The sequence below is a fragment of the Pseudoalteromonas apostichopi genome (assembly GCF_030297135.1).
Classification (GTDB): Bacteria; Pseudomonadota; Gammaproteobacteria; order Enterobacterales; family Alteromonadaceae; genus Pseudoalteromonas; species Pseudoalteromonas apostichopi.
The window spans coordinates 173,014-288,356 of sequence record NZ_AP028065.1; the positions used below are offsets into that span (position 1 = coordinate 173,014).

The 115,343-nt window shown below is 40.3% G+C and carries 96 protein-coding genes and 1 riboswitch (2 of these 97 only partly in view); of the genes, 51 read left to right on the plus strand and 45 right to left on the minus strand.

Translation table 11 applies throughout. The annotated features are described in order from the left end of the window. Positions 1 to 991, minus strand: partial view of a VolA/Pla-1 family phospholipase gene (locus QUE86_RS00720; RefSeq protein ID WP_286258621.1) — the beginning only. Its footprint begins 1,442 nt before the window's first position; 991 of the gene's 2,433 nt are visible here — the first part of the coding sequence; it begins with the start codon at positions 989 to 991; its stop codon lies beyond the left edge, outside the window. A 228-nt stretch (positions 992 to 1,219) separates the two neighbouring features. On the opposite strand from QUE86_RS00720, the gene QUE86_RS00725 reads away from it, so the two are divergent. Further along, a complete protein-coding gene (locus QUE86_RS00725) occupies positions 1,220 to 1,963 on the plus strand; it encodes a YciK family oxidoreductase (RefSeq protein WP_167657869.1) in 744 nt (247 codons plus the stop codon). Positions 1,964 to 2,168: 205 nt separating this feature from the next. Here QUE86_RS00725 and pssA read toward each other — a convergent pair whose 3' ends face one another. Further along, positions 2,169 to 3,494 carry a CDP-diacylglycerol--serine O-phosphatidyltransferase gene (pssA, locus tag QUE86_RS00730; RefSeq protein WP_167657838.1) on the minus strand — a complete coding sequence of 442 codons (1,326 nt, stop codon included), beginning with the start codon at positions 3,492 to 3,494 and terminating at the stop codon, positions 2,169 to 2,171. Between the two features lie 288 nt (positions 3,495 to 3,782). Between pssA and trxB the strand changes: the two genes are divergently transcribed. The 4 genes from trxB to infA all read left to right on the plus strand — a co-directional run bounded on the left by trxB (position 3,783) and on the right by infA (position 6,562). Beyond that, on the plus strand, positions 3,783 to 4,733 hold the full coding sequence (trxB, locus tag QUE86_RS00735; RefSeq protein WP_054551466.1) for a thioredoxin-disulfide reductase: 951 nt from the start codon (positions 3,783 to 3,785) through the stop codon (positions 4,731 to 4,733). Between the two features lie 106 nt (positions 4,734 to 4,839). Next, positions 4,840 to 5,556, plus strand: a complete 717-nt coding sequence (aat, locus tag QUE86_RS00740; protein ID WP_286258625.1) for a leucyl/phenylalanyl-tRNA--protein transferase — start codon at positions 4,840 to 4,842, stop codon at positions 5,554 to 5,556. Then, entirely contained in the window at positions 5,549 to 6,253 is a 705-nt protein-coding gene (locus QUE86_RS00745) for an arginyltransferase (RefSeq protein ID WP_250660968.1), read from the plus strand. The genes aat and QUE86_RS00745 overlap by 8 nt, the downstream gene beginning before the upstream one ends. A gap of 90 nt (positions 6,254 to 6,343) precedes the next feature. Next, positions 6,344 to 6,562: a translation initiation factor IF-1 gene (infA, locus tag QUE86_RS00750; RefSeq protein ID WP_002962494.1), complete on the plus strand. Its 219-nt coding sequence runs from the start codon at positions 6,344 to 6,346 to the stop codon at positions 6,560 to 6,562. Positions 6,563 to 6,738: 176 nt separating this feature from the next. Here infA and clpA read toward each other — a convergent pair whose 3' ends face one another. Both clpA and clpS read right to left on the minus strand, forming a co-directional pair. Then, positions 6,739 to 9,003, minus strand: coding sequence for an ATP-dependent Clp protease ATP-binding subunit ClpA (gene clpA / locus QUE86_RS00755; RefSeq protein ID WP_130051325.1), 2,265 nt, complete (start codon positions 9,001 to 9,003; stop codon positions 6,739 to 6,741). Positions 9,004 to 9,072: 69 nt separating this feature from the next. Further along, a complete protein-coding gene (gene clpS / locus QUE86_RS00760) occupies positions 9,073 to 9,381 on the minus strand; it encodes an ATP-dependent Clp protease adapter ClpS (RefSeq protein ID WP_175580379.1) in 309 nt (102 codons plus the stop codon). Positions 9,382 to 9,590: 209 nt separating this feature from the next. Between clpS and cspD the strand changes: the two genes are divergently transcribed. Then, complete coding sequence (gene cspD, locus QUE86_RS00765; RefSeq protein ID WP_036968098.1) at positions 9,591 to 9,806, plus strand: cold shock domain-containing protein CspD; 216 nt, start codon at positions 9,591 to 9,593, stop codon at positions 9,804 to 9,806. 439 nt (positions 9,807 to 10,245) lie between these two features. Continuing rightward, complete coding sequence (locus QUE86_RS00770) at positions 10,246 to 12,468, plus strand: NADP-dependent isocitrate dehydrogenase (RefSeq protein WP_286258628.1); 2,223 nt, start codon at positions 10,246 to 10,248, stop codon at positions 12,466 to 12,468. A gap of 118 nt (positions 12,469 to 12,586) precedes the next feature. On the opposite strand, the gene QUE86_RS00775 is transcribed toward QUE86_RS00770, so the two are convergent. From QUE86_RS00775 to QUE86_RS00785, 3 genes are all read right to left on the minus strand, one after another. Next, positions 12,587 to 14,869: an ATP-binding protein gene (locus QUE86_RS00775; RefSeq protein ID WP_286258630.1), complete on the minus strand. Its 2,283-nt coding sequence runs from the start codon at positions 14,867 to 14,869 to the stop codon at positions 12,587 to 12,589. Positions 14,870 to 14,878: 9 nt separating this feature from the next. Next, the gene (locus QUE86_RS00780; protein WP_256854893.1) at positions 14,879 to 16,147 is read right to left on the minus strand and encodes an ABC transporter substrate-binding protein; all 1,269 of its coding nucleotides are present in this window, start codon (positions 16,145 to 16,147) and stop codon (positions 14,879 to 14,881) included. A gap of 126 nt (positions 16,148 to 16,273) precedes the next feature. Then, on the minus strand, positions 16,274 to 18,292 hold the full coding sequence (locus QUE86_RS00785) for a hybrid sensor histidine kinase/response regulator (RefSeq protein ID WP_286258633.1): 2,019 nt from the start codon (positions 18,290 to 18,292) through the stop codon (positions 16,274 to 16,276). Positions 18,293 to 18,505: 213 nt separating this feature from the next. Between QUE86_RS00785 and QUE86_RS00790 the strand changes: the two genes are divergently transcribed. The 3 genes from QUE86_RS00790 to QUE86_RS00800 all read left to right on the plus strand — a co-directional run bounded on the left by QUE86_RS00790 (position 18,506) and on the right by QUE86_RS00800 (position 22,010). Then, on the plus strand, positions 18,506 to 19,804 hold the full coding sequence (locus tag QUE86_RS00790; protein WP_130051319.1) for a diguanylate cyclase domain-containing protein: 1,299 nt from the start codon (positions 18,506 to 18,508) through the stop codon (positions 19,802 to 19,804). Between the two features lie 88 nt (positions 19,805 to 19,892). Continuing rightward, complete coding sequence (locus tag QUE86_RS00795) at positions 19,893 to 20,786, plus strand: TIGR01777 family oxidoreductase (protein ID WP_130051318.1); 894 nt, start codon at positions 19,893 to 19,895, stop codon at positions 20,784 to 20,786. Positions 20,787 to 20,867: 81 nt separating this feature from the next. Further along, positions 20,868 to 22,010: a GGDEF domain-containing protein gene (locus tag QUE86_RS00800; RefSeq protein ID WP_286258637.1), complete on the plus strand. Its 1,143-nt coding sequence runs from the start codon at positions 20,868 to 20,870 to the stop codon at positions 22,008 to 22,010. On the opposite strand, the gene QUE86_RS00805 is transcribed toward QUE86_RS00800, so the two are convergent. Next, a complete protein-coding gene (locus QUE86_RS00805; RefSeq protein ID WP_130051316.1) occupies positions 22,007 to 22,981 on the minus strand; it encodes a LysR family transcriptional regulator in 975 nt (324 codons plus the stop codon). The two genes, QUE86_RS00800 and QUE86_RS00805, sit on opposite strands and share 4 nt — an antisense overlap. A 109-nt stretch (positions 22,982 to 23,090) precedes the next feature. Here QUE86_RS00805 and QUE86_RS00810 point away from each other — a divergent pair, with 109 nt between their 5' ends. Together QUE86_RS00810 and QUE86_RS00815 are read left to right on the plus strand one after the other, a co-directional pair. Further along, positions 23,091 to 24,032, plus strand: coding sequence for a sodium-dependent bicarbonate transport family permease (locus QUE86_RS00810; protein WP_178927059.1), 942 nt, complete (start codon positions 23,091 to 23,093; stop codon positions 24,030 to 24,032). An 83-nt stretch (positions 24,033 to 24,115) separates the two neighbouring features. Beyond that, positions 24,116 to 24,535, plus strand: a complete 420-nt coding sequence (locus tag QUE86_RS00815) for a hypothetical protein (RefSeq protein WP_239977618.1) — start codon at positions 24,116 to 24,118, stop codon at positions 24,533 to 24,535. Positions 24,536 to 24,548: 13 nt separating this feature from the next. Here the strand turns inward: QUE86_RS00815 and QUE86_RS00820 are convergent, their stop codons facing one another. The 3 genes from QUE86_RS00820 to QUE86_RS00830 all read right to left on the minus strand — a co-directional run bounded on the left by QUE86_RS00820 (position 24,549) and on the right by QUE86_RS00830 (position 25,889). Beyond that, positions 24,549 to 24,929: a hypothetical protein gene (locus QUE86_RS00820; protein ID WP_130051313.1), complete on the minus strand. Its 381-nt coding sequence runs from the start codon at positions 24,927 to 24,929 to the stop codon at positions 24,549 to 24,551. 125 nt (positions 24,930 to 25,054) lie between these two features. Continuing rightward, complete coding sequence (locus QUE86_RS00825) at positions 25,055 to 25,630, minus strand: hypothetical protein (RefSeq protein WP_286258641.1); 576 nt, start codon at positions 25,628 to 25,630, stop codon at positions 25,055 to 25,057. A 73-nt stretch (positions 25,631 to 25,703) separates the two neighbouring features. Next, positions 25,704 to 25,889 carry a hypothetical protein gene (locus tag QUE86_RS00830; protein ID WP_286258642.1) on the minus strand — a complete coding sequence of 62 codons (186 nt, stop codon included), beginning with the start codon at positions 25,887 to 25,889 and terminating at the stop codon, positions 25,704 to 25,706. A gap of 264 nt (positions 25,890 to 26,153) precedes the next feature. Between QUE86_RS00830 and sbcB the strand changes: the two genes are divergently transcribed. Continuing rightward, positions 26,154 to 27,599, plus strand: coding sequence for an exodeoxyribonuclease I (gene sbcB / locus QUE86_RS00835; RefSeq protein WP_286258644.1), 1,446 nt, complete (start codon positions 26,154 to 26,156; stop codon positions 27,597 to 27,599). Between the two features lie 38 nt (positions 27,600 to 27,637). On the opposite strand, the gene QUE86_RS00840 is transcribed toward sbcB, so the two are convergent. Continuing rightward, positions 27,638 to 28,519 carry an NAD(P)-dependent oxidoreductase gene (locus QUE86_RS00840; protein ID WP_130051310.1) on the minus strand — a complete coding sequence of 294 codons (882 nt, stop codon included), beginning with the start codon at positions 28,517 to 28,519 and terminating at the stop codon, positions 27,638 to 27,640. Between the two features lie 114 nt (positions 28,520 to 28,633). Here QUE86_RS00840 and QUE86_RS00845 point away from each other — a divergent pair, with 114 nt between their 5' ends. Together QUE86_RS00845 and QUE86_RS00850 are read left to right on the plus strand one after the other, a co-directional pair. After that, on the plus strand, positions 28,634 to 29,149 hold the full coding sequence (locus tag QUE86_RS00845; protein ID WP_130051309.1) for a glutathione peroxidase: 516 nt from the start codon (positions 28,634 to 28,636) through the stop codon (positions 29,147 to 29,149). Next, positions 29,115 to 30,098: a 2-hydroxyacid dehydrogenase gene (locus QUE86_RS00850; RefSeq protein WP_286260428.1), complete on the plus strand. Its 984-nt coding sequence runs from the start codon at positions 29,115 to 29,117 to the stop codon at positions 30,096 to 30,098. Before QUE86_RS00845 ends, QUE86_RS00850 begins: the two co-directional genes overlap by 35 nt. 106 nt (positions 30,099 to 30,204) lie before the next feature. Here the strand turns inward: QUE86_RS00850 and QUE86_RS00855 are convergent, their stop codons facing one another. Continuing rightward, positions 30,205 to 31,530: a sodium-dependent transporter gene (locus tag QUE86_RS00855; RefSeq protein WP_167657814.1), complete on the minus strand. Its 1,326-nt coding sequence runs from the start codon at positions 31,528 to 31,530 to the stop codon at positions 30,205 to 30,207. Between the two features lie 147 nt (positions 31,531 to 31,677). Between QUE86_RS00855 and QUE86_RS00860 the strand changes: the two genes are divergently transcribed. Next, a complete protein-coding gene (locus QUE86_RS00860) occupies positions 31,678 to 32,415 on the plus strand; it encodes a 4'-phosphopantetheinyl transferase family protein (RefSeq protein WP_286258650.1) in 738 nt (245 codons plus the stop codon). On the opposite strand, the gene lysC is transcribed toward QUE86_RS00860, so the two are convergent. Beyond that, positions 32,392 to 33,771 carry a lysine-sensitive aspartokinase 3 gene (gene lysC / locus QUE86_RS00865; RefSeq protein ID WP_178927106.1) on the minus strand — a complete coding sequence of 460 codons (1,380 nt, stop codon included), beginning with the start codon at positions 33,769 to 33,771 and terminating at the stop codon, positions 32,392 to 32,394. The genes QUE86_RS00860 and lysC overlap by 24 nt on opposite strands. Positions 33,772 to 33,852: 81 nt before the next feature. Further along, positions 33,853 to 34,025, minus strand: a riboswitch (Lysine riboswitch). 87 nt (positions 34,026 to 34,112) lie between these two features. Then, positions 34,113 to 35,363 carry a sodium:proton antiporter NhaD gene (nhaD, locus tag QUE86_RS00870; RefSeq protein WP_130051305.1) on the minus strand — a complete coding sequence of 417 codons (1,251 nt, stop codon included), beginning with the start codon at positions 35,361 to 35,363 and terminating at the stop codon, positions 34,113 to 34,115. A 148-nt stretch (positions 35,364 to 35,511) separates the two neighbouring features. Between nhaD and QUE86_RS00875 the strand changes: the two genes are divergently transcribed. The 5 genes from QUE86_RS00875 (at position 35,512) to QUE86_RS00895 (ending at position 42,799) form a co-directional block, all read left to right on the plus strand. Then, the gene (locus QUE86_RS00875) at positions 35,512 to 36,786 is read left to right on the plus strand and encodes an MksB family condensin complex protein (RefSeq protein ID WP_167657811.1); all 1,275 of its coding nucleotides are present in this window, start codon (positions 35,512 to 35,514) and stop codon (positions 36,784 to 36,786) included. Positions 36,787 to 36,788: 2 nt separating this feature from the next. Then, positions 36,789 to 37,334 carry a condensin complex protein MksE gene (locus QUE86_RS00880; protein WP_062564547.1) on the plus strand — a complete coding sequence of 182 codons (546 nt, stop codon included), beginning with the start codon at positions 36,789 to 36,791 and terminating at the stop codon, positions 37,332 to 37,334. Beyond that, a complete protein-coding gene (locus tag QUE86_RS00885) occupies positions 37,334 to 40,120 on the plus strand; it encodes an AAA family ATPase (RefSeq protein ID WP_286258656.1) in 2,787 nt (928 codons plus the stop codon). The genes QUE86_RS00880 and QUE86_RS00885 overlap by 1 nt, the downstream gene beginning before the upstream one ends. Before the next feature lie 122 nt (positions 40,121 to 40,242). Continuing rightward, on the plus strand, positions 40,243 to 40,797 hold the full coding sequence (locus QUE86_RS00890) for a DUF4136 domain-containing protein (protein WP_130051302.1): 555 nt from the start codon (positions 40,243 to 40,245) through the stop codon (positions 40,795 to 40,797). A 163-nt stretch (positions 40,798 to 40,960) separates the two neighbouring features. Next, entirely contained in the window at positions 40,961 to 42,799 is a 1,839-nt protein-coding gene (locus QUE86_RS00895) for a TonB-dependent receptor (RefSeq protein ID WP_286258658.1), read from the plus strand. 173 nt (positions 42,800 to 42,972) lie between these two features. On the opposite strand, the gene QUE86_RS00900 is transcribed toward QUE86_RS00895, so the two are convergent. After that, entirely contained in the window at positions 42,973 to 43,221 is a 249-nt protein-coding gene (locus QUE86_RS00900; RefSeq protein WP_286260313.1) for a YkgJ family cysteine cluster protein, read from the minus strand. Between the two features lie 158 nt (positions 43,222 to 43,379). Between QUE86_RS00900 and QUE86_RS00905 the strand changes: the two genes are divergently transcribed. From QUE86_RS00905 to QUE86_RS00930, 6 genes are all read left to right on the plus strand, one after another. Continuing rightward, the gene (locus QUE86_RS00905) at positions 43,380 to 44,552 is read left to right on the plus strand and encodes an efflux RND transporter periplasmic adaptor subunit (RefSeq protein ID WP_130051300.1); all 1,173 of its coding nucleotides are present in this window, start codon (positions 43,380 to 43,382) and stop codon (positions 44,550 to 44,552) included. Between the two features lie 3 nt (positions 44,553 to 44,555). After that, positions 44,556 to 47,708 carry an efflux RND transporter permease subunit gene (locus QUE86_RS00910; protein WP_130051299.1) on the plus strand — a complete coding sequence of 1,051 codons (3,153 nt, stop codon included), beginning with the start codon at positions 44,556 to 44,558 and terminating at the stop codon, positions 47,706 to 47,708. Between the two features lie 158 nt (positions 47,709 to 47,866). Then, entirely contained in the window at positions 47,867 to 49,483 is a 1,617-nt protein-coding gene (locus tag QUE86_RS00915) for a L,D-transpeptidase family protein (RefSeq protein WP_286258661.1), read from the plus strand. 8 nt (positions 49,484 to 49,491) lie between these two features. After that, positions 49,492 to 50,355 (plus strand): D-Ala-D-Ala carboxypeptidase family metallohydrolase, encoded by an 864-nt coding sequence (locus QUE86_RS00920; protein WP_286258664.1) that lies wholly within the window; start codon positions 49,492 to 49,494, stop codon positions 50,353 to 50,355. 111 nt (positions 50,356 to 50,466) lie between these two features. Continuing rightward, complete coding sequence (locus QUE86_RS00925; protein WP_286258666.1) at positions 50,467 to 51,420, plus strand: alpha/beta hydrolase; 954 nt, start codon at positions 50,467 to 50,469, stop codon at positions 51,418 to 51,420. 22 nt (positions 51,421 to 51,442) lie between these two features. Further along, a complete protein-coding gene (locus tag QUE86_RS00930) occupies positions 51,443 to 52,885 on the plus strand; it encodes a serine hydrolase (RefSeq protein ID WP_256854843.1) in 1,443 nt (480 codons plus the stop codon). Between the two features lie 30 nt (positions 52,886 to 52,915). Here QUE86_RS00930 and QUE86_RS00935 read toward each other — a convergent pair whose 3' ends face one another. Further along, entirely contained in the window at positions 52,916 to 53,854 is a 939-nt protein-coding gene (locus QUE86_RS00935; RefSeq protein WP_286258668.1) for a LysR family transcriptional regulator, read from the minus strand. A 102-nt stretch (positions 53,855 to 53,956) separates the two neighbouring features. Here QUE86_RS00935 and QUE86_RS00940 point away from each other — a divergent pair, with 102 nt between their 5' ends. Further along, a complete protein-coding gene (locus QUE86_RS00940) occupies positions 53,957 to 54,613 on the plus strand; it encodes a nitroreductase family protein (protein ID WP_130051293.1) in 657 nt (218 codons plus the stop codon). Between the two features lie 36 nt (positions 54,614 to 54,649). Here QUE86_RS00940 and QUE86_RS00945 read toward each other — a convergent pair whose 3' ends face one another. The 5 genes from QUE86_RS00945 to dapB form a co-directional block, all read right to left on the minus strand. After that, positions 54,650 to 55,693, minus strand: coding sequence for a S66 family peptidase (locus QUE86_RS00945; protein WP_130051292.1), 1,044 nt, complete (start codon positions 55,691 to 55,693; stop codon positions 54,650 to 54,652). 119 nt (positions 55,694 to 55,812) lie between these two features. Next, a complete protein-coding gene (gene greA / locus QUE86_RS00950; protein WP_054551507.1) occupies positions 55,813 to 56,289 on the minus strand; it encodes a transcription elongation factor GreA in 477 nt (158 codons plus the stop codon). A gap of 51 nt (positions 56,290 to 56,340) precedes the next feature. Then, a complete protein-coding gene (gene carB / locus QUE86_RS00955) occupies positions 56,341 to 59,559 on the minus strand; it encodes a carbamoyl-phosphate synthase large subunit (protein ID WP_130051291.1) in 3,219 nt (1,072 codons plus the stop codon). A gap of 16 nt (positions 59,560 to 59,575) precedes the next feature. Next, entirely contained in the window at positions 59,576 to 60,712 is a 1,137-nt protein-coding gene (gene carA / locus QUE86_RS00960) for a glutamine-hydrolyzing carbamoyl-phosphate synthase small subunit (protein WP_055020805.1), read from the minus strand. Between the two features lie 207 nt (positions 60,713 to 60,919). Then, positions 60,920 to 61,717, minus strand: a complete 798-nt coding sequence (dapB, locus tag QUE86_RS00965) for a 4-hydroxy-tetrahydrodipicolinate reductase (RefSeq protein ID WP_167657803.1) — start codon at positions 61,715 to 61,717, stop codon at positions 60,920 to 60,922. A 294-nt stretch (positions 61,718 to 62,011) separates the two neighbouring features. Here dapB and QUE86_RS00970 point away from each other — a divergent pair, with 294 nt between their 5' ends. Both QUE86_RS00970 and QUE86_RS00975 read left to right on the plus strand, forming a co-directional pair. Then, a complete protein-coding gene (locus QUE86_RS00970) occupies positions 62,012 to 63,325 on the plus strand; it encodes a Na+/H+ antiporter NhaC family protein (protein ID WP_130052276.1) in 1,314 nt (437 codons plus the stop codon). Positions 63,326 to 63,416: 91 nt separating this feature from the next. Further along, positions 63,417 to 64,199: a nucleoside-binding protein gene (locus tag QUE86_RS00975; protein WP_130051289.1), complete on the plus strand. Its 783-nt coding sequence runs from the start codon at positions 63,417 to 63,419 to the stop codon at positions 64,197 to 64,199. Positions 64,200 to 64,273: 74 nt separating this feature from the next. Here QUE86_RS00975 and QUE86_RS00980 read toward each other — a convergent pair whose 3' ends face one another. Then, positions 64,274 to 65,071, minus strand: coding sequence for a M48 family metallopeptidase (locus QUE86_RS00980; RefSeq protein WP_130051288.1), 798 nt, complete (start codon positions 65,069 to 65,071; stop codon positions 64,274 to 64,276). A gap of 192 nt (positions 65,072 to 65,263) precedes the next feature. Here QUE86_RS00980 and QUE86_RS00985 point away from each other — a divergent pair, with 192 nt between their 5' ends. Continuing rightward, complete coding sequence (locus tag QUE86_RS00985) at positions 65,264 to 66,454, plus strand: Bcr/CflA family efflux MFS transporter (protein ID WP_130051287.1); 1,191 nt, start codon at positions 65,264 to 65,266, stop codon at positions 66,452 to 66,454. 102 nt (positions 66,455 to 66,556) lie between these two features. On the opposite strand, the gene grpE is transcribed toward QUE86_RS00985, so the two are convergent. Together grpE and QUE86_RS00995 are read right to left on the minus strand one after the other, a co-directional pair. Beyond that, positions 66,557 to 67,165 carry a nucleotide exchange factor GrpE gene (grpE, locus tag QUE86_RS00990; protein WP_286258682.1) on the minus strand — a complete coding sequence of 203 codons (609 nt, stop codon included), beginning with the start codon at positions 67,163 to 67,165 and terminating at the stop codon, positions 66,557 to 66,559. 58 nt (positions 67,166 to 67,223) lie between these two features. Continuing rightward, on the minus strand, positions 67,224 to 68,168 hold the full coding sequence (locus QUE86_RS00995) for an HrcA family transcriptional regulator (RefSeq protein ID WP_130051286.1): 945 nt from the start codon (positions 68,166 to 68,168) through the stop codon (positions 67,224 to 67,226). Between the two features lie 120 nt (positions 68,169 to 68,288). On the opposite strand from QUE86_RS00995, the gene nadK reads away from it, so the two are divergent. From nadK to QUE86_RS01015, 4 genes are all read left to right on the plus strand, one after another. Beyond that, positions 68,289 to 69,173 carry an NAD(+) kinase gene (gene nadK / locus QUE86_RS01000; protein ID WP_130051285.1) on the plus strand — a complete coding sequence of 295 codons (885 nt, stop codon included), beginning with the start codon at positions 68,289 to 68,291 and terminating at the stop codon, positions 69,171 to 69,173. A 94-nt stretch (positions 69,174 to 69,267) separates the two neighbouring features. After that, the gene (locus QUE86_RS01005; RefSeq protein WP_178927118.1) at positions 69,268 to 69,831 is read left to right on the plus strand and encodes a hypothetical protein; all 564 of its coding nucleotides are present in this window, start codon (positions 69,268 to 69,270) and stop codon (positions 69,829 to 69,831) included. 68 nt (positions 69,832 to 69,899) lie between these two features. After that, entirely contained in the window at positions 69,900 to 71,573 is a 1,674-nt protein-coding gene (recN, locus tag QUE86_RS01010; protein ID WP_286258685.1) for a DNA repair protein RecN, read from the plus strand. A 38-nt stretch (positions 71,574 to 71,611) separates the two neighbouring features. Then, a complete protein-coding gene (locus QUE86_RS01015) occupies positions 71,612 to 72,010 on the plus strand; it encodes a hypothetical protein (protein WP_286258687.1) in 399 nt (132 codons plus the stop codon). A gap of 74 nt (positions 72,011 to 72,084) precedes the next feature. Here QUE86_RS01015 and QUE86_RS01020 read toward each other — a convergent pair whose 3' ends face one another. After that, positions 72,085 to 73,683 (minus strand): hypothetical protein, encoded by a 1,599-nt coding sequence (locus QUE86_RS01020; protein WP_130051281.1) that lies wholly within the window; start codon positions 73,681 to 73,683, stop codon positions 72,085 to 72,087. A gap of 411 nt (positions 73,684 to 74,094) precedes the next feature. Continuing rightward, a complete protein-coding gene (locus QUE86_RS01025; protein WP_286258689.1) occupies positions 74,095 to 75,690 on the minus strand; it encodes a type 1 periplasmic-binding domain-containing protein in 1,596 nt (531 codons plus the stop codon). Positions 75,691 to 76,002: 312 nt separating this feature from the next. Between QUE86_RS01025 and QUE86_RS01030 the strand changes: the two genes are divergently transcribed. Both QUE86_RS01030 and QUE86_RS01035 read left to right on the plus strand, forming a co-directional pair. After that, entirely contained in the window at positions 76,003 to 78,045 is a 2,043-nt protein-coding gene (locus tag QUE86_RS01030) for an ATP-binding protein (protein ID WP_286258691.1), read from the plus strand. 66 nt (positions 78,046 to 78,111) lie between these two features. After that, the gene (locus QUE86_RS01035; protein ID WP_167657796.1) at positions 78,112 to 78,573 is read left to right on the plus strand and encodes a hypothetical protein; all 462 of its coding nucleotides are present in this window, start codon (positions 78,112 to 78,114) and stop codon (positions 78,571 to 78,573) included. Between the two features lie 23 nt (positions 78,574 to 78,596). On the opposite strand, the gene QUE86_RS01040 is transcribed toward QUE86_RS01035, so the two are convergent. From QUE86_RS01040 to gltB, 4 genes are all read right to left on the minus strand, one after another. Continuing rightward, positions 78,597 to 79,289 (minus strand): response regulator, encoded by a 693-nt coding sequence (locus tag QUE86_RS01040; RefSeq protein WP_286258693.1) that lies wholly within the window; start codon positions 79,287 to 79,289, stop codon positions 78,597 to 78,599. A 13-nt stretch (positions 79,290 to 79,302) separates the two neighbouring features. Next, on the minus strand, positions 79,303 to 79,515 hold the full coding sequence (locus QUE86_RS01045) for a hypothetical protein (RefSeq protein ID WP_233786743.1): 213 nt from the start codon (positions 79,513 to 79,515) through the stop codon (positions 79,303 to 79,305). A gap of 274 nt (positions 79,516 to 79,789) precedes the next feature. Next, positions 79,790 to 81,205 carry an FAD-dependent oxidoreductase gene (locus QUE86_RS01050; RefSeq protein WP_250660998.1) on the minus strand — a complete coding sequence of 472 codons (1,416 nt, stop codon included), beginning with the start codon at positions 81,203 to 81,205 and terminating at the stop codon, positions 79,790 to 79,792. A 9-nt stretch (positions 81,206 to 81,214) separates the two neighbouring features. Next, a complete protein-coding gene (gene gltB, locus QUE86_RS01055) occupies positions 81,215 to 85,672 on the minus strand; it encodes a glutamate synthase large subunit (protein WP_167657793.1) in 4,458 nt (1,485 codons plus the stop codon). 695 nt (positions 85,673 to 86,367) lie between these two features. On the opposite strand from gltB, the gene QUE86_RS01060 reads away from it, so the two are divergent. The 6 genes from QUE86_RS01060 (at position 86,368) to QUE86_RS01085 (ending at position 93,594) form a co-directional block, all read left to right on the plus strand. Beyond that, positions 86,368 to 87,621: an efflux RND transporter periplasmic adaptor subunit gene (locus tag QUE86_RS01060; protein ID WP_130052275.1), complete on the plus strand. Its 1,254-nt coding sequence runs from the start codon at positions 86,368 to 86,370 to the stop codon at positions 87,619 to 87,621. 21 nt (positions 87,622 to 87,642) lie between these two features. After that, positions 87,643 to 88,350, plus strand: a complete 708-nt coding sequence (locus tag QUE86_RS01065; RefSeq protein WP_130051273.1) for an ABC transporter ATP-binding protein — start codon at positions 87,643 to 87,645, stop codon at positions 88,348 to 88,350. Between the two features lie 2 nt (positions 88,351 to 88,352). After that, positions 88,353 to 89,666, plus strand: coding sequence for an ABC transporter permease (locus QUE86_RS01070; RefSeq protein ID WP_286258698.1), 1,314 nt, complete (start codon positions 88,353 to 88,355; stop codon positions 89,664 to 89,666). 11 nt (positions 89,667 to 89,677) lie between these two features. Beyond that, positions 89,678 to 90,883, plus strand: coding sequence for an ABC transporter permease (locus tag QUE86_RS01075; protein WP_130051271.1), 1,206 nt, complete (start codon positions 89,678 to 89,680; stop codon positions 90,881 to 90,883). An 81-nt stretch (positions 90,884 to 90,964) separates the two neighbouring features. Further along, positions 90,965 to 92,293 (plus strand): sigma-54-dependent transcriptional regulator, encoded by a 1,329-nt coding sequence (locus QUE86_RS01080; protein WP_286258701.1) that lies wholly within the window; start codon positions 90,965 to 90,967, stop codon positions 92,291 to 92,293. Continuing rightward, positions 92,293 to 93,594: a sensor histidine kinase gene (locus QUE86_RS01085; protein ID WP_286258704.1), complete on the plus strand. Its 1,302-nt coding sequence runs from the start codon at positions 92,293 to 92,295 to the stop codon at positions 93,592 to 93,594. The genes QUE86_RS01080 and QUE86_RS01085 overlap by 1 nt, the downstream gene beginning before the upstream one ends. A 68-nt stretch (positions 93,595 to 93,662) precedes the next feature. On the opposite strand, the gene QUE86_RS01090 is transcribed toward QUE86_RS01085, so the two are convergent. Continuing rightward, entirely contained in the window at positions 93,663 to 94,001 is a 339-nt protein-coding gene (locus tag QUE86_RS01090) for a Grx4 family monothiol glutaredoxin (protein WP_054551536.1), read from the minus strand. 264 nt (positions 94,002 to 94,265) lie between these two features. Here QUE86_RS01090 and QUE86_RS01095 point away from each other — a divergent pair, with 264 nt between their 5' ends. The 5 genes from QUE86_RS01095 (at position 94,266) to QUE86_RS01115 (ending at position 100,744) form a co-directional block, all read left to right on the plus strand. Continuing rightward, positions 94,266 to 94,847 (plus strand): superoxide dismutase, encoded by a 582-nt coding sequence (locus QUE86_RS01095; RefSeq protein ID WP_054551537.1) that lies wholly within the window; start codon positions 94,266 to 94,268, stop codon positions 94,845 to 94,847. Positions 94,848 to 95,086: 239 nt separating this feature from the next. Beyond that, positions 95,087 to 97,009: a PrkA family serine protein kinase gene (locus QUE86_RS01100; RefSeq protein WP_130051268.1), complete on the plus strand. Its 1,923-nt coding sequence runs from the start codon at positions 95,087 to 95,089 to the stop codon at positions 97,007 to 97,009. Positions 97,010 to 97,035: 26 nt separating this feature from the next. After that, a complete protein-coding gene (locus QUE86_RS01105) occupies positions 97,036 to 98,322 on the plus strand; it encodes a YeaH/YhbH family protein (protein WP_286258706.1) in 1,287 nt (428 codons plus the stop codon). 20 nt (positions 98,323 to 98,342) lie between these two features. Further along, positions 98,343 to 99,857 (plus strand): SpoVR family protein, encoded by a 1,515-nt coding sequence (locus QUE86_RS01110; protein WP_130051266.1) that lies wholly within the window; start codon positions 98,343 to 98,345, stop codon positions 99,855 to 99,857. 5 nt (positions 99,858 to 99,862) lie between these two features. After that, positions 99,863 to 100,744, plus strand: a complete 882-nt coding sequence (locus tag QUE86_RS01115; protein ID WP_178927128.1) for a universal stress protein — start codon at positions 99,863 to 99,865, stop codon at positions 100,742 to 100,744. Between the two features lie 50 nt (positions 100,745 to 100,794). On the opposite strand, the gene QUE86_RS01120 is transcribed toward QUE86_RS01115, so the two are convergent. Together QUE86_RS01120 and QUE86_RS01125 are read right to left on the minus strand one after the other, a co-directional pair. Further along, complete coding sequence (locus QUE86_RS01120; RefSeq protein ID WP_130051264.1) at positions 100,795 to 101,757, minus strand: sensor domain-containing diguanylate cyclase; 963 nt, start codon at positions 101,755 to 101,757, stop codon at positions 100,795 to 100,797. Between the two features lie 3 nt (positions 101,758 to 101,760). Beyond that, positions 101,761 to 102,765 (minus strand): response regulator, encoded by a 1,005-nt coding sequence (locus QUE86_RS01125; RefSeq protein ID WP_130051263.1) that lies wholly within the window; start codon positions 102,763 to 102,765, stop codon positions 101,761 to 101,763. Positions 102,766 to 102,970: 205 nt separating this feature from the next. Here QUE86_RS01125 and tpx point away from each other — a divergent pair, with 205 nt between their 5' ends. Continuing rightward, the gene (tpx, locus tag QUE86_RS01130) at positions 102,971 to 103,552 is read left to right on the plus strand and encodes a thiol peroxidase (protein ID WP_130051262.1); all 582 of its coding nucleotides are present in this window, start codon (positions 102,971 to 102,973) and stop codon (positions 103,550 to 103,552) included. A gap of 80 nt (positions 103,553 to 103,632) precedes the next feature. On the opposite strand, the gene adk is transcribed toward tpx, so the two are convergent. From adk to QUE86_RS01180, 10 genes are all read right to left on the minus strand, one after another. After that, positions 103,633 to 104,277: an adenylate kinase gene (adk, locus tag QUE86_RS01135; RefSeq protein ID WP_036967590.1), complete on the minus strand. Its 645-nt coding sequence runs from the start codon at positions 104,275 to 104,277 to the stop codon at positions 103,633 to 103,635. Between the two features lie 179 nt (positions 104,278 to 104,456). Beyond that, the gene (gene htpG, locus QUE86_RS01140; RefSeq protein WP_167657787.1) at positions 104,457 to 106,370 is read right to left on the minus strand and encodes a molecular chaperone HtpG; all 1,914 of its coding nucleotides are present in this window, start codon (positions 106,368 to 106,370) and stop codon (positions 104,457 to 104,459) included. Between the two features lie 160 nt (positions 106,371 to 106,530). Beyond that, complete coding sequence (gene recR / locus QUE86_RS01145; protein WP_063705901.1) at positions 106,531 to 107,139, minus strand: recombination mediator RecR; 609 nt, start codon at positions 107,137 to 107,139, stop codon at positions 106,531 to 106,533. A gap of 10 nt (positions 107,140 to 107,149) precedes the next feature. Further along, positions 107,150 to 107,476: a YbaB/EbfC family nucleoid-associated protein gene (locus QUE86_RS01150; RefSeq protein ID WP_036967566.1), complete on the minus strand. Its 327-nt coding sequence runs from the start codon at positions 107,474 to 107,476 to the stop codon at positions 107,150 to 107,152. Positions 107,477 to 107,535: 59 nt separating this feature from the next. Beyond that, on the minus strand, positions 107,536 to 109,983 hold the full coding sequence (gene dnaX, locus QUE86_RS01155) for a DNA polymerase III subunit gamma/tau (protein WP_286258707.1): 2,448 nt from the start codon (positions 109,981 to 109,983) through the stop codon (positions 107,536 to 107,538). 3 nt (positions 109,984 to 109,986) lie between these two features. Beyond that, positions 109,987 to 110,532: an adenine phosphoribosyltransferase gene (gene apt, locus QUE86_RS01160; RefSeq protein ID WP_286258708.1), complete on the minus strand. Its 546-nt coding sequence runs from the start codon at positions 110,530 to 110,532 to the stop codon at positions 109,987 to 109,989. Between the two features lie 151 nt (positions 110,533 to 110,683). Then, entirely contained in the window at positions 110,684 to 110,806 is a 123-nt protein-coding gene (locus tag QUE86_RS01165) for a hypothetical protein (protein ID WP_254907726.1), read from the minus strand. 91 nt (positions 110,807 to 110,897) lie between these two features. Next, complete coding sequence (locus QUE86_RS01170; RefSeq protein WP_286260315.1) at positions 110,898 to 111,614, minus strand: HvfC family RiPP maturation protein; 717 nt, start codon at positions 111,612 to 111,614, stop codon at positions 110,898 to 110,900. 28 nt (positions 111,615 to 111,642) lie between these two features. Then, positions 111,643 to 112,506 carry an HvfB family MNIO-type RiPP peptide maturase gene (locus QUE86_RS01175; protein WP_167657784.1) on the minus strand — a complete coding sequence of 288 codons (864 nt, stop codon included), beginning with the start codon at positions 112,504 to 112,506 and terminating at the stop codon, positions 111,643 to 111,645. Between the two features lie 54 nt (positions 112,507 to 112,560). Beyond that, positions 112,561 to 113,100 carry an HvfA family oxazolone/thioamide-modified RiPP metallophore gene (locus tag QUE86_RS01180; RefSeq protein ID WP_250661004.1) on the minus strand — a complete coding sequence of 180 codons (540 nt, stop codon included), beginning with the start codon at positions 113,098 to 113,100 and terminating at the stop codon, positions 112,561 to 112,563. 172 nt (positions 113,101 to 113,272) lie between these two features. Between QUE86_RS01180 and QUE86_RS01185 the strand changes: the two genes are divergently transcribed. After that, positions 113,273 to 114,250: a tRNA-dihydrouridine synthase gene (locus QUE86_RS01185; protein ID WP_130051256.1), complete on the plus strand. Its 978-nt coding sequence runs from the start codon at positions 113,273 to 113,275 to the stop codon at positions 114,248 to 114,250. A gap of 51 nt (positions 114,251 to 114,301) precedes the next feature. Further along, positions 114,302 to 114,637 (plus strand): TraR/DksA family transcriptional regulator, encoded by a 336-nt coding sequence (locus QUE86_RS01190; protein ID WP_130051255.1) that lies wholly within the window; start codon positions 114,302 to 114,304, stop codon positions 114,635 to 114,637. A gap of 14 nt (positions 114,638 to 114,651) precedes the next feature. Here QUE86_RS01190 and QUE86_RS01195 read toward each other — a convergent pair whose 3' ends face one another. Next, positions 114,652 to 115,343: the 3' portion of a hypothetical protein gene (locus QUE86_RS01195; protein WP_286258709.1), read on the minus strand. 313 nt of this gene lie beyond the right edge of the window; the window shows 692 of its 1,005 coding nt (coding positions 314-1,005); the start codon falls outside the window, past its right edge — the gene reads right to left on this strand; the stop codon is at positions 114,652 to 114,654.

The window sequence follows — 115,343 nt, forward strand, 5'->3', positions numbered from 1 at the left end:
CCGTTTTACCTGTAGGAGTTGCTAAATACATAGGTAACATCACGCTACCTTTCTGATATTGCACCCCACCAAAAACGGGTGAAACACCTGTAATACCTTGCGATGCAAATACTTGCTCGACTGTAATAACCGGTTGCTCAGGAATTTGAACCATAGGTGTCGGCAAGGCTGGTTGTGAAAGACTCGCTGCTAGGAGTTGCTTAACTGTACCAAGGACTTGACCTGCTGACTGCATTGTCATCGCTGCTGAATAGATAATTTCATCTTTTGTGATTGCACCACCTGATGTCACTGCATCTTCATAGCTATTGATAACCGCTTGAAGTGACTTCTGTGAATCAGTGATAAGTGCTGTCTCTTCGCTCACTAACGCGTAAGTTGAAGAAGGCTCAATTGAACGTCCTACAGAGTCCATTAATGACGTTGTTAAAACGTTAATATAGGTACTACCAGCTTTGAACGGTTTAAGTGGGACCACAGCCACAGCATCGCCAGAACCTTGAGTAATAAAATCAACACCAAAGGTTAATTCAGACACCAATTTACAGGCAATACCCGCGGGCACTTGCGAACAAGTTTCATCTGTTTGGCTTGCGCCCATAATTACTTCAAATATACGTACTGCACCAGGAGAAGCAGCAGATGCCGTATCAAGTGAGATACCCGCAGGAAAAGTTAAATCGATTTTAAACGGAGTTTGTGTTGACCAACCATCAAGTGCGCCAAGTGCAAGTTGTGGATCAGCATACGCTGCACGTTCAACACTAACATTGTTGTCATCTAATTCACCTGGCATGTTTAAAGTGCCATCAAGAGTACCACTCATTAATAAATCATTTGGTACTGAGATCACACTATTTGCTGGGTCAAATTTTACTGTCGCGGTTGGGAGAACAGGTGGATTATCATTTTTTACATCTTCTAATGTTTCCCCTCCACCACAGCCAGTAATGGCTGACGCAATGGCTAGTGAAAGTAGCAGTTTTTTCATAATTTCGCTCCGCGCAAATCTTATTGTTATTGTGTGTTCAAGGTAAAAAGTAGTTATTCTACTACCATTATTCTAAGTTAATTTAATGTAATTGGAATATTAATAAGACATTAGACCAGTTAAAGTTAACGTAAAGTTTCGATTTTCGCCACCTTAATTTGCAATAAATTCGATAACTTGGCTTTTTGCTATGGTAAAATGGCGAAAAATCTAATCAATGGTACGTTTATGCATACTTACAAAGCCGCAGAGAATGCGCTAAAAGACAAAGTAATTTTAATAACAGGTGCCGGTGATGGCATTGGCCGTGTTGCCGCATTAACTTATGCTAAGCATGGTGCCACTGTTATTTTACTCGGGAAAACAACAAATAAACTAGAATGTGTATATGATGAGATCGTAAATGCAGGATATCCACAACCTGCTATCGTACCGATGGATTTAAAAGGTGCGACTAAACAAAACTACCGAGACTTAGCGGCAACCATTGAAATGCAGTTCGGTAAGTTAGATGGCTTATTAAATAACGCAGGTATTTTAGGATCATTAGGTCCGCTTGAGCACTTCTGCGTTTCAACCTTCGAAAATATTATGAAGGTTAACGTAACTGCGCAAGCTATGATCACTAAATTTATGTTCCCACTGCTTCGCAAATCACCAAGTGCATCTGTTATTTTTACTTCGTCAGGTGTAGGCCGCCAAGGCCGTGAACATTGGGGTGCTTATGCTATATCAAAATTTGCTGTTGAAGGTATGATGCAAACTTGGGCTTGTGAAGTAGGTAAAACCAATATTCGTGTTAACTGTATTAATCCAGGTGCTACCCGTACATCAATGCGTGCTTCTGCTTACCCTGGTGAAGATAGAGATAAATTAGCAACACCTGAAGATTTAATGCCAACTTACCTATACTTGATGAGCGATGACTCAAAAGAGGTTAACGGTAAATCTTTAGATGCCCAACAAAAGTAAGCTAATAACTAAATATAAAAAAAGCAGCATTTCGCTGCTTTTTTTATATTTAGGCAAGACAGAACTCATATAGTGTGATCGTTCCACAAAAATAGGCGATAACGCAGTATCAATGTCAAACGCGCTCTGCCGTCCGGGGTCTTCCTAAAGGCGATTAAATCGCCCCTAGAGAGAACAAATTTTAATCTACAAAGGTCAACACGCCCTAAATAAAACGCTTGATAATAAAATCAACTTTTACACGTTTTGCCTGACCTAATAGTTTTTTAACCGGTGCTGGGTAATCATCCATCGTTTCTAAATCTTGCGGACCTGTTAAGCGGCGGCAATGTTTCAAAATAGCTTGTTTTTCATTCTCTATTTGCTTAAGGATATGCTGTTTAGGGTCGTCGATTAAAATACCATTTTCAATATCTAAGCCCCATGCACGTGGGTTTAAATTATGCCCACTAAGCAAGTGTAAACGTTTATCAGAACAAATTCCTTTTAAGTGGAAAGAGTTACTTTCATGCTTCCAAAGATAGACATTCAAATTGCCGTTACTGATATGTCGTTTCTGAGACTTTAAAAACTTATATAAAATCGTTTCGTATAAATATGGTAATGCACCAATTTTACTAAACGGCTCACTTGGTGGCAGATAAAAATCATTCGCGGTTTTATCACCTACGACAATAGTCACTTGCTTGCCTTGTTTTAATAAACGTCGTAATGACCGCATTAAAGGTGCAGGAAAGTTAAAGTAAGGGGTATAGAGAACAAGCTCTTGTTCTGTGGTATCAAATAACGATTTGATTAAACGATTCAGCTTATTGCTACGGCGCCCTAAACCTAAGAACAATCGGACACCAAGCTCACCAGCACTTGCTTCTGCGGCGCTTGCGTAACTTGCCGATTTAAGGTCGCGCATCAATTGCTTCTGCGCGACTTTAATATCGTTAAATTTTACGAGTGGGCGCATATCAATGCGTGGTACCGCAACAGAACTTAAAAGATGAGTTTCAATAAATTCAATGACCGAATTGCATAATCCAGCTTGATGAACTAAAAAATAGCGATCTAAACGATAACGCTCATCTTGCTGAAGGTACACATTATTTAAGCTTGCACCGCTGTATAATAATGTATCGTCAATTACAAAGCCTTTTAAATGCAGAACCCCGAAAAGCTCTTTTGCCTTTACAGGTACACCATATACTTCCACATTTGACTGATACTGCTCTTGAAAATCACAATACATGCTGGCATTGCCATCAGATTTAGCTGCTCCAATCAAACCACGTTGGGCACGATGGAAATCAACCAACACTTTTACTTCTAAATCAGGATTAGTAAGTGATGCCTGATGTAACGCAGTTAATATTTCGCGCCCCGCTTCATCGTCTTGAAGATACAATGCGGTAATATAAATCCTGTTTTTTGCTGAACCAATTAAACGTAATAGTTCAGTGCGATACTCTTTTGCATTGGTTAAGACTTGTACGTCTTGTGTAGTCAGCCCAAAAGCGGGCTTTTCCTGCCAAAATACCATAATTGCCTGTTCGTTTAGTTAGCTCATAGCACGAGCTAATATCAAAATTAGCTAAAACATATCAAAAAATTATTGCTTGGTCATGAATTACCGTACTTTGAATGCATAACAATTGGCAATTAGACCATTTTGTGAGCAAAAAGAGCTATTTAAATTATAATAAGTAAGGATTATTTGACAGCTTAGCGATTTGACTAAAAAAATAATCAGGGCTTTTGTTTACATCCGCCTTGTTTTTCTTAGAATCGGGCGCATAGACATCGTATTGAAACGTTTTTAGGAAAAAACATGAGTGACGCAAAACACTGTAAACTATTAATCTTAGGTTCTGGCCCTGCGGGCTACACAGCAGCGGTATACGCAGCACGAGCTAACCTAAACCCTGTCCTTATCACTGGTATTCAACAAGGTGGTCAGTTGACTACGACGACTGAAGTTGAAAACTGGCCAGGCGATGCACACGGCTTAACGGGTCCTGCATTAATGGATCGTATGAAAGAGCATGCTGAACGTTTCGAAACTGAGATTGTCTTTGATCATATCAACAAAGTTGATGTATCAAAACGCCCTTTCACTTTAACTGGTGACTCTGGCACATATACTTGTGATGCATTAATTATCGCGACAGGCGCATCTGCTAAATACTTAGGTTTAGAATCAGAAACTAACTTCCAAGGTCGTGGTGTTTCTGCTTGTGCAACCTGTGATGGTTTCTTCTACCGCGGTCAAAAAGTAGCGGTTGTAGGTGGTGGTAACACAGCTGTTGAAGAAGCGCTTTATTTATCAAACATTGCTGATGAGGTTCACGTTATTCACCGTCGTGATAGCTTCCGCAGTGAAAAGATCTTAGCTGATCGTTTAAAAGAAAAAGCAGAAAACGGTAACGTTGTTTTACATTACAACCGCACTTTAGATGAAGTGCTTGGTGATGAAATGGGCGTAACTGGCATTCGTATTAAAGCAACTGATTCTGAAGAAACAGAAAATCTAGATCTTGCGGGTGTATTCATTGCAATTGGCCATAAGCCAAATACCGACATGTTTGAAGGTCAGCTAGAAATGAAAGACGGCTATTTAGTAGTTCAGTCGGGCTTAAACGGCAACGCAACGCAAACAAGCGTACCAGGAGTATTTGCTGCAGGTGACGTGTCAGATCACATTTACCGTCAAGCAATCACATCAGCAGGTACTGGCTGTATGGCTGCGCTTGATGCTGAACGTTTCTTAGATAACCTATAAATTAGTTGATCTAAAACACTAATTACTGGGGCTGTTGCAAAAACAGCCCCTTTTTTATAACTAAAATTTTGTTAAAATTAGAACAAATAACAACGATAACGCTGATATGATCAAGCAACTTTACCAACTCTCGCCCGAGACAGTTGATTTTCCAGATCCAGAATTAGCCCTTGATGAGCCTGATGGCCTGTTGGCGATTGGGGGTGACCTATCAGTTGAGCGTATCCAAAGAGCCTACAATACAGGTGTTTTCCCTTGGTTTAGTGATTATGAACCCATTATGTGGTGGTCGCCTAGTATGCGCGGTATTCTTGAGCTCGATGAATTTCATGTTAGCCGCAGTTTAAAAAAGTATTTAAAGCGTTTTCCTGTGCGTGTCACTGTTAATCACGCATTTGCGCACGTTATCAATGCTTGTCGTGAACAGCGTATCGATGCAGAAGGAACTTGGATCACTGAGCAAATGATGCATGCCTATATCGAAGCACACCATCAAGGTATCGCTCATAGCCTTGAAATTTGGCATGAAGATAAATTAGTTGCTGGCCTGTATGGCATCATGCAAAAAGGTATATTTTGTGGTGAATCAATGTTTCATGAAGTCAGTAATGGTTCGAAACTGGCAATGTGGGCATTAGTTAATTGGCTTAAGAAACACCAAGCTCATTTTATTGATTGCCAATTAGAAAACCCTTATTTAATCACTTTAGGTGCAAAAGTTATCCCACGCAGGGAATTTTTAACTAGACTTAAATTAGCGCACAGTTTTGTGCCTAAAAGACATATGTGGCAACCACAAGAGTTGATTAATATTTATGACTGAGCACTTACCCGCTAGGCTTGGTTTAAGCCAGCAATTTGATTGCAGCTATTTACCAGACCGTCAGGAGCAACTACTTGTTATTCTTGACCCAAGTTGTTATTGCCCTGATAAATTTGAGCAATTATTAGCATTGGGATTTAGGCGCAGTGGTGACCAAATATACCGTCCTCATTGCCCTGTTTGTAAGGCTTGCAACTCAGTACGCGTATTAGCCCAGCAATTTACTCCATCTAAATCACAAAAACGTAAACTAAACAAAGCAAAAAAAATATTTACTGTAAGCTACAGTGATTATGAACGGGCTGAGTACTACCCGTTATATTGCAAGTATATCACGCAAAGACACCAAGATGGTTCTATGTTTCCACCTGATCAAAATCAGTACGAAAGCTTTTTGTTTTGCCAATGGCTACCTGTAATTTTTATAGAGTTACGGGATGATGATAAGTTAGTTGCCGTTGCTGTAACCGACTGTATGAGCAACTCAGTCTCTGCGATTTATACATTTTTTGATCCTGATTATGAGCAGTACAGTATTGGTAGCATCATGATCATGGAGCAAATTAAATTTGCAAAACAGCAAGCAAAACAATTCGTCTATTTGGGTTACCAAATCGACGAATGCAATAAAATGAAATATAAAACCCAATTTTTGCCTGCACAAAAGCACATTGGCGATCAGTGGTTGGCGATTTAATTTACAAAAATGAGCCCTGTAGCTTTACTTATTGCAGTATTTTCGGCAAAATCTGCAGCGTTTAACTATTAAAGAGGTGTTACGCTAAACATGGCGAAAGAAGACGTAATCGAAATGCAAGGTACGGTCCTTGATACTTTACCAAATACAATGTTCCGAGTTGAGCTAGAAAATGGTCACGTTGTTGTGGCTCATATCTCTGGTAAAATGCGAAAAAACTACATCCGCATCTTAACTGGCGACAAAGTAACCGTAGAAATGACTCCTTACGATTTATCGAAAGGTCGCATCGTATTCCGTGCTCGCTAAGTTAGTGCGTTAACGAGAGATTTAGCTTTTTGCTGCTTTGAATGAGCAGGTGTGTTTATTACAAAGAGCTAAAAGCGTTTGTTAAATGGTGTTAAAACTAACTTAGTTTTAATTCCATTTAATAAACAAAAAGCCCAGCATTAGCTGGGCTTTTTGTTTGTACTTAACTTATTAGGCTAAGCAGTTTCTAGGTTGGTCTCAAAATCAAAATGAATTTTTTTATCTTTGACCGATACCTTAACCGAACCACCATCAGCTAACTCACCAAACAAAATTGCATTTGCTAGAGGCTTTTTAAGCTCATCTTGAATAACACGGGCCATTGGACGCGCGCCCATAGCTTTATCATAGCCTTTGTCAGCCAACCACTCTCTTGCTTTTGAAGTTAGCTCAAGATTAACTGATTTCTTATCAAGTTGTGCTTGCAATTCGACAATAAACTTATCAACCACTTGCAAAATAACTTCTTTTTCAAGGTGATTAAACCAAATAATGTTATCTAAACGGTTTCTAAATTCAGGTGAAAACACTTTATTGATTTCAGTCATTGCATCGTGAGAGTGATCTTGCTCAGTGAAACCAATCGACTTACGAACTGTTTCCTGAACACCTGCATTGGTTGTCATCACTACAACCACATTTCTGAAATCGGCTTTACGGCCATTATTGTCTGTCAGTGTTCCATGATCCATTACTTGCAACAGAATATTATAAATATCTGAGTGCGCTTTTTCTATCTCATCCAATAGTACAACTGCATGTGGGTTTTTGATCACAGCTTCAGTAAGTAAACCACCTTGTTCAAAACCAACATAACCTGGAGGTGCACCGATTAGTCGACTTACCGCGTGCCTTTCAACATATTCAGACATATCAAAGCGAATAAACTCAACACCCATACACTTAGCAAGCTGTTTAGTAACTTCTGTTTTACCAACCCCTGTTGGGCCAGCGAACAAGAATGAACCAACCGGTTTATCTTCGTTCGCAAGACCAGAACGCGATAAACGTATTGCCGAAGTGAGCGCATCGATTGACTGATCTTGACCAAACACCAGCATCTTCAGGTTGCGGTCAAGGTTTTTCAGTGTTTCTTTATCACTTGAAGAAACGCTTTGTTGTGGAATACGAGCCATTTTTGACACAATTAGTTCAATATCAGCCACACCAATGGTTTTCTTACGCTTCGATACAGGCTGTAGACGCTGATTAGCTCCTGCTTCATCGATGACATCAATTGCCTTATCAGGTAGATGACGTTCATTAATGTATTTAGCACTCAGTTCTGCTGCGGCTTTTAAAGCTTTTTGTGTATAACGAATACCGTGATGTTCTTCATAACGCTCTTTTAAGCCGTTAAGAATTTTAGTGGTATCAGCAACACTTGGTTCAAGCACATCAATTTTTTGGAATCGACGAACTAAAGCACGGTCTTTTTCAAAGATGTTCTTAAACTCGTTGTAAGTTGTCGACCCCATGCAGCGTAGCTTACCACTTGAAAGTAGTGGCTTGATTAAGTTTGATGCATCCATTACGCCACCCGATGCCGCACCGGCACCAATAATGGTATGAATTTCATCAATGAATAAAATTGAACCTGGTTTAGCTTGTAACTCTTTTAATAGTGATTTAAAGCGTTTTTCAAAATCACCACGATATTTGGTCCCCGCTAATAATGCACCCATGTCCAGTGAGTAAACTACTGCATCAGCAATCACTTCAGGTACTTCCTTGTTCACAATACGATAAGCAAGGCCTTCAGCAATCGCTGTTTTACCCACCCCAGCTTCACCAACCAATAGTGGATTATTTTTCTTACGGCGACATAAAACTTGCACCGTACGTTCAACTTCGTTGTCACGACCCACTAAAGGATCAATATTGCCATCAATAGCTTGCTGATTCAGGTTAGTGGTAAAGTTTTCAAGCTTAGTCGGTTCTTCACCTTGTACTTCTTGTACTTCATCATGAATATCATCATGGTCTTCACCACCGATATCATCATCTGCTTTAGAAATACCATGTGAAATAAAGTTAACAATATCTAAACGATTAATGTCTGATTTTTTGAGTAAATAAACTGCTTGGCTTTCCTGCTCGGAAAAAATTGCAACCAGCACGTTAACACCAGTTACTTCGTTTTTCCCTGATGATTGCACGTGAAATACAGCGCGTTGTAATACACGCTGAAAACCTAACGTCGGTTGTGTTTCTCTGTCTTCTTCAAGATCAGGAATCACCGGTGTTGTTTCATCAATAAAATCTGATAACTCAACTTTTAATGCGCTCATATCAACGCCACAGGCGTTTAACGCTTCTCCAGCAGAAGGGTTATCGAGCAGTGCAAGTAAAAGATGCTCGACGGTCATAAATTCATGACGACGTGTTCTCGCTTCGCGAAACGCCGCATTCAAGGTTAGTTCTAAGTCTTTGTTTAGCATTGGCAACCCCTTACTGAGATAATATTTATATACCGTTGTGACGGGCTAATTGATCACCCACCTTGGTATTTATTCCTGCTCACAACTACAAAGCAGTGGATGCTCGTTGTCTCGTGCGTAACGATTGACTTGTTCAACTTTGGTATGAGCTACATCAGCGCTGTACACACCGCATATTGCTTTACCATTATGATGAACTTGAAGCATCACATCTGTTGCTCTATCGCTATCCATATTAAAAAACGTCATTAGTACTTCTATCACAAAGTCCATAGGCGTGTAATCGTCATTATTTAAAATGACTTTATATTTTCGCGGTGGTTGCAATTTTTGCTTTTCACTATCGCGAACTGTTTCAATAACACCAGAATCTTTCATGCCACTCATAATTAAATATAGTCTTGTCTTTAGAACTCAAGCAAACTTGAATAAAAAAATAAATAAATTGTTAAAAAATAGTCTAAAACACTTGACTGACTGGCTAAATAAACTACAGTCAAATATAGATTGATTAATCATTAGTCAGTCTAGCAAATTACACGGTTTAGAATAACTAAATTAGTCAACTTATAGAAGGATGTAGAAGTATGGCTTGTGGAAAAGTCAAATGGTTCAATAATGCCAAAGGTTTTGGCTTCATCGTAGAAGACGGCAGCGAGACTGATATATTCGCTCATTACTCAACGATTGTAATGGACGGTTATAAAACACTTAAAGCTGGTCAAGATGTAACATTCGAATTGCAACAAGGTCCAAAAGGGTTACACGCAACGAATATTGCGCCTAACGATGAAATCTCCTAGGTAAAACCTATTCGAGTATCAAGCGAGAGACCTTGTTAAGTTCCTCGCTTACTCTTCTGCTTTAAATATATCCTTACACTTCTCTTGAAATTACATTTCTTAACCCCAATTCTTTAATTGTTATTAGCCCTTTAGAGCCAAGCTTGTTACACTCTTGTTGCTTAAATTTAGCTTTTTCGTCATTTTGACGTAAGGCTTTTGGCTAATTTCATAATTTGCTTATTTAAGCTATAAGAATTTTACAGTCTGTCAGCTGTGGTTATTTTAATACTTTGTATTGAGTTGCAACAGCTAACAGACTGCTTGCTGTTGTTTTATCAAGGCAGTTAATTTTAAGCTTGGTATTTCAAAGCTATCTATTGCATTGTTGAATATGGCTAATTAAGGGTTACTGTTAGCAGTCATTACCAAACATTACGCCAACTATCTAGGAATGATGATGACATCAAAAATTATCTATACTAAAACAGATGAAGCGCCAGCTCTTGCGACGTATTCATTGTTACCAATCATCCAAGCGTACACTAACGCTGCTGGTGTTGAAGTTGAAACTCGCGATATTTCATTAGCGGGTCGTGTAATTGCAAACTTCCCTGAGTACTTAACTGAAGATCAACGTATTGATGATGCACTTGCTGAATTAGGTGAAATGGCAAAAACACCTGAAGCTAACATTATCAAACTACCTAATATCAGTGCTTCTATCCCTCAGCTACGTGCAGTAATCAAAGAGTTACAAGAAAAAGGTTACGCGTTACCAGACTACCCATCAGAGCCAAAAACTGATGAAGAAAAGAAAGTTAAAGCAACTTACGACAAAATCAAAGGCTCTGCTGTAAACCCTGTACTTCGTGAAGGTAACTCTGACCGTCGTGCACCTAGTTCAGTTAAAGAGTATGCTCGTAACAACCCACATTCAATGGGTGCATGGAGCAAAGATTCTCAATCTTACGTTGCAAGCATGGAAGAAGGTGACTTCTTCGGTTCTGAGCAATCTGTCACTGTTGCAGAAGCTACTGACGTACGTATCGAGCATGTTGCAAAAAATGGTGACATTACAGTTCTTAAAGCAAGTACACCATTACTAGCGGGTGAAGTAATTGATGCTTCATGCATGAGCGCAGCTAAGCTTCAAGCTTTCCTTGCTAAAGAAATTCAAACAGCAAAAGACAAAGGCGTGTTGTTCTCATTACACATGAAAGCAACTATGATGAAAGTGTCTGACCCAATCATCTTCGGTCACGCTGTAAAAGTTTTCTTCAAAGACGTATTCACAAAACACGCTGATCTTTTCAAAGAGCTAGATGTTGACGTAAACAACGGCTTTGGCGATGTATTCTCAAAAATCGAAAGCCTAGATGCAGCTAAAAAAGCTGAAATTGAAGCAGATATCCAAGCGGTTTATGAAAACAACCCTGCTATCGCTATGGTTGATTCTGATCGTGGTATTACTAACCTTCACGTGCCAAGTGATGTGATCATCGATGCATCAATGCCTGCTGCAATTCGTTCTAGCGGTCAAATGTGGAATAGCGAAGGTAAATTACAAGACACAAGCTTTGTAATTCCAGATCGTTGTTACGCTGGTGTTTACCAAGCAACTATCGATTTCTGTAAGGAAAACGGTGCATTCGATCCAACAACAATGGGTAGCGTACCTAACGTTGGTCTTATGGCACAAAAAGCTGAAGAATACGGTTCACATGACAAAACGTTTGAAGTAGCTGCTGCAGGTACTATCCGTGTTGTTGATACTGCTGGAACAACGTTACTAGAGCATGCTGTTGAGCAAGGCGATATCTGGCGTATGTGTCAGGTAAAAGACGCACCAATCCAAGATTGGGTTAAGCTTGCTGTTAACCGCGCTCGCGCAACTAGCACACCGGCAGTTTTCTGGTTAGACGAAAATCGTGCACACGATGCTGAGTTAATCAAAAAAGTAAACACGTATCTACCACAACATGATACTGATGGTCTTGAAATCCATATCTTAGCGCCGGTTGAAGCGACTAAATTCTCTTTAGAGCGTATCAAAGAAGGTAAAGACACTATTTCAGTAACTGGTAACGTTTTACGCGACTACCTAACTGACTTATTCCCAATTCTTGAACTTGGTACAAGTGCTAAAATGCTTTCAATCGTACCACTTATGAATGGTGGCGGTTTATTCGAAACTGGTGCAGGTGGTTCAGCGCCTAAGCACGTTCAACAATTCGAAAAAGAAAATCACTTACGTTGGGATTCTTTAGGTGAGTTCTTAGCCCTTGCTGCTTCTTTAGAGCATTTAGCGGTTAATACAGATAACAAGAAAGCACAAGTGCTTGCTGACACACTTGATAAAGCAACAGGCACATTCTTAGCTGAAAACAAATCACCTTCACGTAAAGTGAAAGAGATTGATAACCGTGGTTCGCACTTCTTCCTTTCATTATTCTGGGCACAAGAACTTGCTGCACAAAATGATGATGCGGAATTAAAAGCACAGTTCACACAAATTGCTGCTGATCTTGAGTCTCAAAAAGACCAAATCGTTAATGAATTAAACGATGCACAAGGTCCAGCTATGAGTGTAGGTGGTTATTACCAACCTAATGATGAGCTAGCATTTAAAGCAATGCGTCCAAGTTCAACATTCAATGACATTCTAGCTAAGCTTGTTTAATTATTTAAATCTTATTTATCTAGTTAACTAGCTACAAGAGAGTTATCTCAAAGCGCTTATTCGCGAAAGAGATAACTCTTTTTTTGCTCTCGTGACTAACGAACCTGTTAGGTTTTCACTAATTTGATTGCTTTTCAGAGCGGTCATTCTCATTAAAACACCACTTGAATAAAACTGTTTTCACACATTGGTAGTCTATTGGTTTAGCAATAAAATCACTCATTCCCGCTGCAAAACATCGCTGCTTATCCGCCTCAAGCACATTGGCTGTTAATGCAATAATGGGCGTATCTTCATAAGCGGGGATTTTTCTAATCAATACGGTAGCTTGAGGGCCATCAAGTACAGGCATCTGCATATCCATAAAAATAATATCAAAGTTGTTTTGCTGACTATTTTCCTTACATAGCGCTACGGCCTGCTCACCATCCCCTGCTATTTTTATAGTTCTTATCCCGAACTCATTCAACATGGCTTCGATAACGACCTGGTTAATATCATTGTCTTCGACTACAAGTACATTAAGTGATGAAAAGTCTGCCTGTTCCTCTTCGGCTTCTTGTATATTTGCGGCTTCAAACTCAGACTGCTCAAAAACCTGTGTTGTTTTTAACTCAAAATAAAAGTGAGAGCCCTGCCCTAAATCACTTTCTACATGCAAAGGAGCATCCATCAAATTTAGTAATTTACTTGATATAGCCAATCCAAGCCCTGTGCCACCGAAGCGCCGTGTAATTGACGTATCAGCTTGCGAAAACGCTTCAAAAAGCTTGCTGAGATTTTCTTTCGCGATGCCAATTCCCGTATCAACCACAGAGAATTTGATCTTTAGATCGTCGCTCTGACCTCGATTAATTCTTATATCAAGCGAAACACTTCCTTTTTCGGTAAATTTAATCGCATTCCCTAATAGATTTATTAGCACTTGTTTTAAACGGGTTTCATCGGCAAAGAAAATACAATCTTGCTGTGCTTCGGCAATAGAGATATTGAAGTTGATATGTTTATTTTGAGCTTGCTCTTTAAATAAGTGCATAAGCTCATCTAACATAGAGTTTAAATGCACTGGTATCGATTCTAGCTCAATCTTAGAAGCTTCAATCTTACTAATATCTAAAATATCATTGATGATCACTAATAAACCAGACCCTGAGGATTGAATGATATTTAGCATCTTCACTTGCTCAGGTGTTAACGTGGTGCGCCTCAATTGACGTGCCATCCCGAGAATACCATTCATAGGAGTGCGAATTTCATGACTCATATTCGCAAGGAATTCTGATTTTACTTTCGTTGTATGCTCTGCTGTTGTTTTTGCCTCTGTAAGGTCTTGGCTCAATATACGGAATCTATCAGCGGCAGTTGCAAGCACACCAATTTCGTCTTTACGATTTAAATCATAAATAGGAGCAGATAAGTCACCTCCTAAAAAGTGTTGAAAGCTAATCGTTAAACGCTTTATTGAGTGAGTTATTTGTAAGTGGAAAAATGCAGCTAGCCCGATGATATAAATCAGTATACCTATAGAAAGAAAACGAAGTGTTTGATCTGCCTTTATTACTATATCTTGCGCCTCTCTTTTTATTTTTTGTAATCGAGTCAAGGATTGCTCGCGCAACTTATCTGCGAGCGTACTGAATTCAATTGCATCTCCAGCCATAACAACATTTACTAAACTCAAGTAATTTCTATTAGCTTGTACTCCCTTGGAAAATACTTCTTGATACGCTGTAGCCAGTTCACTACTTTTAATATATTTAGTATTTGATAGTCTATTATTTGATAAGATAGTAAGCGCTTTATTAACCGCCGCTCTTTTTGAGTAATCTTTTTTCGCAAGAAACAATGAGGCATCTCGATGTAACTCATGCCAAACGTTCAGCTGCTCTGAGATAGCTAACTTTTCTTCGCTTGAAGCAGTGTTTAATTTAAGGGTGTTTAGATAATTAATGGCTTGGAAATAAATATTCGGAAGTTTGTCGTCGGTAAGCTCTTTTTTTATCTCATAACGTTTAGCAAGCACACTCAAATTATCGCCATACCTGGTTATAAGCTGTGTCATCGAGTCTAGGTAAACTTGGTTTTCAAGTTCGTCACTTTTTAAATCGACACTCTCTAAGCGTACTTTTATACTTTTAAAGTTTTCTATTATTTTACTGAATACTGTTTTGCTTCCTGAAACCCCATAAACCGAGATATCTCGCTGCATTTCAACAATATCCTTGTTGATTCGCAAAATCCCAACTGCATAGTTACTAATACGGCTTATATCGTTAATAGAAGCTTCAATGCTTTGTAGCCGTTTACTCAGAACAATGTAACTCGCTCCCATTGCAAGTAAAACTAGCGTCAACGCTAATAACACCTTGGCCGCTAATGACCGAGAAATAAATGTCAGCAAAGTATTTCCTTATGAATTTAGTAATTCATACCATTTATCTAAACTGTAATCATAATTAGGCATAACCGTATTCCATACTGCTATGTTCGAAAAGCGCTTAATGTAGCTACCTCCATCACGTACCTGACCAGCTTGAACCGAAATTTTTCCGTCTGTTCCTCGTAAATCAGTGGATGCTTCTTGCCCTTCGTACCAATATTGCCATTCAGGCTTTGACATCAGTGGCTTGCTGCGCTCAGGGTTAGAAATGTAATACCCTTGCCTTGCGATAAACGCTCCCGGATAGCCCGACAGCCACCAATTCATGTACTCATAGGCAGCATCTTTAACATACCCTTGGGTATTGGCAGATAAACACATTACCCCATGCCATGCACGATAGCCTTCTTTGGGGGAAGCATAAACAACTGGAATACCTTGGCCTTTACATGCACTAACACCTGGCGAAAACATGCTTTGAATAGTGACTCGTTTCATTTTCATGAAGTCGACAGATTGCGGCACCGAAGTCCAAAATCCAGCAAAGTGACCTTCTCGTTTCTTATGTTGCAAGATAGCGAACAACTGATCAATCTCACTAATGCTCATATTTCCCATATCTTTAAACGTCATCAGGCCTTGCGCTTGGGCAGCCAATGCCGCATCAAAAATACCGATAGTTGGTGCATTTACTAGCGCTACTTTGCCTTTATTCTTTTCGTCGAGTAACCAAGACCATGACTCTGTTTCGTATGGGGTACCCTTTTCTATGAACTGTGTGTTGTAACCAAAGGAATCAACGTTATGCACATAAGGCATGAAACTAATTGCATTAGTTGGTGTAGTTGAAAGCGTGCCATCTGCTTGTACATAAAGCAGTTTATTAGGTGAATCACCAGCACCTAATTTAGCGTCAGGAGCAATTTTTCCTGTTTTAGAAAGAGGGTTAATTTCATGCCAATACCTTAACCGCTCAGTTTCTATAGGTTGAATAGCGCCAGCTTGCCATAAAATGTTAATTGAATCTGACCATTGCTCGTATAAATCAAAGCTACTTGGATCTGCAGCCGCTTTTTGCAACACAGCTGCACTGCCCATTGGCGTAAACTCAATATTAATACCCAGCTCAAGCATGGCTTTTTGCCTAAGTTCTTCTTGTAACGTAACATGGGTGCCCATCACTCTAATAGTAGGAGTGCTTTTAGCGAATACATAGGGGACTTTGAAAGCAAGTGTTGATGCAACAGCACCAGCCCCTAACGTTTTAAGAAAATCTCGGCGGTTATCAGAGTGGTCCATTTAGCATTCCCAATATGTTAAGCCCGTTAAAAGTATAGGTTAAATTTGGAAATTACCTAAAGTAAGTATAAATTTACAATATAGAAAATACCCAATGCAGTTGAATCATAAGCCAACCACAGTTAGCTAGATTAAAAAATGTTCTTTTGCACTCGCAATTGCTTGTTCAATGGCCGTATTTTTAACTGGCTTAGAAACAAATAAATCCATTCCTGCTTCTTTACAGGCAGCTTTATCATCCGCAGAGGTATTTGCAGTCAAAGCAATGATAAAAGTTTTATCTGTCGGGCATATTTTTTCATTTCTCAAAACCCGTGTTGCTTCAATACCGTCCATTTCAGGCATAACACAATCCATAAAAATCAAGTTGTAGTTATTTTGTTTGCACTTATTTACCGCATCAATTCCATCGCAAGCATAATCAGCAGTCAAGCCCAACTTCTCTAAATGAGCTTTCAACACGAAGCGATTAATTTGGTTGTCATCAACAACTAATATCGATAAAGGCAAGGTTGAAAAGTCGATATCACTGGCATGTAGCGTATCATGTGATTGTGGCTGCCCAAGCTTTAGAGGTAATTGAATATCAAAGCAACTGCCTTTTTGGTATTCACTACTGACCTTTATCGTGCCACCCATGTAGTCAATGAGCTCTTTTACAATAGCAAGACCTAGGCCTGTTCCGCCTTTATTACGATCTTTATCTTGCTCTTGGGTAAAAGGCGAAAACAGTGATTTCATAAAGGTTTCAGTCATACCAATGCCTGTATCGCTGACTCGCATATTTAAGATCACATCGCCATTTTGCGGTTTAGCCGATACGTTTAGTTTAATAGTACCTTGCTCAGTAAACTTTAATGCATTGCTAAGTAAGTTAGACAAAATTTGAGTGATACGAGTATTATCGCAATAAGTCCAACATTCATCACTAATATCAATATCGACCTCAAAATTAAGATTCTTTTCTTGATATAAAGGTAAATATAACGACGCTAAATCAACAAAAATTGTTTTTAATAAAAAGTGACTAGGCTCTAATTTGAGTTCACCATGATTTATCTTAGAAAAGTCGAGTACTTCGTTAATGATGTTTAACAAAATATCAGCACTTCGCAGTGCAACTTTGAGTTTTTCTTCACGTTTTTGCTCTGACTTTTCATATAGAAGTGTCGTAAGCATGCCTACAATACCATTGAGCGGCGTGCGCAATTCATGACTAATTTTGGCCAGCAAGATGCTGCGCTCTTCAAGTGTTCGCAGTGCATCAGCTTTTTGCTTTTTGAGCTCTTCTCGCAGCAATACTTCTTTAGTAATATCCTGAAACGTCCCGATTAATCGAACGCACTGGTTGTTCTCAAATTCTGCTTCACCATAGGTTGACACCCAAACAATATTACCTTTAGCCGTAACCAATTCAATTTCAAGATTCCAATCCTTTCCTAGCTCAACCGCTTCTTTAACAACTTGTTGTATTGCATTACGACTTTCGCCTTCTTTATAAAACTTAATAGCAGTTTCGAGGTTAGGTGCATAATCAGCAGGAACCTCATGGATGGCTTTAGTTTGTTTACTCCAGTACAGCTTATTTTCTAGCAGGTCGAACTCCCAAGAACCAATACGAGCAACTTCTTCAACTTGCGCTAACATATAGTTCTTTTTTAATAACCGTTCAGACGATGCATTACGTGCCAGTTCATTGCCTAGCCACTGAGCAAATAGCTCAACATAATCATGTGATTCTTCATTGAACGGTTTTGATACATTAGGTGCTGAGAAATTAACGGTACCAAATACTTTTTTGCCAACAAAAATAGGGGCGCCAATGTATGATTCGAGTTGAAAATTGACATAACAAGGGTGCTCTGCAATAGGGCTTTTTGAAGCGTGATGAAATGAGAGCGCCTTATTGGCTTCAAGGGTATGAGCACAATAAGTTCCCGAGACATCAAATTGCGTACCAACAGCAATCGCATTATCAGGAGTAACAGCATGAATGACCGTATAAACCTGACCATCTACCCGACTCACAATAGCAAACTCAAGATTAAAAACGTCTAAACCAAACTTTAACAGCTTGGTTACTTTGTTTGAAAAATCAATTTCTTGGTTGGATACTATATCGTGAAATTGGCGCAGAAAGTTCACAGTCACTCCTTGTTACTTAAAACTACATATTGTCAAAACAGCATATCAATAATTTATTGAGTGTTCACTTAAAAAGAGGTAAACAGCCTAAACTTGCCAAATACGTTATAAAATATCATTAAAATGACTTTTTTTATTGATAAACTGGTAAAACTCTATGCTTAGTCAATACTTTATTATTAAAGTTAGTAATTGTAGGCACTTACCATTTCAATGTCACTTAGAGCCAAATTCACCCTTTTACTGTCCACTGTTTTATTAGTGATAGTAGCTAATACCTTTATCATCTATTTATTAGATAAAGAGGGTCAGGCTAAGCTTGAAACAGTGATCCGCACTCATGATGTACTTGATGAGTCAGAAAAGCTTTACAAGCAACTCATAAACGCTGAAACAGGTCAACGAGGCTATTTATTAACACAAGACATCAGTTATTTAACGCCCTATTACTCTGCTCTTGATCAAGTAAAAGAACATTTTCTAAACATCAATAAGCTAACCATAAACAACCCAGAGCAAAAGAATACACTTGCATTAATTGATGAACTAATAAGTAAAAAGCTAGCTGAGTTGGCATTAACCGTTGAACTTGTTTTGCAGGGCACACCCTCTGCGCTTGAGAGAGCAAAAGTCGTTGTGTTAACTAATAAAGGTAAGCAGTTTATGGATCAAATCCGCACGCAGATTGAACTATTTCAAGATACGGCACGAGCAAAACTAGAACAACAAGATGCTGAATACCAAGAATCCAAAATTTTTATTACGCGTTTCGTCACTATGCAAATTCCACTAGCCATTATCTTATTATTGTTTTGCGCCTTTTATATAAATTCTAAGCTTTTAAAACCCCTCAAACTATTAATACACATTACCAAACAGGTTGAAAAAGGCGAAAAGCCGAAAGCTTTAACAATTGATATCCACGATGATATAGGCTACTTGATAAAACGCTTTGTACGCATGAGTGACATTGTTTATGAACGAACGAGAAAATTAAACTTTCAGGCAAGTCACGATCACCTAACAGGAGTTTTAAACCGTACAGAATTAAAACCAGCATTAAAGCATGCTATCCATCTTTGCTCCGAAAAAAATAAGCTTGCGGTTATATTCATTGATATAAATAAGTTTAAACAACTTAATGATGAATATGGTCATCTAATCGGTGATCAAATACTAATAGAAACCGCAAAACGCATTACTTCATCTGTTAGAGCCGATGATGATGTATATCGCTATGGAGGAGATGAATTTGTTATTGTTACGCATAATATAGCCAAAAGCAGATTTATTGATGCAATGATTGATCATCTATTGGAGTGCTTCAATCATCCTTTTATGCTGGAACAACACACAATAAATATTTCAATTAGTATTGGAGTAGCCTTAGCCCCAGATCACAGTACAGAGTATAAGCAACTACTCGAACTCGCTGACCTGGCGATGTACAAATCTAAAAGACACCCTAAAAAGAGTTATCACATTTATCAAGAAGGTGAAAAAAAAGAGTAATCTAAATTACTGCTTTATCCGTATAAATTTGCAAAAACACTCATCAGAATGTATAAAAAATACACAGCACTTTCATTAAGGTAGCACAATGCATATTTTTTTAACCGGTGGAACAGGCCTTATTGGTAGACATTTGTGCCCTTTCTTATTAAACCATCATAAAGTCACTGTACTTACTCGCAACCCAATTCAAGCAGCCGTAATCCTGACTCATCAAGTGCATACTGTGAAGTCACTAGATGAAGTTAATTTTGAAGAAATTGATGCCATCATCAACTTAGCTGGTGAACCTATCGTTAATAAACGTTGGAGCGAGTCTCAAAAGCAAACTTTACTTAATAGTCGAATTAATCTTACTTTACAGATCTCTAAAGCAATTAGCCGATGTGAATCTCCACCCCATACATTTATTTCAGGCAGTGCTATTGGTTTTTATGGACGACAAGATAATCAGCCGATTGATGAGAGCTTCAATGATATTTACCCTGAATTTAGTCACGTTCTTTGTCGAGACTGGGAGCATGCAGCTACGAAAGCACATTCTGATAAAACCCGGGTGTGCTTACTTCGTACTGGTATCGTGTTAGCTAAGCAAGGTGGTGCACTTGGTAAAATGCTTCCTGCCTTTAAGTTTGGCTTAGGTGGGCCATTAGGCCATGGAAAGCAAGGAATGTCATGGATTCATATTGATGACATGATCCAACTAATCCTTTTTGTTCTCTCACATCAAAATATCCATGGGCCAATAAACGCGACTGCACCTAACCCTGTTGATAATAATGAATTTAGCCAGACATTAGCTAATGTCATTTCGCGTCCGGCTATGTTGCGTATGCCTAGTTGGGTGTTAAAAATGATGATGGGTGAAATGTCTGACCTACTGCTTTACGGTCAATTTGTGCTCCCTAATAAGCTACTAAGCCATAATTATCGATTCCACTACCCGACATTAAAGCCAGCATTAGAAAGTCTAAAAATATAATTACTATGTCTAGGTTGATTAGGAGTAACTAATACATAATAATTAACCTGATATTAGTCGAGTGATTATTCAGGGAAAATCATGATGCAATTACCCACCATAATCAGCATTTCAATTTTATTGAATGTGATTATTGGGGCTTTCTTACTGTCTTTATACTTTCTAAGGCAACAATCAAGCTATTTATATTGGGGAAGCTCGTGTCTAATTTTTGTATGCGCACAAATTACAGCCTCTCTACGAGCTATTATTGACTTTCCTTTAATTACGCACTATCTGGCCGATTTACTAATTATTGCAGCACCATTATCAGCAATATTAGGAATTCATGCTTATTGCCAGTCTGACAAAAAATACCAAAGTGCATGTGCATTCGTGCTAGTTTCATCTTCTGCCATATTACTTCCTCTTTATAATCTGCCAATAAGTCAGTTGCTCACAACGGCCATCATTGCCGTATGCTTTGGTTATGCTGCTTTCGCGCTTAAAGGGCTACATGTGAAGCGCATTATGCATTTAGCATTACTCAAGGTATGCTTTGTAATTCATTCTTTAATCATGGCTATACAGTTTTTGCTGCTACTTTCTGATTATCTAGGTTTGTTAAACATAGACTTAAACCAAATAATAGCTGTTATTCTGATAAGTCATATCATTATCACTACCCTAACAGCCATGATTTGGCCACTAATAATGTTTCTAGAATCTGAGCAAACATTGAGTGACCTTGCTAATCGCGATCCATTAACTGATTTATTAAACCGCCGGTCATTTATAACTATTAGTAACAATTATTTAGAAAAAGCAAATAGCAGCCTTACAGAACTCTGTGCTTTGATGATTGATATCGACTTCTTTAAAAGAGTAAATGACCTACATGGTCACGAAACAGGTGATGAAGCACTCAAATGGGTTGCGAACAAGATTAAAAGCCAGCTTCGTGAACACGACTTAGTTGCTAGAATAGGTGGTGAAGAGTTTGCAGTAATACTACCCAATACCAGTCAAGTTAAGGGTGAAATTCTATCTGAAAGAATTCGCTTAGCCATCCACAACGATAGCTTTCACCATAACAACCAAGAAATTAATCTGTCTATTAGCATTGGTATAATCACCCACAAGTCGGGTACTAATAATGTAAATGAACTACTTGCAAAGGCCGATAAAGGTTTATACAAAGCTAAATTAAATGGCCGAAACCAAGTTGTGACAATGGCATTTTAATGGTGCCTTTTTTCTAGCTGAACATTAATGCTCGCATTTAGCTGACTCAGCTCATTATTTACCCACTCTTTGTCTAAGCATTGCTCTAAATTTAACTCGGCAAATTTTAAAAAATTTCGCGCAGCATGCGACAAATGGCGATCGGTTCGCACCACAAAATACCAATGACTCGCTAAGTTCACATCTTGCACATTTAGCATACAAAAGCTGCTATCGTGTGGTGGTAAGACATGACGAGACACGACTCCCAGACCCATGCCAGAGCCGACAGCAACACGAATAGCTTCATTACTTGCCATTTGCACTGTATTACTTAATACAACCCCCCGACTTTGTAGCTCGCTTTCAAACAGCATTCGCGTGGCAGAGCCCTGCTCTCGAAGTAAAAATCGTTCTGAGATTAAATCGTGCAATGTAACGTTGTTTTTACTTACAAGCGGGTGATTAGTTGGCGCAATAAATACCAATGGATTTTGTAAAAACCGGCCAGCCTTGGCGTGCTCTAATGAGGGGGGATGACTAAATACATAGATATCATCTTCGCCTCTTTCAAATCGAGCAAGCACCTCAGCACGATTACCAATTTCAAGCGGCAGCTCAACATGAGGGTGTAAGTTACTATAAGGACCTAATAATTTCGGCAAAATATATTGTGCAGTATTCACAATTGCAATTTTACAGCGACCGCGCTCACCACCTCTGAGCTCAGCTAAGTAATCTTGATAATCATCAAAATGACCAAACACCTGCTGACAAGTTTGAAATAACGCGAAGCCAGCTTCAGTAACATGAAGACGCTGCTGGTTAACCATCACTAAAGGTTCATTAACGGTTTCTTGTAGGCGCTTAATTTGTTGCGATACAGTCGGTTGAGTTAAATGTAATTGCCTTGCTGTCTCACTAATTGAGCGTGTTTTTACTACGCACATAAACACTTCAAGTAAACGAAAAGAAATATGTCTCAAGTCCATTAACAAACACCTATAGATAATTATCTATAGAATATTATCATTTATTTAATTATTTACTATGTGAATTTTTAATTAGAATAGCGTCGCTTTTAACCTAGAGGAGAACAAAGTGCCTGATATTGTTGTAATGTTTTTTGTTTTAGGACTCACAGCTGGATTACTTCGCTCTGACCTAAAGATCCCGCAAGCGACCTATGAAACCCTTAGCCTATTGTTAATGCTCACCATTGGTTTAAAAGGTGGTATGGTGCTGCATGGCAATTTGCATTGGCAACTTTTACCTGAAATGGGTGCCGTTTTACTACTTGGCGGTTTGATCCCACTAATGCTTTACCCTGTTTTAAACAAACTGCTTAATTTATCTGTTGCTAATAGTGCAAGTATCGCTGCACATTATGGTTCAGTAAGTGCAGGTACATTTGCGGTCGCTTTAGCTTATGCCGAATCTAACTCGTTAAATGTTGGTGCGGAAGTCACTCTTTATTTAGTAATGCTTGAATTACCAGCGATCATCGTTGGCTTATTACTATACCGTCGCCTTGGGAATGGCTCTGGGCAAAACCTCTCGCTCAAAGCGCTTTGGCATGAAACACTGACGAACAAAAGCGTGATACTCCTTGTTGGTGGTGTAATTATCGGCATGATGTACGGTACACAGCAAGGTAGCCAAGTAACAAGCCTTTTAACAAACAGTTTTAAAGTTGTTCTGGCATTATTCCTACTGGAAATGGGTTTAATGGCTGCGCAAACACTGCGCCCTATTCCATGGCATCACTGGCGTTTAGCATTATTCGCACTTATAACACCTAACCTATTAGGAGCCATTGGCGTCTGTGTTGGTACAGCTCTACAACTGGAATTAGGCTCTGTAGTGATATTGGCAAGCCTTGTTGCAAGCGCTTCTTATATTGCAGCTCCTGCGGCTATTAAAGCAGCTATTCCAGATGCAGACATAGGTTTAGCCATGTTATGTTCCTTAGGGATCACCTTTCCTTTCAATGTATTACTTGGAATTGGTATGTATCATCAAATAGCATTATTCATGAGTTAAAAATTTAACTCACTATCACTTTATGCATGAGATTTTTTTAAAAGTCGTTTAATATAAATAAAAAAGCAGTGCAAGGACATGCTATGTTCAATCAAACGCTCAGCGCCGAGCAACAGCATGTAAGTGATATTTTTATGCGCTTATGTAAGCTTTGTGAGGTGCAAAACAATGCTGAGTTAGAGCAACATTTATCGTTAACGCCTGGTTTTTGTGTGCAAAGTATCGAACTTGCTTCAGTGCCTTATCAATTGATTGATAAAGTAGCTAAAGCTACGCAAGTTAGCTTTGATTCATTACTTAATGGTTACGAACATAAAACGCTCGCGCTCGATGGACCACTATTAGAAGCAGTTAGTAGCGGTATTATCAAGAGCATAAAAAAGCTATCTATAGCGGGGTTAATTAAGGGTGATAATCAAACTCAAGAAGCACTTAGTCAACTTGCAGAAATTCAGCTTGAACAAATAGAAAAAGAGCTAAAAATACAAAGCCAGGTTAAATAACCTGGCTTTTTAATTAATTCTTACCTTTGTACATTTTGTCGTAAATGTCGGAAATGTTGTTTTTCTCATCATAGTATCGCTGTAACTCTCCAAGCGATAACTCCTTTAGGCTTTCACTATCAAAACCCATTGGCTCTACCAATTTAAAATGAGCTGCTGTTGGTGAATTTTCAATTAAAGCTGCAACCTCATTTTTTAATTCTTCAGCTTTATTAAATAGTTTAATTGCTTTGCTGATATCTGTTTCGTGCTCGGCTTGCAACGTGCACCAAACCACCTCAACAGACTTTGACCTGATTTGATCTTCAAAGATATTCTTGCGCGCAATCAACCATGTACTTGCAATTAGCAAGATGGCTAAAACAGCAATGGCTATATAAATTAGTTCAAGCATTACGATCCCTCGGTAAACTAAATGTTACTATACACCCAAACTTGGTCCGTAATACATCAGGAAAAAGCATTATAAATTTTAGTATGGGACTGAAAACCATCAATTAATTCATGTTAACTTTTTGTTCAAAGCGGCCAACTTGGACTAAGCAAAAGTTTTAACCTAGTTTTTAGAAGACCAGGAAACAACATCACCACTGCAAGAGCAATACTTATGTAAAGCACAATAAAGCTATACATGTAGTGTATGTAAGCGTGCTCAGCTTGAATATCTAAGACTACAAATTTAAACCAAAGTACAAAGTGAGCTATAGCAATAACTATGGTGAGTTTGAATACACAAAAGAAGAGTAAGCCAAATTTATAGCTAAACTTTTTATGTAGTAAATATAAAAACCATAGGCTTAATAAATTAAAGAGAGAGAGAGCGAGGTACACATTTTGTGCATTTTCAACTGCATGACTATTATGGATGTAAAGTAATACTTTCTCCATCAAAAGGGAAGTTAGCAAATACTTAGTAACAACGACTCCAATTGACAAAAAGTCGCTAAAAAGCTCTCTATTTTTGATAGCTCTAAAAACAGAAAGTACCAAAGCACATAAATATAGTAATGAAATAACAACTTGAAGTGAAAAGGCATCCCTAGTTTCACTTGCAAACATAAATTCATTATACAATTCAATGATGTAATTTATCATATCCTACCCTTTAACCAAGAGTAGGATATATTGATATTCTAAAAAAAACCAGCTATTCAGCTAGTTTGAAAAATTAGTTTTCTTTTTTCTTTGGGTCTTTAATTATGATGATTCCACCAGATCCATTTAATTCTTCATTCTTTTTTGGATCTTTAATGATGATAATACCACCTGAACCTTGAAGTTTTGTTGTATCAAAGCTTGAAGCTGGTGCTGCGTCGAATGCTAAAGTAGATAGTAATAAAGCTGATAAAGTCATTTTTTTGTTCCTTCATTGTTAAAGATAGTTTTCGTTAGCAAATACCGAGCCACTAAAATACAAATAAGGTAAAAACTAACGACTAGGCTCTATATAAGCATAAAATTGGGCTTTTAGGCCATTTTTTATACTAACCATGTATTTAAAACATACACTGAACAGCCTCGGCACCTTTAGCCCTATAATCTAACAAGCCTCTATGCCATAATTCTGTTAATTCAAAAAATAAGTCAAAGCGGCCCGACGCTTAGCAAGGTTTAATGCATGGCATATCCAGAACAACAGCAACCAACAATTTATTGGCACGACTACGAAACATTTGGCGCAAGCCCACAAAAGGACCGTCCGAGTCAATTTGCTGGTATTCGTACCGATCTCGATTTAAATATTATTGGTGAGCCGTTAATTGAGTATTGTAAGCCAGCGGCTGATTACTTGCCCCATCCTGAAGCGTGTTTAATAACGGGCATCACACCGCAAGTTGCGATGCAAAAAGGCTTGATTGAAGCTGAGTTTATGGCAAAGATCCATGCTGAGTTTAGTCAACCGAACACCTGTGTAGCGGGTTATAACAGCATTCGCTTTGATGATGAAGTCACGCGTTACAGCTTATACCGTAACTTTTATGACCCTTACGAGCGCGAATACAAAAACAATAATAGCCGCTGGGATATCATTGATCTGGTACGAGCATGTTACGCGTTACGCCCAGAAGGCATTGAATGGCCGCTTAAAGAAGATGGATCACCTAGCTTTAAACTTGAACACCTTACTGTTGCCAATGGTATTGAACACGCTGCGGCTCACGATGCATTAAGCGATGTAACGGCAACCATAGCGTTGGCAAAATTAATAAAAGAAAAGCAGCCAAAGCTATATCAGTTTTTCTTTAGCTTACGCTCTAAAAAAGCACTGGCTGATTTAGTTGATGTATTTAACATGACACCATTGGTGCACACCTCATCACGAATTCCGGCAAGTCAGGGCTGCACAAGCTGGATTGCCCCAATGAGCTTTCACCCTGTCAATAAAAACGCCATTATTTGCTTTAATTTGACTGAAGATCCGCAAGTCTTATTAGATTTATCTGTTGAAGAGCTGCGCACGCGTCTTTATACAAAACACACTGACCTTGGTGAAGGTGAAGCACCTGTAGGCTTAAAGCTCGTGCATTTAAATAAATGCCCTATTCTTGCACCAGCAAAAACCTTATTACCAGAAAATGCAGCTCGATTAGGTATTGACCGCGAAAAATGCTTACAAAATCTCGCTATTTTAAAAGCCAACACTGAGCTTCGCGACAAAGTAACCGAAGTGTTTAACGAACAACGTGATTATGGCGAAACCACTAACCCTGACTATCAACTTTATGATGGTTTCACCAGTCATGCTGATAAAGCTAAATTTGCCATTATTCGAGATGCAAGCCCTGAGCAATTAGCCTCGATGCAACTAGACTTTGATGATAAAAAGTTTGCCACCTTACTATTTAGATACCGAGCTCGAAACTGGCCTCAAACACTCAGCCAAGATGAACTGGCTAAGTGGCGCCAATATTGTCAAAACAAGCTAATGCATGGCGAAGATAGCCCTTCGATAAGTGGGCAAGATTTCATGATCACACTTGAGAATCTGGCTCATGAAAATGATGATAACGAGAAAAATCTGCATATTTTAAAAGCCTTGTACAATTACGCACAAAGCATGTAATTGAAAACGCGACAATCATTGTCGCGTTTTTATAGGTATTACTTCTTATGTAAGGCTTCGATGCGCGCTAATAAACTTGAGGTGTCATAGCGTCCACCACCTAAAGCTTGTACATCAGCGTAATATTGATCAACTGTTGCCGTCATCGGCAAAGTTGCGCCGTTTGCCTTTGCCTCATCTAGAGCAATGCCTAAATCTTTACGCATCCAATCAACAGCAAAACCAAATTCGTATTCGCCAGCCCACATGGTTTTGTAGCGGTTTTCCATCTGCCATGAGCCTGCTGCACCTTTAGAGATGGTTTCAATGACCTTTTCACCATCAAGGCCGGCTTGTTTTGCAAAGTGTAATCCCTCGGCTAAGCCCTGCACCACACCGGCAATACAAATCTGATTAACCATTTTACAAAGTTGGCCAGAGCCTACTTCGCCTAATAATTGGCTAAAGCGACTAAAAGCAGCCATCACAGGCTGAACAACATTAAAATCAGCTTCATCGCCACCAACCATCACGGTTAACACGCCATTTTCTGCACCTGCTTGACCACCAGAGACTGGCGCATCTAAAAATGCAATACCCTGCTGTTTAGCTTGAGCTCCTACTTCACGTGCAACTTCAGCCGACGTTGTAGTGTGGTCTACTAAATAGCTCCCCTCATGCATACTTACAAGAACACCATTTTCACCATAAACAACTGAACGTAAATCGTCATCATTGCCTACACACATAAAAACGATATCAGCACCTTTAGCTGCTTCACTTGGCGTTTCACAATAACTACCTTGATATTCTGAAACCCACTTTTGCGCTTTAGCTGTTGTGCGGTTGTAAACTGTCACGTTGTGACCTGCGTTAGCAAGGTGACCCGCCATTGGGTAACCCATTACACCTAATCCGATGAAGGCGACTTTCATTGACATAAAACTGACCTATTTGAGTGATAAATTAGTAACAATTTCATTATCTCAACCGATTAACTAAAAAGCGAATGAAAAAAAGTTCATTTAAACCAGTCAAAAACACACAGGTAACACATGGATAGTATATATCGTTTCAACGCCCAGCTTGCATCTGGTGAAAATTTTAGCCTTGAATCGCTACAAGGAAAAACAGCGCTTATCGTCAATATTGCCAGTAAATGTAATTTTTCAGTGCAAATGGCAAGCCTTGAAAAGCTCTATCAAGACTATAAACAGCAAGGATTTACTGTGCTTGGGTTTGCATGTAATCAATTTGGCCACAATGAGCCCCTTGATGGCAATGAGCTACAAGCTTTTTATCAGCAGCACTTTGATGTCAGTTTTCCTATTTTTAACAAAGTATTAGTTAACGGCCCTGATGCCCACCCTTTATTTAATCATTTAAAGTGTCATACCCGTGGAATTGCACAAAACCGCGCAATTAAATGGAATTTCACCAAATTTCTTATAAACTCAGAGGGTCAACTCGTTGCGCGATATGCCCCGCGTACCAAACCCGAAACCCTCAAAATGGTGATAGAGAGTAATTTAAATGATGAAACTGGCCTTATTCAGTGCGCAAAAATATGAGCAACCGTTTTTTGAAAGGAATCTAACTGAATTCGCTGACTCTGTTTCGCTCAGTTATTTTGAGCAGTCTTTAAACATCAATACAACTCCTCTTTGTAAAGGCTTCGATGCGGTGTGCGTGTTTGTAAACGATACTGTCGACAAGCACGTCATTGTAGATATGGCAGCTGTAGGCGTAAAAGCAATCTTATTACGCTGTGCAGGTTTTAATAATGTAGACCTTGATGCAGCCAAAGAGCATAACATCAAGGTATGCCGCGTCCCGGCTTATAGCCCCGAAGCTGTCGCAGAGCATTGTATTGCTCTAATGCTAACGCTCAACCGTAAAACCCACAAAGCCTTTAACCGTGTACGTGAAGGTAACTTTGATTTAAACGGCTTACTTGGCTTTAATCTGTTTAAAAAAACCATTGGGATTATAGGCTGTGGCAAAATCGGTTTAGCTTTAGTGAATATTTTAAATGGCTTTGGGGCTAAAGTACTCGTTTGTGACCCAATGGCAAGTGAAGGCCCTTATACTTTATGTGATTTAGATACATTGCTCACACAAAGTGATGTCATCTCTTTACATTGCCCACTCAACGAGCACACCCATCATTTAATTGATAGCAGTGCATTTAAAAAAATGAAAGACGGTGTTATGTTAATTAACACCTCTCGTGGTGCACTTCTCGATAGCCAAGCATGTATTCAAGCGCTTAAGTCTAAAAAGCTCGGACACTTAGGACTTGATGTGTATGAGCAAGAGTCAGAGTTATTCTTTAAAGATCATCGCGAAGAAATCATGCAAGACGATATTTTTTCACGCCTTATTAGTTTTCCTAATGTGTTAGTGACAGGCCACCAAGGCTTCTTCACCCAAGAAGCGCTTAGCGAAATAGCCTGCACCACACTACAAAGTGCTAATGAGATAAGCCAAGGCTTACCATTAACTAACGAAGTTAGTTAATGAGTGCGTACCTTAGACTAAAAAAGGCGTGAGGTTTAAACCCCACGCCTTTTTACTTTTGTCTTTTACCTCGAAACTAGAAACTTGTAACTCGCAGCTCAAGACTCTATTTCAACAACGCCACGTTCACAAATACTGCTGTCATTAATAACGGGCACACAAAGCGAATATACTGAGCAAACCAATAATGAGGGCCGCTCGAGACTTGATGCAATTTATTACCACGTTGCCATAACCAGCCTACAGTAATGAAATAGAACAGTCCCATTAAAGGTAGTTGGTACTGCGTAAGCACCATAATCACCAAACCAAATAACCAGTCAAAATTTAAGATAATAACTGATGAAGCGATAAAGACGATTAAAGTTACAAATAAAGTCGCTTTTTTACGCTCTATACTGTGGTTCTCAACTAAAAATGCCACTGGAATTTCAGTTGATGAAATTGTTGATGTAACAGAAGCTATTGACATTAACACGAAGAACAATAAACCAACGAGTAAGCCCATTTGCCCCATAGTACTAAACAGCTCAGGTAAAATTGCAAAAATTAACTGCCCTTCACCTACTAATTTACCGTTGCTAAACACTTCTACACCGTTATGCTGAGCAACAAAAATAGCTGGTATAATCAATAAACCCGCTAAAAAGGCAACCCCCGTATCTAGCAACGCCACTGTTCCGGTTAGTTTAGGAAGGTTCGCATCAGGCTTTAAATATGAGCCATAAACCATCATACAGCCTACACCTAACGACAATGAAAAGAACGCTTGCCCCATTGCCGCAATAATTAAGTTTGCATCAAGAATTTGACTAAAATCTGGCACTAAGTAGGCTGCAAAGCCATCCATCGCACCATCTAGGGTCGCGATATAAGCAATTAACGCCACTAATAACACTAGCAATAATGGCATTAAGCGGCGTGACCAAGTCTCGATTCCTGATTTAACCCCTTTTAAGATAATACTCGCAGTTAGAATAAGCATCAGCGGCGTAAACACAAAGTTGCGTGCCATTGAATCACTATGCAAAAAGTTACTTAACTCAGTAAAACCCAAGAAGCTAGCGATTGGCTCAAGTGCATACGCTAACATCCAACCTGCGACTATCGAATAAAAGCTCAGCATCACAATCGCACCAAACAGACCTATGTAGCCTGCTGCAGCGCCCACTTTAGGAGCCGTATCTTGCCATGCATTGGATAATGCTTTTACCGGATTAGCTTGCGCTTGGTGGCCTAAATACAGCTCAGTATAAAGGGCTGGAAGCGCTAATAAGAAGATAACAATGAAGTAAACAAGTAAAAATGCACCGCCGCCATGGTTTGCCGCTTGTGTTGGAAAGCCCCAAATATTACCTAAACCTACCGCCGCACCTGAAGCGGCTAATACGAAACCTAGTCGGCTGTGAAAGCCGTCACGAACTTGTGCCATACATCTATAAATCTGTTATTATTTTTCCTCATTAAACCATAATTACAGCCAACTGCGTAAACTATTTGAGTTGTTCGTGCTCTTACAAGTTCATTTGCTGTAAAAACAAACAAAACTAAATACGAACCCCCGTATAAGCGTTAAATCATGAGCAGCCACTATTTTTCAAACACCTTAGTTATTAATCTGCAGCCGAACAACACGGCACAGCAAATTATGCTTATGGAAGCATCAAACATCGATATTTCAAGCTTAGCTATTGAAAAATTGCTCAGTGAGTTTGAATTATGTGTACTTGAAAAACGCAAAGTGCCCGCAGCTAAACAAGAGTATTTAGCGACTCGCTTAATGTTAAAGTATTTATACAAACATACTTACCCTCATGATGATTTAGCGCTCAATGAAATATCAAGCCAATTTGATGACAAAGACAGTAAGCTGAAACTACATACACCCGTTAGAGAGTCTGTTTGGGCTTGCTTATCTCATTCAAATGGTTTGATAGGTGCTGCCCTCAACCCAGCTCAGCAGCTGCTTGGTTTTGATATTGAACAAAGCAACAAACCTCGCCCTTTTATCAAGCTTGCAAAGCATTTTTATCATCAAGATGAAGTTGACTTAATCAGCAGTTTTGATGCACCCGATGAACAGGCACAGTGTTTTTTTAGAATTTGGACATTAAAAGAAGCCCTTGCTAAGGCAAGTGCTCAGCCGATTGCGAAACTGCTCGCTCCCAATGTATTTGAAGAAATACGTAAACATAATTTCTGCGCTAGCAGTAATTGTATTGAAGGCTTTGACATAAGTGTTGTGGCACAAAAAAGCACTGACTGGCAGTGCTCTTTTATTAGCTTTAGCGACTTACGCCGCGACTTGGCTTTCTAATAATCGGCTGTGAATTGCCTGCACAACGTCATCTGACTCGCTTTGCTCCACCAAAAAGCACAGGTTATGTTTACTTGCACCGTGGCAAATTAAACGAATATTAAAGTCGCTTAATACCTGCATTAAATTCATTTCTTGCTGACGTAATTGAATTTCAGAACCAATTAAAGCCACCAGCGTTAAGTTATTCTCGACCGACACATGACAAAACTCAGAAAGCTTATCTAAACAAGCTTGATCCAGCTCTGGACGTGATGCATTTGGCGCGTTATCCAAAGTAATTGCAACACTAATTTCTGAGGTTGTAACCAAATCAACTGAAATATTAAACTCACTTAAAATGGTGAAAACACGCGCTAAGAAACCACTAGCAAGGAGCATTTCTGGGCTTTTGACTGTTAATAGAATTTGGTTTTTACGCTGTGTTACTGCACGAATACCTGGTTGCTGAGATTTTTCTTTTTCAATCCATGTACCACCTAATTGTGGCTCACGGCTTGAACCAACAAACACACTAATATGACTACGGCTCGCAGGTAAAATGGTTGCAGGATGCAGTACTTTTGCACCAAACGTTGCCATCTCTGCCGCTTCATCAAAACTCAAGCGTGCAATTGGGCTTGCTTTAGCGCATAAACGCGGATCAGTACTGAAAATACCCACAACATCAGTCCAAATATGCACGCTTTTTGCGTTAATTGCTTCTGCAAGTAATGCCGCGCTGTAATCTGAACCTCCACGCCCTAAAGTGGTTGTTTGATTATGTTCATTGCTACCAATAAAACCCTGAGTTACTACAACGTGGTCATCAAGTAGCGGCACTAAATGCTCTTTAGCAGCCGCAGCGGTTGCTGCAACATTCGGTGTTGCTTTAGCAAATTGGCTATCTGTTTTTAGCACCTTGCGTACATCAAAACGCACCGCATCAAGACCTTGCCCACGCAATACTTGTGTAAATAAATACGATGATAAACGCTCACCAAAGCTAAGTAGCTCATCTTGCTCCGCTACTGACTTAACCCCTTCTGATGCCAGTTTTTGAAAGGCTTTGAGGGTTTCATTAAAGCCATGAGCTAAGTCAGCATCAAGCGATAGCTCAGCTAAAATAGCTTCTTGAATGGCTACCACACCTGTGATGTGCTCGTCACGCTCAGCCGCGCTCAAATCAGCTTTACACAATGCAACTAAATGATTTGTCACGCCAGCACTGGCACTCACAGCAACAATACGAACTTGATTATCAGCACAAATGATTTCTGCGCAGCGGCTCATAGCATCAAAGTTAGCTACACTGGTGCCACCAAATTTTGCAACAACGTAATCTGATTTTGTGTTGGCGGCTAATTGGGTATTCATGTCGTCTCCTTTTGTGGAAAACTATCCACAGTAATTCAAGAAGAACTCGGCAAGGGGGTGCTTTGAAAATAAAGAGTAGTCCATGCCAGAAGCTCTCCACCTAGTTTGGTGACAGTTTTGAGGATTCAGCCCCATAAACCGAAAAGTAACCGTGACGTCCGGCTAATTTTCTCGGCGAGTACTTCCCTCATTAATGGTCATCGGCGTTCGTCACCTCACATTAACTACCTAAGTATCGCACCTCTTCTGAATGTTAAGTTAACACCTGGTTAAAATAACAAAGCCTGCTAAAAAAGCAGGCTTTGAAAGTTAACGTTTAGACGTCTAGCTGTCAAGTTGTTTTATGAAATTAAACTGCCTGCTAAGTGCGACCCGTAATAGCCAACGGTATAAGCAATTAATAAATAAACCGACATTTTAAGATAGCTCATAAAGGTCAGTGCTTTTACTTTACTCATGGCGATAATACCTGCCGCAGAGCCGATAATAAGCATTGAACCACCTACCCCTGTTGCGTATGTAAACGACAACCACTGCTGTGGACTCATCACAATATCTGCTTTTAAAAGTGCTGCAGTTAAAGGTACGTTATCTACCGCTGCTGATAATAGCCCCATCATGTAGTTTGCATACTCAGGCGCCATCAACTCATATAGGTGAGTAAACTTAGCAAGCATACCTACTTCTTTTAATGCACCAACCAGCAATAACACACCTACGAAGAACAATAAGGTGTCGTACTCAATCTCACGAATATAATCGATAATTTTTTTGTTGACGTCTTTTTTGCGCATTAAGAATTGCGCAACCAAAAACATTAGTGATAAACCAAATAAAAAGGTTAAAAGCGGTGGCACATTATAAAGCACGCTCAAAGTTAACGTGGCAATAATCGTCGAGAAGAAGATAACCGCAATAGTAATATCTGTTTTTTCAATACGACGAGCTGTTTGCTTTTCAAATACTACATTACCCGACATACCTACCGATAACATTGCCGCAAGCAGTGCAACACTTGTCAGTGCAGGCGCAATTAATAATAGTAAATTAGCAATGGTGACCTTTTCGTCTAAGAAAATCATAAGGGTTGTAACATCACCCGTGATCAACGACACCCCACCCGAGTTAACACTAAATACAATCAAGGTTGCATATTTTATTAATTTTTTAGGATCTAATTTTAGTGACATCACCACCGCAAGTGAGATTAAAGTCGCAGTTATATTGTCTGATATCGATGAAAATAAGAACGAAAAGCCACCAATCAGAAACATCAACTTTCGTTCACTGATTTGATTTGGCATAATTTTATGAACAATATTCTGGATAAAGCCTTTAGAGTTTAAATACGCAACAAAGGTCATAGCTGCCATTAAAAACAGCCATAAAGTCGCGATCTCTAATATATTGTGATCCAGTTGATGTTGTATGGTTTCTGGGCTTTGCCCATGAATTGGAGAGATAAATAAGATAATCCAGCATAAAGTGCCAAAAAAAAGCGTCGTTTTGGCCTTGTTTACATGGATAATATCCTCTATAACGATAAGCAAAAATGCCACCGCTATCAGGGTTAGGATAAGTGGGGTTACCATGGTGTTTGAACAACCTTTATAATAATGTAAAAATTGTAAGTCGAGTGTTTCGGCGCGGATTCTAGCAGCATAGAAAGCATAAAACTATTATCAATTACATAATTTACTACTAATCGCTAACACCTAAGTCTGAATTTACTGGAGCCTTATGATCCCAGCTAAAAAGTTATTAAATACCCTTACTGAACATTGGGGGGTGTTAGAACTGCTATTTAAACGTTTTAAGATGGCTGATTTCAGTTTGAAAGACGTACAAAATGCGATAAAACAAAAACAACCTTCATGGTCAAATGAACGCATTTATAAGGAAACAAATCGTTTATTAAATCAAGATATTATCATTCCATTAGCGAAATCATCGCAATTAGAAATCAATCGAGCGATTGCTGATTTTGCGACTTTCTTGCTACAAGAAGAACACCTAGGTCTTGCCCAAGAAATTAGTGTACTAGTTGATGATTTAGCTCGCCTTGGTAGTCGCTTGGCTAAAGCAGGTGAAATTGAAGATTACGACGAGCTACGCCGATTTAGCCGTATTATGGATGATCGGGTACGTAAAATAATGAAATTGTTTGCCCACAATGAAAACGCAATTTTAAATATTGTTGAGCAAGCTAAAGCAAACAACGCCGTGCAATCTTTGCAAAAGCGCTATCAAGCAGTGATCGAAGCGTTTGATGAATACATTGAACCTATGCTTGAAATGGTTGATATACGTGGGGACTTCCACGCTTGCTTTAACACCATCGAAACGCAAATAAGCGCACAAATCGAACAAATTGACCGCCTAGGTAAGTCATATCAAGACAAACGCATGCTTGAGCAATTGCGAACCCGTATTTTAGAAATGCATTTAGTGGGTCGTGAAAGCTTACGTAAAAGCGCCGATATGCTAATGCCGCTACGTGAAGAATTACGCCGTAACAACCTAATTACTCGCCAAGCAGCCAAAGTACTTGGTTTAGTGCGTAAAAATGGCGTCGATAACATGCTAAGTGCGGTACAACCTAACTTTGTCTCGGATGCACAACGCTTTTCACTTGGTCAACAACGTCATATCGTGGCCTATATGGCAGGCCTAGTCGACTTTGAGCACGATGAATATCAGCTACCAGAGCATGATGATGTGCCCGCCTATCAAAGCCCGCATATCCCTGATTACAACGACGTTAAAACACAATTTAGAAAACGCTTTAAAAAAGCCAGCAAAAAAACTCAGCCGCTACTTAGTTTCTTAGATGAAAGCTACCCAGATCTCGAAGCTGACGAAATGCTGTTCTTGTATCAAAAATTAATTAGCGATGGCGACCTTGAAATTAGCCAAAGCCAAGAGAAAGTAAAAATAAAAATTGCCCAGCAACACTTCTCTCTTTACCCATTTAACTCATCGATTGCTGACGATAAAAAAGCAACAGAGCAATAACCATGACAGATATTAATTTAGATGATTTAACGCATCTGCAAGCTATTAATAAAAAGCTCACGTCAGGCTACCACATTAGTGAACAAGACACGCTGATGTGGCAAGAGCTTGACCAACACATTGATGCCTACCGTGCCCTTTTTAATGCACTCGGCCATGACCTACAGCATGATAGCCGTGGCTATTACTATTTTGGTAGTGACGAGAGCACCCCAAACATGGGTAAAATTTCACGTGCCATCGCGCTGACTATCTACATCTTGATTGAGCACTATGCCAATACTGGTAAAGATCCTATGCGTGCCTTATTTGACGAGGTAAACGACCTTGAACTGATGCAAACCTTAGTGCAAATCAACAAGCACTTGTTTGATCAATTAGAAATATTCTCTGGCTCAGATTTACGTAAAGATGTGTACCTACGTATGGTGCGTTTAGGCCTTGCTCGCGAAGTAGAAAATGGCTTTATGCTGCAAGCGCCAATTTATCGTTATATCGATGCATTAATGGAAGTAAACGAAGAAACCTATCTAGGAGATGACGAATAATGCAAAGCCAAAGCCTTTACGGACTCAGCAAACTTGCGCTTTTAAATACCGCAGGCTATGCAAAATGCGTGATCCCACTGGATAAAAGTAGCTCAATTTGTGCACCGAATAATACCGGTAAAAGCTCGGTTATTAATGCCCTGCAATTTCCGTTAATTAATGATTTACGCTTAACAGAATGGGATGGCCACGATTTAGACGAAACTCGTAAGTTCTACTTTTCGTCAGATCAATCCTATATTTTACTTGAAGCTGACCTACCTAATGGCCCTGTGGTTATTGGTGTTGCTGGCCTTGGTAAAATTGCTGGTTATGCGCATCAGTTTTTTTGCTATCAAGGTAAGTTAAACCTAGAACACTACACCCAAGGCAAGACAATTGTTAAATTCACCAAGCTTTTTAATCACTTAAAAGAGCAAGGTTTCAACCCAATTGAATTAAAAGCGCAAGAGCTGAACGCCCTACTTACTGGCGGCGCAACCCCATTTGATGGCGATATCAATTTAAAGATGATCCCACTCAATAACGTGCAAGACTCTGCAATTTACAAAGAAATTTTCCGCCGTATTCTTAACTTGCACAAGTTAGGAGCCAGTGATGTTAAGCGCTTTATGTTACGTGTATTTGAGCGTCATATGTCAAATTCACGGGTCGATTTTTATGAAGTATGGCGACGTTCATTCGATAAGGTAAATCGCGCTAAACGTGAATTAAAAGCCCTTGAGTCAATGCAAGAGCCTATCGCAGCCCTTGAATCTATGCTTGAGAATCAAACGGTTTTAAAAGGCAAACTTGCCGCCTATGCGCCAAAAATTGACCAAGCACTGATTGACTTTGAAACCTATCAACAAGAGCAACTCACTGAGCTAAATATTGCCCTTGAAGATATCGAGCACGAAAAACATGAGTTCGACCAAAAGCAGCAGCTGTATATTCAGCAATCACGTGACATTGAGCGTAAGCAAACTCAAATTGAGCAGTGGTTTTTAGACTATCGAGCACTTAAATCTGAGTTTGAACTAGTTAACAAAGCCACCTTAAAAGTAAGCCTTACGCAGCTTAAACAAGATTATGAGTCGCTTTCGCATTCATTAAGCAGTGCCCAAGGTCAAAGCTTACACACGCTTGATTACCGTATTAGCGAAACACAAAAGCAAATTAAGAGCTTAAAACTACAGCTAAAGAACCTCGAGTTCAATTTATTCACCCGTATGCGTGAAGATTTATCTTTAAAAGAAGTTGAAGAAATTTCGCGTATTTTAAACCCAGATATCTTATCGTTTGCCACCACCAGCAATGGTGATGTTGATATCACAGACGAAGATGCCTTCGGTGAGTTTTTAGAGCAGTTATCGGCAAACGTAAAAGGCGGTGTACTGACTCTTCCTGGTGCGACGATTAAACTAAAAAAGCTAAGCCCTGTGCAAATGCAAACGGGCGAAAACAAAGAGCAATTAACTGCGCAACTCGCTGCACTTGAAAACTCCCTGAAAGAGTTTAAACAACAGCGCGAAGTAGCTGCTAATGTCGCTGAAAAGCAAAAAGAAAAAGATGCCTTGTATGATGAGCTAATGGCCTCTGAAGAAGCATTAAAACGCTTTGAACAATTTGAAGTGATGCAGCAATCTGTCGATGCTCAAACTCTGCTAAAAGAGCAATTAAATGCAGAACGCGAACAAGTTGACGACTACCTGCAAGACATTCAAAAGAACAGTGGCTCAATTAGCGATCGTCGCTCAATTATCAAGTCGAAAAAAGATTTGCTTGCGCGCCAAGCTGACCGCTTACGCCAAGTTAAATCTGAACGTATCGATCACACACTTGATTTTTACTCAGGCAAAGTCACACCATACATGATTGAAATCAGTATTGATTTTGATAACTTAAGTGACCTCATTCATCACTTTAACAAAGACTGCCAAGAACTACGTAACTTTGATATCAACGTACGTAACACCTACATGCATATTTATAATGCGGGTATTACTAAATTTGATAACGAAAACGATGAGTTTACTAAATACGAAAAGCTTATCAGCGCGTTTCATAACATTGATAACGAGCGCGATGCTGTTGAGCGTCAAGGCCGAGTTGCATTAACCGAAGTGGCAGCTACCATTAAAGGCTTGCGTGAAGACTTAGACCGCTTGCGCCGTGAAATGAATAGCTTTAATAAAGGCATTAGTCAACATCGGATCTCTAACCTTCAAGCATTCAAAATTAATGTTACCCCGCGCAAGATGCTGGTTGATAGCATTGATACCATCATTAGTACCTCAAATCAGTTTGAGCAAGGCGATACCCTCGACTTATTAAGTCAAGAGCCTTATAGCGAGTCTGCGGTAAACGAAGCAAAAGATCATTTAATTAAGCTTGCTTCTGAAAAAGCAGGTTTAACACTGACAGACTTGTTCGATATTCGCTTTGAAGTGGTAAATCGTGCTGGTGACACTGAGCACTTCGAGAAAATCGACTCAGCCGGCTCTAACGGTACCCGGATTACCATTAAGCTACTTTGTGGCATGCTGTTTATTCGTTACTTATTAAGCGATCAAGAGCAAAACCTGTATCGTATTCCGATTTATATCGATGAAGCTGCCGATATCGACCCGCAAAACCAAAAAGCAATTATCGAAACAGCACTTAGCTTTGGCTTCGTGCCGATTTTTGCCTCAGTTAAACCACAAGTTAGCTGTGATTACATTGTCCCTATTCGTACTGTCAAAGATGGGGTGCAAAACTGGGTCGATGAAAAAGACTGGATAGAAGTTGAACACAGTGCTTAATTACAAACTATTACAGTACTTATTTGTAAATGTGCCATAGTATTTAAATAATCATTCAGATGAGTATTATTTGTGTTATGTTATCAATCAAGTAGTGGAAATTTTGCCAAGGAGCAAACAATATGAAGAACTTATTAATCGCGACGGCTGTATTATTTTTAGCGGCTTGTGCTAAAACGCCTGATTGGGATTACGACAAATCTGCAGATTTTAGTAATTATAAAACCTTCTCTTGGGTACCTAATGCCAGCTTGACTAAAAACGTAGCGAACTACCAAATTAGTCCTTTAATGGAAAAACGTGTGCGTGAAGCAGTTAATGCCGAACTTGAAAAAAGCGGTATGAAGCTTGTTGATGTAGCGCAAGCAGATGTACTTATTAACTATCATGCATCAGTTGATACTAAAATTGATGTAGATACCTTCAACGTAGGTTACGGTGCACGCTGGAATTACTGGGGTATGGGTTATAACACGCAAACAACAACTCGCGAATACGAAGTCGGTACGTTAATTTTAGACGTAGTAGACCGTGCTTCTAACCAATTAGTTTGGCGTGGTGCTAAAGAAGGTCGTTTGCAAAAGAACCAATCACCTGAAAAGCGCACTGAAGTTATCAAAGAAACTGTTGCTAACATTCTCAGTAACTTTCCACCGCAATCAATTAATCAAAACTAAATGCCGTTTTAGTAAAAAGACCGCGCACTTGGCGCGGTTTTTTATTGCCTGCTGAAATCTGGTTGGAGTGGTATAACTCAGTGATTCAGATACAATACCCGCAATTTTCAGTGCGCCTAACTAGCCCACTACCCCAGATTAAACAAAATCAAGAGAGTTTTAGATGGTACGCGCAGTACAGCTTACACTTCCCGCTTTATTCGTCACTTGCTCAGTGCTAGCAGAAGACACCAACAATATTGAACAAATCACCGTTGAAGTTTCAGCAACCGCAAATAAAGAACCGGTTGGTACTTTTGATGCGCCGGTATCAAACTTAGAATATGACCCTCGTGTCGATTTGCAATCACGCAATATGGCTAAAGCACAAGCTGATGTCACTATTCGTGGTGGTATCTTCGAAAATACTGGCTTTCGTGTCGGTAGCAGTACATTATTTGACCCTCAATCTGGTCACTACTTTGCTGAAATTCCTATTGCCCCACAGATGCTAACAGGCCCTTCAGTACTTACAGGGGCTGATAATGCCCTTTATGGTATGAATAGCTCGGTTGGCACGGTTTCATTTGGCTGGCGCCCTATCACAAGCACTGGCAGCGTTTCACTTGGCACAGGTACGAATGGCTTTAATTTACAAAGCATTCATGCTGCCCATAGCCAAAAGCTGGATAGCAAACCTGATTGGCGATTAGGTTTTGAGGGTGAATACTCGCACTCAAAAAGCGATGGCTCAATTGATAATGGCGACCACGACTTTGAACGTGCCTCAGCACGCGTTCAACTTGCAAGCGATACCTCGCAAACTGATTTAATGTTCGGACGCCAAGAAAAATTTTTTGGTTGGCCAAATCTTTACACGCCATTTAACTTTAACGAAACCGAAGATCTTGAAACCAAGCTTTTCATGCTCAATCACAAGCAAATGTATGGTGATAGCAGTACCTTTGAAGTGACTGGTTATTATCGTAAACATAACGACCATTATGTATTGTCTCGTGAAAACCCAGCTATTTTTGAAGCGTTTCACGAAACCACCGTTAAGTCATTGGCACTCTCTGGACGTCACCGTTTAAATGACCACTATGCAATTAATTATGCTGGGCAATTTATTGCTGATGAGATTGAATCAACATCTCTTGAAAACAACTTTACGTCACGCAATTACACTAAGCTAAGTATCTTGCCTGAATACAAGACGGCCCTTACAGCTAACAAAGAGCTTATGGTTCGTGTTGGTGCTGCTTTTGATGATACTAACCGTGATAGTTCAGATACCTCCTTTATTGCAGATGCAAGCCTTAAAGTAGCTAATCAAAATGGCAGTGAACATACTTGGTACGCATCATACGCCGAAGCAACACAAGTTCCCGGTTACACCGCAATCGGCGGCAGTGAAACGGGCGGGTTATTCAGAAGTAATTACAGCCTTGAGCGCGAAACCACCGATAACCTTGAATTAGGTTTACTAATTGAACAATCTTCGTGGCGTTTAGATTCAGCTATTTTCTACCGCAAAGATAAAAACCTTACGGATTGGACATATCGCTTTGATTCAACTTCAGCACGTTTTGCAAACCCGGTTGATATAGACACCTTAGGCGTTGAGTTTTTAGCGAATAAATCGTTTGAAAGCGCTGAGTTGATTGCCAGCTACACCTATTTAGAAAAGTCAGAAGACTATGGCACGGCAGATATTGATGCGAGCTTTTATGCGCTTAACTACCCTGATCACCGTGTAACACTGGGTGCAGTATGGCAACCAATGGATGTGCTTGAGTTGCGTATCGATAACGAATGGCGTAAACAACATAGTAACCGCCTACGTAGCTCTGATGATGAAGCCTTCTTCACGCAGTTAACAGTAAAGTTCACGCCAGCCCAGCTTGATAATGTGTTTGTTACCTTTGCAGCTGACAATATTTGGGATGAATCATTCGAAGAAGTCCCGGGTACCCCAGGCCGCGGCGAACAATATACTTTAAGCGCTACCTATACGTGGTAAGTAAAAACAACAATGCCAGTCAATTGACTGGCATTGTTGTGACACGTTTTCTTCTAAGATCTTTAGAACACCACAGTCAAATTTATTTAAAATGCCATAGCGAAAACTGTGACTTTAAAAAATAACCTAATTTATCCCAGTAACTGTTAAAAAATGTTAAGGGTTTAATTTTTTTAAGTCACCTGCTCAAGTTCGGTAATTAAATACAATGCTTGTTCATTTGTCGTGCCACACACATCAATAGTGGCAGAAAAATCACTACACACCTTGGGCCTTGATTCATCACCAAATAATTTACACAGGTTATTATTATCCAGTTGAATACAGCGCTCTCCCGCCGCTTTCCCGTTGGGCATTCCTGGGATCGGTGAGCTAATACTGGGTGCAATACAACAGGCGCCACAGCCTAATCTACATGCCATTTTATCTGTCATTGAGTACCTCTTATAGAACCTTTGTAGCGCCTTTGTAATATGTGTAATGGTTTGTTACATCTTCGAACGCCTTGTAAACACTTTATTGCGTATGCTTAGCCTATCAAATTTATTTTTAATTACCGTCAACCGTGAGGGACTATCCCGTGGCTAGTAAAAAACAAATCATTCTCCCTATCGCCGTATTAGTCGGCGGACTTGGAATGGCATTCGCATTTGCCTCTATGAAGCAAGCGCCGGTCGAAAAACCAGAACAAGATTTGCGACCGCTTGTATCAATTAAACCGTTAAGCTTTGACGCCATTACCCTTGATGTAAAATCATACGGTATCGTTAAACCTAAAAACCAAACTGAACTTGTTGCGCAAGTGAGTGGTCAGGTTGTCTCGCTGTCAGATCAATTTGTACAAGGCGGATTTGTTAAGCAAGGCGATATTCTAGCACGTATTGACCCAAATGATTACGAAGCTGCACTCATTGAAGCAGAAGCAGGTCTAGCGCAAGCAAGCTCTGCTCTTGAAATTGAACGCGCGCAAGTATCTGTTGCACAAGCTGAGTGGGACCGCATCAAAGGTGACTCAAACCAAGTTATTCCATCTGAGCTGTATTTACGTAAACCGCAACTCGCTGAAAAGCTTGCAAACTACCGTGCTGCTCAAGCCAGTGTAAAACGCGCAAAACGTAATCTTGAGCGCACATACATTAAAGCGCCATACGATGCCATTATCGACGAGCGCCTGATTAGTTTAGGTAGTGTGGTAAACCCGGGTAATAGCTTTGGTAGCCTAAGCTCAACATCACTGGCTGAAATTCGTTTACCTGTTGCTGATAAAGATCTGCAATACCTAAATAACCAAGGAATTGGTGCAAGCGTATCAATTAATGCTGAATTTGCAGGTAAACAAACAACGTGGCAAGCGACTATTGTACGCAGCGAAGGGGTCGTTGACCAACGCAGCCGCATGAATTACCTAGTAGCACAAGTAGCAACGCCTTATGAGCAAAAACAACCACTGCGTTTTGGCTCATACATTAATGCCACTATCGAAGGTCGAGCGCTGGACAATGCGATTGTTGTTCCGCACCATTTAGTTAAAGACAACAAGGTAGCTGTTTTACAAGATGGCGAAACACTTACTTTTAAAACACTTAACATTGTGCGCGAACAAAATGGCATGGTGATCGCCGATAATGGCCTTGCTAACGGTGAGCAACTTATTACCTCAGCACTTGAATACCCAACTGAAGGCATGGCAGTCAAGCTAGATGACGCAAAACTAAGTGTGCCAACAACACAATTAGCGTTAAAAGAGGAATAAGCCATGACCACGCACAGAGAAAAAGGGCTTATTGCCTGGTTTGCACGCAACCCAGTTGCTGCAAACTTACTTATGATCTTTATTTTAGTGGGCGGCTTATTGACTGCAATGTCAGTGCGTAAGCAAATGTTCCCACAGTTTGAAAGTAACTGGATCAGTATTCAAGCTGTCTACCCAGGGGCTGCACCACAAGAGGTAGAAGAAGGCATAACCATAAAGGTCGAAGAGTCTTTAGAGGGCCTCGAAGGCATTAAACGTTTAATTACTTATTCGAACCGTGGTTTTTCACAAGCTTGGATAGAAATCGAAGAAAAGTACGACCCGCAAGAAGTACTCGATGAAATCAAGATGCAGGTTGATTCAATCAATACCTTCCCTGCTGAGATGGAACGCCCAATTGTTCGCCGTGAAAAGTTTGAGCAAGAAGTTATGATACTCGCGCTGTATGGCGATATGAGTAACTACCAGCTCAAAGAACTTGGTAACGACATAAAAGATGAACTACAAGCTTTACCACAAATTAACTTGGTAAACTTTTACAGTGGCTTAAACTACGAAATTGGCATTGAAATCAGCCCAGATAAACTACGTGAGTATGGTTTAACTTTCCGTGATATTGCCACAGCCGTTCGTAGCTTCTCTGCCAATATGTCAGCAGGTCAAATTCGCTCTGAAAATGGCTACATTTCAATGCGTGTGGAAAACCAAGCGTATCGTGGTAAAGAGTTCGAAAAGCTGCCTTTATTACACTTACCTGATGGCGCCCAAGTTTTCTTAGGTGATGTGGCAACAATTAACGATGGCTTTGAAGAAGGCCTGCAATATTCTAAGTACAATGGTAAAAATTCACTGACTTTTGAAGTAAATGCTTCGAAAGATCAAGATATTACTAAGGTTGCTGCAGTATTAAAAAAATACCTAGCAGATAAAGCGCCACAGTTACCAGCAGGTGTAAAGCTATCGCCAATTGTTGATTTAACTTATTACCTTGAAGGTCGTCTAAACATGATGATCGACAACATGATTTGGGGTGGTATTTTAGTTATGGTGGTACTTGCCCTATTCTTGCCACTGCGCTTAGCGTTTTGGGTCATGATGGGTTTACCTGTATCATTCCTAGGTGCATTTTTAATGATGCCACTTGGCTTTATAGACATCACTGTTAACTTAGCTTCTTTATTCGCATTTATACTGGTGCTAGGGATAGTCGTTGATGATGCTATCGTCGTAGGTGAATCAGCCAGTGCTGAAATTGAAAAGCACGGTCATAGCCTAGATAATGTAGTGCGTGGTGTAAAACGCGTTGCAATTCCTGCAACCTTTGGTGTATTGACTACTATCGCCGCATTCTTACCGCAAACACTGGCATCAGGGCCTGGTTCTGCCTTTTCTAAAGCCATTGGTGGCGTAATTATCCTATGCTTAATTTTCTCATTGATTGAATCAAAACTGATTCTACCGGCTCACTTAGCGGCCATGAAAAATAAACCTGCGAACCCTAAAAATCCATTACACCGCTTGCGTTTAGGTATGGATAATGGCCTGAAGAACTTTGTCGATAATTACTACACACCATTTATAGGTCGCTGTATTCATTACCGTTATACCGTGATTGTTGGCTTTATCTGTGTACTTATTGTCAGTGGCGGTATGTTCGCTGGTGGTTTAGTGAAATTTGTTGCGAATCCTAAAATTCCACATGATTTCCCACGTATCTCAGTTGAAATGAACTTATCTTCTTCTGAACAAGCGACCCTTGAAACAGCACAAACAATTGAAAAACTGATTTTAGATGTCGATAAGCAACTTGAAGAGCAATATGGTCAAGCGATGATCCGTGACTTATCTGTTAGCTTACGCGGTCGTACAAGTGCACGCATTATGGCGATTTTAGTCGAACCAGACTTACGCCCTATTGATACTTTCCAATTAAGTGCAATGTGGCGCGAACAAATGCCACCACTGCCAGGTGTGAAAACGCTTAATATTGAAGACAGTATCATGAACGGTGGTCGTGATGACGGTGATGTGAGCTTCCGCTTAGAAGGTAAAGATATCAATAAACTAAAAGAAGTTGCAGCTAAGTTAAAAGAAAAGCTAAATAGCATGCAAGGTGTAGGTGATGTAAATGACTCACTACAATCTGCAACTGACGAAGTTCAACTTGAACTTAAACCACTTGCTTACAGCTTAGGCTTAACCTTATCGGATGTGGCATCACAAGTTAGCTTTAGCTACTACGGTTTAGAAGCACAACGTATTTTACGTGACGGTGAAGAGATTAAAGTAATGATCCGCTACCCTCGTGAATCGCGAAATGCGGTAAGTGACATCACTGATGCGCGTATCATTACGCCAACAGGCGTTGAAGTGCCTCTTGCAGAAGTAGCGAAGGTCAACATCGTTGATGGTGTGAACCGTATTCGTCGTGAAAACGCAAAACGCACTGTCAACGTTTGGGCTGCGGTTAACACTGATCAAGCAGAACCATTTGCCATTGCAAAAGAAATTCGTGACGAGTACTTACCTAGCCTATTGAAAAGCTACCCAGGTGTAGAAAGTAATGTGGCTGGTCGTATTCAAGAAGAAATGGATAGTGTGGCAGAACAAGTACGTGATTTTGCTTTGTCTATGATGATTATATTTGCGTTACTTGCTATTCCACTGCGCTCATACTCGCAGCCATTCATTATTATGTCGGTTATTCCATTTGGTGTAATTGGCGCGATGTTCGGTCACATGATCTTAGGTATGACAATGAGTAGCTTATCAGTATTCGGTATCATCGCTGTTGCTGGTGTAGTAGTAAACGATTCGCTAGTAATGGTCGACTTTGTCAATAAGGCCCGCGCTGAAGGTGTTGCAATCAAAGAGGCTGTGATGCAAGCCGGTGCTCGTCGTTTTAGAGCAATATTACTAACCTCAATTACGACCTTTATTGGTGTATTACCAATCATTATGGAAACAAGCTTACAAGCAAAAATAGTTATCCCAATGGCTGTATCTCTAGCATTCGGGGTGTTATTTGCGACTGTCATTACACTTATTTTAATCCCTTGTCAGTATGTAGCGTTAGAAGACTTTAAACGTTTAATTGGCAAGTTTAGAGGTAAAAAAGTAGAGCCAGAAGCAAAATTACAAACAACCAGTAATTAAACCCCTCTCAAAATCCCAACCGAACGCTTGGCAAACTCATTTGCCAAGCGTTTTTATTTAAAAAATATGTTCCTATAAATTGTATTGCTTTGCTAAGCTTAAATGAGCAAAAAAGAAACAATTCAAGCAAATTACAAACTTGTTATAGGGACATAGCTATGAAGAGTCTGCGCTACACCGTTTTGGTCAGTTGTTTATCCATTTGCATGCCTGTATTGGCTGAAAACCAATACTTACAACAACAGTTAGAACCTATCCTGATTGGTGAATCTCACAGTATTGAAAGAGAACACATCCATTCTCCTGACATGACCGTTGCCACCTATAAAGCAAATGGTTTTGAACGTGTTTGGAATAACACCAAATATGCAAAACAAGCTCTCAAGTTAATTGCTCAATCAGAGCTTGAAGGCCTCTCACCCAATGACTATCACTTTGATACATTAATGGCGCTGGCCAACGAAATAGATAAACGCGGAGCAGAGGCTGTCGAAGCTCAGTTTGATGTACTTATGACAGATGCTGTCATGACGTATGCAAAACACTTAATACGCGGAAAAATAAACCCAAAACAACTTACTGCAACATGGAATTATGGACAGTTTGACGTTAGTCCTGATGCTGCAGCTGCCTCTTTACTTAAACACGTTAAGTCTAAAAGCCTTGATAAAGGCCTTGAAAACCTTAAGCCCGTATTACCTCATTATAAACGCTTAAAAGATGCTTTAGTGTTTTACCGAGAACTTGATGCAACTGGCGAGTTACCTGCCATCACATTGCAAAACAATATATTAAAACCGGGTCAATCAGACGCAGCAGTACCGCTATTAAGACAAAAGTTAAAGCGCTTAAATTATTTTCAAGGCAGTGGTAGTGATGATACTGATTATGACAACGAGCTAGTTGCAGCAGTTAAGAATTTTCAGAATGCTCATCAAGTTACTGACGACGGTGTGATTGGTAACGCAACGTTAAAATTACTCAACAAAGATTACAGTGAATACATTGATGATATTTTAGTAAACCTAGAGCGTATTCGTTGGGTTGATAATACTCTCACAGAGCGCTTCTTAGTGGTAAATATCGCTGGTTTTAAACTATTTTTATTTGAAGACAACAAATTAAAATGGCAAACCAATGTGGTCGTTGGCAGAAACTACACCAAAACCCCAATATTTAAAGGGCAAATGAGCTATATCGTGATGAATCCAACATGGACAGTACCGCGGAGTATTGCAGGTGGCATTATCAAAAAAATGAAAGAAAACCCAAACTACTTAAACGAGAAAGATTTTGTTGTGGTTGATAGCCGCCGTAACCCAGTGGATAGCAAGAGTATTGATTGGGCAAATGCTAGTCGTAAGAACTTTCCGTACTGGTTTGTACAACAACCTTCAGAGAATAATTCATTGGGACAAATTAAATTTATGTTTCCTAATAAATACTCAATTTATTTGCACGACACCCCTGCAAAAACATTATTCCAGCAAGACCAACGTGCATTTAGCCACGGCTGTGTAAGAGTTGATGACCCATTCACCTTAGCTGAGAAAATATTAGAAACGTCAGATAATTGGAGTCGTAGCGACATCGATGACGCCATTGCTGCAAAAGAGACTACAAGAATCAGCTTATCAAAACCGCTAGATGTACTTTTAATGTACTGGACAGTCGCAGGTGACGACAAGAGCTTACAATTTTATACCGATGTCTATAATCGCGATGGCGCGTTATTAAAAGCACTCACCACGCCATTAGCAAACAATACAATTTAGAGGTAACTATGTATTTCAGCCGTATTATTTTAAGTGTGTTCTTCGCGTTAACTACATGCTCTGTTGCTGCCATTGAATTAAGCAACTCGCTGCACAGCATTGTTCTTGATGCAAAACAGGTTCTAACACTTGATAACACGGCTGATTTTGCTCCAACTGCAGTATCAGACGTTGAGACTGAGCGATTAGGGCCAAATAGCATTGCAATTTACGCCCCAGAAAATGCAGGGTTTTATAACCTAGTATTGAGTAACAATGAAACCAGTAAACACCTACTTGTGATTGTTAAAAAACCATTCAATGCAAACAATAAACAGTTAAATAATTACCAAATAGGCCTCTACCCTACGCCCTATAAAGGCTACACACAATACAGTGCACCAAACGGGTTTATAGAAATTTTTGAGAAAGACTTATCACGCCAGCTGACTCCTCATGTGCAAGTTAAAAATATAATTTGTAAGCAAGTGAGTGGCTTTCCAAAATATCTTTATGTCAACAACGGTGGCTTGATGATGCTCGAAGAACTACTCAAGTTTGTACAAAGTGAAGGGATTAAAGTCAGCAAGTTTGCCTTTATCAGCGGCTATAGAACACCCCACTACAATCGCTCAATTGGTAATGGCAAACATAGTCGACACCAATATGGTGATGCTTTCGATTTATACATAGACGAAGATAGTGATGGCCGAATGGACGATTTAAATGGCGACGGCAAACTGACAGTTGCTGATGTAGATGTACTTTATAAAGTGTTCGAAAAATTTCAAAAACAAAGCCGTTATAATGGTGGTATAGGGCGCTATAGACCCGCCTCCCATCACGGTGGTTTTGTACATATAGATAACCGAGGATTTACCGCGAGGTGGTAATTGGTGATTTTCAGGTAACTCTCGAACAAATATAATCCGATTGCATTATCGGCTCATGATTGCTAAGTTATTGTCAATAATGGAAATACTACTATAATTATAAAGGGAATTATGCGTTATATCCTCTGCTCTTTTTATATTTTACTTCTCAGTGGTTGCCAGAGTTTTATTGCTTATCAAATCACACAACCTGCACAAGAAGTACCATTTGACGGTATGGAAAACATGGTCATGTTTTCGGGAGCTGCACAGCATACATGTACCAAAGACAAGCAATGCTTACATTTTCGATTATTTTCCCAAAGCGATTTGAATAGTTACTTTTCAAAAGAGAGTTCGCTCGGTTTAAGTTTAATCGTTAAAAGTGGTAATAAAACAGAAGAGTTTAGTTCTCAGCTAGATTTGAATAACCAAGCAACTCCAAACTCATCATCTGTAATTGTGCTATTTCCAGGTTATGGTTTAAATAGTATGGGGTATAGCTTTCAAGCTCGTTGGCTCAGCCACTTTACTGGCAAAGATGTCATAATCATGCCAGCGAGCAATCAGTATAATGAGTTCAAATTTGGTCTAAACAATCTTGATGTATTAAAACATTACCTAGATAACAGCCAATACCAACAAATTGATATTTTGAGTTATTCAATGGGCTGTATTGCTGCTATGCAACTTGGAAAACAAATGCCTAATGTAAAGCAACAGATAATGGTTGCACCAATGGTGCATTTTGACACCGCATTAATGTCCGTTACTAAAAGTTATTACCCAACTTTAAGCTACTTTGTCAAAGATGATGATTTTAAAACCGCAGCAAAAAATGTAATTTATGATAGTGGTATTGATGAAACACAACTTGATTTAATCGCCCTACTCAATGACAGACAACCATCAGTTAGTACAACTCTCTATGTCAGTAACGGTGATCTAATAAGCCCCGCTGATTATTGGCAAGCACTTCAAAATGAGAGTGTCTCTGTTGTGCATTACAGTGATTTAGACCACACAAGAATGGTAAGCCTTATCAATCAAGCCATGCGCAATGAGGTTTTACATAGATTAATGTAACCAACAAATAACAAGGATAGCAATGAACATACACTTTAAGAAATTAAGGTTGCTTGTAGTTTTTTATTTACTCGCAATTTCAAGCCTTGCCCATAGCCAAAATATGCAAACAGAGATGGCCGACTTTATTCAAGGCTTTCATGAATACAAGCAGTTTAACGGCAATGTATTAGTTGCAAAGGATGGAAAAGTACTGTTTGAAAAAAGCTTTGGCTATGCCAACTTTGAGTGGGATATAAAGCATAGTGATAAAAGTAAGTTTAGAATTGGCTCAATAACCAAACAGTTTACCGCCATGTTAATCCTGCAATTGGCACAAAATAATAAGCTTAAACTCGATGATCATCTTGCAACATACCTTCCTGAATACAGACAAGATATTGCCAATAAAATTACTCTTCGCCAAATACTTAATCATACCTCTGGTCTTGGTAATTATACCCAAGCAAAATCGTTTCGTGATGAGTACAGCCGAAACCCCTACAGTGTTGATGAATTTATTCGCTTGCTATGTAGTGATGATCTAGTGTTCGAACCTGGCACTGAATTTCGTTATAGCAATTCTGGCTATTTTATTTTGGGTGCGGTAATTGAAAAGGTAACTGGCCAAAAATATAAAGAGGTATTACAGCAGAATATTTTAGACCCACTTAAAATGGAGGATACAGGCTATGATTCCCACAATAAAATCATTAAATTTCGCGCCTCTGGATACGACAACGGGCTAGCTGGTTATAGCAACACCGATTATTTAGATATGTCTATCCCGTATGCAGCTGGGTCAATGTATTCAACAGCGCGGGATTTACTAAAATGGGATCAAGCCCTTTACTCAGATAAGTTATTAAACGACGCATATAAAAAGCAGATGTATCAAGTTTCTGGGCAAAGAAATTATGCGCTTGGTTGGGAAGTAACAAAGCTCGATAAAAACATTTACGGAAAACCCCTTACACGTATTCAACATGGCGGTGGTATCAATGGTTTCAATGCGTTTATAAGTAGAATTATCGAAGACAAATTACTCATTGTCATTCTAAATAACACGGGTGGTGCACCTCTCACCCCCATGACTAACGGTCTCTTGGCAATCTACTATGACAAACCTTATGAAAAAGCGACAGAACATGTAGATAGCAAGCTTTATAAAGCATTTAAAAGTGAAGGTATTAAGGGGCTCAAGAAAACCTATAAGCAAATGGTGAATGATGGGAATACGCCAAGAGAAAGGTCGTTAAACTACTTGGGTTATGAATTAATGCAGATGAAAGAACTAGATGCCGCAATTACTGTATTTGAACTCAACAATCAATCTTATCCAGAATCAGCAAACACTTATGACAGTTTAGGTGAAGCATATTTAGCAGTCGGCGATAAACAAAAAGCATTGGCAAGTTACAAAAATGCTCTTAACTTGAATCCTGACAGTGAAAGCGCTAAACAAGCAATTGAGAAATTACAATAAATAAGCCTTGTAACTCAATACCTAAAATAACTAGTTATCGAGTACCCGCTTATCTAAAATGTCTTTTTCAATCAGTTGAGTGAGAATCGCCTTGGTTTTTGCTCGACATATATCACGAACTAAACGAACCGCAGGTGTTATGGATTGTCGACTTGGACAGATTAACCAAAGCTCGGCACATAAGTGAGGGTAATTTTGCATAACCGGCACGACCCGACCTTTAAGTAAATCATCACTGATATCAATGCATGATTTAACAGCTAGACCTTTACCAGCCACACACCAACGTCTTACCAAATCTCCATCATTAGACGCTCGGCGACCTTGCATTTTCACTTTAAAACGCTCTGTTCCATCGGTAAATTCCCAGACATTGTTGATGATATTTTGAAGTTGATAAAATAAACCTTGATGCTGGTTTAATTCATCAGGATGTGTCGGCGCTCCATATTCGGCAAGGTACTCTGGGGTTGCACATAACAACCGAGGAACATTACAAATTTTAAAGCCATATAAGTTTGAGTCTGATGGCGAGCCATATCTGAGCGCAAAATCAACAGAGTCTCGGTAAAAGTCGACATTACTATCGCTAATATGAGGACGCATACTCAGCTTTGGATATTCATCAAGTAACTCATCTAACCAAGGAATAATAATGTTGCGGCCTAAATCTGAAGATAATGCAACTCTTAGCTCACCTTCTATTTCATCATGCTCGCCTTTTAAGGCAAGTGTCGCTTGCTCTAGCATGAGCACCGCTTGCTGACACTGAGGCAAAAAACGCTCCCCTGACGCCGATAAACGTAAATGGCGAGTAGTACGAACAAACAATTCAGTACCAAGAGCTGCTTCAACGCGCTTAATTGCTGCACTAGCGGTTGCAGCACGCATGTCTAATTTTGCCGCAGCGGTTGTAATACTGCGAAACTCTGCAACCTTGAGGATTAATTTGAGATCTTCAACCAGCATATTAACTAAAAATTTTTGATAATGTTTATTCGATTATGCGCTTTATCGTAAAGTATGCAAAGCGTAAACTGCACCTAATTGTTATACATGCGGGAGCAAATCATGACACACCCTATTATTTCTGACTTACAACGCCGATACACAAGTAAGCGCTACGACGCATCAAGGCAAATTAGCCAAGCAGACTTAGCTGTAATTTTAGAAGCTTTACGCTTATCGCCATCGTCTATTAATTCTCAACCATGGAAGTTTATAGTCATCGAATCAGAGCAAGCAAAACAACGTTTCCACGATAGTTTTGCAAATAAGTTTCAGTTTAATCAGGTACATGCAAAAACTGCATCACATACTATTTTATTTGCTTATAACCCAAGTTATAAACGTGATGACTATGAAAAAGTCATCGATGCAGATATTGCTAATGGTCGCACGAAAGCTGAAAACAAAGAGCAGGCGTTTGGTGCGTTCGCATTTGTTGATTTAAATACTGATGACCATGGCGATAACGCTGCTTGGACTAAATCTCAAACCTACATTGCATTAGGTAATACTATGCATACTGTGGCTCGTTTAGGTTTAGATTCAACACCGATGGAAGGCGTCGATAAAGACCTACTCGGTGAGCTATTTGCTGATGAGTTAGATGGTTATGTATGTGAAGTGGCACTCGCTATTGGTTATCACGAACCAGAGCAAGATTATAATGCTACATTACCAAAATCTCGTTTAGATAAAGACGCGGTAATTACTGTAGTATAAAACCTATAAATTATGCAGGCTTTGCCTGCATAATTGTTATTTTAAGTCTGTCTTTACAATGATATTACTCGCCATACCTTCACATAAGTCTGCAGTTATTGTGGCAACTGCTCCATTTATTAATGCTAAATTAGGGGCAACGTGACCAATGTCCGCATCAACAATAACTGGGAACAAATTACCTTTAAATGCGAGTTCGATTGCTTGGTATTCATCAAAATAGCAGTCGTTATTAATTGCTGGACTGCGACCAAATACCACCGCATTTACATCGGTGAATACATCATTCAACTTTAACGATAACAAACAACGTGCTAATGCCATCGGGCTGAGCTCTGCATTTTCTAAATATAAAATTAAGCCCTCTGGTGCATACTGCTTTTTAAATTCATGCAATGCATAGTAATTTGAGGGTAGCAACAAGCCAAGAGTATCTAAGCAACCGCCGATTAAACGCCCTGAAACTTCAATCTGGCGTTTATCTTTATAGTTAATACAGCGCCATTGACTCGGGGCTGTATAGTCAAATTGAGCTTGCGGATCGGCTTTATAATCAATTGGTTTTTGCTGATAATAAGGAGACGCGACTTGGTGCAGTTGCTGTTTTTCTTCAAGTGACATTGCACTGAATATATTTGCTAAATAAACATCTGAATCGTCAGGGTGAATTTGCATTAAATTTGCAGCGTGCAAGGTTGCCCAGCCACAACGAGTTGTTAATGCACATGCAAAAGTGCTGATATCTGAAAAGCCAACCAACCATTTAGGCCTTGCTTTACTTATCGCATTAAAGTCGAGAAGCGGTAAAATCTCCATGGTGAGATCGCCACCCCAAGGTGGCATGATGGCTGCTATTGAATCATCAGTTAAATACTCCATTAGCTCATCAGCACGTTGCTTTGCACTATTGTGTGACTGACGCAAGCAGGCACCCTCAATGACAGTAAAACCTTTGGCTGTTAAGCCATTAAGTACTAAGTCTAAACGCGTATGAAACGCTGTATCTACACCTGATGAAAAAGCACATATGGCTATTTTATCGCCTTGAACAAGCGGTTTAGGATACTGAATTTTCGCCATTATTACTCCTTCATTACGACTGTCTTGTAGTCAACGTACCGAATAAATCCACGCATGTAAACAGGTATAAAAAAACCGCAGTATATAACTGCGGTTTTTATCAATGCTTGGTTAAGCTACTAAATATACTCAACTTCAATGATTTCGTACTCTACTTCACCGTTTGGCGTTTTAATGATAACGGCATCATCTACCTCTTTACCAATTAAACCACGCGCGATTGGTGAGTTAACAGAAATCAGGTTGTTTTTGATATCTGCTTCGTCATCGCCTACGATTTGGTATTTTACTTCAGCATCGGTTTCAACATTAACGATAGTGACCGTTGTGCCAAAAATAACTTTACCTGTGTTAGGCATTTTAGTTACATCAATGATTTGCACATTTGAAAGCTTCGCTTCAATTTCTTGAATACGGCCTTCGCAGAAACCTTGTTGCTCACGAGCAGCATGGTATTCAGCGTTTTCTTTCAAATCACCGTGCTCACGTGCTTCAGCAATATCAGCAACGATTTTTGGACGGGTAACTGTTTTTAATTCGTTAAGTTCTTCGCGCAGTAATGCTGCACCACGAACTGTCATCGGAATTGATTGCATATTATTCTCACTTAATCCCAAGGGCGATTGCCTCGCCCTTGGCACATTTCCTTAGTTCATTCGCTGGTGTAGTTCCTGAACTGACGTCACCTTGCTACGGTCGTCTGCTTGGTTTGCAGTACAGTTAGCAAATGCCGCGTTCAGAGTCGTTGTGTAGTTAGTCTTATGCTGTAACGCACCACGACGTAACACCTTCGAATCTTCAATCGCTTGGCGGCCTTCAGTAGTGTTTACAATGTAGCTGTATTCACCATTTTTAATTCTATCAAGAATATGAGGACGACCTTCGTATACCTTGTTCACGCGACGAACTGCAATGCCTGCTTCTTCAAGTGCTTTTGCAGTGCCACCTGTCGCATCTAGCTCGAAACCAAGTTCAGTCATGGTTTTAGCTAGTTCAACAATACGTGGTTTGTCACTGTTGCGTACCGATAGTAACGCGCGACCACCGCGTGGTAAAGTGTTGCTTGCACCTAATTGTGCTTTAGCGAATGCTTCGGCGAAAGTTTCACCAACACCCATTACCTCACCCGTTGAGCGCATTTCAGGGCCACGGATTGGGTCAACACCTTGGAACTTAGCAAATGGCAGTACCACTTCTTTTACGCTGTAGTAAGGTGGGATTACTTCTTTTGTAATACCTTGACTTGCCAGCGACTGACCTGCCATACAACGTGCCGCTACTTTAGCAAGTGCAACACCTGTCGCTTTTGAAACAAACGGTACTGTACGCGCAGCACGTGGGTTTACTTCGATTAAGTAAACTTTACCGTCTTTCACAGCAAACTGAGTATTCATTAGACCTACTACGCCAAGCTCTAGAGCCATATCAGTCACTTGCTTACGCATCACGTCTTGCACTTCGGCTGTTAATGAGTGAGCTGGTAATGAACACGCTGAGTCACCTGAGTGAACACCTGCTTGCTCAATGTGCTCCATGATACCACCGATGATTACTTGCTCACCGTCACAGATAGCATCAACGTCAACTTCAATTGCGTTATCTAAGAAGTGGTCAAGTAGTACTGGCGCTTCATTTGACGCCGATACAGCTTCAGTCATGTAACGACGTAAATCGTCTTCATCATAAACCACTTCCATTGCGCGACCACCTAGTACGTATGAAGGACGTACAACAAGTGGAAAGCCAATTTCAGCAGACTTAACAATCGCTTCTTCTAAAGAAGTAACCGTTGCATTCTCTGGCTGAAGAAGGTTTAGACGCTCAACAAGCTGTTGGAAACGCTCACGGTCTTCTGCACGGTCGATTGCATCTGGTGAAGTACCAATAACTGGCACGCCATTCGCTTCAAGTTCACGAGCAAGTTTCAGTGGTGTTTGACCACCGTACTGAACGATAACACCTTTTGGCTTTTCAACACGTACGATTTCTAATACATCTTCTAGCGTGATTGGCTCGAAGAATAGACGATCAGATGTATCGTAGTCAGTTGAAACAGTTTCAGGGTTACAGTTAACCATAATTGTTTCGTAGCCATCTTCACGTAAAGCTAATGCAGCGTGAACACAACAGTAATCGAATTCGATACCTTGACCGATACGGTTAGGGCCACCACCGATTACCATGATTTTATCTTTGTCAGATGGATTCGCTTCACACTCTTCATCATAAGATGAGTACATATAAGCTGTGTCAGAGCTGAACTCTGCAGCACAGGTATCAACGCGCTTGTATACAGGCACGATATCTAACTGGTGACGCTTCTTGCGAATTTCTGCTTCAGAAACACCTGCAATTTCAGCGATACGCGCATCAGCAAAGCCTTTACGCTTAAGCTTACGTAAGAACTCAGCATTTAAACCAGCCATACCTACTTCGCTGATTGTTGCTTCGTCTTTTAAGATGTCTTCGATTTGCACTAGGTACCAAGGGTCAATCTTAGTTAGTTCGAAAACTTCTTCAACGCTCATACCGTGACGCATTGCATCTGCTACGTACCAAATACGCTCAGCACCTGGCTCGCGTAATTCACGGATGATTTTTTCTTTCGCTTTCGGATCATCCAGGGCTACAACTGGGTTGAAGCCTGTTGCGCCTACTTCTAGGCCACGTAATGCTTTATGCAGTGACTCTTGTTGATTACGACCAATCGCCATAACTTCACCCACAGATTTCATCTGTGTTGTTAAACGGTCGTTTGAACCTGCGAATTTTTCGAAGTTAAAACGTGGGATCTTAGTAACAACGTAGTCGATCGACGGCTCGAAAGACGCTGGTGTTTTACCGCCAGTGATGTCATTTTGTAGCTCATCAAGCGTGTAACCAACAGCTAGTTTCGCTGCGATTTTCGCAATTGGGAAACCTGTTGCTTTTGATGCTAGTGCAGACGAACGCGATACACGTGGATTCATCTCGATGATAACCATACGGCCATCAACTGGATTCACACCAAACTGTACGTTTGAACCACCTGTTTCAACACCGATTTCACGAAGTACCGCCATCGATGCATTACGCATGATTTGGTATTCTTTATCAGTCAGTGTTTGCGCTGGAGCAACCGTGATTGAGTCACCAGTGTGAACACCCATAGGGTCAAAGTTTTCGATAGAACATACGATGATACAGTTGTCGTTTTTGTCACGAACAACTTCCATTTCGTACTCTTTCCAACCGATTAATGATTCATCGATTAAAAGTTCATTTGTTGGTGATAAATCTAAACCACGCTCACAAATTTCATCAAATTCTTCTTGGTTGTATGCAACACCACCACCAGTACCACCCATCGTGAATGATGGACGAATGATACATGGGAAACCGATGCGACTAAGAACATCGTGTGCTTCTTCCATTGAGTGAGCGATTTCTGCACGCGGACACTCAAGGCCAATGTTCTTCATTGCTACGTCAAAACGCTCACGGTTTTCAGCTTTATCGATTGCATCAGCAGTTGCACCGATTAGCTCAACACCGTGTTTTGCCAGTACGCCGTGCTTATCTAAGTCAAGCGCACAGTTTAATGCTGTTTGACCACCCATAGTAGGTAGTACTGCATCTGGCTTTTCTTTTTCAATGATTTTCTCTACCACTTCCCAGTGAATTGGTTCGATGTACGTCGCATCCGCCATTTCAGGGTCAGTCATGATAGTTGCAGGGTTCGAGTTTACAAGAATTACTCGAAAGCCTTCTTCTCGTAGTGCTTTACACGCTTGTGCACCAGAGTAGTCAAATTCACAAGCTTGACCGATTACGATCGGGCCTGCGCCTAAGATAAGAATGCTTTTTATGTCGGTACGTTTTGGCATTGTTACTCCGGTTAAATTAGTTAGAACGTGCTTGCATCAAGTCGATGAAGTGGTCAAATAATGGCGCCGCATCATGTGGACCTGGGCTTGCTTCTGGGTGACCTTGGAAGCTAAATGCAGGCTTATCTGTGCGGTGAATACCTTGTAGGGTGCCATCGAATAATGAAACGTGAGTTGCACGTAAATTCGCTGGTAATGTTGCTTCGTCAGCTGCGAAACCGTGGTTTTGCGCTGTGATCATTACAACATTGCGGTCAAGGTCTTTAACTGGGTGGTTACCACCGTGGTGACCAAACTTCATTTTCACCGTTTGTGCACCTGAAGCAAGTGCAAGTAATTGGTGACCTAAACAGATACCAAAAATTGGCGTGTCTGTTTCTAGGAAAGTTTTAATGGCTTCAATCGCGTAAGTACACGGCTCTGGATCACCAGGGCCATTTGATAAGAAGATACCGTCTGGGTTTAATGCCAGTACATCTTCTGCAGATGTTTGTGCAGGAACGACAGTTAATTTACAACCGCGGTCAACTAACATACGTAAGATATTACGTTTAACACCGAAGTCATAAGCAACAACGTGGAACTTCTCGTCTGCTGCTTCTAGCGTTTTAAAGCCTGAACCTAAAGTCCAGCTTGATTCGCGCCACTCAAAATTTTCCTTGGTTGAGACAACTTTTGCTAAATCCATGCCTTTTAAGCCTGGGAAGGCTTGCGCAGCTTCAAGCGCTTTATTCTCATCTAACTCGTCGCCTGCAATGATACAACCATTTTGAGCGCCTTTATCACGTAAGATACGTGTTAATTTACGAGTGTCGATGTCTGCAATACCTAAGATATTGCGTTCTTTTAAGTAATCACTTAACGATTGCTCGTTACGGAAATTACTTGCTAGCAGTGGCAAATCACGGATCACTAGGCCTTTAGCCCAGATTTGACCCGCTTCTTCGTCTTCGCTGTTAGTACCCGTATTACCGATATGTGGGTACGTCAAAGTTACGATTTGTTCCGCGTATGAAGGGTCAGTCAAAATTTCTTGATAACCAGTCATAGACGTATTGAATACTACTTCACCGACTGACATGCCGTCAGCGCCGATTGCAGTACCGCGAAACACTGTGCCGTCTTCTAGGACTAACAGAGCGGATTTAGTCAAGTTAACCTCCTAACAGTAAAAAACGGGAGTAAAGTCATTTGCTCTACTGCCCGTTTAAAGCGATTGGAAACACGCATTTATGAATTTTTGGCAAATTGGCACTATTCTACAGTAAATTAGCTTTCAGATCTAATCTTAATTAATAAAATAGTAAAAATAAGCGTTATTAACTAAAAATTCACTGAAACTGCCAAAAAAGAAACTAAACTACTTCAAGTCAAGCACATCTTGCATGTCATAAAGTCCAGCTGGTTTGTTTTTCAACCAGCCCGCAGCTCTTACAGCACCTAACGCGAAGGTCATTCTTGAACTTGCTTTATGAGTTAATTCTAGCCTTTCGCCAGAAGTTGCGAAATATGCGGTGTGTTCACCTACTATATCTCCGCCTCTCATGACCGAATAACCGATTTCATTTTGCGATTTTGCGTGTTCGTCATTGCTTCTATCAAAACGCGCGACTTCATCATGCTGCCAGCCTTTTGCCTCGGCAATAGCTTCACCAATTGCCAATGCAGTCCCTGATGGCGCATCAATTTTATGACGATGATGGGCTTCAAATATTTCAATGTCCATGTCATCACCAAACTTCACAGCCGCAGTCTGCACTAAGTTAAGCAGTAAATTCACACCTACGCTATAGTTGCGAGCAAAAACAATCGGAATGTGTTTCGCTGCTTCATTGAGGGCATCAATATCATCTTGGTTGAGGCCCGTGGTACCAATTACCATTGCGATATTTTTTTCGACCGCTGTTTGCAAGTGGTTGCGCATTCCTGCCGGTAAGGTGAAATCAATTAATACATCAGCATCTTTTACTTCTGTTTCTTTACTAAATGATACATCCGCTGATGCAGCACTGTTTAATTGATTAACCGCTATATCTAAAAGTGGCGAGTTATCACGCACGTACGCGCCCGTTAATGTTGCGTCATTTTTTTTTGAGACTGCTTCTAAAAGTGCAAGTCCCATGCGGCCGTTTGCGCCAAATACACCTATGCGGTTCATATAGTTACCTTATCTATTCTTCTTAGCTGGCTGGATTTTATCGAAAACTCATGTAATAGTCAGGTTAGCTTATAAAAAATACAGAGCTAATTTTAGATTTATTAATAGAACAACAATAATAACAGATAGTCTTTGCATTTAGCCATCTATACATTTAAACTTCTTCCTTTGCGCCGATTTGGTCTTTGGCTTGCGGGCGCTGTTGCAACAGCATTGTCTTTTGAGAATGCAGGCAACTAAATACAGCTAAAAGAAGTATTTGGCTGTGTTATTGGTTATCTAACGAGGAATATGATGCAGCCATCATTTAATAAAACAAAAGCAAAACTTTCTTTGCTGCCGCTTTTGGTGTTTGTCGGCTTATTTTTAGGCGCTGGCTTATACTTACAGTCTCAAGGTGTCGATTACGCCTTCTATCAATTGCCTGCCCCTGTGGCAATTTTACCTGCCATCATGCTGGCTTTTATCTTAAATAGAAATACCATCAACCATAGTGTTGAAACCTTTATTAAAGGTGCGGGCCATAGCAACATTATCACTATGTGTTTGATTTATCTGCTTGCCGGTGCGTTTTCTGCCGTTGCAGGTGCAACGGGTGGTGTCGATGCCGTTGTTAATGCGGGTTTATCACTTATTCCGCCAGCTTTATTACTACCTGGATTATTTTTAATCGCTGCGGTTGTGTCGACTGCAATGGGTACTTCAATGGGGACTATCGGTGCTATTGGCCCGATTGCTTATGCAGTCGCCCAAAAAACAGGCATTGATCCATCATTGATGGCAGGCACGATTGTATCAGGTGCAATGTTTGGTGATAACTTATCAATCATCTCTGACACAACTATTGCTGCAACCCGTACGCAAGGCTGTGAAATGAAAGATAAATTCCGTGAGAACTTAAAAATTGCCTTACCCGCTGCAGCATTAACTATCGGTTTGTTATTCTTCTTAACGCCTGCAGCTGAAGCTGTAGAAACACAAGATTTCGATATTTTATTAGTGTTACCTTATGCCTTTATCTTAGTACTCGCAGTAATGGGCTTTAACGTCTTTGTGGTGCTGTTTAGCGGTATTATCTTCGCTGCACTAATGGGCTTTACTGGCAGCTATGAAGGTGCCAGTTTTGTTAAGGATGTCTATAAAGGTTTTACTGATATGCAGGAAATTTTCTTGCTATCGATGTTTATTGGTGGCCTTTCAGAGTTTATCCGTATTAATGGTGGACTTGATTATATTGCTAACAAAATTCAAGCAATTACGAAAATCATTGCAAAATGGCACCGTAAGGTCGCGGATCAATTAGGTATTGCGGCACTGGTGATGACCAGTAACTTATGTATTGCTAATAATACGGTATCAATCATTGTTGCTGGCCCAATTGCTAAAAAATTAGCGGATGATGGCGAAATTACTGGTAAGCGTTCAGCAAGCTTACTTGATATTTTTGCTTGTGTAACACAAGGCTCACTACCGTATGGCGCACAAGCGTTACTTCTCGGTGCGACTTTCAAAATTAGCCCTTGGCAGGTGTCTACTTCATCTTACTATTGCTTTATTCTTGCCTTTACAGCTGTGGCTGTAATTTGCTTACGTCGGAATAAAGCATAAGTTAAATAATTTTTGCCAAGATACGCCCAATTTAGGGCGTATCTGCTATAATCCTCCCTTTGTATCCCCTTTACACCATCAATATTGAGATATGAACTTGAAAAAGATCCTTTCTGTTGCTGCGCTATGTGCAGTAAGTACTTCAGGCTATGCCGCTAATTGGAGCTCTACGCAATTACACGTTAATAACGGTGAACACAAAAATCCGTTTTCATTAACTAAGTCAAATACCACGGTTGTTTCATTGCAACACGCTTCTGGTTACGACTATGGCGATAACTTCTTTTTTATTGATTACAGCAATGACGACCGTCAGGATGGCTATCAAGATAAAGACTTTTACGGCGAGTGGTACTCAACATTCAGCTTATCAAAAATCTCTGACAGTGACTTCTCATACGGCGCAATTGCTGATGTAGGTTTAACTGCAGGTTTTAATGCTGCAGGCGATTCTAAAGTTCTTAAGTATTTACCAGGTGTAAAACTTAGCTGGCAGGCACCTGGCTTTAGCTTTTTATCTACTTTATTTACCGCTTATATCGATGACAGTGAAGGCGTAGCACGCGGTGGTGCCCCCACTGAAACAAATAGCTGGATGATTGATGTTGCATGGGGCTACCCATTCACTATCGGCTCACAAAAGTTCAACGTAACGGGCCATGTTGAATACATTGCTGAGCGTGAAAACGAATTTGGCGAAGATGTTAAAGCGTGGATTTTAGCGCAGCCAATCATCACGTGGGATTTAGGTCACGCAATGAGCATGAAAGAAAATACGCTACTGCTAGGCCTTGAGTGGCAATACTGGCACAACAAACTAGGTACAGACACAACTGAATCAGTACCACAACTTCACGTTGAATGGACGTTCTAATAAGCTGAAAGCTGAATAATTAAAGCCTGTAGTCAGCTAGACTACAGGCTTTTTTAATTTCTAGATAATATTTATTACAGTTTACACTGTGGGTTTTTGCCTTTTGCTTTAGCAGCTTTTTGGGCTTTTAATGCATCCGACATATGCTTTTGTAGTTCTTTAATTCGGTTACCCGGTGCTGGGTGAGTCGACATAAACTCTGGGGTGCCGCTACTGCCTGCTGCACTCATATTTTGCCAAAGCGATACTGATTGCTCTGGGTTAAACCCTGCTTTTGCCATTAAATCTAGGCCGACAATATCTGCTTCTGATTCATGTGAGCGGCTAAACGGCAGCACTACACCAAATTGGGCACCTAACCCCAAAGCTTGCATAATTTCGCCGCGATATTGCACATTACCCATATCAAGTGCTGCACCACCAACTTGCAGGCCTGTTTGTAACAGTGCATTTTGTGATACACGTTCATTAGAGTGCTCAGCAATAACGTGTGCTACTTCGTGACCTAGTACTGTTGCAAGTTGGTCTTGGTTTACAGCAACTTTTAATAAACCTGTATGAACGCCAATATAACCACCTGGTAATGCAAATGCATTCGCTGAATCTTCTTCAAACACAACGACTTCCCAAGACTGCTTTGCATACTCGTTAGGTAAAACTGCAATAACATCATCAGCAATACACTTCACATAAGCATTGACACTTGGATCAGTATTAACAGGTTGCGTTTTTTTCATTTCAGCAAAACTTGCTTGACCCATTTGACTCATCTGTTGGTCTGAATATAGCGCGATTTGCGTGCGCCCTGTTGGAGAGGTTTTACAGCCAGCTAAAACAGCGGTGGCTAACACTGCCATGATTAACTTTTTCATACTAGTCCTTCAAATACTTAGTGTAATTTTGATCAATATAGCAAAGCATTGCTTAATTTTATATGAAAATGAACAATCACCCACTCAGTTGTTATTATTTAGTTAATTCTTTTACTTAGCAGGCAAACTAAGTTCACCACAGTGATTCACACTGCTACAATAGTGACCTAATGTTTGATGAATGAGTAAACAATGCCTTCCCCTGAGACTTTAAATAAACGCATTTTATTGCCTTTACTGGCAAGTATTGTCGCGATTACGCCTTTGGCAATTGATTTATATTTACCGGCAATGTTGGTAATTGCTAACGACCTACAAACAACCATGCCAAATGTGCAAATATCACTCAGTATTTATTTAGCGGGTTATGCCCTTGGTATGCTTTTTTTTGGCCCGATAGCCGATGAACTTGGCAGGCGATTACTCGCTAAGGTTGGCTTAGCACTATTTGGTATAAGCTCATTAGCACTGGCGTTTTGTTCTAATATCGAATTATTTTTATCTCTCAGGGCGGTACAAGCATTCACTGGCGCCGCTGCAACGGTCGTTGTGCCGGGTATTATTCGCCACATTTATCGAGAAAACACCGCCAAGGGTATGTCTTACGTATCAATGATCATGATGGTTGCCCCGCTCATTGCTCCTACTCTTGGCTCATTGATCATGGGTATTTCAACCTGGCAGGTCATTTTTATTACCTTAGCTGTCTATAGCTTTGCAATTTTAGCTTTAGTGCAAATTCATTTAATCGATATTCCAATCTTTAAGAGTCAGCAACGTGGCTTGGCACTGTTCTTTAATAGTTATAAAACGGTATTTTCCCGTCGTAGCGCCCTTGCCGATATTGCCAGCTCAATGTTTGCCTCATTTGCATTCTTTTGCTTTTTAACATCGGTACCTTATGTATATCTCGATTTTTTTAAAGTAGATGAGCAATTGTTCGGGGTGTTATTCGCCTTTAACGTGTTGGCTTTAATGTTCGGTAACTTTATGAATACACGTTTAGTGCCGCGCTTGGGTTCTCGTAAGCTTTTATTTATTGGCCTTGCCATTGGCTTCGTTTCTGGTGGGGCATTACTGTTATTCAGTGTGATGCATTTATCATTGTATTTTATCGTTGCAAGCATCGCACCACTGATGATGAGCTTAGGTATTGTAGCGAGTAATGCAGACTCATTGATACTAATGCAGTTTGAGGAAAAGTCAGGTACTGCAACAGCCGTTATTGGTACATTAAGATTCGGCAGTGGCGCTTTAGTTGGTCCTATCCTTGCCTTTGTTCACCCTCAAAGTGCCATTCCATTTTCTGCGATGATGTTCAGCGCACTGATACTTATCTTACTAGTGCAGCTTTGGCATCGAAAACGATACCAATCGACTTAAATATTTAACCATCCTAGCGAGCTAAATGGTCGGTAACTTAACACGATTGCTATCAAAAAAAATGCCTGTAATTAACAGGCATTTTTTATATCTCTTTAAAGCTTATTCAGCTTCTTTCGATACCATAACCATTGCTGGACGTAATAAACGGCCATTTAATGTATAACCTTTCTGCATTACTGCAAGAACAGTATTAGGTGCTACATCATTGCTTGGCTGAATTGACATTGCTTGATGGAATTCAGGATTAAATTGCTCACCCTGAGGGTTAACAATTTCAACACCGAATTTTGATACTGCATCATTAAAGCTTTTAACTGTCATCTCGATACCTTCAAGGACAGGCTTAAGCTGGTCATTTTCTTTATCAGAAAACTCAATAGCACGCTCTAGGTTATCGATAACTGGTAGTAATTCGTTAGCAAACTTTTCAAGTGCAAACTTATGCGCTTTTTCTACATCTTGAGCGGCACGACGACGCATGTTCTCAACATCTGCTGCAGCACGAACAACACTGTCTTTTTGGTCGTTAATCGTTTGTTTAGCTGCCTCTAGTTCGCTGTGTAGTAATGCAATTTCAGCTTCAGGGCTCATTTCTTCGCCATCAACTTGCTCAGCTGCTTTTTCTGCAGCTTCTACTTCAGCTTGCATTTGCTCAAATTCTTCGTTTAGTTCAACTTCTTGCTCTGGTGATTTTGTCTGCTCAGACATAGCTTACATGCTCCAATTCTTTACAACTGCGGTAATTATGGGGATTGAATTAAAAGATTCAAGAGGCTGATGAGCCGATTAACTTAAATTCTTGGATGATTGCTTCTATTTGCGCTGATTTTGGACAAATTACACAAAATCGACTCTGGTATTCATGGTTATTAAAATATGGAACGCTGATCACCATCAGCTCATTACAATCTGTAAATGGTAATTGTTCTGTATTTAAAACCGATAAACCATTTTTAAATGCGAGTTTATCTTCAACAAAATTTAAAAATGATACACCTATATTTAAACTGGTCTGGCAATCAACTTGGCGGTAAAGGTAGTTTTCACCCACTACAATGCTATTGTCTGAACCAAGCTTTTGACTTAATTGCCGAGTCCATTGTGTCAGTGAGTCGTGGCAATTATGTGGTGCAGTACCTGCCATTGCCTGCATACGATATAAACCTTCCATTAAGGTTTGCTGGCTAAATACAGTATTGAGCCAAGTGGCAAACTGATAGCGAACGGCATCAGATGAGTCTTCAGGTTTGGTAATACAAATATTATGGCTCTGCCCTGCTCTATCAATTAATAAAATAAGCCAATTACTACCATCAAAATCTAGCACCTCTACTCGGAAAACCAGCTGTGAGCTGACTTGAGGTAATCCCACACAGCAACACACTTTATAGCGTTGACTTAAACCATGGGCAAGCTCAACTAATTGTGCTTGTTCAGGCTGCCAATATGTTGCGATTTCAGGCAGAGCAAAAAACTCTGTGAGCCAATAATCAAACCCAGCATTGGTAGGCACACGGCCTGCTGAAGTATGGGGCGAATATAATAAGCCCACTTTTTCAAGCCGTGCCATTGCATTACGCACTGTAGCTGAACATACTGCCATACCTTTTTGTTTGGCAATACGAGTTGAGGCAACAGGCTGACCTTCTCCATTACAGTAAAGGCTCATTACAGCTGAAAAAATTTGTTGGTCACGCGGATTTAATTTCATAATTTATTCATTTAGCTTCTTGCCAGTGGATATTTGGGCGCATCAAGTTTATTTCAAGTTATTTTCAAAGCATTAATTTTTAATGTAATCTAGCGATATGAAAGTTTAAGTGCAAATAACATGGATTCACCGTTTAAAACCATAGGTCTAATTGGCAAACCTAATCACAGTGCCGCGGCTGCCACACTTGGTCGCTTGCACACATTCTTGCGTGCGTTAGGATTTGAAGTACTAGTAGAACAACGCACTGGCCGCCAGCTTGAAGACGTACCTGCTGAAAACCTAGTTAAATTGGTAGATTTAGGTGAACGTGCAGACTTAGCCATAGTAGTGGGCGGCGATGGCAATATGCTTGGTGCAGCAAGAGTTTTAGCACGTTTTGATGTAGCCGTAATAGGTGTAAACCGTGGCAATTTAGGCTTTTTAACCGATTTAAACCCTGAAGGTTTCGAAGCCAGCCTTGAACAAGTGCTAAGTGGCCAATTCCTCGAAGAAAAGCGCTTTTTGCTTGAAGTTGAAGTATATCGTCATGCTGAACTAAAAAGTGCGAATTTGGCGGTTAATGAAGCTGTATTACACGCCGATAAAGTCGCTCATATGATTGAGTTTGAGGCCTTTATAAACAACGATTTTGTGTTCTCACAGCGCTCTGATGGATTAATTGTATCAACGCCAACGGGTTCAACAGCTTATTCACTTTCTGGTGGCGGTCCTATTTTAACTCCAGAGCTGAACGCAATTTCACTCGTTCCGATGTTCCCGCACACTCTATCAAGCCGTCCCCTTGTGGTTGATGCGGATAATGAAGTGCGCTTAAAACTTAGTCTTGAAAATACCGATAGCTTACAAGTCAGCTGCGACAGTCATGTAGTTTTAGCTGTGTTACCTGGTGATGAAGTGGTGATAAAAAAAGCAGATAAAAGACTGCGTTTAATACATCCAAAAGAGTACTCTTACTACAACGTACTGAGAAAAAAGTTAAACTGGGGAAGCCGCTTATTTTAAGCGGCTTTTTTATCTTAAATGATTGCCAAGGCGCAGTGATTAGCGCAAAATAATCAAACTTAATGCTGTATTTTTTTAAGGATTATAAGGCAAAATGAGCTATATCGTTTTTCTTGCTCTATTATTACTGATCACCTTACTAGGTTGCTACTGGATGGTTGAGAGCAACCGTCGTAAAGCTATTGAAGCTGAAAAAAAACACTTTAATCAGCGAGTAAAAAAAATCAACAATGACTTTAAGGATAAATTAATTGATTTTAGCGAAAGTAAGATAATTCGTCCGAAGAATATTCAACGCTTAAGTATGATCACCAGCAATTATTTTGTTGTTCAAGCTCATAATGAAGAAAACCTAACCTACCTTGAGTACATTAGCGATTTACTGCTCAACACTATCATTATGGAAGCCAGCAAAGCACAAAGCCCTGAGCAGATTGATCAGCTTGCAGACAGACTACAATATTTTATGGCTGAATTACCTTACAATGGCATTGAATATAATAAATCATTTTACCAAGAAGCCCTACCATCACTGATTGAAGTAATTAAATATCAGCCTCCAGTGGATTTACAAGACGATCAGCTGCCAGCCCAGAGCACACAAGCGCCAGATGATTCCACAGCACAAAATCAACTGTCAGAATTAAGCAAAGCTTAAAAATTTAATTTGCAAAACCCGAAAACACTGTATAAATTAACAGTTAATTAGCTGGATGGATAAACAGTATGTTAATCGGGTTAGAAATTAAAAACTTTGCCATTGTAAGTAATTTAAGTACTGAGTGGCACAATGGTATGACAGCCATTACAGGTGAAACAGGTGCGGGGAAATCAATTGCAATTGATGCCCTCTCTTTATGTTTAGGCGAACGCGCTGATGCTGGTGCTGTTCGCCCAGGTACTGATCGTGCAGAAATTTGTGCACAATTTGATATTAGCCAACTCCCTCTTGCCCAACACTTTTTAGAGCAACATTTACTTTCAAACAGTGAAGGCGAATGTTTACTACGCCGTGTTATTTGCAAAAATGGCCGCAGCAAGAGCTATATTAATGGCAGCTCAGTTACAGCTGCACAGTTAAAAGAGTTAGGTCAGTATTTAATTTCTATTCACGGACAACATGCCCATCAGCATTTATTAAAAGCTGAACATCAATTACATCTGCTTGATGCCTATGCTGGCCACAATCAATTATTAGCTGATGTTAAAGAACGCTATAAATCCTACCAAGCATTACTCAAAGAGTTTAACCAGCTTGAGCAACAACAACAGCAACAAGCCGCTCAAAAACAATTACTTGAATATCAAGTAGCTGAACTAGATGAATTTGCCCTGCAACCTGGCGAGTTTGAAGAGATTGAAGCTGAGCATCACAAGTTAAGCCATAGTCAAACCATCTTAGAGTCATGCCAACGTGAGCTACAACACTTATACGAAAGTGATGAACAAAGTGCTTGTTCGTTATTGCAACACAGCGCACAGCAATTTGCTGAGCTTGCGAACTACGATGAAAGCTTATCAAGTATTGCATCACTACTAAGTGAAGCTGCAGTGCAAGTTGAAGAAGCAAGTCGTGAAATTCGCAGCTATGTTGATGTTACTGACTTAGATCCTGCCCGTTTAGATGAAGTAGAAACCCGCTTAGCAGGTGCTATGGACCTTGCCCGTAAACATCACATAAAACCTGAAGAGCTTGTTAAATTTCATCAGTCGATTGCAGAAGAATTAGCATCAATCAGCTATAACAGTGACCGCCTTGTTGCTCTTGAAAGCGAAATTAGCTCTGCCCTTAAGCAATACAAACAAGCAGCTCAACTATTGAGTGAAAGCCGTCATAGTTACGCTGAGACACTTAATCAGCTAATCAGCGATAGCATGGCGAATTTATCTATGGAAAACGGCAAATTTGCGATTGATATTCAACAAACTACCGATAAAGCACCAAGTGCAATGGGCTTTGATACGGTTTCGTTTTTGGTGTCGACGAACCCAGGTCAACCAATGCAAGCCCTCTCTAAGGTAGCCTCTGGGGGTGAGTTATCACGTATTAGTTTAGCTATTCAGGTTATTATTGCTCAACGTGTTACTACGCCTACACTGATTTTCGATGAAGTAGATGTGGGGATTTCAGGCCCAACCGCCTCTGCTGTCGGCAAGCTTTTACGCCAACTAGGTAAATCAACTCAAGTTATTTGTGTGACTCACCTTCCGCAAGTTGCTAGCTCTGGGCATCAACAATTTTTTGTAGCAAAAGAAATTGCAAATGGCGAAACCTTTACGCAAATGAATAAACTTTCAAAAGATGGTCGTATTGATGAAATTGCACGACTACTCGCAGGCGATAACATTAGTAAAATGGCAAGAGCTAATGCCAAAGAGCTTATTAGCGCACATGCATAAATTGGTAGTTAAGTCTGTTTAGAGTTTAGAGTTTATAAATGAATATTAAAAATATATTTACTGTTGTGATACTTGGATTGATTACGCTAAGTTCAAGCCATACTCAGGGTGCTACTACAAATTCAGCTTATCAAAGTACGCAATTATTCATTATTTTATTTGAATGTATATTAGTTGCACTCCCTACAACCGCTTTTGTGTTGGTTGTTTGGAGTCGCTGGAAACATTTGCGTTTTAAACAGTTGCTACAAGCCGTGTTAAATTCATCTTTGATTTTAATGCTACTTAGCATGGTAACAGTTACTCAGTTAACACAAGGCTTATCGTCATGGTTAATTTTTTTAGCAATCAGTCATACATTACTTGTTGGTATTAATTATTTATTTCTTAGACAGCATTCTAATAAAGTAAAAAATACCCTTACAGGCTGCTGGTAATAGAATCAACGTTAGTTTTATAAAAAATCGCGAAGCTTTTAACACTTCGCGATTTTTACATAACTTGGCAATAATTAATCTATCTCACTGGCATAGTTAAACAAGTTCATTAATAGACGATCCGCCATACTTGTCACTTTTGGGCCTTGTGTAATATTTTCTAATTTATATTGAATTGTTAGCATTCCACTATCAGCCAAGATAATATCGCCTGTAGCAGGGTCTTTTACGATAGTTGGCAAGCCTTGTTGGTTTACAGCTAAGACTTGGGCCCCCGCAGGCATCTCTGAAAAATAACCTCTTGCTGTACCTGATTGATAAAACTCAATTACCTCTCCAAATGGTCCTGCGAACATTCTTTGCTGTGCTTTGGTACTCTCTCCTGCTGGATTAGGCATACTTGGTCCATCAATGTAACCTTCTGCTGTTACTTTATAACCCCATCTTGTGTATATTTTTTCCTCTGGGTAATCAGCATCACCAGCAATAATAGCAACATTACCTTTCTTTAATGACCAATTATAGGCTTCATCGAGCTCTGCATCTGTAAAATTACTTAACCTGAAACTACCAATAAAAAAGATATCGGTGTTGTAATTATTTAACGCTTCCTCTGTAATTGAATTTGCCGCTGCAAAATCATGATTTATTGATAGAGGTTTACGAACAACACCATTTTCACCGAAATTGTCTGTACTAGTTAACTTTTCTAAGGCCCAAAGCATTAGCAAGCCGTTAAGCGTATACCCTTGCCAAGTGGCTTGTCTGTTTTGGTCAATGCTAGTGATGACTATCGATTCTGGCTCAGTGCTACATGTATACTTTTTATTATAGCAAGCAACTGGTTTTATCGTATCCATAGCTAAATCATTGACACGCACTGGGAATGAACCTACTTCACAAGTATTACCAGTTTCGATAGATGCCTTATAAAGTTTGGTAAGATTGAAGTGTCCTTGATCATTAATTACTTCACGAGAAATCAATAATTCACCGTTTTGATCTACCGCAGCGCCTGTTACAGTTACTAACCCATGATTTGATATTCGAGTTAATTGTAATGTTGATAAATCAAGTGAGAAGATACTTTTAGAAGAGATCAAATAAATCTTTGAATCTTTTATAACTATGTCGCCCCGAAGGATATCAGAGCTGCTACCATAACCCGTCATTTCACCTACGTACTGAGTCTCTCCTGAATCAGGGTAGATAATGTAAAACTTGCTACCCTTTGAGCCATACATAACATCTCGCTCAGGATCATAAGCAAGTCTTGTCATTGGGCTGCTACGACCAACTTCTACGTGCTCACCAGTTGCCATATCCACATATGCAAGTTTGGTATATTTAAATTTATTGCCTTTAATCGGTAACCCTTTTAGTTCTTCATCGGTCAAATTTAAAGAGCCAGGATCTAGCTGATATGTTAGTGGTCTAGGGGCAGATACATAATATAAACGGTTACGAGTACTATCAAACGCCATAGCTGCTGAGGAAAACTTAGCTTTCGAATGAATCGCAGCACTTTGATCTTGTTCATTCAAGGAAAAGACAATCCCTAAATCACCTCGCCCAGAATTAATTCCATATAGCTCACCGGTACACGTATTTGCATAGGCACCCGACGAAAGTGCAGTGCAAAGTGTCATTATCGATAACATAGAGATTTTCATTTTATATTCACCTAAAAAGATAAAATCAAACTTATTTACTAACAATTAAAAATAAAAAGTTAGCAAATATTAATTTATATATATAGCACAAGGTAAATACTTACTTTTAAATCAAAACAAAACAATAGGAAAATTTTGATTTTAACAACAATCCATAATAATCAATAATTAAAAATGATAAAACAAAAATAAAGTAACAAAAAAGAACCATTCGAAAGCAAGACTTTAAAATCAAGGCTGCGCTGTAAATAAATCATAAAAATAAGCGCACACATCAATTTAAATTTAAACCAGATTAAAAAGAAAACTAAACACTACTATTATTTATTAGAATGAATTTATGATGGGAGACGATTTATATAAATTACCATCGTGAAGTAAATGACTTCACGATAGTTTAAATAAGGATAATTAATCTATATCACTTGCATAGTTAATTAAGTTTAAGAATAGCCGTTCGGCCATGCTAGTTACACCTGTACCTGGAGTGTAGTTCTCAACTTTATCTTGAGTGTTAACAATACCATTATCAGATAATAGAATATCGCCAGTTTCTGGGTCCATAACAATTGTAGGCAGACCATCTTGATTAACTGCTAATACTTGAGTACCTGCTGGCATTTCAGAGAAATAGCCTTTCGCACCACCCGCTTGATAAAAACTCGTTACACCACCAAATGGGCCAGCAAAAATAGCCTGCTGAGCATGAGTACCCACACCATCAGGGTTTTGCGTATTTGGGCCGTCGACATAACCATCACGCGTGACAGTATAGCCCCACTTTGCATACACTTTTTCATTCGGCAAGTCAGAGTCAGCTGCAATAATAGTTACGTTACCTGGTTTCTTTGACCAATTGTAAAGCTCTGAAACTTCAGCGTCTGTGAAATCTGTATCATGAAAACTCCCCACAAAAAAGATATCTGTGCCATAAGAATCGATTGCAGCTTCTGTAATGGAGTTTGCAGCGGCAAAGTCATGATTAATTGTAAGTGTTTTATTTACAATTCCACCTTCACCAAAATTTGCTGCACTCTTAAGTTTTGCGACAGGTTTATCAAATAAATAAGCATTCAATGTGTAATTTTGCCAAGTCGCTTTTCGTTGCTTATCAATACTCGTGATAACAACTGACTCTGCACCGGTACTACAGGTTGGTTTGGTATAACAAGCAACTGGTTTAAGTGTGTTTAACGCTAAATCATTAATACGCATAGGATACGTACCCATTGCACATGTTTTACCCGTTTCAATTGATGCTTTATACAGCTTAGTTATATTGTAATTACCTTGATCGTTAATAACTTCTCGAGCAATAATCAGCTCACCATTTTGATCAAGCGCAGCACCGGTCACTGTCGTTAAGCCATGTTCAGATTTTTTCGTTAACTCAAGTGTAGAAAGGTTCAAAGAGAAAATGCTTGTTGCAGAAACTAAATAAACTTCTCCGTTTTTAACAATCATATCACCACGAAGAATATCTGAACTATTCCCATAGCCAGTCATATTACCTACAAACTGAGTTTCACCAGAATCTGGGGAAATAATATAAAACTTACTGCCTTTAGAGCCGTAGATAACATCACGATTTGGATCATAAGCTAATCGAGTCATCGAATTAGAGCGACTAAACACTGTGTGCTCATTTGTATCCATATCAACGTAAGCGAGACGAGTATACTTATACTTTTCACTTTTAATTGGCAGGTCAGCTAGTTCATGACTTGCTAAATTAAATTCACTTACATCAAGCTTATACGAAAGCGGTCGTGGAGCTGAAACGTAATAAAGTCGGTTTCTTGTACTATCAAATGCTATAGCTGCTGACGAGAAAGCAGCTTTTGAATGAATCGCTGCACTTTGCGTATGTTCATCAATAGAAAAAACGAAACCTAAATGGCCTCGACCAGAGTTAATACCATACAGCTCGCCTGTGCAGCTATTTGCCGAAGCATCTGCAGCCACGGCTCCGCATACCATCAATATTGACAGGATAGATTTTTTCATTGTATTTCACCTGAAGAATTAACTAAAACTTTATCATTAACAGAAATAGCAAATAAATTATTTACTATTAATTTAATGGAGCATAAATTATCCAAATCTAGATTTTAGGATTCCGTAGGTTGAATACAATCAGAAATTTTTGATACTGAGACAAAAAGATGAAAAACCATAACATCTCAGGTGTAACTGAATTAAGGATAAAACTTTATCATTAATTGAAGTTTAGTTGTGATAAACGCTAACTAATAACTCCATAATTTGCACACATTTGCTGGTTAGTATAAGCACACTTTAAGCTTATTCTAACTGCAAATGAAATACTCTTTACTTATCGCTACATGTTTACTGTCTTTTTCCTGTGTAGCAACCTCACTACCAAGCTCTCTATTAAATCAAGTCACTGACCTTGAGAACCAAGGCAAGCTCATTGAAGCACTCACTATTCTAGAGCAATACAAAGATAAAAATAGCGCTACATCGAGCCCTGTAATTGTGATGGCACAAGCGCCTCTGTTACGTAAACAAGGTCATTACAACAAAGCGATTGAACTATTATCGCCATTACAAAAGCTTGCTAGTTTAAGCAAAAAGGACCAATACCACATCCAAAAAGAGTTGGGGATCAACTATCGTCGTCAATTAAAAACAATAGAAGCAAAAAAACACTATATGGCAGCCTTAGCGCTTGCAAACGAGCTTGAAGACAAAAACCTACAAGCACAAAGCCATAGCAATTTGGGTTCACTATACGACACACTAAATGATCTTGAACAATCAATGCATCATCAGGTAAAAGCACAAGCGTTATTAGAAAACAGCGATAATTATGAACTTGTTGCCACTAACTTTTATAACTTAGCAAACCTTGCTCACAGGCTTGATGACCTCACGCAATCTGAGTACTTCTATAAAAAAGCACTCGAGTTTGATATTAAAACCAAAAACCAAATGAATATTGCTGATACCAGTTTACAACTTGCCAAGCTGGTGTATAAACGAGGCGATTTAGAGCAGGCTCTTCCCTTATTAAATAACGCCTTTACCCGTTTAGCCGACGTCAAAGCCTATGAAAATATGGCGACGGCGAAGCATACGTTAATGCAATTGTATTTGAAAATAGGCAACCAGCATATGGCTCTCAGTAGTGCTGAGTCTGGGCTCAATGCAGCGCTTAAATCTGGCTCGGCGTTAAGTAAGATCTACTCTTACTTTAATTTAATTGAATTGCATTTAGTCCTTAAAAACCCTGAGCTAATTGGTCTTTATTTAAGTCGAACAAAAGAGTTGTTACTAGGTATCAATAACCGATTATTGAATCAAAAGCAGCACGGCTATACCGCAATCTATGCTGAATTGATAGGTGATTACAAGCTAGCAGCTGAGCAGCTAAAGCTTGAAAATGAACTGGCCGAGTCTTTGTTTGAAGAACATCTAAATCAAGCTGTCGAAAAGAATAAAAAGCAATTAACAGCAATCGAGCAACAGCAACGAATTGATGATGAAATACAAAAAAACAAACTCGCAACTGCACAAATGAATAACCAGCGACTAGAAAAACAGATTTGGTTGTTGTCTGCTGGTATTGTTTTGTTGTTTAGTATCCTTGCGTTAGTACTCTATTACTTCAAGCATCGAAAAGCGTTATTTAAAGCCAAGCTTTATCAATATAACTTAATTGAAAAAGACAAAATGCTCGCTGATATCTCTCATGAATTACGCACCCCATTGAGCGTATTGAAACTGCATATAGAAGCACTCGAGCTCGACATACAAGAAAACCGCGATCTCGCCTACAGCAAAATTAATGGCAAGATAGCACAACTTAATAACTTAATTTCAGATGTATATCAGTTATCGCAAGCTGAAAATAAAACCCTTACATTGAACCTTCAACAATATAATGCCGCACAAATTTTTGCTGAATACGAGCAAGACATGCGCCGTTATGTTTGCAGCCATCAGCTAACTTTTTTGGCTGACATTGTTATTGCTAATGATGTTGAGATCACGGTAGATAAACAAAAACTCGACCAAATCCTCAACAATATTTTTACTAATGCGTGTCTATATACAGACAGCCCAGGCCATGTTCGCCTAAAGGTGAGAGCGAATAAACAAGAGCTGTTTATACAAGTCGATGATACTTCTCCGGGTGTAGGTAAAGCTCATATAGGCAAGCTCTTTGACCGTTTATATCGTGTTGAAGAGTCTCGTAGCCGCGCATCAGGAGGCTCAGGTTTAGGGTTATCAATTTGTCAGAGTTTTGTCGAATTGATGTCAGGTACTATTAACGCATTACCGGGTAAGTCAGGTGGCTTATGTATTAGAATCTTACTGCCTTTAGGTAATAAATAAGCCTCTCCATTTTTCCACCACATTTTATTGCTTAAATAGCACTATAAACTACTGTGGAATGGAACCATGTCAGAGTCATTAAAGCACGCCCAATGGGCAAAATCTATTGAGCGTAAACATCGCCAAAGCAATGTTAAAAAAACCAAAAAGTCCCCACTGCCAATTTATGCGGCCCTTGCCAGCATGCTGTTAAGTGCAGCACTCTATTATGCAAGCTACGAAAAGCCAATAGAGTACCCTCCACTGTCTGAAGCTGCAAAACAACGTATTTCTCAGTTTTTTGCAAAGCAATTTTTACTAGGCCAGTGGCGATTAGATCAAATTAAGTACTCAACTGATGCGATTCAGGTCTATGTACGAACGCCCTATTCGATAGCCCTTGAAGGTGAAGCGCTTAGCCAATATTTACATTATGCGCTGTGCCCTGTTCCTAGCAAACAAATTTGGCAAGATATTCAAGCAAGGGAATTATCAGTGTATGTGTTTACCCATTCGATTCGAAAAGGTGAACGTACAGTGTGTAATTAATAGTAAAGGCGATGAACGCCAAATCAATTGATTTGACGTTCATCATAGCGATAGCCTGCACCATAAACGGAAGCGACTATCTTAGGAGAGAACTGTAAATTCTTCAGTTTTTTACGAATATTTTTGATGTGACTGTCGATTACGCGGTCGGTAATATCAAAGTTATTGGGCTGAATGTGATCAAGTATCTGCTGCCTTGAAAAAACACGGTTAGGGGCTTTGTACAAAAGCTTGAATACGTCAAATTCTACTTTAGTTAAACCCAAAGACACGCCCTTTATTTCAACTTCAAGCGCATCTTCGTTTAAGCAAATAGTAGCAGGCGTTTCAACAGTTTCCTTGCTAATAGATACTGGCGCGCAGCGTCTTAAAATAGCTTTAACACGCATCACCAGCTCTGCACCGCTAAAAGGTTTACATACATAGTCATCTGCGCCATGTTCTAACCCTTTTAACCTATCAGCTTCTTCGACTTTAGCGGTTACCATAATAATAGGCACCATTGAAAAAGCGCGGATCTGCTTCATGCATTCCACGCCATCTAAATTAGGTAACATTACATCTAGAATTATTGCATCTGGATTATTTTCTTTAACCCACGACACCACAGCACTGCCATCAGTGATGTGGTGAGTAGTAAAACCAGATGCATTAAAGAACAACAGTACTTGTTCTGCAATATCTAAGTCGTCTTCAACGACTAATATCTGCGGCATTTTTATTTCCGTTTTATATTTTTTTTATTGTTTTCAGTTGTTGCTTCACCATCGCTTTAAGGGCGTCTGATAAGGTTTCATCTAGTAAAACCATAGTCAGAATATCGTGCAGGTCTTCACTATTCATGACCTCATTGAGTAAATCATTTTCAGATTTTGAATTCGGCTGAAAAAAGCTTAACTGCTCGTTATTAGTGTGTTCGCAAAACATTTTCTTTTTATCCATGTTGTTAGCATCAAATATTCAGATGGGCTTCTGCCTCTGATAGACATTTAAACGCAACAATGTGGAGTAAATATGGAGTTAATACGAAATAATGAACTTTTATATTCTACTGTAGAATTCATTCGAAGATTGTAGGTAATAAGCGCTATTTTTTCATTATCTTTCTGGATCTTGCTTAAATTATCATAACAAGAAATAAGTATATTTTATGGCAGGTAATAAAAAAGCAAGCTAGGTAGCTTGCTTTTATAAATATTAAATGAACCCCTTAGGATTAAACTTCCAAATAATCCATAATCCCTTCTGCGGCGTTTCGGCCTTCGAAAATAGCGGTTACCACTAAGTCTGAGCCGCGAACAATATCGCCACCAGCAAAGATTTTAGGGTTCGTTGTTTGATGGGTAAATTCACCTTTTTCTGGTGCGTTGATGCCACCCCAATGATTGATTTCAACACCGTACGGCTCTAACCAATCCATTTTATGAGGTTTAAAACCAAAAGCCATAAGCACTTTGGTAGCTTCAATAACATGTTCAGAGCCGGCAACTTCTTCAGCACGACGACGACCATTTTCGTCCGGCTCACCAAGCTGGGTTTTCACCATCTTAACGCCAGCAACTTTACCTTGCTCGTCAACAACAATGCCTTTCGGCTGTACATTGAAGGTAAATTCTACCCCCTCTTCACGGGCATTTTTAACTTCACGCTTTGAGCCTGGCATATTTTCTTCGTCACGACGATAAGCACAAGTTACTTTTGCAGCACCTTGTCGAATAGAGGTTCTCACACAGTCCATTGCTGTATCACCACCGCCTAACACGACAACTTTTTCGTTCGCCATATCGAGATAAGCTTGTTTGTCTTCTGCATAGCCCATAACACGGTTTGTGTTACCAATTAAGAACGGCAGTGCATCAAACACACCATCAGCATCTTCATTCTCAAGCCCTGCACGCATACTTTGATACGTACCGACACCTAAGAAAACGGCATCATATTCAGCCAAGATTTCATCAAGAGTAATATCAATGCCAACTTCAGTGTTTAGCTGAAACTCGACACCCATTTCAGTGAAAATTTCACGACGCTTTTGCATTACTTCTTTTTCAAGTTTGAATGAAGGAATACCAAATGTAAGAAGGCCGCCAATTTCAGGGTGACGGTCAAATACCACAGGTTTTACACCGTTACGTACTAAAATATCCGCACAACCTAAGCCTGCCGGACCAGCACCAATGATAGCCACTTTTTTGTCAGACCAAACCACATACGACATATCTGGTTTCCAGCCCATCTTAAAAGCAGTATCTGTGATGTACTTTTCGATATTACCGATAGTGACAGCACCAAACTCTTCGTCAAGTGTACAAGAGCCTTCACACAAGCGGTCTTGTGGGCACACTCGACCACACACCTCTGGTAAGCTGTTTGTACGATGAGACAACTCTGCCGCTTCTAAAATACGGCCAGTACGAATTAATTTTAACCACTGTGGAATATAGTTATGTACTGGGCATTTCCATTCACAGTACGGGTTACCACAATCTAAACAGCGATCCGCCTGTGAGTTAACTTGCGTCTCAGAAAACGGCTCGTAAATTTCTACGAAAGATTGTTTACGCGCTGAGATTGGCTTTTTACGCGGATCAACACGTTGTACATCGATAAATTGGTATACATTTTCGCTCATACTACCCCCTTACTGAGCCTGAACACGAAGCTCTGCGCTACTGCGCGCTCGGTGCCCAAGTAAACTTTTTACATCACTAGATTTTGGCTTAACTAATTTAAACATCGGAATGTATAAATCGAAGTTAGCTAAAATCTGCTCAGCGCGGTTTGAGCCTGTAAGTTCTAAATGCTCAGCAATTAGACCGCGTAAATGTTCTTGGTGTGATGCCAACCCTTCAAGCGTGACAATCTCAACAAGTTCAGGGTTAATGCGTTTTTCAAAGTCATTACCTTCGTCAAGAATATAAGCAAAACCGCCTGTCATACCTGCACCAAAGTTGATACCCACTTTACCAAGTACGCAAACAACACCACCTGTCATGTATTCACAACCATTGTCACCCACGCCCTCTACAACCGCTTGGACGCCTGAGTTACGAACTGCAAAACGCTCACCGGCACAGCCTGCGGCAAATAATTTACCGCCCGTTGCACCATATAAACAGGTATTACCGGCAATGGTCGCTTTGTGGCTTTCGAAAGAAGAACCCAGCGGTGGGCGAATTACTAGCTTACCGCCAGCCATTCCTTTACCAACATAGTCATTCGCATCACCAACAAGCGTCATTTCAAGACCACCTGCATTCCACACACCAAATGATTGACCTGCTGTACCATGGAGCTCAATAGAAACAGGATCAGCAGCCATACCTTGGTTACCATGTTTTGACGCAATATAACCCGATAGCATAGCCCCTACTGAGCGGTCTGTATTGCAAATACGGTTAACCAGCGAGATACCTGATTTTTCATCAATTGCTTGCTTCGCTTTTTCAAGTAAGGTTTCGTTTAGCTGACCTAAGTAGTGTGAGCTATTAGGCACACTACAATACAAGGTTTCACCCGTTGGGTTGTTTGGTACGGCAATAACTGAAGACAAATCAACTTTCTTTTGTTTCTCTGTCTTGCCTTCAATTGCTTCAAGTAAGTCCAAACGACCTATTAAATCTGTTAAGCGAGTTACACCAAGGCTTGCCATAATTTGGCGCGCTTCTTCGGCAATAAACTTAAAGTAGTTCATCGCCATTTCTGGCAGACCATGATAATGCTTTTGACGCAGCGTATCGTCTTGCGTTGCAACACCGGTCGCACAGTTATTTAGGTGACAAATACGTAGGTATTTACAACCAAGAGCTACCATAGGCCCAGTACCAAAACCAAAGCTTTCAGCACCTAAAATAGCCGCCTTAATGATATCTAGACCCGTTTTAAGGCCACCATCTGTTTGTAGACGAATACGGTGACGTAAACCATTTTCTACTAACGCCTGTTGAGTTTCAGCAAGACCAAGCTCCCAAGGACTACCTGCATACTTAACAGAAGTGAGCGGGCTTGCACCTGTACCACCGTCATAACCAGCAATGGTAATCAAATCGGCATAGGCTTTAGCTACACCTGTTGCGATAGTACCTACACCTGGTTCAGAAACTAGTTTCACCGAAATAAGTGCATCTGGATTTACTTGTTTTAAATCGAAAATAAGCTGAGCTAAATCTTCAATCGAGTAAATATCGTGATGTGGCGGAGGCGAAATCAAAGTCACACCCGGCACTGAATAACGTAATTTTGCAATATACGGCGTTACTTTTTCACCCGGTAATTGACCACCCTCACCTGGTTTTGCACCTTGCGCAACTTTAATCTGAATTACATCAGCGCTACGTAAGTAATGTGGTGTTACACCAAAACGACCTGAGGCAACCTGCTTAATACGCGAGTTTTTCTCTGTGCCGTAGCGAAGCTTGTCTTCACCACCTTCACCCGAGTTTGAGCAACCACCTAAACGGTTCATTGCAATTGCGAGTGCTTCATGCGCTTCTGGCGATAACGCACCAATACTCATTGCTGCAGAGTCAAAACGTTTGAACAGCTCAGTTGCAGGTTCAACATCATCAACACTCACACCTGTATCAGGGATCTTGACTGCCAACATGTCACGTAAATTGGTGATCGGGCGGTTATTTACTAAATCAGCATACGCTAAGTAATCTTTGTAATCCCCAGAGCGTACTGCTTTTTGCAGTGTTTGAATAACATCTGGGTTATAAGCATGGTACTCACCACCATGAACATATTTTAATAATCCGCCATGGCTCAATAATTTACGCTTACTAAAGGCCAGCTTATGAAGCTTACGTTGGTCATCATCAAAATCTGTAAAACAAGCCCCTTTAATACGACTAGCTACACCGTTAAAACAGGTTTCTACAACCGCATCTGATAAACCAACTGCCTCAAATAACATTGAACAGCGGTACGAAGCGACAGTACTGATGCCCATTTTCGACATGATTTTATACAGACCTTTGTTAATCGCATTACGATACGCAAGCGTTACTTCGCAATAGCTCTTATTCAGGGTCTTGTTATCGCTCATTGCAACTAATGATTCATAAGCAAGGTACGGATAAATTGCCGTTGCACCAAAACCAAGTAATACCGCAAATTGATGCGCATCACGGACACTGCCCGATTCGATGATGATATTAGATTCACAACGTAAGTTATTATCTACTAAACGCTTTTGAATTGAACCAACCGCCATCGCCGCAGGAATAGGTAAATGCGTTTCGCTAAAGTTACGATCACTTAAAATAAGCATGACACAGCCTGACGCCGCTTTTTCTTGTGCTTCATCACAGATACGTGTGATTGCTTTTTCTAAGCCTTCTTCTGCGGTGTAAGTGATATCAATTTTACAGTAGCTGTAGTGCTCATCGTCAGCATTGATCAGCTGTTGCATATCAGCGTACATCAAAATTGGCGTATCAAACTGTAAACGCTTAGCATGGCCGGTGGTTTCGTTAAATACGTTTTGCTCACTACCAATACAGGTTGCTAGTGACATAACGTGATTTTCACGAAGTGGGTCAATCGGTGGATTCGTTACTTGCGCAAACTTTTGTCGGAAGTAATCAAACAGTGAGCGATGGCCTTCTGACAGTACCGCAAATGGCGTGTCATCACCCATAGAACCCGTTGCTTCTTGACCATTTTCACCCATAACACGAATCACGCTATCAAGTTCTTCGTTGGTATAGCCAAACATTTTTTGATACTTAAGCAGTGTTTCGTCATCAAAAGAACGGTTACCCGCATCTTTTTCAGATAACTGTTCAAATGGCGTTAAACGCTTAACGTTTGCCTCTAGCCAGGCTTTATATGGGTGGCGAGATTTAAGGTCTTGGTCAATCTCATCTGAATGCCATATTTTCCCTTGATGAGTATCAATAACTAACAGCTCACCTGGTCCGACACGGCCTTTTTCAACGACTTCGTCTGGTGCGTAATCCCAAATGCCCACTTCAGAGGCAAGCGTGATAAATCCATCTTGGGTAATTACATAACGCGCCGGACGCAAGCCATTACGGTCAAGGTTACAAGCCGCGAAACGGCCGTCAGACATTACAATACCAGCTGGGCCATCCCATGGTTCCATATGCATTGAGTTGAAGTCATAGAACGCACGTAGGTCATCATCCATGGCACGGTTTTTCTGCCATGCTGGTGGCACAAGCATACGCATTGCACGGAATAAATCCATGCCTCCCGCTAAGAACAACTCAAGCATATTATCTAAGCTTGAAGAATCTGATCCGCTTTCGTTAACGAATGGTGCGGCTGATTGCAGATCTGGAATAAGTGGTGAGGCAAACTTATAAGCACGGGCACGTGCCCATTGGCGGTTACCTTGAATCGTATTAATTTCACCATTATGCGCTAAATAGCGGAAAGGTTGAGCTAAAGGCCAACGAGGCTGTGTATTAGTAGAAAAACGTTGGTGGAATACACAAATCGCACTGGTCATGCGAATGTCAGCTAAGTCTAAATAAAAGTTAGGTAAGTCTACAGGCATCATCAAGCCTTTATAGACAGTGACCAAACCAGATAAACTGGCAATATAAAAGTGTTCATCGTTTTCGAGGCGCTTTTCAGCACGACGACGCGCTACATACAAGCGACGTTCTAAATCTTTTGGACGCCAGCCTTCTGGTGCGCTAACAAAAATTTGTTCAAAGCCTGGTAGTTGTTTTTTTGCAATTGGCCCTAAACATGACGCATCGGTAGGTACTACGCGCCAGCCTTGAATACTCAAGGTTTCTTTTTCGAGTTCTTCACTCAACACATCTTTAGCTGTTTGCGCAAGTACAGGATCGGCATTTAAAAATACCATGCCAACGGCGTAGTTCTTACCTAAGTGCCAATCATGTTCGCTGGCAATAGCACGAAAGAAACTATCAGGTTTTTGCATTAATAAACCACAGCCATCACCAGTTTTACCATCTGCAGAAATACCACCACGGTGTTCCATGCGATCTAAGCCAGTGATTGCTGTTCGAATCAAGCGGTGACTCGCCTGACCATTGACCTGGGCTATTAAGCCAAAGCCACAATTATCTTTTTCTAATTTTGAGTCGTATAACATAGACCCCTCCCCTTGCTACAACGACTAGCGGTTCAGTCTTTTGTGACAGTGCTAGCAGACGAACAAAACTATCGCCAAATACCTCATGAGTCAATAGAGTTTTGAATACATATTCATATTCATGAATATTTCTCACTTAAAGGCACTTTCTAAATTCTATGCTATTTTTTTACATTTAGGCGTATTTCACCCGTTATTTTTTTATGACACTGGTGTCAAATTTAACAACTTGTAAAAAAACAATCTAAAACCAGCCTCTTTACGTTAACGTAAACTGCGCTTAATTATGAATAATTATTCACGATCTGAATATCAATGCAGTTTTTATGAGGTAACACCTAACGCTGCTGCATCATTATTTACTCTTGGCTTTAGCATAGTAACAAACTAGGTCTCTGAGCAGCCGACCTTAGTCGCAATGACTGACTTTCTTTACCCTCGCGTCAATAATCAGCAATTTAAAAGTGTCCGCAGCGGACACTTTTTCTGTCCGCGGACAGACATCTACTCATCAAAACAAATAAAAAAACAATATTATCAGCAACTTAATAATTGGCACGCTAATGGTATAGATAAGTCATCAGCGAAATTAAGGATTTCAAAATGTTCACTATCAGTTTGTTTATGGCTTCTCCGCTTACCATGATTGCCGTTGGCTTCATGATTGTATGTTTTGAGAATCGTAAGGAGTTATGATGATAAAGGATACCAGTGCCCAAGATATTACTGTGGCTAAAAAAAACACCATTAAGAAACCACTTATATTAGCAGTAGGTGTAATACTTGTTGGTGCGCTTGGCTTTCAAGCATTGTTTGCCAGTAGCGATGGCAGCATTTCGGTTGATGCAGCAAGCCTACAAATTAGTGAAGTAAGCCAAAAGACGCTTACTAGAGATGTGGCAGCGAGCGGTAAAATCGTTGCAGCTAATGCACCAAAAGTTTATAGCCCTGAACGAGGTTTTGTTGATTTAAAAGTAAAAGCCGGTGACAGCGTTGAAGTAAACGAAGTAATCGCCACCGTAACCAGCCCTGAGCTTACTAACGAATTAAAACAGCAACAATCAGTATTAGCACGATTAGAAGGTGAACTACAACGCAAGCAACTTGAAGCACGTCGACAAAAACTAAGCCTTACTAAAGCCCTTGATTTAGCACAGGTTGAACTAAATGCCGCAGACAGAGAAAACCGCCGAGCTAAACTCTCTATCGAAAAACATTTAATCAGCCAGATAGATTTAGAAAAAGCCGTTGATGACTTGGCCCGCGCCAAACTTTCCTTTAAACATGCAGAGCAAGAAGTCAGCTTAGCTAAAGATACCCTCGCATTTGAACTAAAAGCTGCAGAGCGCGATCTGACACGTCAGCAACTCATCGTTGATGACTTATTTAGGCAGGTGAATGAACTCACAATTACTGCCAGTGTAAGCGGTATTGTTGGTAACTTATTAGTGCAGCAAAAAGAAGCCGTTACACAAAGCCAACCATTAATGACTTTGGTGGATTTAAGTAACTTTGAAGCTGAACTACAAGTACCAGAAAGCTATGCCAATGAGCTAGGTCTTGGTATGCAAGTTGAACTGACTTTAGGTGCCCGTCATGTAACAGGAACCTTATCGGCTATTTCACCGGAGGTTAATAATCGCGAGGTAACTACCCGCGTACGCTTTGACAGTGAGGTTTCTGGTATTCGCCAAAACCAACGCTTAACCGCACGTATTTTATTAGAGAATCGCGATGATGTATTGCAAGTAAAACGCGGTGCATTCTTACAGCAAGGTGGCACCCAGGCTTATAAAGTTGAAGGTGACATGGCTTATTTAATCGATATAAAAACCGGTGCTAGCAGTATCAATGCTGTCGAGATAATAGAAGGCGTAGAGCCTGGCGATAAGCTAATCATCTCGAATTACGACCGCTTTAAAAAAGCATCCACACTGGTTTTACGTTAACAAATAAAAGGAAAAATCAACATGCTTACAATGAACGACATCAGCAAAGTGTATCAAACTGACATGGTACAAACTCATGCCCTTCGCGACTTCAACCTACAAGTAGATGAAGGTGAATTTATTGCAGTAACTGGCCCAAGTGGCTCGGGTAAAACCACTTTTTTAAACATCGCAGGTATGTTGGAGCCATTTAGCGAAGGCCAGTACATGTTAGATGGTATTGATGTGGGGAAACTAAATGACAACCAACGCGCTGATCTACGAAATCAAAAAATTGGTTTTATATTCCAGGGTTTTAACCTCATCCCTGACTTGAACTTATATGAAAATATTGAAGTGCCATTGCGTTATCGTGGCATTAAAGCCGCTGAGCGTAAACGCCGTATTGAGCAATGCCTTGAGCAAGTTGGTTTAGCCTCACGAGCAAAACACTTACCGCAACAACTTTCTGGTGGTCAACAACAACGTGTGGCCATTGCCAGAGCACTAGCCGGTGAGCCTCGCTTTTTACTTGCCGATGAGCCGACGGGTAATTTAGATAGCTTAATGGCACGCCAAGTAATGGAACTACTTGAGCAAATCAATCGTGACGGCGCAACCATCATCATGGTAACCCATGATCCAGAACTTGCGCGCAGAGCCCCACGCAATATCCAAGTTGTTGACGGCCAGCTAGCTGACTTCACCTTATATCAAGGTACCCAAAATCTCAAAGCGGCTGGAGTATAACCATGTTCCTTCATTATTTAGATTTAAGCTGGCGCAGCTTTAAGCGCACGCCACTTGTAAGCTTTTTAATGGTATTGGCCATTGCTATTGGTATTGGCGTAACCATGACAAGTTTATCTGTGTATCACATGATGTCGGCAGACCCTATTCCTGAAAAAAGTAGCAGCCTTTATTCTGTGCAGTTACAAACCATGGATGAAGGCCGTACTTGGTGGACAGTCGATAACATGCCACTGCAATTAACTTATCAAGATGCAGTCAACCTTAATAAAGCAAAAGCCGGTGGTAAACGCGTCACTATGGTAAGAACGGGTTTTTCGGTTTATTTAGACTCAGACAAAGTAAAACCATTTATTGGTCAAGCGCGCCTAACCACTCCTGACTTTTTCGATATGTTTAACTTATCGTTTATTTATGGTGGAGTGTGGACTGAGCAACAAGAAGCAGATGCAGCCCCTGTAGTGGTGATTAATAAAGATTTAAACGACAAGCTTTTCGCAGGTCAGAACCCCGTAGGTAAAATGGTTTATCTAGATGATGCCAGTTATGAAGTTATTGGCGTGATTGATGATTGGGATATCACCACAAAATACTATGACCTTAATAACGGCGCATTTAATAAAACCGAACAACTGTTTTTACCATTTAGCCTAATGAAAGCCCGCGAGCTTGAAAATTGGGGTAATACCAATGGTTGGAAACATGAAAAAACCAACACCTTTAACGACAAACTAAATTCAGAAATGGTGTGGTTGCAGTTTTGGGTTGAACTAAAAACACCTGCAGAAAAACAAGCTTACCAAGACTTTTTGATGGCCTATATGCAAGAGCAACAAAAGCTCGGTCGTTTTAATCGTGAAAAACTAACGGCCACCTTGCGCGATGTAAATGAGTGGATGCAATACAACAATGTTGTCAGTGAAGACAACGAAATTTTAGTCGGCCTAAGTTTTATGTTTTTAGCCGTGTGCCTTGCTAATATTTTAGGCTTATTACTGGCGAAGTTTTTACGTCGAGCTCCTGAAGTGGGTGTACGCCGCGCATTAGGCGCCAGTAAACGCCTAATCTTCTTTCAACATATCGTTGAGGTGGCAATGTTAGGCTTCTTGGGTGGCATCTTCGGTATTATTTTGGCGCAAATAGGTTTATTAGGCGTACGCCATAGCTATAGCTACTACAAAAGCTTAGCCACGATGGATTTAAGCATGCTATTAAGCGCGCCAGTGATTGCAATTACCACCTGTATTATTGCTGGCCTTTACCCTGCATGGCTAGTGTGTAAAACCAACCCTGCTATTTATCTTAAGAGCCAATAAGGAAGACACCTATGTTAGAAATTAAACCTATCTTTCACGCCTTATGCCGCTCAAAAGTTGGCGCTATTTTATTACTGATACAAATTGCCATCACCACTGCGATTGTCAGTAATGCCGCGTTTATTATTCAAGACAGGGTCAGCTACTTAAGCCAAGAAACAGGCTACCCTGAAGAAGATATTTTCGTTTTTAATGTCATGATGTTTGGCAAAGACGTGTCTCCATCTCAGCAGTACGAGCTAGATGAAACTATGCTCCGTCAAATCCCAGGTGTAGTTGATGCGGCTTACTCTAGTAATACACCGCTTTCAGGCAGTGGATCTTCGTCAGATTTTAGTTTAAAGCCTGCACCTGAAGAGAGTAAATCCGTCCGTACGTCTTACATGTTTATCGATGAGCATGGCATTAATACCTACGGTGTTAAGCTCATTGCTGGGCGTAACTACACCGAAGATGAAGTCATCGTGACCGATAACTATGATGAACTTTCAAAAGTAACTGTTGTAACTAAAGCCCTAGTTGATGAGCTATTCCCTGACGGAAATGGTTTAGGTCAAACAGTTTATTTTGGTGACATTCCAATGAAAATTATTGGTGTTATTGATCTTATGAAAGGTCCATGGCTAAAAGACAGCCGCCCAGATAACGTAGCACTGCTACCTTTTATCAAGCCAGGTACAAATGCACGTTTTGTGGTCAGAACTGAGCCAGGTCAACGTCAATCAGTTATGAATCGCGTTGAAGAGGCCATGCTTAAAAACTACAACAAACGTGTTATTTCTCGTATCCGTGGTTTAGATGATGATAAAGAACAGTACATGGCTGAAGACACATTAATGATGAGAATGCTGGTTGTACTCATTGCAATCTTAGTGTTAGTAACTGCACTGGGTATCTTCGGACTTACCTTATTTAATATCAGTAAACGTACAAAACAGATTGGTACTCGCCGCGCTTTAGGTGCAAGAAAATCAGCCATTATTAACTACTTCTTAGTTGAAAACGCCATGATATGTGTAGTTGGTTTAGTGATTGGTGTTATTGCTGCCATATATTTAGGCCAGGTGCTGATGCAGCATTTCTCAATTGCTCAACTTGATATTAGCTACGTGCTAGTAACAGCATTAGCAGTATTTATTATGAGTCTGTTGGCAGTACTTGCTCCAGCAAAACGGGCGGCGAACATCTCTCCAAGCATTGCAACTCGAACAATTTAGTTCTCCCAACCTATGCTACACTGGATTTACAGTGTAGCATTTATCTTGCACCCTTATTAGGAAAATAACTAAAACAATTATATGGAAAAAATACTTATCGTCGATGATAACCCAGCCATCTTGGATGCGTTGTCATTATTACTTGAAATTCACGATTTTGAGGTCGTTACAGCAAGCAATCCTCTTGAGGCAATTCAAGCTGTGCAATATCAACGTATTGCGCTTGTTATTCAAGACATGAACTTTACCGCCGACACAACCTCAGGCGAAGAAGGCAAAGAGCTCTTTTATGCCTTACGAGACATTAACCCTCATTTACCAATTATCTTGATTACCGCATGGACTGAGCTGTCAACAGCCGTTGAACTCGTAAAAGCGGGTGCAGCTGATTATCTACCGAAACCATGGGACGATAACAAGTTACTTACCTGTGTAAATAACCTGATAGAGCTGGGTAAAGTAAAACAACAAAACGAAACCTTTACCCGCCACCAGCAAGAACGTGATGCATCTGTGCATAACGCTAATTTAGTGGGTCTTATATATAAAAGTACCGCTATGGAGCACATTGTTAATCTTGCAATTCAAGTTGCTAAATCGGATATTTCGGTGCTTATCACAGGTCCTAACGGCAGTGGCAAAGAGCGAATTGCACAAATAATTCAGGCTAATTCATTATTAGCAGACAAACCCTTTATCACTGTTAATGCTGGCGCCCTGCCAAGCGAACTGATCGAAGCTGAGCTATTTGGTGCAGAAGCCGGTGCGTATACAGGAATTACTAAACAGCGTATTGGTCGTTTTGAAGCCGCCGATGGTGGCACCCTATTTTTAGACGAAATTGGTAACTTGCCACTCTCTGGGCAAATGAAACTATTACGCATTTTACAAACCGGCGAATTTGAACGCTTAGGTTCAACACAAACACGCAAAGTGAATGTTAGGGTAATTTCAGCAACCAATGAAGATTTAAGTCATGCAATTAAAACTGGTCAGTTTCGTGAAGATCTTTACTACCGTTTGAATGTCATTGAGTTAAATTTGCCAAGCCTTGCTGATCGCCCAGATGACATTTTAGCTTTGGTCGCACACTTTTTACCTGAGCGAGCATTCTCACTCAGCACAGAAAAAGCCCTACTTGCCCACAGCTGGCCTGGTAATGTTCGCGAACTTGAAAATGCCTGTAAACGTGCTGGGGTTTTAAAGCCCACAGGGATGATTGAGCTTGCCGATTTTGGCTTACAAGTTGAAGTAAATAGCCCCGCACAAACAAGAACAGAGCCAAACAAGCAAGAGATTGAACTTGCCATGCGCGAGTACCAAGGTGTTATTGCGAAAGTGGCTCGTCATTTTGGATTAAGTCGCCAAGCCCTTTATCGTAGACTTGATAAATTTAAGATTGATTATTAATGACAACACAGCGTTTTTCGTTTCGATATAAAATCATAACCTTATGTATTACAGCGTCTGTATTGCCGCTGATATTGGTTTGTTACTTTTCGGGCATAAGCTTGTTTTACAGCATTTTAGCTCTACTTGCATGCGTGTTGATAAGTGCTCTTTTTGCCGCCCAGTTATCTGCCCCGCTCATTGATGGAATGAACTCTCTCGAAACCGGGCTACTTAATTTTAAAGATGGCGAGCTGGCTACATTATTAGCATATGAGGGCAGTGATGAGCTTGGCGATTTATGTCGGCTTTATAACCAAACTGCAAAACAGCTTCGCCAAGAAAAACAATGGATATATCAGCGAGAGCTGATGCTCGATAAAGTTTTACAAAGCTCGCCACAAGCAGTGCTTTTGACTAACGACCAAGGTTTTATCGTTTATAGCAACCACAGTGCACGCAGCTTACTCGATGCTAAATCAGCTCTTGAAGGCGCTAAACTTGAACACTTTTTAGAATCTAGCTGTGAGCAATTAACGCGCGCGATTCACAAAGGGGTCGATGGTTTATTTACCCTTGATAAAGAAGACCAAGAATCGCAAACTTGGCATATGGCGACAGGCCGATTATTACTTAATAATCAGTTTCACCAACTGTTTGTATTTAAACAGCTCACTCGCGAGCTAAGCCGTCAAGAAGTTGAAGTGTGGAAAAAAGTCATTCGCATCATTAGTCATGAGCTGAATAACTCACTCGGCCCAATGTCATCCATGCTTCATAGCGCTCAGTTATTAACTAAAGAAGTCGACGAGCCACGCTTGAAGCGGGTCTTTACTACCATTGAGGACCGCATCAAGCATCTTAATGATTTTGTGCAAGGTTATGGCAAATTTGCCAAGTTACCAACACCGCAACTATCGACGGTTAACTGGCATACTCTTATTGAACAGCTAAAAAGCCAGTGGCAGGTTGATGTATCACTTGATGAGGGTGTAACAACTGAAGCTGATCACACACAACTAGAACAATTACTGATCAACCTATTAAAAAATGCCTATGAATCAGGTTCTAACCCTGAAGATATCAATTTAACTGTGCAACAAGAAGCAAACGGCACTCACATCACAGTGAGCGACAAAGGCAAAGGCATGAGTGAAGCTGTGATGGCTAATGCGCTTATCCCCTTCTATTCAACCAAGACAACTGGTAGTGGCCTAGGTTTAGCACTTTGCAGAGAAATAGTTGAAGCACACCACGGGCAAATTAGCCTACACAACCGCGAGCAAGGTGGCTTAAGCGTGCATGTTTTATTACCCTCATAATGCCTATAAGCAATAATATTGGTATAAAAAAAGCCGCAATCAGCGGCTTTTTACTACACTAAATTCGATTATTCAGCGTCTTTTTCTTTGTACTTTGCAGCTGTTTCAGTAATTAGTGGTTGTAATTCACCACGCTGAAACATTTCGATGATAATGTCACAACCACCGATAAGCTCGCCTTCTACCCATAATTGTGGGAATGTTGGCCAGTTTGCGTATGCAGGTAACTCTGCACGGATGTCTGGGTTAAGTAGAATGTCAACGTAAGCAAACTGCTCACCACATGCCATAAGTGCTTGTGATGCTTGTGAAGAAAAACCACAGTTAGGTAACTTTGGTGATCCCTTCATGTAAAGAAGGATTGGATTTTCAGAAATTTGCTGTTTAATTTTATCGATGGTTTCCATTTACAACCTCAAAAAAGACATTGGCTTACTACATTGGCCTTGAAAAAGTTTCACTGTGGCCTCAGATATATAACTTAAAATCGGCATTCGTAGCCACAATTTTAAATAGTCTTTAGCAATAGCATTGCTGTTTGCTAAAACTTGAGTAAAATACTCAACAATTATAGTAACACTATAATACCACTTGGTATAGGGAAGTACGCTGTTTACCTTGCTATTACCTATAACTGAGTGGACTATCAACCAAGAAGATGGAGATAAAAAATGGCATTTGAACTACCGTCACTACCATACGCAATCGATGCATTAGAGCCACATATTTCAAAAGAGACTCTAGAGTTTCACCACGGTAAACACCACAACACTTACGTTGTGAAATTAAACGGTCTGATCCCAGGCACAGAATTCGAAAACAAATCTCTAGAAGAAATCGTATGTTCTTCAGAAGGTGGCGTATTTAACAATGCTGCACAAATCTGGAACCACACTTTCTACTGGAACAGCCTATCTCCAAACGGTGGTGGCGAGCCTACTGGCGCAATCGCTGACGCGATCAATGCTAAATGGGGTTCTTTCGACGCATTCAAAGAAGCGTTAAACGATAAAGCAGTAAACAACTTTGGTTCAAGCTGGACTTGGTTAGTTAAACTAGCTGACGGCACACTTGATATCGTAAACACGTCAAATGCTGCAACTCCATTAACTGATGAAGGTGTTACACCAATCCTAACTGTGGATCTTTGGGAACACGCTTACTACATCGATTACCGTAACGTTCGTCCAGATTACCTAAAAGGTTTTTGGGCATTAGTTAACTGGGACTTCGCGAACGCTAACTTCGCTTAATCTTCTGTTACTAACAGTAATCCAAAAAAGACGCTTCGGCGTCTTTTTTATTGCCATTGCACGCCCCCTCTAAGTCGCAGCCAAGTCCTCAGCCAAAAAGCGTAATCAAGATGAGCTTTTTTCAATTAAATTCTTAATTTTCTTGCGCAAAAATTCAAAATCGTGACTAAGCTTTAATTAGCCTTTGCTTTTCTCTTAATCTAATTACACGTCATTTTAGCGGGTTTTCGGAGGTCTCTATGAGTATTTTTGAGCATTACCAATCACGATACGAAGCAGCGCAAGAAGAAGAATACAGTATTGAGGAATTTCTCGAAATCTGTAAGAAGGATAAATCAGCTTATGCCAGCGCACCTGAACGTCTATTGATGGCGATCGGTGAGCCGGAAATTATCGACACATCGACCGATGCGCGCTTAAGCAGGCTGTTTTCAAATCGCGTAGTTGCACGCTACCCTGCATTTCACGATTTTTATGGTATGGAAGATGCCATTGAACAAATCGTCTCTTACTTAAAGCATGCTGCGCAGGGCTTAGAAGAATGTAAGCAAGTGCTGTATTTACTTGGCCCAGTAGGTGGTGGTAAATCATCAATTGCTGAAAAGCTTAAATATTTAATGCAACAAGTACCAATTTACTCAATAAAAGGCTCGCCCGTCAACGACCACCCTCTAGCGTTATTTGACCCAAATGAAGACGCTGAGCTTTTAGAAAAAGAATACGGTATTAAGCCACGTTATTTAAAAACAGTGATGTCACCATGGGCTGCAAAACGCTTAAGTGAGTTTAATGGTGATATTAGCCAATTCAGAGTAGTTAAGCGCTACCCATCAATTTTAAATCAAATCGCAATTGCCAAAACAGAACCCGGCGATGAAAACAATCAAGATATTTCAGCTTTGGTAGGTAAAGTAGATATTCGCCAGCTAGAGCACTTTGCGCAAAACGACCCTGATGCATATGCATACTCTGGTGCCCTTTGCTTAGCAAACCAAGGCTTAATGGAGTTTGTGGAAATGTTTAAAGCGCCAATCAAGGTGCTACACCCACTGCTTACAGCCACTCAAGAAGGCAACTACAACGGCACAGAAGGTATTAGTGCCCTACCGTTTAATGGCATGATATTAGCTCACTCAAATGAATCTGAGTGGCAAACATTTAAGAACAACAAAAATAATGAAGCATTTTTAGACCGTGTTTACATCGTCAAAGTACCTTATTGTTTACGTGTGTCTGAAGAAGTTAAAATTTACAATAAACTACTTGAAAACAGTGAGTTACATGATGCACCATGTGCACCCGGCACATTAAAGACATTGGCGCAATTTACCACACTTTCGCGGATTAAAGAGCCAGAAAACTCAAGCATTTATTCAAAAATGCGAGTCTATGATGGCGAAAGCTTAAAAGACACCGACCCGAAAGCTAAGTCGTATCAAGAATACCGCGACTACGCCGGTGTTGATGAAGGCATGACAGGGCTATCTACCCGCTTTGCGTTTAAGATTCTATCGCGGGTATTTAACTTCGATACCACAGAAGTAGCTGCTAACCCCGTGCACTTATTCTATGTGCTGGAGCAGCAAATTGAGCGTGAGCAGTTTACTGCCGATGTTGAGGAGCGTTACTTAAGCCACTTAAAAGGTTACCTCATTCCTCAGTACGTTGAGTTTATCGGTAAAGAGTTACAAACGGCGTATTTAGAATCTTATTCTGAATACGGACAAAACATCTTCGACCGTTACGTCACTTATGCAGATTTCTGGATCCAAGATCAAGAATATCGTGACCCAGATACAGGCCAGCTATTTGACCGTGCAGCACTCAATGCAGAGCTTGAGAAGATTGAAAAACCTGCGGGTATTTCAAATCCTAAAGATTTCCGTAATGAAATTGTCAACTTTGTATTGCGTGCGCGTGCACACAACCAAGGCAAGAACCCGCTTTGGACCAGTTACGAAAAACTTCGCACTGTTATTGAGAAAAAAATGTTCTCAAACACTGAAGACCTACTGCCTGTTATTTCTTTCAATGCGAAAACCTCGGCTGAAGATCAGAAAAAACACGAAGACTTTGTCAATCGTATGGTTGAGAAAGGCTATACCCAAAAACAAGTACGTTTACTTTCTGAATGGTATTTACGCGTTAGAAAATCGCAGTAAAAAACGTTTGTTTTAAGGGGGTTGTTATGGCGCATTTTATTGACCGACGCCTGAATGGAAAAAACAAAAGTACCTTGAATCGTCAACGGTTCATCAGGCGTTATAAGAAACAGATTAAAGAAGCGGTATCTGATGCCATTAATAAGCGTAGCGTAACCGATACTACCAGCGGCGAGAGTATTTCTATTCCGCAACGTGATATCAGTGAACCTATTTTTCATCAAGGACGTGGCGGTGACCGCGAACAAATCCACCCAGGTAATGATCAATTCTCTACGGGCGATAAAATCAAGCGGCCGCAAGGGGGTGGTCAAGGTGGAGGCAGTGGCGAAGGTGAAGCCAGTGACTCGGGTGAAGGACAAGATGACTTTGTATTCTCCATTTCAAAGGATGAATACTTAGACTTACTGTTCGAAGATCTTGAACTGCCTAACCTACAACAAAATCAGCTAGATAAACTCGTACAAATGAAAACCCATCGTGCAGGTTTTTGTAATGATGGCATGCCAAGCAATATTGATATAGTGCGCTCATTACAAGGCTCACTTGCTCGCAGAGTAGCAATGACCGCAGGCAAAAAGCGCCACCTTGCTGAGCTTGAAGGTCAGTTAGCGTTGCTAAAAGCAGAGGAAAAACCAGACAAAGCTGCCATTGCGTTACTCGAACGTCAAATTGAGGAACTACAAAGTCGCATTAACGCAGTGCCATTTATTGATAATTATGACCTACGTTTTCGTAATTATGAAAAACAGCCACATCCTACAAGCAAAGCAGTGATGTTTTGCTTAATGGATGTCTCAGGTTCGATGGACCAAGCTACTAAAGATATGGCAAAACGCTTTTATATTTTGCTTTATCAATTTCTAACCCGCAGCTACAAAAATATAGAAGTCGTCTATATTCGCCATCATACCCAAGCGAAAGAAGTAGATGAGCAAGAGTTTTTCTATTCTCAGGAAACGGGTGGCACAATTGTATCGAGCGCATTAAAGCTAATGAACGAAATTATCGCTGATCGCTACAACCCAGAAGAGTGGAACATTTATGCAGCACAAGCCTCTGATGGCGACAACTGGGCAGACGACTCACCGAACTGTGGCGAAATTTTACGTAATAAACTACTAAAGGCGGTGCGCTATTACGCCTACATCGAAATTACAGCCCGTGCCCATCAAAGCTTGTGGCGAGAGTATCAGTCGATAGCGCAAACCCACGACAATTTTGCAATGCAACATATCCGGGGCGTTGAGGACATTTACCCTATTTTCCGTGAATTATTTAAAAAGAATCGTCAGCAGCAAGGCGCCGCATAGCCTTGCGAGTGAGGTAAAGTATGGCCGATAAACGTATTAGTGACGGTCCTGATTGGACCTTTGATTTATTAGCAGAGTATCAAACTGAGATTGAGCGGGTTGCGAAAATTTATAAACTCGATACCTACCCAAATCAAATTGAGGTGATCACCGCAGAACAAATGATGGATGCCTATTCCAGTGTAGGGATGCCGATTGGCTACAGCCACTGGTCGTATGGTAAAAAATTCATTCAAACAGAACAGAACTATAAACGAGGACAAATGGGCCTCGCTTATGAAATTGTTATTAACTCAGACCCTTGTATTGCTTATTTAATGGAAGAAAATACCCTACCAATGCAAGCTTTGGTAATGGCTCATGCTTGCTATGGCCACAACTCGTTTTTTAAAGGTAATTACTTATTTAAAACCTGGACCGATGCCAGCTCAATTATCGATTACTTGTTATTTGCAAAAAATTACATAGCTAAATGCGAGGAAAAATACGGCATTACCGAGGTCGAAAACTTGATTGATTCATGTCATGCCCTTATGAATTATGGTGTAGACCGTTACAAGCGTCCGCAACGAATTTCACTGTATGAAGAACAAAAGCGCCAACAAGAACGTGAAGATTACCTACAATCACAAGTGAATGAACTTTGGCGTACTATTCCAACCTCACAGCAAGAGTCTAAAAAGCGTGAGCGCCGCTTTCCTGATGAGCCACAAGAAAACATTTTGTACTTCATCGAGAAAAATGCCCCGCTGCTTGAGTCATGGCAACGGGAAGTCATCCGTATTGTTCGTAAGATTTCTCAATATTTTTATCCACAAAAACAAACTCAAGTTATGAATGAGGGCTGGGCAACATTTTGGCATTACACCATTTTGAACCACCTTTACGATGAAGGAAAACTCACAGATGCCTTTATGCTCGAGTTTTTACAAAGCCATACAAATGTAGTGTATCAACCACCATACAACAGTAACTATTATTCAGGTATAAACCCTTATGCCCTTGGCTTTAACATGATGGTTGATATCCGCAGAATGTGTGAAAACCCAACTGATGAAGATAAAAAGTGGTTCCCTGAATATGCAGGCAGCGATTGGTTAGAGACGCTGCATTTCGCAATGCAAAACTTTAAAGACGAGAGCTTTATAAGCCAGTTTTTATCGCCGAAAATAATTCGTGATTTTAAATTATTTACCATTATTGACCATGAAAAAGAACCGACTCTTAATGTGGGGGCAATTCATGATGAGCTAGGTTATCAACAAGTTCGTGAAACGCTTTCGGCTCAATATAACTTAAGTAATCTCGAGCCAAATATTCAAGTCTATAACGTTGATATCAGAGGAGATCGTTCATTAACTCTGCGCTATGTCCCCCATAACAATATTCCCTTAGCTAAATCAAAAGATGAAGTGCTAAAACACCTTTACAGGCTATGGGGCTTTAAGGTAAAACTGGAACAAGAAACCTCAACAGGTGAAGTTTCATTACTGGGTGAATGCCCAAGCAGTGATACCCGACACACAACAGAGTAGCCAAAATGAATAAAAAAATACTGGTGATCATCGACTCAATAGCCGATGCTAAAACGTCTATTTTACATGCAAAGCAAAAAGCCAAAGGCGTTAAGCATATTGATCTTGTTGCTTTTAGTTATGAAGATACCAATAACATTTTATTCTCTATTCCACCAGATGAAGCGCTTGCGATACAAGACAAAGAACTCGCTAAAGTCCGTGCAGCGCTTAGCCCTCTGATCAGTGAGCATCTAGATGACGGCAGTTATACATTGCAAAACCTGTGGCATGAAAGCCCAGTACAGTGGCTTGCAAATGAGCTTGATACGTCAAACTATGATATGGTGATTAAAACCCGTCACATTGACGAAGAAACGCAATTTAGCGAACTAGATTGGCAGCTTATCCGTTTCAGCCCACTCCCCCTTTACCTAGCCGCCGATAACAAATGGCGTAACAATACCAATGTACTCGCGGCTCTTGATTTAGGCAGCGAAAAAGCCACTAAATACTGTTTAAACGAGGCAATTATTAAAGCAGGTTTGGCCTATGCTAAAGACTACGACAGCGAATTTTATGCGTGTTATACCGTGCACGTGTCACCATTTTTACGTGATTTAGGCATTGTATTTTCAGATGAACAAGTGACAAATGCTTTTGAAAAACTCCCCGTCGCGCAGCGTACCTTAATTGAAGCGCACGACTTAAAAGAAAAACTAAAAATCAAAGCTGGTGTGGTTGAACAAGTGATTCCAAGCGTTGCAGCAAAATTAAATGCTGATTTAGTGATTATGGGCTCGGTTGGTAATACAGGTATTAAAGGTCATTTAATTGGTAATACTGCTGAAAAGGTCATGAAGCTACTTAAAACAGATATTCTCGTTTTACCGCCACTTGGCATTTAATCGGCAAAATCTTAAGAAAATTAGTATAAAAAAGGGGCTTTTGCCCCTTTTTATAAATCTGTATAAGCAGTAACCATGTTACGGCCATTTTCTTTAGAGTGATACAAGGCTTTATCTGCCGCTTCAACCCACTTTTCGTAGCGATCAAACTTTTCGTCAAAGCAGGCAAAACCAATACTGACCGTCAGTTGAATTTGTTTGCCATCAAAGTATATTGATGAGTTCTCAATCAGTGTTCTTAATCGCTCAGCAAAAATATGCGCACCTTCATGATCAGTATCTAGCAAGGTTACCGCAAACTCTTCACCACCATAGCGGCCAGCTAAATCGGTTTCACGCAAAGTCTTACGCAGAAGGTCAGCAATATGACGCAACGCCTCATCACCTCCGCGATGACCATGCTCATCATTAACCTTTTTAAAATGATCAATATCAAACATCAACAAACTGCTACACCCGCCACTGCGAACAATACGCATATACTCTTTACGTAATTTTTCTTCCCAATAACCACGGTTGGTCAGTTTAGTCAGCGCATCTGTTCGACTCATTTGTTCAAGCTTACTGTTGGCTTCTTCTAGCTCTTTTTTGTTTACAGCTTCATCCGTTACATCATAAATAATGATACAGATATGCGACACTTCACCTGTGGTCGTTGTCAGCGGAATAAAGGTAGCATTTTGATACATATGATCCGCTTTACCGGTAATTGGGCGGTAGTTTTTGAAACGGAAAATATATGGCTGCTGCTCCCAAATAGTAAATGAACGATTATTTAGTATGAACACAGACTCTGATTTACTGCGAAACCACTTTTCATCAATTGATGGAAATAAATCAAACAGATCTTTATCTTTCACCGCGCTTGGTAGCAAGCCTGAATGGTTTTCCATAAAACCATTCCAGATGCATACTTTGTAGTCTCTATCGAGCACTACTAGGCCTACATCAACGGTATTAAACATATCCATTAACCAATGGAGTTCATTCATATTAAAATCGGCTGCAGGCATAGTTTAGTCTTCTAATAAATAAGCTACTTTGTACTTAAGGGTTTTAAGTGAGTCCTCAGTGAACAGCAACATCAAATCACAATTAATATTGTGATTTTCGATGCCATAGCTGATCTCAATCGCCAGTGTTCGTTGCCAGCGAGATTTATTGGCTTTTACTAAATCGGTGACATCACAATGCTGCCCTAGCACCACAGGATGACCTTGGCTAAAACGCATATCTAGCTGTTTAGAAAGCCCTGATAAAATCGCACCGATCAGAATGTTGCTCACATCCATTAACAGCTCAAGCTCGACATTATCGTTTAGCTCACCTTCGTAATTCATCAATGACGCGATTTCTTTAAAACTTGAATCGTTTAAAAGTAGTAATGCTTCGCCAGATACTCCACCGCCGATAAAACCTTGGCATACACCCGATGTAGTTGCATTAGCATCAATAGAGCGCAGAGCCATATCAAGCTCATTTACTTCTAATACATTTACATTAGGGATAGGCAGCTTTACGAATACATTAAGAAGACGCGCTAATAAGTCCCCTGCTTGCCCCATAGCGACGTTAGTGAGCTCTTGATAGATATCACGCACATCAGGGTCAACTTGCTCACCTAGCTTATTAGCAAGGCGCTCACGCATGGCTTTATCTTTAATACCATGGTGTTCGATGATATTAGCGAGCTTTTCCGCAGAGCAAGGTTTTTGAATAAAGTCGATGGCACCTAACTCTAGCACTCGTTGATGCGCATTAGGTTGAATATCACCAGACACAACCACGGTGAGAACATGAAGGTCCTGTTCTTGAATGGCTTGAAGCACTTCATAGCCATCCATTTCAGGCATGTTTAAATCGAGAAATAGAATTTCTGGCTGAATTTTTTTAATCTGCTCAATACAGTGCACACCATTTTCAGCGAACTCAACTTTAATATCCCAATCATCGGGTAAAGAGCGCGCTAATTGTCGACGTGCTAACTTTGAATCATCACAAACTAATACCGATGTTGACATACCTTCTCTCTAAATACGCACTTTTAACTAGATACTAACTAGTGCCAGTAACTTTATTATTATTTTTCTATATAAAAAATCGGTTCACGAACACATGTTAATCAAACTATTGGTTATTTACAATTTTAAATTGTACTAATCCTTTGAGCCACTCTATGAGTATAATACACTGATGTTAAATGCGTTAATTTGAAGGAATCTTATTATGTTACGTCCGCTAATATTTGCACTAGGTGCTGTATGCACGTTTAGTTATGCTGGTGATTTATCAGAAAATAGTTTAGATGCAGGTAAGGTTTCTGCCCAATCTAAGCCGGTCACTTTACTAGGTCAAGGTGTTGAAGTTGGTCAAAAAGCGCCTAATTTTAAAGTAGTAGATGGCAGCTTTACACCTGTCACACTAGATAACTACCAAGGTCAAGCAGTGCTTTTAAGCGTAGTGCCAAGTTTAGATACGGGTGTGTGTAGTATTCAAACCAAACACTTTAATGAAAAAGTAGCTACTGAGTACCCAAGTGTTGCTATGCTTACCTTAAGCGCAGATTTACCGTTTGCACAAAAGCGTTTTTGTAAAGCCGAAAATATCGACAAAGTGGTGACTTTGTCTGACTCAGTGTGGCGTGACTTTGGTAAGAACTACGGTTTGATTATCAAAGATATGGGCTTATTAACCCGTGCGGTGTTTGTGTTAGATAAAGAACATAACATCGTTTATAAGCAGCTAGTTGATAATTTATCAAAAGAGCCTGATTACGACGGTGCCATTGCGGCATTAAAGAAACTGTAAAGCGCAATTTTACTTGCAGTGAGACAGACACAAAAAAACCGCCCAGAGGCGGTTTTTTATTTGTGATTCTAAAAGGTAAATTAACCTAGTAGCTCACCAAGTTGTTGGCTAACAGCTTCAACAGCTTGAGTACCGTCTAATTTGTGGTACTGAGTGTTGCCTGCTTTTGCTTCAGCTTGGTAGTAATCAACTAATGGTTTAGTTTGGTCGTGGTAAATACCTAAACGCTTACGTACTGTTTCTTCAGTGTCGTCATCACGAATGATTAGATCTTCACCTGTGATGTCATCTTTGCCATCAACTTTAGGTGGATTATAAACAACGTGATAAACACGACCAGAACCAGGGTGTACGCGACGGCCGCCCATACGCTCAACGATGATTTCGTCAGCAACGTCAAATTCGATAACGTGATCAACTACCACGCCATTCTCTTTCATTGCATCTGCTTGAGGAATAGTACGAGGGAAACCATCTAGTAAGAAACCTTTTTCGCAATCTGGCTTAGCGATGCGCTCTTTAACTAGACCGATAATAATTTCGTCAGATACTAATTGACCTGCATCCATTACTTTTTTAGCTTCAAGACCAAGTGGTGTACCTTCTTTGATTGCTGCACGCAGCATATCGCCCGTAGAAATTTGTGGAATACCGTATTTGTCCATCAAAAACTGAGCTTGAGTACCTTTACCTGCACCCGGCGCGCCCAAAAGAATAATGCGCATATCATTGTCCTCTGTGTGATACTAATCTTAAAAATGGTCGATCAGTGGAGTTTTGTTTTTAGAGCCTGAATTCTTCCACAACTAAGGCTATACCTCAAGTAACTTATACCAATTGCCTATATTAGCGGCAATAAAAAAGGGAGCCTTGCTCCCTTTTCCAACTCATTATGCTAAAACGCTTATTTGCTTAAATCTAGCATAAGTTTATTCAAACGAGTTACAAAGCCTGCAGGGTCTTTTAAAGTTCCGCGCTCAGCGAGTAAAGCTTGATCTAGAAGTACTTGTGACCACTGGGCAAACTTGTCTTCATCTTGTTCAACATTTAAGTGTTTAACAAGCTGATGCTCTGGGTTAAGCTCAAAAATTGGCTTTTGCTCAGGCACAGTTTGACCAACTGATTCCATTAACTTTTGCATTTGTGAGCTCATATCATGCTCATCAGCAACAACACATGCAGGAGAGTCCGTTAGACGATGCGTAAAGCGTACGTCTTTAACGTTATCACCTAGTGCTGTTTTAATACGCTCAACTAGGCCAGCAACTTCTTTTTCTGACTCTTCTTGCGCTTTTTTCGTTTCTTCGTCATCCATGTTGCCTAAATCTAAGTCACCACGGGTAATTGACTGGAATGACTTTTCGTTGAACTCTGTTAAGTAGCTCATCATCCACTCATCAACACGGTCACTTAGTAACAATACTTCGATGCCCTTCTTACGGAAGATCTCTAAGTGTGGTGAGTTTTTCGCTGCAGCGAATGAATCAGCAACGACATAGTAAATCTTATCTTGCTCTGGCTTCATACGCTCAATGTATTGTTCAAGCGATACATTTTGTGTGCTTTCGTCAGTATGTGTAGAAGCGAAACGCAGTAGCTTAGCAATGGCTTCTTTATTTGCCATATCTTCCGCTGGGCCTTCTTTTAACACCTGACCAAATTCGTTCCAGAAAGATTGATAATCTTCTTCGCGGTTTTTCGCCATGCGCTCGAGCATTTTAAGTACGCGCGATGTACAACCTTTACGGATTGCCTGTGTTACTTTGTTGTCTTGCAAGATTTCACGCGACACGTTAAGTGGTAAGTCGTTTGAATCAAGTAAACCTTTCACAAAACGGAGGTAGCTTGGCATGAACTGCTCTGCGTCATCCATAATGAAAACGCGTTGCACATACAGTTTTAAACCTGATTGACGCTCACGGTTCCATAAATCGAAAGGTGCTTTTTTCGGGATGTATAACAGGCTAGTGTATTCTGTTTTACCTTCAACCTTGTTATGTGCCCAGCTTAGTGGCTCTTCCCAATCATGACCGATATGCTTATAAAACTCTTTGTACTCTTCGTCTGTTACTTCTGACTTATCACGAGTCCATAGTGCTGTCGCGCGGTTAATACCTTCCCACTCGCCTGGCTGTGCTGGAATCTTCTCGCCATCAGGACCTTCAGATTCAGGTACTTCTGCTTTATACATTTCAACAGGAATCGAAATATGATCAGAGTATTTAGTTACGATACTACGTAAACGGAACTCATCAGCAAACTCTGTTTCGTCTTCACGAAGGTGAAGAATAATTTCGGTACCGCGTGATGGTTTATCAATCTCTTGTAATGTGTACTCACCTTCACCTGCAGATTGCCATTCAATACCTTGGCTTTCACCTGCTTTACGAGTACGCACTGTTACTTTATCAGCAACGATAAATGCTGAGTAAAAACCAACACCAAATTGACCAATCAATTGTGAATCTTTGCTTTGGTCGCCTGTTAGGTTTTGGAAAAACTCTGCAGTGCCAGATTTTGCAATGGTACCTAGTGAATTAATCACATCTTCACGGCTCATACCAATACCGTTATCAGTAATGGTGACCGTGTTTGCTTCTTTATCGGCACTGATACGTACTTTTAGTTCCGCATCATTTTCATATAAATCGCCATTAGAAAGCGCAAGGAAACGTAATTTATCTGCCGCATCTGAGGCGTTTGATACAAGCTCACGTAGGAAAATCTCTTTATTAGAGTAAAGAGAATGAATCATCAGGTTTAATAGTTGTTTGACTTCTGTTTGAAAGCCTAATGTTTCTTTTTGTGCTGCAGTCATTGTGTAAATCTCCAATTAACAAAGTGTCTAATCTGCACTATGACTCTTTATATGGGGTAGGCTTTTGGAACTTCAAGGCAAAAAATTAAATTCGCGGGTAAATTAGGGGTTAAACACAAAAAAGCCTGCTTAAAGCAGGCTTTTGATACCATTTTCGGTATTAGTTTTGGTTTACGGCGCGTCGTCCGCTAAATGCGTGCATAAGCGTCATACCATCGAGTAAATCGAGCTCACCACCAACAGGGACACCATGAGCTATCCGAGATGCACTCACCTGATACTTATGACAAAGCTCTGCAATATAGTGGGCTGTGGTTTCACCTTCAACACTTGGATTGGTTGCTAGGATCACCTCATTAATGCCACCTTGTTGCAACTTGCTTTCAAGAATATCAAGGCCAATTTCTTTTGGTCCTATGCCATCAATTGGCGACAAATGACCCATTAAAACAAAGTAAAGGCCTTGGTACTGACCAGTTTGCTCAATAGCAAGTACATCGGTTGGTGATTCAACCACACACAATAAACCACTATCTTGGCGTTTAACACTAGAACAAATATCACACACAGCTTGCTCTGTAAAAGTACGACAAGATTGACAATGCCCTACTTCATCCATTGCTTTAGTTAATGCATGGCCAAGTTGTTTACCACCTTGACGGTCACGCTCAAGCAAATGAAAAGCAATGCGCTGTGCCGACTTAGGGCCTATGCCTGGCTGGCATCGTAGCGCTTCAATTAGCTGTGTTAAACTAGGAGATAGTTGCATACAAAATCACTTAGAATGGCATTTTCATACCTGGTGGTAATTGCATACCGCCAGTTACTTTACTCATGCGCTCTTGCGTTTCTTCAGCAACACGACGTACAGCATCGTTACACGCTGCCGCTAGTAAATCTTCGATCATGTCTTTGTCGTCTTCCATTAGGCTTTCATCTAATTCAACACGACGTACATTGTGGTTACCAAGCATAGTTACTTTAACTAGGCCTGCACCTGCTTCACCTACTACTTCAAGGTTTGCGATTTCTTCTTGGGCTTTTTGCATGCGCTCTTGCATTTGCTGCGCTTGCTTCATCATGTTACCCATTCCACCTTTAAACATAACTGTCTCTCTTTCTAAACTACTTTAATTGGCATGAAGATAAGGGCTATTGTAACGAATTACAATGCCTGAATACTGTTTTCATCGATTATAGCGCTAAATAACTGTTGAAATTGCACTATGTTTTCGTCGCTATTTATTACATCAATAGCCTGTTGATGACGTCCTGCATCGATTTTTTGCTGAATCAAATACGGTGAGTCAATTACGCCATCAGCAAACTCGATACTAAGCTCTACATTATGGCCGTAAATTTCACTTAATGCAGCATTGAGCTTTTGCCTTAGTACTGCGCTGTCTAAATGGCGCTGTGACGAGTCAACCTTAATGTGCAGTTGGTTATTCTGCTTGGTAAAAATTGAATGCAGTGCAAATTGGCGCATCCGTCCGCCGAGCCCCATGCGCTTTATTAAATACGCCCATTCATCTTGTTCGTGTGCAAATTTAATACTGCTGATCGGACTTTCAAAATCATCAGGGACCGGAATACTGGCTTCTTCTACTACTGGCTCTGGCACTTTTTGCGGGTTGATCTGCTCAAGCAGCTCAGGCGCTAAGTTTTCAGTAATTGTTTGATGCTTTTCTCTAAAGTCGACTTTTTTTACTTTATTACTGCTCTCCCCCGTTTGCTGGGGGATGGGCTTTTTTACTTCAGCAGCCATTGCTTGCTGCTGAGGCTGAATATTGGTCGTGGCTGTGCTTTGTTGCGCTGGCGGCTCTGCTTTGGGCTTCGCTTCAGGTTGTTGTTCTGCTTTAGCATTCGTTTGCGTTGCAGCACCACTTAAACGCCCAGCACCTGAGATATTGCGGTCTTGTAAAATACGAGCAATGGCCGACTGCGCCTGACTTTGCTGCTGTTGTAATTGCACTGGTGCAGTTTGCTGTTGCTGAGGTGCTTCATTTGCAGTAAAGCCCTGATCATAGGCGCTATTCATCACATCATCGTATTGCGCAGCAAGTGATGAGTCCATTTGTGCATCATGATCAATCATGTAATCTTGCGAAGAATACTCCTGTGGAGAGTATTCAGCTGCAGGTACTTGCTCTGAGTAGCTTTGCTCTTGCTGTTGTGGCGCTGGTTCAACTTCAGCGGTCATTGCAGTTTCAAGAGATTGCTGAGGCTGTTGTTCAACACCAGACTGTACTACCGCTGTTGCTTCAACTTGCTGGTCAGGCTCTTGGCTATGCACTGTTTCTGCTTTAGCTGCTTGAACAGGTTCAGCTTCAATAGGCTCAGCTTGAATTTGCTGAGGCTCTGAAGGAACAGCAGTTGTCTGTGCAGAGCTTTGTGCTAAAAGTGCTTGCTCTGACGCTGCTTGTTCACGTTGCGCCGTTGATTTTTTCAAAATATCACGCAGTGCACCGGCACCACTTGGCTTAACCTGCTGCTGGGTATTCGTTGGTGTTTGGCTTTGTGCAAATTGCGTAGGTTGGAATGCCAACAAACGCAACATAATCATTTCAAAACCTAGTTTAGCATCGGGTGCCCACTGCAAATCTTTTTTACCATTTAATAGCAATTGGTAGTAAACCTGCATCTGCTGTGCATCAGTGGTTTGCGCTACTTGCTCAATAAAATCACGGTTAGTATCATCAAGTGCCGCTGCACTAGGCACGAGTTGCACAAGCTGAATAAGGTGCGTCAGGGCGATTAAATCGTCGAGCAAGGCTACAAAGTTAGGGTTTCGACTTACGACCGCTTTTACTTCTTGAAGTAGTGCATCGCCATCTTGGCACATTAGCGCCGCTAACATGGTTTGGCTATATTGAGTATCCATCAAGCCAAGCATGGTTTGTACTGCCTGATGATTTATACTGCCGTTGGTTTGCGCAATTGCTTGGTCTGTAAGGCTCAGTGCATCACGCATACTACCATCAGCGGCCTTAGCTAAAATAGACAATGATTTATCATCAAAATTTAGCTGTTCTTGATTAAGAACATGGGCAAGCTGATCATGAATTTCTGATTGCGACAAAGCATTAAGATTAAACTGTAGGCAACGCGATAAAATCGTCACGGGCAGTTTTTGCGGATCAGTTGTCGCTAATAAAAATTTCACATGCTCTGGAGGCTCTTCCAATGTTTTTAGTAATGCATTGAAACTATGCTTTGACAGCATGTGAACTTCATCGATTAGGTATACCTTGTAACGACCACGTGTTGGTGCGTACTGAACGTTATCAAGGATTTCGCGGGTATCTTCTACTTTGGTACGCGATGCCGCATCGATTTCTAATAAATCAATATAACGACCTGCTTCAATGTCAGTACAACTTGAACATTGGCCACATGGCTCTGCAGAGATACCCTTATCGCAGTTGAGGCTTTTTGCGAATATACGTGCGATGGTTGTTTTACCCACCCCACGGGTTCCAGTAAAGAGATAAGCATGATGGAGTCTATTTTGTGTTAATGCATTCACTAATGCTTGTTTAACATGAGACTGCCCCACTAACTCGTGAAAGGTTTGTGGTCGCCATTTCCTTGCTAGAACCTGATAACTCATTAATTATTCGCCTTCGAATTCAACCAACTTTAAGATTTTGATGCCCATATCAGCAACACGTTGCTCACCACCAAGCTCTGGTAAAGAAACAACAAATGCCGCATCAGTTGCGTTACCGCCTAGTTTAGCAACTAATTTTGCAGTTGCTTCGATTGTGCCACCTGTAGCAAGTAAGTCATCTACTAGTAACACTTTATCACCAGGTACAATTGCGTCTGTATGAAGCTCAAGAATATCTTCACCATACTCTAATTGGTAGCTTTGTGAAATCACTTCGCGAGGAAGTTTGCCTGGTTTACGAACTGGAATGAATGGAATACCTAGTGCATAAGAAAGTGGTGCACCGAAGATGAAACCACGAGATTCAGTACCGATGATTTTAGTAAAACCTTGGTCTTTATATGCTGCAATAAAGCTGTCGATAGTTGCTTTAAATGCGTCAGCATTAGCCATTAATGTTGTTACGTCGCGGAACATAATGCCCGGCTTAGGGTAATCAGCGATCGTTGCAATGCTCTGTTTGATGAGCTTTGAAGTTGCTTGAGTCATAATTATACTGCTCAAAAAGTTTATCTAACAAAGCTCGAGAGTATAACATCACCTTAGTGGAAAGTCGGTAGCAAGTTTCGAAATTAATCACTTAACTACAACAAAAAAGGCTGCATGGTGCAGCCTAGTGTCTTAAATTTGCTTGCGCAGATTAAGATAAAGAAGTGATCCAACCAAGAATAGCGTTAAGGCAGCCAATGCCACCGAATACAGCTAAAAACGCAATGAAATAAGTTGCATTGAACGGATCTTTAAAGTCTTTATCATTCGACATAGTTACTACCTTTATTTAAGCACGACAAAATAAGGTGCACATAATAGTCGAACAGCCCTCATCAATAAAGAGCTTTAGCCAATTTTTAAACCTATGTATTAGTAACCACAACACCGCGCTCTGCCATAGCGCTTAAGGTATTGAGGGCCCCTTGATACAACTGCTCTTGGCTAAATTGAGGAGCATGCTCTGCAACTGCTTGGCATACATCATTTAAATCTGCACCAGGCTTAGATTCAATAATATTAAGCAGTAATGCGGTCATCGCATTTGTTGATAAAAACTGTACTTCATCATCACTATCACGATAAACCACGAAGTAACTTGCTTGTGCTGTCGGCTCACTTGGTTGATTATCCACACTGATAGTATGAACTGGGAAGCTATAACTTAAATTGCGAGCAAACGAACTTAAATATAATGGGGAGCTTGTCACTTTATGAGCTGATAATTTCACTTCTTGTGCCACCTTTTGAGCAACCGACACATCAAGCTCAACCCATTCATAATGCGCCAGTTCGAACATAAAAGCAGGATCATCACTTTGCATTTCATAGTCATTTGCAAGAAAAGTCAAAAACTCCCCTGCTATATCTAAAAAATAAGGTGATTTACAGTCATGCATACTAAAGAAATGCCTAATGAGTCTCTGCCAAGCTTGCTCAGTATATAAACTTTTTAGCACTGGATACGCAGAGCTGACAAAACCATCCACATTATTAAAAAATAAATCGCGGTAAATCGCCATGCGACGCTCTTCAACATCGGCTGGCTTCTTATTATTTTCTGGGTCGCGAATATGCGCCATAAACTCTTGTTGTACTTGCGTAAAATGATTAGGCACTGTGTTTCACCGTTGCTTGATTTCGATGAGCAGCAGCCTCTTGCAACGCTCCAATGGTTCTCAGCTCTGTTAATAATTCACTCATAGGAGGAATATTAAAATCACGCTCTAATAAAGTAGGAAATACCCCATGGATTTCATAGGCTTTTTCGAGCAATTGCCAAACGGGATCGATCACTGGCGCACCATGGGTATCAACGAGTAAATCCTCAGCCTCAGTGTAATGACCAGCAACATGCCCATAGGCAATACGATTAGTTGGTAATGCTGCTAAGAATTTCCCTGCATCATAACCATGATTAATCGAATTGACGTAAATATTATTAACATCGAGCAGTAATTTACAATCCGCCTCTTCTAAAACCGCATTAGTAAATTCAAGTTCCGTCATTTGTTGACCGGGCGCGCCATAATAAGAGACATTTTCAATTGCAATTGGCTGCTCAAGAATATCTTGAACTTGCCTAATTCGAGAGGCAACATGCTTAATAGCATCTTCAGTAAACGGAATTGGCATTAAGTCGTACATGTGCCCTTCTCCCGAGCAGTAACTTAAGTGCTCACTAAACAGACGAACATTATGCTCTTTGAAGAAAGTTTTAAGCGATTGCACAAACTCAATATCAAGTGCTGAAGGTGACCCAATCGATAACGACAAACCGTGACATACAAAGGCATGTTGCTCGGTTAGCTGCTTAAATTGCTTACCAAATCGACCCCCAAGCTTTAGCCAGTTTTCTGGTGCAACTTCTAAAAACTCAATGGGTTTAGGAACATCGATAAGCATTTCGTCAAGCATTTCTCGGCGCAAACCTAGCCCAATCTGCCCAAAATCAGCTACTGACTCTTTTAACATACTACCTCCTACTAAAAAGGGCCTTTACGGCCCTTTCAAAAGCTAAGTGAGCGCTTAGTGGTTAGAACCACATTTACCTTCACCACACTTACCTTCTTTAGCTTTCTTTTTGTCTGCGCCACACTTGCCTTCGCCGCACTTACCTTCTTTAGCTGCTTTTTTAGCTGCACCGCATTTACCTTCGCCGCACTTACCTTCTTTAGCTGCTTTTTTGTCTGCGCCACATTTACCTTCGCCGCACTTGCCTTCTTTTGCTGCTTTTTTGTCTGCGCCACATTTACCTTCGCCGCACTTACCTTCTTTAGCTGCTTTTTTAGCTGCACCGCATTTACCTTCGCCGCACTTACCTTCTTTAGCCGCTTTTTTGTCTGCGCCACATTTACCTTCGCCGCACTTACCTTCTTTAGCCGCTTTTTTATCGCCGCCACACTTGCCTTCTCCACACTTACCTTCAGCCGCGTCTAACTGATACCCTGCTTGCATTTGCTGAAATTCAAATGGATTCGCGTTCGCATCAGTTACTGCAAAACTTGACGCACCTACTACAACCGCACCTAATGTTAATGCAATTGAATTTTTCTTAACTGTGTTCATTCGATGACTCTCTTTTTTATAAAGGGTTATTAAACAAGACCTGTGAACTACAAATATCTTTCAATTTTTTCTAATTATTTTCTGAAAGTACGCAGAAAGCAAATTACGATTTATAAAACAATCTAGAACAGCTAGAATACGCGTCCTAATTTTTGATAAGTAAACAGGTATCATGCGACTAGTTTTAGCACCGATGGAAGGTGTTGTAGATTTTAAAATGCGACAACTCCTAACTGATTTAGGTGGATTTGATTTATGCGTTACAGAGTTTGTTCGTGTCGTCGAAGACACGCTACCCGAGCGCGTGTTTCATCGCTATTGTCCTGAGCTAAAAACCGGTGGCTATACCCGTGCAGGTACACCTGTACGTATTCAATTACTGGGTCAAGTTGCCAATGCTTTAGCTGAAAATGCAGTTAAAGCAATACGCCTAGGCTCACATGGAATCGACTTAAACTTTGGTTGCCCTGCTAAAACGGTAAATAAAAGTAAAGGTGGTGCGGTACTTTTAAAAGACCCTGAGCATATGTACGAGATAATCAAAGCCGTACGTGATGCTGTCGACCCACGCCATGAGGTGAGTGCTAAAATCAGACTTGGCTTTGATGATGATAGTAATAGCCAAGAAATTGTTGATGCTGTTGTAAGCGCAGGCGCTTCAAGTCTTGCTATTCATGCCAGAACTAAACGAGATGGTTATAACCCTCCTGCTTACTGGGAAAAAATCCCCCCATTAATCAAAAACAAGAATATTTCAGTAGTTGCTAACGGTGAAATTTGGCAAGTTAAAGATGCTATACTTTGCCAAAAAAGAAGCCATTGCCAAGACTTAATGCTTGGTCGTGGCGCACTAGCAATGCCTGATTTAGCAAAACAAATAAAGTCACATGCACAAAACGAACATTATACTCCTATGTTATGGGAGCATGTGATATACCACATTATTCATTCATCAATGCACCAAGACGAAAGTAAATGTGAAAAGTACTTTGCTTCTCGAACTAAGCAATGGCTCGGTTATTTAAAACGCCAATACCCACAAGCAAGCGTACTTTTTGATGAGATACGTCGCTTAAAAGCCAAAGATGAAGTAGCTGATGTGCTAAGAAAGTATGCCAAAGCGCCGAGTATTGATACAAATCATAATTAGCAAACGGATTTTGTTTGATAATACTAGTATTGCCCACTTGGAAGAAACGCGATGAACAATACTGAAATTCAAACAAAGTTATCTGCGGAACTTGCGCAGGTCAGACAACGTTTACTTGATATGCTGGCTAATTCTGAACAAAGCTATCATCAGCAACTACTATCGCAACTCAAAGATAACCCTCCTTCGGATTGGTTAGAGCTGACAGCAAATAACCTTGGCTCTGAATATCAAATATTGATTGCTCGGATAGAAAAGTTGGAAGCAGCACTTTGCCAAATTGATATCGGGCAGTATGGCTATTGCTGTGATTGCGAAGAAAAAATCGATGACGAACGTTTACTTGCAGATCCTGCAAGCCAACGTTGTCGGCGTTGCGCTCCATAGAGCGCAATGCTGTACTAATTTATAAAAATAAAACTCATTGCAGGATAAAGTATAATATCCTCAATTAACCAATCCGCTTGCAGCTGATCTACGCCTAAACGCTTCATTAAATTGACACGTGCTTGCTGTTCACTCCAAGTGTGATAATGAATACCTAAGTCGGTTTCCATCATAACTTGCCAGAAGTATTGCTCGCCTTGCGTTAGCTTACGTTTACTTTTTAGCGGGTCTATATAATCAAGCTGCCAATCAAGACCACTGTGCTGATGATTTTCCACAAAATAAGTCATCACTAATGGGCTAACATGAGAATCTGATACAGGTAATACAAAATCTGCTCTTTGTAACTGCTTAAGTGAACTTTGGACCTCACTAAGCCAGTTTAAAGGAGACTTAGTCTCACCACTGAAGTAATTAAGTTTACTTTGGTACCAGTCTTTACCGTTCGCTAAACCAACTAAACCAAGCTTTGTACGAGGTTTATATTGAGTTAAGTATTGATTAAGTTTATAAAGCGCTGCTTGGACACTGTCATCGCTGTTATCCAGATGCGATTTAACCATGTTATGCAATAACGTTAACTCAATTTTATTTAATTTAAGGTTGCTTTGTTCAGCAGCAATTAACTGCATTTCAACTAACTCTAACCAATTAGCTAGTGCATTTGCTGAATAGTTATCCTGTGAACGAGCTTGACTAATAACAT

What these genes read in the sequence shown, in the direction of transcription:
- QUE86_RS00725 (WP_167657869.1), top strand. Translation starts at nt 1,220, where the DNA reads ATGCATACTTACAAAGCCGCAGAGAATGCGCTAAAAGACAAAGTAATT.
- pssA (WP_167657838.1), bottom strand. Translation starts at nt 3,494, where the DNA reads ATGGTATTTTGGCAGGAAAAGCCCGCTTTTGGGCTGACTACACAAGAC.
- trxB (WP_054551466.1), top strand. Translation starts at nt 3,783, where the DNA reads ATGAGTGACGCAAAACACTGTAAACTATTAATCTTAGGTTCTGGCCCT.
- aat (WP_286258625.1), top strand. Translation starts at nt 4,840, where the DNA reads ATGATCAAGCAACTTTACCAACTCTCGCCCGAGACAGTTGATTTTCCA.
- QUE86_RS00745 (WP_250660968.1), top strand. Translation starts at nt 5,549, where the DNA reads ATGACTGAGCACTTACCCGCTAGGCTTGGTTTAAGCCAGCAATTTGAT.
- infA (WP_002962494.1), top strand. Translation starts at nt 6,344, where the DNA reads ATGGCGAAAGAAGACGTAATCGAAATGCAAGGTACGGTCCTTGATACT.
- clpA (WP_130051325.1), bottom strand. Translation starts at nt 9,003, where the DNA reads ATGCTAAACAAAGACTTAGAACTAACCTTGAATGCGGCGTTTCGCGAA.
- clpS (WP_175580379.1), bottom strand. Translation starts at nt 9,381, where the DNA reads ATGAAAGATTCTGGTGTTATTGAAACAGTTCGCGATAGTGAAAAGCAA.
- cspD (WP_036968098.1), top strand. Translation starts at nt 9,591, where the DNA reads ATGGCTTGTGGAAAAGTCAAATGGTTCAATAATGCCAAAGGTTTTGGC.
- QUE86_RS00770 (WP_286258628.1), top strand. Translation starts at nt 10,246, where the DNA reads ATGACATCAAAAATTATCTATACTAAAACAGATGAAGCGCCAGCTCTT.
- QUE86_RS00780 (WP_256854893.1), bottom strand. Translation starts at nt 16,147, where the DNA reads ATGGACCACTCTGATAACCGCCGAGATTTTCTTAAAACGTTAGGGGCT.
- QUE86_RS00790 (WP_130051319.1), top strand. Translation starts at nt 18,506, where the DNA reads ATGTCACTTAGAGCCAAATTCACCCTTTTACTGTCCACTGTTTTATTA.
- QUE86_RS00795 (WP_130051318.1), top strand. Translation starts at nt 19,893, where the DNA reads ATGCATATTTTTTTAACCGGTGGAACAGGCCTTATTGGTAGACATTTG.
- QUE86_RS00800 (WP_286258637.1), top strand. Translation starts at nt 20,868, where the DNA reads ATGATGCAATTACCCACCATAATCAGCATTTCAATTTTATTGAATGTG.
- QUE86_RS00805 (WP_130051316.1), bottom strand. Translation starts at nt 22,981, where the DNA reads ATGGACTTGAGACATATTTCTTTTCGTTTACTTGAAGTGTTTATGTGC.
- QUE86_RS00815 (WP_239977618.1), top strand. Translation starts at nt 24,116, where the DNA reads ATGTTCAATCAAACGCTCAGCGCCGAGCAACAGCATGTAAGTGATATT.
- QUE86_RS00820 (WP_130051313.1), bottom strand. Translation starts at nt 24,929, where the DNA reads ATGCTTGAACTAATTTATATAGCCATTGCTGTTTTAGCCATCTTGCTA.
- QUE86_RS00825 (WP_286258641.1), bottom strand. Translation starts at nt 25,630, where the DNA reads ATGATAAATTACATCATTGAATTGTATAATGAATTTATGTTTGCAAGT.
- QUE86_RS00830 (WP_286258642.1), bottom strand. Translation starts at nt 25,889, where the DNA reads ATGACTTTATCAGCTTTATTACTATCTACTTTAGCATTCGACGCAGCA.
- sbcB (WP_286258644.1), top strand. Translation starts at nt 26,154, where the DNA reads ATGGCATATCCAGAACAACAGCAACCAACAATTTATTGGCACGACTAC.
- QUE86_RS00840 (WP_130051310.1), bottom strand. Translation starts at nt 28,519, where the DNA reads ATGTCAATGAAAGTCGCCTTCATCGGATTAGGTGTAATGGGTTACCCA.
- QUE86_RS00845 (WP_130051309.1), top strand. Translation starts at nt 28,634, where the DNA reads ATGGATAGTATATATCGTTTCAACGCCCAGCTTGCATCTGGTGAAAAT.
- QUE86_RS00850 (WP_286260428.1), top strand. Translation starts at nt 29,115, where the DNA reads ATGAAACTGGCCTTATTCAGTGCGCAAAAATATGAGCAACCGTTTTTT.
- QUE86_RS00855 (WP_167657814.1), bottom strand. Translation starts at nt 31,530, where the DNA reads ATGGCACAAGTTCGTGACGGCTTTCACAGCCGACTAGGTTTCGTATTA.
- QUE86_RS00860 (WP_286258650.1), top strand. Translation starts at nt 31,678, where the DNA reads ATGAGCAGCCACTATTTTTCAAACACCTTAGTTATTAATCTGCAGCCG.
- lysC (WP_178927106.1), bottom strand. Translation starts at nt 33,771, where the DNA reads ATGAATACCCAATTAGCCGCCAACACAAAATCAGATTACGTTGTTGCA.
- nhaD (WP_130051305.1), bottom strand. Translation starts at nt 35,363, where the DNA reads ATGGTAACCCCACTTATCCTAACCCTGATAGCGGTGGCATTTTTGCTT.
- QUE86_RS00875 (WP_167657811.1), top strand. Translation starts at nt 35,512, where the DNA reads ATGATCCCAGCTAAAAAGTTATTAAATACCCTTACTGAACATTGGGGG.
- QUE86_RS00880 (WP_062564547.1), top strand. Translation starts at nt 36,789, where the DNA reads ATGACAGATATTAATTTAGATGATTTAACGCATCTGCAAGCTATTAAT.
- QUE86_RS00885 (WP_286258656.1), top strand. Translation starts at nt 37,334, where the DNA reads ATGCAAAGCCAAAGCCTTTACGGACTCAGCAAACTTGCGCTTTTAAAT.
- QUE86_RS00890 (WP_130051302.1), top strand. Translation starts at nt 40,243, where the DNA reads ATGAAGAACTTATTAATCGCGACGGCTGTATTATTTTTAGCGGCTTGT.
- QUE86_RS00895 (WP_286258658.1), top strand. Translation starts at nt 40,961, where the DNA reads ATGGTACGCGCAGTACAGCTTACACTTCCCGCTTTATTCGTCACTTGC.
- QUE86_RS00900 (WP_286260313.1), bottom strand. Translation starts at nt 43,221, where the DNA reads ATGGCATGTAGATTAGGCTGTGGCGCCTGTTGTATTGCACCCAGTATT.
- QUE86_RS00910 (WP_130051299.1), top strand. Translation starts at nt 44,556, where the DNA reads ATGACCACGCACAGAGAAAAAGGGCTTATTGCCTGGTTTGCACGCAAC.
- QUE86_RS00915 (WP_286258661.1), top strand. Translation starts at nt 47,867, where the DNA reads ATGAAGAGTCTGCGCTACACCGTTTTGGTCAGTTGTTTATCCATTTGC.
- QUE86_RS00920 (WP_286258664.1), top strand. Translation starts at nt 49,492, where the DNA reads ATGTATTTCAGCCGTATTATTTTAAGTGTGTTCTTCGCGTTAACTACA.
- QUE86_RS00925 (WP_286258666.1), top strand. Translation starts at nt 50,467, where the DNA reads ATGCGTTATATCCTCTGCTCTTTTTATATTTTACTTCTCAGTGGTTGC.
- QUE86_RS00930 (WP_256854843.1), top strand. Translation starts at nt 51,443, where the DNA reads ATGAACATACACTTTAAGAAATTAAGGTTGCTTGTAGTTTTTTATTTA.
- QUE86_RS00935 (WP_286258668.1), bottom strand. Translation starts at nt 53,854, where the DNA reads ATGCTGGTTGAAGATCTCAAATTAATCCTCAAGGTTGCAGAGTTTCGC.
- QUE86_RS00940 (WP_130051293.1), top strand. Translation starts at nt 53,957, where the DNA reads ATGACACACCCTATTATTTCTGACTTACAACGCCGATACACAAGTAAG.
- QUE86_RS00945 (WP_130051292.1), bottom strand. Translation starts at nt 55,693, where the DNA reads ATGGCGAAAATTCAGTATCCTAAACCGCTTGTTCAAGGCGATAAAATA.
- greA (WP_054551507.1), bottom strand. Translation starts at nt 56,289, where the DNA reads ATGCAATCAATTCCGATGACAGTTCGTGGTGCAGCATTACTGCGCGAA.
- carB (WP_130051291.1), bottom strand. Translation starts at nt 59,559, where the DNA reads ATGCCAAAACGTACCGACATAAAAAGCATTCTTATCTTAGGCGCAGGC.
- dapB (WP_167657803.1), bottom strand. Translation starts at nt 61,717, where the DNA reads ATGAACCGCATAGGTGTATTTGGCGCAAACGGCCGCATGGGACTTGCA.
- QUE86_RS00970 (WP_130052276.1), top strand. Translation starts at nt 62,012, where the DNA reads ATGCAGCCATCATTTAATAAAACAAAAGCAAAACTTTCTTTGCTGCCG.
- QUE86_RS00975 (WP_130051289.1), top strand. Translation starts at nt 63,417, where the DNA reads ATGAACTTGAAAAAGATCCTTTCTGTTGCTGCGCTATGTGCAGTAAGT.
- QUE86_RS00980 (WP_130051288.1), bottom strand. Translation starts at nt 65,071, where the DNA reads ATGAAAAAGTTAATCATGGCAGTGTTAGCCACCGCTGTTTTAGCTGGC.
- QUE86_RS00985 (WP_130051287.1), top strand. Translation starts at nt 65,264, where the DNA reads ATGCCTTCCCCTGAGACTTTAAATAAACGCATTTTATTGCCTTTACTG.
- grpE (WP_286258682.1), bottom strand. Translation starts at nt 67,165, where the DNA reads ATGTCTGAGCAGACAAAATCACCAGAGCAAGAAGTTGAACTAAACGAA.
- QUE86_RS00995 (WP_130051286.1), bottom strand. Translation starts at nt 68,168, where the DNA reads ATGAAATTAAATCCGCGTGACCAACAAATTTTTTCAGCTGTAATGAGC.
- nadK (WP_130051285.1), top strand. Translation starts at nt 68,289, where the DNA reads ATGGATTCACCGTTTAAAACCATAGGTCTAATTGGCAAACCTAATCAC.
- QUE86_RS01005 (WP_178927118.1), top strand. Translation starts at nt 69,268, where the DNA reads ATGAGCTATATCGTTTTTCTTGCTCTATTATTACTGATCACCTTACTA.
- recN (WP_286258685.1), top strand. Translation starts at nt 69,900, where the DNA reads ATGTTAATCGGGTTAGAAATTAAAAACTTTGCCATTGTAAGTAATTTA.
- QUE86_RS01015 (WP_286258687.1), top strand. Translation starts at nt 71,612, where the DNA reads ATGAATATTAAAAATATATTTACTGTTGTGATACTTGGATTGATTACG.
- QUE86_RS01020 (WP_130051281.1), bottom strand. Translation starts at nt 73,683, where the DNA reads ATGAAAATCTCTATGTTATCGATAATGACACTTTGCACTGCACTTTCG.
- QUE86_RS01025 (WP_286258689.1), bottom strand. Translation starts at nt 75,690, where the DNA reads ATGAAAAAATCTATCCTGTCAATATTGATGGTATGCGGAGCCGTGGCT.
- QUE86_RS01030 (WP_286258691.1), top strand. Translation starts at nt 76,003, where the DNA reads ATGAAATACTCTTTACTTATCGCTACATGTTTACTGTCTTTTTCCTGT.
- QUE86_RS01035 (WP_167657796.1), top strand. Translation starts at nt 78,112, where the DNA reads ATGTCAGAGTCATTAAAGCACGCCCAATGGGCAAAATCTATTGAGCGT.
- QUE86_RS01040 (WP_286258693.1), bottom strand. Translation starts at nt 79,289, where the DNA reads ATGCCGCAGATATTAGTCGTTGAAGACGACTTAGATATTGCAGAACAA.
- QUE86_RS01045 (WP_233786743.1), bottom strand. Translation starts at nt 79,515, where the DNA reads ATGGATAAAAAGAAAATGTTTTGCGAACACACTAATAACGAGCAGTTA.
- QUE86_RS01050 (WP_250660998.1), bottom strand. Translation starts at nt 81,205, where the DNA reads ATGAGCGAAAATGTATACCAATTTATCGATGTACAACGTGTTGATCCG.
- gltB (WP_167657793.1), bottom strand. Translation starts at nt 85,672, where the DNA reads ATGTTATACGACTCAAAATTAGAAAAAGATAATTGTGGCTTTGGCTTA.
- QUE86_RS01060 (WP_130052275.1), top strand. Translation starts at nt 86,368, where the DNA reads ATGATAAAGGATACCAGTGCCCAAGATATTACTGTGGCTAAAAAAAAC.
- QUE86_RS01065 (WP_130051273.1), top strand. Translation starts at nt 87,643, where the DNA reads ATGCTTACAATGAACGACATCAGCAAAGTGTATCAAACTGACATGGTA.
- QUE86_RS01070 (WP_286258698.1), top strand. Translation starts at nt 88,353, where the DNA reads ATGTTCCTTCATTATTTAGATTTAAGCTGGCGCAGCTTTAAGCGCACG.
- QUE86_RS01075 (WP_130051271.1), top strand. Translation starts at nt 89,678, where the DNA reads ATGTTAGAAATTAAACCTATCTTTCACGCCTTATGCCGCTCAAAAGTT.
- QUE86_RS01080 (WP_286258701.1), top strand. Translation starts at nt 90,965, where the DNA reads ATGGAAAAAATACTTATCGTCGATGATAACCCAGCCATCTTGGATGCG.
- QUE86_RS01085 (WP_286258704.1), top strand. Translation starts at nt 92,293, where the DNA reads ATGACAACACAGCGTTTTTCGTTTCGATATAAAATCATAACCTTATGT.
- QUE86_RS01090 (WP_054551536.1), bottom strand. Translation starts at nt 94,001, where the DNA reads ATGGAAACCATCGATAAAATTAAACAGCAAATTTCTGAAAATCCAATC.
- QUE86_RS01095 (WP_054551537.1), top strand. Translation starts at nt 94,266, where the DNA reads ATGGCATTTGAACTACCGTCACTACCATACGCAATCGATGCATTAGAG.
- QUE86_RS01100 (WP_130051268.1), top strand. Translation starts at nt 95,087, where the DNA reads ATGAGTATTTTTGAGCATTACCAATCACGATACGAAGCAGCGCAAGAA.
- QUE86_RS01105 (WP_286258706.1), top strand. Translation starts at nt 97,036, where the DNA reads ATGGCGCATTTTATTGACCGACGCCTGAATGGAAAAAACAAAAGTACC.
- QUE86_RS01110 (WP_130051266.1), top strand. Translation starts at nt 98,343, where the DNA reads ATGGCCGATAAACGTATTAGTGACGGTCCTGATTGGACCTTTGATTTA.
- QUE86_RS01115 (WP_178927128.1), top strand. Translation starts at nt 99,863, where the DNA reads ATGAATAAAAAAATACTGGTGATCATCGACTCAATAGCCGATGCTAAA.
- QUE86_RS01120 (WP_130051264.1), bottom strand. Translation starts at nt 101,757, where the DNA reads ATGCCTGCAGCCGATTTTAATATGAATGAACTCCATTGGTTAATGGAT.
- QUE86_RS01125 (WP_130051263.1), bottom strand. Translation starts at nt 102,765, where the DNA reads ATGTCAACATCGGTATTAGTTTGTGATGATTCAAAGTTAGCACGTCGA.
- tpx (WP_130051262.1), top strand. Translation starts at nt 102,971, where the DNA reads ATGTTACGTCCGCTAATATTTGCACTAGGTGCTGTATGCACGTTTAGT.
- adk (WP_036967590.1), bottom strand. Translation starts at nt 104,277, where the DNA reads ATGCGCATTATTCTTTTGGGCGCGCCGGGTGCAGGTAAAGGTACTCAA.
- htpG (WP_167657787.1), bottom strand. Translation starts at nt 106,370, where the DNA reads ATGACTGCAGCACAAAAAGAAACATTAGGCTTTCAAACAGAAGTCAAA.
- recR (WP_063705901.1), bottom strand. Translation starts at nt 107,139, where the DNA reads ATGCAACTATCTCCTAGTTTAACACAGCTAATTGAAGCGCTACGATGC.
- QUE86_RS01150 (WP_036967566.1), bottom strand. Translation starts at nt 107,476, where the DNA reads ATGTTTAAAGGTGGAATGGGTAACATGATGAAGCAAGCGCAGCAAATG.
- dnaX (WP_286258707.1), bottom strand. Translation starts at nt 109,983, where the DNA reads ATGAGTTATCAGGTTCTAGCAAGGAAATGGCGACCACAAACCTTTCAC.
- apt (WP_286258708.1), bottom strand. Translation starts at nt 110,532, where the DNA reads ATGACTCAAGCAACTTCAAAGCTCATCAAACAGAGCATTGCAACGATC.
- QUE86_RS01165 (WP_254907726.1), bottom strand. Translation starts at nt 110,806, where the DNA reads ATGTCGAATGATAAAGACTTTAAAGATCCGTTCAATGCAACTTATTTC.
- QUE86_RS01170 (WP_286260315.1), bottom strand. Translation starts at nt 111,614, where the DNA reads ATGGCGCATATTCGCGACCCAGAAAATAATAAGAAGCCAGCCGATGTT.
- QUE86_RS01175 (WP_167657784.1), bottom strand. Translation starts at nt 112,506, where the DNA reads ATGTTAAAAGAGTCAGTAGCTGATTTTGGGCAGATTGGGCTAGGTTTG.
- QUE86_RS01180 (WP_250661004.1), bottom strand. Translation starts at nt 113,100, where the DNA reads ATGAACACAGTTAAGAAAAATTCAATTGCATTAACATTAGGTGCGGTT.
- QUE86_RS01185 (WP_130051256.1), top strand. Translation starts at nt 113,273, where the DNA reads ATGCGACTAGTTTTAGCACCGATGGAAGGTGTTGTAGATTTTAAAATG.
- QUE86_RS01190 (WP_130051255.1), top strand. Translation starts at nt 114,302, where the DNA reads ATGAACAATACTGAAATTCAAACAAAGTTATCTGCGGAACTTGCGCAG.